General features: G+C 65.5%; 102 protein-coding genes, 1 other RNA gene and 1 pseudogene (1 of these 104 cut by a window edge). 49 read left to right on the top strand and 55 right to left on the bottom strand.

The window, feature by feature from the left end; all coding sequences use genetic code 11:
- Positions 1-113: 113 nt before the first annotated feature.
- The 3 genes from ACI766_RS18255 to ACI766_RS18245 all read right to left on the bottom strand — a co-directional run bounded on the left by ACI766_RS18255 (position 114) and on the right by ACI766_RS18245 (position 2,143).
- Positions 114-884: a Fic/DOC family protein gene (locus ACI766_RS18255; RefSeq protein WP_003449601.1), complete on the bottom strand. Its 771-nt coding sequence runs from the start codon at positions 882-884 to the stop codon at positions 114-116.
- Positions 881-1,141 (bottom strand): hypothetical protein, encoded by a 261-nt coding sequence (locus ACI766_RS18250; protein ID WP_003102002.1) that lies wholly within the window; start codon positions 1,139-1,141, stop codon positions 881-883. The genes ACI766_RS18255 and ACI766_RS18250 overlap by 4 nt, the downstream gene beginning before the upstream one ends.
- A gap of 165 nt (positions 1,142-1,306) precedes the next feature.
- On the bottom strand, positions 1,307-2,143 hold the full coding sequence (locus tag ACI766_RS18245) for a PhzF family phenazine biosynthesis protein (protein ID WP_003109588.1): 837 nt from the start codon (positions 2,141-2,143) through the stop codon (positions 1,307-1,309).
- Positions 2,144-2,754: 611 nt separating this feature from the next.
- Between ACI766_RS18245 and hxsA2 the strand changes: the two genes are divergently transcribed.
- Genes hxsA2 through hxsC form a run of 4 tightly spaced genes read left to right on the top strand, consistent with a single transcriptional unit; the run spans position 2,755 to position 5,972 of the window.
- Positions 2,755-3,060: a His-Xaa-Ser repeat protein HxsA2 gene (hxsA2, locus tag ACI766_RS18240; RefSeq protein ID WP_003449607.1), complete on the top strand. Its 306-nt coding sequence runs from the start codon at positions 2,755-2,757 to the stop codon at positions 3,058-3,060.
- Positions 3,060-3,365 carry a His-Xaa-Ser system protein HxsD gene (hxsD, locus tag ACI766_RS18235; RefSeq protein WP_003449610.1) on the top strand — a complete coding sequence of 102 codons (306 nt, stop codon included), beginning with the start codon at positions 3,060-3,062 and terminating at the stop codon, positions 3,363-3,365. The genes hxsA2 and hxsD overlap by 1 nt, the downstream gene beginning before the upstream one ends.
- A complete protein-coding gene (gene hxsB / locus ACI766_RS18230) occupies positions 3,358-4,815 on the top strand; it encodes a His-Xaa-Ser system radical SAM maturase HxsB (protein WP_031684774.1) in 1,458 nt (485 codons plus the stop codon). The genes hxsD and hxsB overlap by 8 nt, the downstream gene beginning before the upstream one ends.
- The gene (hxsC, locus tag ACI766_RS18225; RefSeq protein ID WP_003449616.1) at positions 4,809-5,972 is read left to right on the top strand and encodes a His-Xaa-Ser system radical SAM maturase HxsC; all 1,164 of its coding nucleotides are present in this window, start codon (positions 4,809-4,811) and stop codon (positions 5,970-5,972) included. Before hxsB ends, hxsC begins: the two co-directional genes overlap by 7 nt.
- A gap of 345 nt (positions 5,973-6,317) precedes the next feature.
- On the opposite strand, the gene fabF is transcribed toward hxsC, so the two are convergent.
- Positions 6,318-7,586 carry a beta-ketoacyl-ACP synthase II gene (gene fabF, locus ACI766_RS18220; protein ID WP_033873303.1) on the bottom strand — a complete coding sequence of 423 codons (1,269 nt, stop codon included), beginning with the start codon at positions 7,584-7,586 and terminating at the stop codon, positions 6,318-6,320.
- A gap of 108 nt (positions 7,587-7,694) precedes the next feature.
- On the opposite strand from fabF, the gene ACI766_RS18215 reads away from it, so the two are divergent.
- Positions 7,695-8,201, top strand: coding sequence for a winged helix-turn-helix transcriptional regulator (locus ACI766_RS18215; RefSeq protein WP_003086962.1), 507 nt, complete (start codon positions 7,695-7,697; stop codon positions 8,199-8,201).
- A gap of 214 nt (positions 8,202-8,415) precedes the next feature.
- On the top strand, positions 8,416-9,558 hold the full coding sequence (gene pdxB / locus ACI766_RS18210) for a 4-phosphoerythronate dehydrogenase PdxB (protein ID WP_003159900.1): 1,143 nt from the start codon (positions 8,416-8,418) through the stop codon (positions 9,556-9,558).
- A gap of 34 nt (positions 9,559-9,592) precedes the next feature.
- Here the strand turns inward: pdxB and aceK are convergent, their stop codons facing one another.
- Entirely contained in the window at positions 9,593-11,326 is a 1,734-nt protein-coding gene (aceK, locus tag ACI766_RS18205) for a bifunctional isocitrate dehydrogenase kinase/phosphatase (RefSeq protein WP_003082886.1), read from the bottom strand.
- Between the two features lie 135 nt (positions 11,327-11,461).
- Between aceK and ACI766_RS18200 the strand changes: the two genes are divergently transcribed.
- Positions 11,462-11,995, top strand: coding sequence for a GNAT family N-acetyltransferase (locus tag ACI766_RS18200; protein WP_003082887.1), 534 nt, complete (start codon positions 11,462-11,464; stop codon positions 11,993-11,995).
- A 158-nt stretch (positions 11,996-12,153) separates the two neighbouring features.
- Here ACI766_RS18200 and guaD read toward each other — a convergent pair whose 3' ends face one another.
- The 5 genes from guaD to alkB2 form a co-directional block, all read right to left on the bottom strand.
- Positions 12,154-13,458, bottom strand: coding sequence for a guanine deaminase (guaD, locus tag ACI766_RS18195; protein ID WP_003083342.1), 1,305 nt, complete (start codon positions 13,456-13,458; stop codon positions 12,154-12,156).
- Positions 13,459-13,527: 69 nt separating this feature from the next.
- Positions 13,528-14,367, bottom strand: a complete 840-nt coding sequence (gene xdhC / locus ACI766_RS18190) for a xanthine dehydrogenase accessory protein XdhC (protein ID WP_003083344.1) — start codon at positions 14,365-14,367, stop codon at positions 13,528-13,530.
- A 26-nt stretch (positions 14,368-14,393) separates the two neighbouring features.
- Complete coding sequence (gene xdhB / locus ACI766_RS18185) at positions 14,394-16,793, bottom strand: xanthine dehydrogenase molybdopterin binding subunit (RefSeq protein WP_023122204.1); 2,400 nt, start codon at positions 16,791-16,793, stop codon at positions 14,394-14,396.
- Positions 16,786-18,240, bottom strand: a complete 1,455-nt coding sequence (xdhA, locus tag ACI766_RS18180; RefSeq protein ID WP_003083347.1) for a xanthine dehydrogenase small subunit — start codon at positions 18,238-18,240, stop codon at positions 16,786-16,788. Before xdhA ends, xdhB begins: the two co-directional genes overlap by 8 nt.
- Positions 18,241-18,460: 220 nt before the next feature.
- Positions 18,461-19,594 (bottom strand): alkane 1-monooxygenase AlkB2, encoded by a 1,134-nt coding sequence (gene alkB2 / locus ACI766_RS18175; RefSeq protein ID WP_003083349.1) that lies wholly within the window; start codon positions 19,592-19,594, stop codon positions 18,461-18,463.
- 180 nt (positions 19,595-19,774) lie between these two features.
- Here alkB2 and ACI766_RS18170 point away from each other — a divergent pair, with 180 nt between their 5' ends.
- The 6 genes from ACI766_RS18170 (at position 19,775) to ffs (ending at position 28,087) form a co-directional block, all read left to right on the top strand.
- On the top strand, positions 19,775-20,434 hold the full coding sequence (locus tag ACI766_RS18170; RefSeq protein WP_003083350.1) for a GntR family transcriptional regulator: 660 nt from the start codon (positions 19,775-19,777) through the stop codon (positions 20,432-20,434).
- Positions 20,435-20,459: 25 nt separating this feature from the next.
- Positions 20,460-23,948, top strand: coding sequence for a chromosome segregation protein SMC (gene smc, locus ACI766_RS18165; protein WP_003083351.1), 3,489 nt, complete (start codon positions 20,460-20,462; stop codon positions 23,946-23,948).
- 164 nt (positions 23,949-24,112) lie between these two features.
- Positions 24,113-24,982 (top strand): cell division protein ZipA, encoded by an 870-nt coding sequence (gene zipA, locus ACI766_RS18160; RefSeq protein WP_003083352.1) that lies wholly within the window; start codon positions 24,113-24,115, stop codon positions 24,980-24,982.
- A gap of 90 nt (positions 24,983-25,072) precedes the next feature.
- Entirely contained in the window at positions 25,073-27,457 is a 2,385-nt protein-coding gene (ligA, locus tag ACI766_RS18155; RefSeq protein ID WP_003114675.1) for an NAD-dependent DNA ligase LigA, read from the top strand.
- Between the two features lie 45 nt (positions 27,458-27,502).
- Positions 27,503-27,880 carry a hypothetical protein gene (locus ACI766_RS18150; RefSeq protein WP_003083354.1) on the top strand — a complete coding sequence of 126 codons (378 nt, stop codon included), beginning with the start codon at positions 27,503-27,505 and terminating at the stop codon, positions 27,878-27,880.
- 110 nt (positions 27,881-27,990) lie between these two features.
- Positions 27,991-28,087, top strand: an RNA gene (gene ffs, locus ACI766_RS18145) — signal recognition particle sRNA small type.
- Positions 28,088-28,133: 46 nt separating this feature from the next.
- Here ffs and ACI766_RS18140 read toward each other — a convergent pair.
- Complete coding sequence (locus ACI766_RS18140) at positions 28,134-29,000, bottom strand: substrate-binding periplasmic protein (RefSeq protein WP_003120462.1); 867 nt, start codon at positions 28,998-29,000, stop codon at positions 28,134-28,136.
- A gap of 36 nt (positions 29,001-29,036) precedes the next feature.
- Here ACI766_RS18140 and dnaX point away from each other — a divergent pair, with 36 nt between their 5' ends.
- From dnaX to ACI766_RS18120, 4 genes are all read left to right on the top strand, one after another.
- The gene (dnaX, locus tag ACI766_RS18135) at positions 29,037-31,112 is read left to right on the top strand and encodes a DNA polymerase III subunit gamma/tau (RefSeq protein ID WP_031684762.1); all 2,076 of its coding nucleotides are present in this window, start codon (positions 29,037-29,039) and stop codon (positions 31,110-31,112) included.
- A gap of 45 nt (positions 31,113-31,157) precedes the next feature.
- Positions 31,158-31,484: a YbaB/EbfC family nucleoid-associated protein gene (locus tag ACI766_RS18130; RefSeq protein WP_003087236.1), complete on the top strand. Its 327-nt coding sequence runs from the start codon at positions 31,158-31,160 to the stop codon at positions 31,482-31,484.
- Between the two features lie 78 nt (positions 31,485-31,562).
- Entirely contained in the window at positions 31,563-32,159 is a 597-nt protein-coding gene (recR, locus tag ACI766_RS18125) for a recombination mediator RecR (protein WP_003087237.1), read from the top strand.
- 122 nt (positions 32,160-32,281) lie between these two features.
- A complete protein-coding gene (locus ACI766_RS18120; protein WP_003103930.1) occupies positions 32,282-33,430 on the top strand; it encodes an acyl-CoA dehydrogenase family protein in 1,149 nt (382 codons plus the stop codon).
- 12 nt (positions 33,431-33,442) lie between these two features.
- Here the strand turns inward: ACI766_RS18120 and ACI766_RS18115 are convergent, their stop codons facing one another.
- The 3 genes from ACI766_RS18115 to ACI766_RS18105 all read right to left on the bottom strand — a co-directional run bounded on the left by ACI766_RS18115 (position 33,443) and on the right by ACI766_RS18105 (position 36,523).
- On the bottom strand, positions 33,443-33,982 hold the full coding sequence (locus ACI766_RS18115) for a CbrC family protein (RefSeq protein WP_003103931.1): 540 nt from the start codon (positions 33,980-33,982) through the stop codon (positions 33,443-33,445).
- 73 nt (positions 33,983-34,055) lie between these two features.
- Positions 34,056-34,943: an SDR family NAD(P)-dependent oxidoreductase gene (locus tag ACI766_RS18110; protein ID WP_003103932.1), complete on the bottom strand. Its 888-nt coding sequence runs from the start codon at positions 34,941-34,943 to the stop codon at positions 34,056-34,058.
- A complete protein-coding gene (locus ACI766_RS18105) occupies positions 34,940-36,523 on the bottom strand; it encodes a flavin-containing monooxygenase (protein ID WP_003121915.1) in 1,584 nt (527 codons plus the stop codon). Before ACI766_RS18105 ends, ACI766_RS18110 begins: the two co-directional genes overlap by 4 nt.
- Before the next feature lie 92 nt (positions 36,524-36,615).
- On the opposite strand from ACI766_RS18105, the pseudogene ACI766_RS18100 reads away from it, so the two are divergent.
- A pseudogene (locus tag ACI766_RS18100) lies at positions 36,616-36,765 on the top strand (hypothetical protein); the annotation flags it as partial.
- A 573-nt stretch (positions 36,766-37,338) separates the two neighbouring features.
- Here the strand turns inward: ACI766_RS18100 and mdtI are convergent.
- From mdtI to anr, 5 genes are all read right to left on the bottom strand, one after another.
- Positions 37,339-37,668 (bottom strand): multidrug/spermidine efflux SMR transporter subunit MdtI, encoded by a 330-nt coding sequence (mdtI, locus tag ACI766_RS18095; protein ID WP_003103934.1) that lies wholly within the window; start codon positions 37,666-37,668, stop codon positions 37,339-37,341.
- Positions 37,662-38,030 carry a multidrug/spermidine efflux SMR transporter subunit MdtJ gene (locus ACI766_RS18090; RefSeq protein ID WP_003087256.1) on the bottom strand — a complete coding sequence of 123 codons (369 nt, stop codon included), beginning with the start codon at positions 38,028-38,030 and terminating at the stop codon, positions 37,662-37,664. Before ACI766_RS18090 ends, mdtI begins: the two co-directional genes overlap by 7 nt.
- Before the next feature lie 408 nt (positions 38,031-38,438).
- A complete protein-coding gene (locus ACI766_RS18085; RefSeq protein ID WP_003087258.1) occupies positions 38,439-39,275 on the bottom strand; it encodes a metal-dependent hydrolase in 837 nt (278 codons plus the stop codon).
- A gap of 239 nt (positions 39,276-39,514) precedes the next feature.
- Complete coding sequence (locus tag ACI766_RS18080) at positions 39,515-40,063, bottom strand: adenine phosphoribosyltransferase (protein WP_003087259.1); 549 nt, start codon at positions 40,061-40,063, stop codon at positions 39,515-39,517.
- An 85-nt stretch (positions 40,064-40,148) separates the two neighbouring features.
- The gene (anr, locus tag ACI766_RS18075) at positions 40,149-40,883 is read right to left on the bottom strand and encodes a transcriptional regulator Anr (protein ID WP_003087262.1); all 735 of its coding nucleotides are present in this window, start codon (positions 40,881-40,883) and stop codon (positions 40,149-40,151) included.
- A 245-nt stretch (positions 40,884-41,128) separates the two neighbouring features.
- Between anr and ACI766_RS18070 the strand changes: the two genes are divergently transcribed.
- Positions 41,129-41,596 carry a hypothetical protein gene (locus ACI766_RS18070; RefSeq protein WP_003114670.1) on the top strand — a complete coding sequence of 156 codons (468 nt, stop codon included), beginning with the start codon at positions 41,129-41,131 and terminating at the stop codon, positions 41,594-41,596.
- A 48-nt stretch (positions 41,597-41,644) separates the two neighbouring features.
- On the opposite strand, the gene hemN is transcribed toward ACI766_RS18070, so the two are convergent.
- The 14 genes from hemN to ccoN (ACI766_RS18000) all read right to left on the bottom strand — a co-directional run bounded on the left by hemN (position 41,645) and on the right by ccoN (ACI766_RS18000) (position 55,357).
- Positions 41,645-43,027, bottom strand: a complete 1,383-nt coding sequence (hemN, locus tag ACI766_RS18065; RefSeq protein WP_023116535.1) for an oxygen-independent coproporphyrinogen III oxidase — start codon at positions 43,025-43,027, stop codon at positions 41,645-41,647.
- 127 nt (positions 43,028-43,154) lie between these two features.
- Positions 43,155-43,838, bottom strand: a complete 684-nt coding sequence (locus tag ACI766_RS18060; RefSeq protein WP_003087270.1) for a sulfite exporter TauE/SafE family protein — start codon at positions 43,836-43,838, stop codon at positions 43,155-43,157.
- Positions 43,831-44,040: a cbb3-type cytochrome oxidase assembly protein CcoS gene (ccoS, locus tag ACI766_RS18055; RefSeq protein ID WP_003087273.1), complete on the bottom strand. Its 210-nt coding sequence runs from the start codon at positions 44,038-44,040 to the stop codon at positions 43,831-43,833. The genes ACI766_RS18060 and ccoS overlap by 8 nt, the downstream gene beginning before the upstream one ends.
- Entirely contained in the window at positions 44,019-46,454 is a 2,436-nt protein-coding gene (locus ACI766_RS18050) for a heavy metal translocating P-type ATPase (protein WP_003111083.1), read from the bottom strand. The genes ccoS and ACI766_RS18050 overlap by 22 nt, the downstream gene beginning before the upstream one ends.
- Positions 46,451-46,990 (bottom strand): FixH family protein, encoded by a 540-nt coding sequence (locus tag ACI766_RS18045; RefSeq protein WP_003159982.1) that lies wholly within the window; start codon positions 46,988-46,990, stop codon positions 46,451-46,453. Before ACI766_RS18045 ends, ACI766_RS18050 begins: the two co-directional genes overlap by 4 nt.
- An 11-nt stretch (positions 46,991-47,001) precedes the next feature.
- Entirely contained in the window at positions 47,002-48,417 is a 1,416-nt protein-coding gene (gene ccoG / locus ACI766_RS18040) for a cytochrome c oxidase accessory protein CcoG (protein WP_003087288.1), read from the bottom strand.
- A gap of 217 nt (positions 48,418-48,634) precedes the next feature.
- Entirely contained in the window at positions 48,635-49,591 is a 957-nt protein-coding gene (gene ccoP, locus ACI766_RS18035; RefSeq protein WP_003087292.1) for a cytochrome-c oxidase, cbb3-type subunit III, read from the bottom strand.
- Complete coding sequence (locus tag ACI766_RS18030) at positions 49,588-49,773, bottom strand: CcoQ/FixQ family Cbb3-type cytochrome c oxidase assembly chaperone (protein ID WP_003087298.1); 186 nt, start codon at positions 49,771-49,773, stop codon at positions 49,588-49,590. The genes ccoP (ACI766_RS18035) and ACI766_RS18030 overlap by 4 nt, the downstream gene beginning before the upstream one ends.
- 5 nt (positions 49,774-49,778) lie before the next feature.
- Positions 49,779-50,390 carry a cytochrome-c oxidase, cbb3-type subunit II gene (ccoO, locus tag ACI766_RS18025; RefSeq protein ID WP_003087303.1) on the bottom strand — a complete coding sequence of 204 codons (612 nt, stop codon included), beginning with the start codon at positions 50,388-50,390 and terminating at the stop codon, positions 49,779-49,781.
- A 14-nt stretch (positions 50,391-50,404) separates the two neighbouring features.
- Positions 50,405-51,832, bottom strand: a complete 1,428-nt coding sequence (gene ccoN, locus ACI766_RS18020; protein ID WP_003087306.1) for a cytochrome-c oxidase, cbb3-type subunit I — start codon at positions 51,830-51,832, stop codon at positions 50,405-50,407.
- Positions 51,833-52,196: 364 nt separating this feature from the next.
- The gene (gene ccoP, locus ACI766_RS18015; RefSeq protein WP_003087308.1) at positions 52,197-53,123 is read right to left on the bottom strand and encodes a cytochrome-c oxidase, cbb3-type subunit III; all 927 of its coding nucleotides are present in this window, start codon (positions 53,121-53,123) and stop codon (positions 52,197-52,199) included.
- Positions 53,120-53,305 (bottom strand): CcoQ/FixQ family Cbb3-type cytochrome c oxidase assembly chaperone, encoded by a 186-nt coding sequence (locus ACI766_RS18010; RefSeq protein WP_003087314.1) that lies wholly within the window; start codon positions 53,303-53,305, stop codon positions 53,120-53,122. The genes ccoP (ACI766_RS18015) and ACI766_RS18010 overlap by 4 nt, the downstream gene beginning before the upstream one ends.
- A 5-nt stretch (positions 53,306-53,310) precedes the next feature.
- Positions 53,311-53,919, bottom strand: a complete 609-nt coding sequence (gene ccoO / locus ACI766_RS18005; RefSeq protein WP_003087318.1) for a cytochrome-c oxidase, cbb3-type subunit II — start codon at positions 53,917-53,919, stop codon at positions 53,311-53,313.
- A 10-nt stretch (positions 53,920-53,929) separates the two neighbouring features.
- On the bottom strand, positions 53,930-55,357 hold the full coding sequence (gene ccoN / locus ACI766_RS18000) for a cytochrome-c oxidase, cbb3-type subunit I (RefSeq protein WP_003087322.1): 1,428 nt from the start codon (positions 55,355-55,357) through the stop codon (positions 53,930-53,932).
- Positions 55,358-55,544: 187 nt separating this feature from the next.
- On the opposite strand from ccoN (ACI766_RS18000), the gene ACI766_RS17995 reads away from it, so the two are divergent.
- Positions 55,545-56,177, top strand: coding sequence for an alpha/beta family hydrolase (locus ACI766_RS17995; RefSeq protein WP_003105994.1), 633 nt, complete (start codon positions 55,545-55,547; stop codon positions 56,175-56,177).
- An 88-nt stretch (positions 56,178-56,265) separates the two neighbouring features.
- Entirely contained in the window at positions 56,266-57,423 is a 1,158-nt protein-coding gene (cprA, locus tag ACI766_RS17990) for a cationic peptide resistance protein CprA (protein WP_003087328.1), read from the top strand.
- A gap of 37 nt (positions 57,424-57,460) precedes the next feature.
- On the opposite strand, the gene ACI766_RS17985 is transcribed toward cprA, so the two are convergent.
- Positions 57,461-59,026 carry a methyl-accepting chemotaxis protein gene (locus ACI766_RS17985; protein ID WP_003087330.1) on the bottom strand — a complete coding sequence of 522 codons (1,566 nt, stop codon included), beginning with the start codon at positions 59,024-59,026 and terminating at the stop codon, positions 57,461-57,463.
- 372 nt (positions 59,027-59,398) lie between these two features.
- Positions 59,399-62,131 (bottom strand): aconitate hydratase AcnA, encoded by a 2,733-nt coding sequence (acnA, locus tag ACI766_RS17980; protein ID WP_023122201.1) that lies wholly within the window; start codon positions 62,129-62,131, stop codon positions 59,399-59,401.
- A 326-nt stretch (positions 62,132-62,457) separates the two neighbouring features.
- On the opposite strand from acnA, the gene rlmM reads away from it, so the two are divergent.
- Together rlmM and tusA are read left to right on the top strand one after the other, a co-directional pair.
- The gene (gene rlmM, locus ACI766_RS17975) at positions 62,458-63,516 is read left to right on the top strand and encodes a 23S rRNA (cytidine(2498)-2'-O)-methyltransferase RlmM (RefSeq protein ID WP_003087345.1); all 1,059 of its coding nucleotides are present in this window, start codon (positions 62,458-62,460) and stop codon (positions 63,514-63,516) included.
- Between the two features lie 84 nt (positions 63,517-63,600).
- Complete coding sequence (gene tusA, locus ACI766_RS17970) at positions 63,601-63,840, top strand: sulfurtransferase TusA (protein WP_003105999.1); 240 nt, start codon at positions 63,601-63,603, stop codon at positions 63,838-63,840.
- A gap of 31 nt (positions 63,841-63,871) precedes the next feature.
- On the opposite strand, the gene ACI766_RS17965 is transcribed toward tusA, so the two are convergent.
- The 6 genes from ACI766_RS17965 to ACI766_RS17940 all read right to left on the bottom strand — a co-directional run bounded on the left by ACI766_RS17965 (position 63,872) and on the right by ACI766_RS17940 (position 70,261).
- On the bottom strand, positions 63,872-65,182 hold the full coding sequence (locus ACI766_RS17965; protein WP_003106000.1) for an NAD(P)/FAD-dependent oxidoreductase: 1,311 nt from the start codon (positions 65,180-65,182) through the stop codon (positions 63,872-63,874).
- A 68-nt stretch (positions 65,183-65,250) separates the two neighbouring features.
- Complete coding sequence (locus ACI766_RS17960) at positions 65,251-66,615, bottom strand: glutamine synthetase family protein (protein ID WP_023122199.1); 1,365 nt, start codon at positions 66,613-66,615, stop codon at positions 65,251-65,253.
- A 127-nt stretch (positions 66,616-66,742) separates the two neighbouring features.
- Positions 66,743-66,931, bottom strand: coding sequence for a hypothetical protein (locus ACI766_RS17955; protein ID WP_071567798.1), 189 nt, complete (start codon positions 66,929-66,931; stop codon positions 66,743-66,745).
- 151 nt (positions 66,932-67,082) lie between these two features.
- On the bottom strand, positions 67,083-68,480 hold the full coding sequence (locus ACI766_RS17950; protein ID WP_003114272.1) for an FAD-dependent oxidoreductase: 1,398 nt from the start codon (positions 68,478-68,480) through the stop codon (positions 67,083-67,085).
- A 10-nt stretch (positions 68,481-68,490) separates the two neighbouring features.
- Complete coding sequence (locus ACI766_RS17945) at positions 68,491-68,844, bottom strand: RidA family protein (protein WP_003104412.1); 354 nt, start codon at positions 68,842-68,844, stop codon at positions 68,491-68,493.
- Positions 68,845-68,899: 55 nt separating this feature from the next.
- Positions 68,900-70,261: an MFS transporter gene (locus ACI766_RS17940; protein ID WP_023103285.1), complete on the bottom strand. Its 1,362-nt coding sequence runs from the start codon at positions 70,259-70,261 to the stop codon at positions 68,900-68,902.
- Positions 70,262-70,638: 377 nt separating this feature from the next.
- Between ACI766_RS17940 and ACI766_RS17935 the strand changes: the two genes are divergently transcribed.
- The gene (locus tag ACI766_RS17935) at positions 70,639-71,520 is read left to right on the top strand and encodes a LysR substrate-binding domain-containing protein (protein WP_003104408.1); all 882 of its coding nucleotides are present in this window, start codon (positions 70,639-70,641) and stop codon (positions 71,518-71,520) included.
- A 68-nt stretch (positions 71,521-71,588) separates the two neighbouring features.
- On the opposite strand, the gene ACI766_RS17930 is transcribed toward ACI766_RS17935, so the two are convergent.
- Positions 71,589-71,768 (bottom strand): PA1571 family protein, encoded by a 180-nt coding sequence (locus tag ACI766_RS17930; protein ID WP_003104406.1) that lies wholly within the window; start codon positions 71,766-71,768, stop codon positions 71,589-71,591.
- Between the two features lie 209 nt (positions 71,769-71,977).
- Here ACI766_RS17930 and ACI766_RS17925 point away from each other — a divergent pair, with 209 nt between their 5' ends.
- Together ACI766_RS17925 and ACI766_RS17920 are read left to right on the top strand one after the other, a co-directional pair.
- A complete protein-coding gene (locus ACI766_RS17925; RefSeq protein ID WP_023119630.1) occupies positions 71,978-73,123 on the top strand; it encodes an ATP-NAD kinase family protein in 1,146 nt (381 codons plus the stop codon).
- 10 nt (positions 73,124-73,133) lie between these two features.
- On the top strand, positions 73,134-73,730 hold the full coding sequence (locus ACI766_RS17920) for a DUF1287 domain-containing protein (RefSeq protein WP_003104401.1): 597 nt from the start codon (positions 73,134-73,136) through the stop codon (positions 73,728-73,730).
- Positions 73,731-73,847: 117 nt separating this feature from the next.
- On the opposite strand, the gene ACI766_RS17915 is transcribed toward ACI766_RS17920, so the two are convergent.
- Positions 73,848-74,129, bottom strand: a complete 282-nt coding sequence (locus ACI766_RS17915) for a pyrimidine/purine nucleoside phosphorylase (protein WP_003087375.1) — start codon at positions 74,127-74,129, stop codon at positions 73,848-73,850.
- Between the two features lie 94 nt (positions 74,130-74,223).
- On the bottom strand, positions 74,224-74,775 hold the full coding sequence (locus ACI766_RS17910; RefSeq protein ID WP_003104398.1) for an exonuclease domain-containing protein: 552 nt from the start codon (positions 74,773-74,775) through the stop codon (positions 74,224-74,226).
- Between the two features lie 103 nt (positions 74,776-74,878).
- Between ACI766_RS17910 and ACI766_RS17905 the strand changes: the two genes are divergently transcribed.
- A complete protein-coding gene (locus tag ACI766_RS17905) occupies positions 74,879-75,745 on the top strand; it encodes an NAD(P)-dependent oxidoreductase (RefSeq protein WP_023119629.1) in 867 nt (288 codons plus the stop codon).
- Between the two features lie 6 nt (positions 75,746-75,751).
- Here the strand turns inward: ACI766_RS17905 and ACI766_RS17900 are convergent, their stop codons facing one another.
- On the bottom strand, positions 75,752-76,093 hold the full coding sequence (locus ACI766_RS17900) for a DMT family protein (RefSeq protein WP_003104394.1): 342 nt from the start codon (positions 76,091-76,093) through the stop codon (positions 75,752-75,754).
- Positions 76,094-76,208: 115 nt separating this feature from the next.
- On the opposite strand from ACI766_RS17900, the gene ACI766_RS17895 reads away from it, so the two are divergent.
- The 3 genes from ACI766_RS17895 to ACI766_RS17885 all read left to right on the top strand — a co-directional run bounded on the left by ACI766_RS17895 (position 76,209) and on the right by ACI766_RS17885 (position 78,064).
- Positions 76,209-76,964: a hypothetical protein gene (locus tag ACI766_RS17895; RefSeq protein WP_004349027.1), complete on the top strand. Its 756-nt coding sequence runs from the start codon at positions 76,209-76,211 to the stop codon at positions 76,962-76,964.
- A 103-nt stretch (positions 76,965-77,067) separates the two neighbouring features.
- A complete protein-coding gene (locus tag ACI766_RS17890; RefSeq protein WP_003087397.1) occupies positions 77,068-77,322 on the top strand; it encodes a YkgJ family cysteine cluster protein in 255 nt (84 codons plus the stop codon).
- 133 nt (positions 77,323-77,455) lie between these two features.
- A complete protein-coding gene (locus tag ACI766_RS17885; RefSeq protein ID WP_003104390.1) occupies positions 77,456-78,064 on the top strand; it encodes an START domain-containing protein in 609 nt (202 codons plus the stop codon).
- Positions 78,065-78,178: 114 nt separating this feature from the next.
- Here ACI766_RS17885 and gltA read toward each other — a convergent pair whose 3' ends face one another.
- Positions 78,179-79,465 carry a citrate synthase gene (gene gltA, locus ACI766_RS17880; protein WP_003087400.1) on the bottom strand — a complete coding sequence of 429 codons (1,287 nt, stop codon included), beginning with the start codon at positions 79,463-79,465 and terminating at the stop codon, positions 78,179-78,181.
- A 348-nt stretch (positions 79,466-79,813) separates the two neighbouring features.
- Here gltA and sdhC point away from each other — a divergent pair, with 348 nt between their 5' ends.
- The 11 genes from sdhC (at position 79,814) to ACI766_RS17825 (ending at position 93,838) form a co-directional block, all read left to right on the top strand.
- Positions 79,814-80,200 (top strand): succinate dehydrogenase, cytochrome b556 subunit, encoded by a 387-nt coding sequence (gene sdhC / locus ACI766_RS17875; RefSeq protein WP_003104388.1) that lies wholly within the window; start codon positions 79,814-79,816, stop codon positions 80,198-80,200.
- Positions 80,194-80,562 (top strand): succinate dehydrogenase, hydrophobic membrane anchor protein, encoded by a 369-nt coding sequence (gene sdhD, locus ACI766_RS17870; RefSeq protein ID WP_003104386.1) that lies wholly within the window; start codon positions 80,194-80,196, stop codon positions 80,560-80,562. Before sdhC ends, sdhD begins: the two co-directional genes overlap by 7 nt.
- 3 nt (positions 80,563-80,565) lie before the next feature.
- Positions 80,566-82,338 (top strand): succinate dehydrogenase flavoprotein subunit, encoded by a 1,773-nt coding sequence (gene sdhA, locus ACI766_RS17865; RefSeq protein WP_003087407.1) that lies wholly within the window; start codon positions 80,566-80,568, stop codon positions 82,336-82,338.
- A gap of 11 nt (positions 82,339-82,349) precedes the next feature.
- Positions 82,350-83,057 carry a succinate dehydrogenase iron-sulfur subunit gene (locus tag ACI766_RS17860; RefSeq protein WP_003087410.1) on the top strand — a complete coding sequence of 236 codons (708 nt, stop codon included), beginning with the start codon at positions 82,350-82,352 and terminating at the stop codon, positions 83,055-83,057.
- 256 nt (positions 83,058-83,313) lie between these two features.
- Positions 83,314-86,145, top strand: a complete 2,832-nt coding sequence (locus ACI766_RS17855; RefSeq protein WP_003087413.1) for a 2-oxoglutarate dehydrogenase E1 component — start codon at positions 83,314-83,316, stop codon at positions 86,143-86,145.
- A 42-nt stretch (positions 86,146-86,187) separates the two neighbouring features.
- Positions 86,188-87,417, top strand: a complete 1,230-nt coding sequence (gene odhB, locus ACI766_RS17850; protein ID WP_003114264.1) for a 2-oxoglutarate dehydrogenase complex dihydrolipoyllysine-residue succinyltransferase — start codon at positions 86,188-86,190, stop codon at positions 87,415-87,417.
- 68 nt (positions 87,418-87,485) lie between these two features.
- On the top strand, positions 87,486-88,922 hold the full coding sequence (gene lpdA, locus ACI766_RS17845) for a dihydrolipoyl dehydrogenase (RefSeq protein WP_003087422.1): 1,437 nt from the start codon (positions 87,486-87,488) through the stop codon (positions 88,920-88,922).
- Between the two features lie 328 nt (positions 88,923-89,250).
- Positions 89,251-90,417 (top strand): ADP-forming succinate--CoA ligase subunit beta, encoded by a 1,167-nt coding sequence (gene sucC, locus ACI766_RS17840; RefSeq protein WP_003087425.1) that lies wholly within the window; start codon positions 89,251-89,253, stop codon positions 90,415-90,417.
- Positions 90,417-91,304 (top strand): succinate--CoA ligase subunit alpha, encoded by an 888-nt coding sequence (sucD, locus tag ACI766_RS17835; protein ID WP_003087428.1) that lies wholly within the window; start codon positions 90,417-90,419, stop codon positions 91,302-91,304. Before sucC ends, sucD begins: the two co-directional genes overlap by 1 nt.
- Before the next feature lie 310 nt (positions 91,305-91,614).
- Positions 91,615-92,928: a branched-chain amino acid transport system II carrier protein gene (brnQ, locus tag ACI766_RS17830; protein WP_003120443.1), complete on the top strand. Its 1,314-nt coding sequence runs from the start codon at positions 91,615-91,617 to the stop codon at positions 92,926-92,928.
- Between the two features lie 145 nt (positions 92,929-93,073).
- The gene (locus ACI766_RS17825; protein WP_003106486.1) at positions 93,074-93,838 is read left to right on the top strand and encodes a DUF599 domain-containing protein; all 765 of its coding nucleotides are present in this window, start codon (positions 93,074-93,076) and stop codon (positions 93,836-93,838) included.
- 58 nt (positions 93,839-93,896) lie between these two features.
- On the opposite strand, the gene ACI766_RS17820 is transcribed toward ACI766_RS17825, so the two are convergent.
- Positions 93,897-94,133 carry a hypothetical protein gene (locus ACI766_RS17820; RefSeq protein ID WP_003087435.1) on the bottom strand — a complete coding sequence of 79 codons (237 nt, stop codon included), beginning with the start codon at positions 94,131-94,133 and terminating at the stop codon, positions 93,897-93,899.
- Between the two features lie 172 nt (positions 94,134-94,305).
- On the opposite strand from ACI766_RS17820, the gene ACI766_RS17815 reads away from it, so the two are divergent.
- The 5 genes from ACI766_RS17815 (at position 94,306) to ACI766_RS17795 (ending at position 99,306) form a co-directional block, all read left to right on the top strand.
- Complete coding sequence (locus ACI766_RS17815; protein WP_003106488.1) at positions 94,306-94,779, top strand: PaaI family thioesterase; 474 nt, start codon at positions 94,306-94,308, stop codon at positions 94,777-94,779.
- On the top strand, positions 94,776-95,222 hold the full coding sequence (locus ACI766_RS17810) for a PaaI family thioesterase (RefSeq protein WP_003087441.1): 447 nt from the start codon (positions 94,776-94,778) through the stop codon (positions 95,220-95,222). Before ACI766_RS17815 ends, ACI766_RS17810 begins: the two co-directional genes overlap by 4 nt.
- Before the next feature lie 36 nt (positions 95,223-95,258).
- Positions 95,259-96,491: an MFS transporter gene (locus ACI766_RS17805; protein WP_003120441.1), complete on the top strand. Its 1,233-nt coding sequence runs from the start codon at positions 95,259-95,261 to the stop codon at positions 96,489-96,491.
- Between the two features lie 117 nt (positions 96,492-96,608).
- The gene (htpG, locus tag ACI766_RS17800; protein ID WP_076938980.1) at positions 96,609-98,513 is read left to right on the top strand and encodes a molecular chaperone HtpG; all 1,905 of its coding nucleotides are present in this window, start codon (positions 96,609-96,611) and stop codon (positions 98,511-98,513) included.
- A 67-nt stretch (positions 98,514-98,580) separates the two neighbouring features.
- Positions 98,581-99,306, top strand: coding sequence for a dienelactone hydrolase family protein (locus ACI766_RS17795; RefSeq protein ID WP_003114260.1), 726 nt, complete (start codon positions 98,581-98,583; stop codon positions 99,304-99,306).
- A gap of 10 nt (positions 99,307-99,316) precedes the next feature.
- Here ACI766_RS17795 and panB read toward each other — a convergent pair whose 3' ends face one another.
- Positions 99,317-100,138: a 3-methyl-2-oxobutanoate hydroxymethyltransferase gene (panB, locus tag ACI766_RS17790; protein WP_003087450.1), complete on the bottom strand. Its 822-nt coding sequence runs from the start codon at positions 100,136-100,138 to the stop codon at positions 99,317-99,319.
- 80 nt (positions 100,139-100,218) lie between these two features.
- On the opposite strand from panB, the gene ACI766_RS17785 reads away from it, so the two are divergent.
- The gene (locus tag ACI766_RS17785) at positions 100,219-101,001 is read left to right on the top strand and encodes an AraC family transcriptional regulator (RefSeq protein ID WP_003097919.1); all 783 of its coding nucleotides are present in this window, start codon (positions 100,219-100,221) and stop codon (positions 100,999-101,001) included.
- A gap of 10 nt (positions 101,002-101,011) precedes the next feature.
- Here ACI766_RS17785 and ACI766_RS17780 read toward each other — a convergent pair whose 3' ends face one another.
- From ACI766_RS17780 to ACI766_RS17760, 5 genes are all read right to left on the bottom strand, one after another.
- Positions 101,012-102,313, bottom strand: coding sequence for a cytochrome c (locus ACI766_RS17780; RefSeq protein WP_034037270.1), 1,302 nt, complete (start codon positions 102,311-102,313; stop codon positions 101,012-101,014).
- A gap of 49 nt (positions 102,314-102,362) precedes the next feature.
- Positions 102,363-104,609, bottom strand: a complete 2,247-nt coding sequence (locus ACI766_RS17775; protein WP_003120440.1) for a xanthine dehydrogenase family protein molybdopterin-binding subunit — start codon at positions 104,607-104,609, stop codon at positions 102,363-102,365.
- Positions 104,606-105,097: a (2Fe-2S)-binding protein gene (locus tag ACI766_RS17770; RefSeq protein WP_003097907.1), complete on the bottom strand. Its 492-nt coding sequence runs from the start codon at positions 105,095-105,097 to the stop codon at positions 104,606-104,608. The genes ACI766_RS17775 and ACI766_RS17770 overlap by 4 nt, the downstream gene beginning before the upstream one ends.
- A gap of 206 nt (positions 105,098-105,303) precedes the next feature.
- A complete protein-coding gene (locus tag ACI766_RS17765; protein ID WP_003120438.1) occupies positions 105,304-105,726 on the bottom strand; it encodes a MarR family winged helix-turn-helix transcriptional regulator in 423 nt (140 codons plus the stop codon).
- A gap of 38 nt (positions 105,727-105,764) precedes the next feature.
- Positions 105,765-106,670: a substrate-binding periplasmic protein gene (locus tag ACI766_RS17760; RefSeq protein WP_003097899.1), complete on the bottom strand. Its 906-nt coding sequence runs from the start codon at positions 106,668-106,670 to the stop codon at positions 105,765-105,767.
- Between ACI766_RS17760 and ACI766_RS17755 the strand changes: the two genes are divergently transcribed.
- Complete coding sequence (locus ACI766_RS17755; protein WP_003097898.1) at positions 106,669-107,703, top strand: amidohydrolase family protein; 1,035 nt, start codon at positions 106,669-106,671, stop codon at positions 107,701-107,703. The two genes, ACI766_RS17760 and ACI766_RS17755, sit on opposite strands and share 2 nt — an antisense overlap.
- Before the next feature lie 68 nt (positions 107,704-107,771).
- Positions 107,772-108,248: a DUF3859 domain-containing protein gene (locus tag ACI766_RS17750; RefSeq protein WP_003087466.1), complete on the top strand. Its 477-nt coding sequence runs from the start codon at positions 107,772-107,774 to the stop codon at positions 108,246-108,248.
- 140 nt (positions 108,249-108,388) lie between these two features.
- Here ACI766_RS17750 and ACI766_RS17745 read toward each other — a convergent pair whose 3' ends face one another.
- Positions 108,389-108,829, bottom strand: coding sequence for a winged helix-turn-helix transcriptional regulator (locus tag ACI766_RS17745; RefSeq protein WP_003087468.1), 441 nt, complete (start codon positions 108,827-108,829; stop codon positions 108,389-108,391).
- 105 nt (positions 108,830-108,934) lie between these two features.
- Positions 108,935-110,520, bottom strand: partial view of a methyl-accepting chemotaxis protein gene (locus ACI766_RS17740; RefSeq protein WP_003097894.1) — the 3' portion only. Its footprint extends 40 nt past the window's final position; the window shows 1,586 of its 1,626 coding nt (coding positions 41-1,626); its start codon lies off the right edge, out of view; its stop codon occupies positions 108,935-108,937.

Here is a 110,520-nt window from a genome sequence, read left to right as displayed (position 1 = left end):
GGTTGGGGGCGGGTTCTTGCGGGGGCGGCAGCTACCGGCCAATTGCGCTCAGTGTGCTGGGCACTCAGGGCCTGGATTGCGCGAAATCCCATACATCCTCCGGCCTGGAGAGCTTAGGGTTCGGAGTCGGGTGTGCCATCTTTGGCTGGGTAGGGATGCTCGGCGTGATACGCCGCATAGACTTTCTGAACCTCGGGATCATCGAGGTTTTCGTAGGTAATGTTCTCACCATCCATACCATCGAGTCCGTTGATTTGCCCGATGATCTCAGGCCACTGATCACGGCTGTGGATAGGCACAACGAATGGGACAAGGTAGCGGTCCAGGTGACCCTTGCCAGGATTGTGAATCTCATCGTCCAGGGCCTGGAGATAGTCGTCCTTACATGTGCTGGCCCAGTCGATGGCAAAGCCGGCTCGATAACTGAGCTCCATGTAGAACAGCAGAATCGAGCGTCCGTTGCCGTCTAGAAAGGGATGCGCAAAGCAAAGAAGTCCCATGACCTCACCGGGCTTCTGCATGAATCCCTGCTTCTTGCTCGCCAGGCTCAGGGCATAGTCCACCGCGCGTTCGATCATCGCGGGACTTTCGAAGAAGGTACGTCTGGGGGCGCCCTTGGGACCTTTCCAGATAGAAAGATGAGGGACCAGCTCGAGACGGTCACGCCCGGCCCAGGGGTAGAATTTCTCGAACAACAACCTGTGTACCTGCAAAAGGGCCTGGTAGTTCAGGTTCTTTGTGCGTTCGAGATAGGAAAGGGCTTCATCGAGCCCCATTTCGAAGGAGAAGTGTTCGTTTTCCTTCACTTCCGCCGGATCTTTCAGACCCAAGCTGTTGCGCAGGTAGCCAGTCGTTTCGAAGTCACCAAAGGGATCGAAACTCATCCACCAGGTATCTCTTTCGCCTTGCGCTTCTCGATGACGTAGCGGCGCTGGAGATCGAACGCCTGGGACTTGCTTAGTGCGCCTTTGCGCTTGAGGTTGATCAGCATCTGCTCAACGCTATCGAGAGATACCGAGTCGCCGGCCAGGCACGTGATGGTGAGCGCCATCCGGCTCAGACCATCGCGCTCCGCGCTAACGCCATTGGCCTGGGCAAGTCTCTGAATTTCGGTTGCGACTAAGCCTTTGCTCTTTTTCATCGGTAAACCTCTTTCCATTCCGCAACTTTAGCATCAAAGCCATACATACGCGGGACCGCTCGACAGCACGAACTCGGCTGCCCCAGCACGTCAGTGTCGCGGCACGCATCCTCCAGCCCTGCATCGAGTGTCCGCTCACGACCGGTTTGCCTGCGACGAATGGGCTCAGAACACGACCTGCCCCGACATGCCCGGCTGCACCTCACCGCCGATCCAGATATCGCCGCCGATCTGCTCGACGCTTATCCGCCCCCGGCGACCCAAGGCCGTGCCCTGGCTCGCCGTGTAGCGCCCGGGCATGACTCCCGTGCCGATCAGCCATTGCGCCAGGCTCGCGTTGAGGCTACCGGTAACGGGGTCTTCATTGAGTTCCTCGCCCATGAAGGCGCGCACTTCCACATCCGCCTCCGCCTGGGGACCTTGCCAGGGCGCGACCACGCCCACGTTGAGCCCGTCGAGCTTCGCGTAGTCCGGGCGAATGGCCAGGACCTCGTCACGCGTGGCCAGCCGAACGGCGACCCAGCCGGGTCCGTTGTCCACCCATTGGCTGCCGAGTACCTGCCCCGGGGACAGGCCAAGCCCGCTCTCGATCCGTCGCAACACCTCGTCTTCGACCGCTCCGCCACGAAGCAGGGGAGGCGCCGCGAACGACAGCAAGGCGCCCTTGCGGCGGATGCGGATCAGGCCCGCCAGACACTCCTGGACGATCTCGTCAGCAGCATTGCCGCCCCCCTGGTTCAGCCAGACCTGGCAGCTTCCCAGCGTCGGATGCCCGGCAAAGGGCAACTCCCGCAACGGGGTGAAGATCCTCACGCGATAGTCGGCTTCGGCAACGGTCGGCCGCAGCAGGAAGGTCGTCTCGCTCAACTGGGTCCAGGCGGCGAACTCGAGCATCTGCTGGCTGCTCAGGCGGTCGGCGCCAATCACCACGGCAACGGCGTTGCCTTTGAAGGGCTGTTCGGAGAAGACATCGACTTGCTCGAAGGGTAACGAAACCGGCATGGAACCTCCTGTTGTTGTGGCGGGGGAGGATAGGGCAGGGGCGGATGTCTGAAACCGGGGCACAGACTTTCGAGGGGCTTGGGGCTTCTTGTCGGGGCAGCAATCGGCCAGAAGCGGATTCAGGTAGACAAGATCATCTGCCTCTGCCAACCAAGCGATGCAATGGAAAATTCGGCCACGACAGGTAGCAGTGACCCACGGCAATGTCATAGCTGCCCCGCATATACGAGCGTACCTTTTACCTAATTGATAGGGAGATCAGGGCGATGATTTCGCACAAATTTGCAGATCATTCAAATGTTCAAGTTGTGCCGGAGAGACCTCCATCGAAGCGCAGGTTCGCCGCGACACAATGTCCTTTGAGTTCATCCGTCAGAGGCTCCGCGTCAAACAAGAATGCCAAATGTGCTAGGTGTGATGTTGCTGAGCTCATTAGCGGAACAGAATTCAAATCACAGTCTCATGCGACGTCGTACAGGTGGCTCACTGTGGGGGCAACACATTTTGCGTTGCGGAACCGAAGGGAATCACACCGATCGATGGCACTTTGACGCTAGCCAGAGCTAGTCCTATAGTGTTGCTATAACCACATACCTCAAAGGGATGTTGAGATGAAAAAACGTGATTTCCTGCTGCCCCTTGCCACCCTGACCGCCGCCGTTACCGCCAACCAAGCTTCGGCCTCCACCGTGATACCCGAGACCGATCAGGCTGACGAAAGCATGTCCATCGAGAACCACGGCGTGACACTGCCAATTGTTAACTTTGGCGAGCAAATGGTCACCGGTCGCCACGGTGACAACCTCTTTGGCTTCGTCCTCAAGCGTGGTGAGGACGGCAAGATGGTCGCTGCGCATTACTCACATAGCTCGCACGCTTCCCATAGCTCTCACAGCTCACACTATTCGAGCCGCTAATGGCTGGTCTCGCTGAGCTGACCTTCGATAGTCAGTTGTATGGTACCGAAGCGATCCAGAAGGCGGCATATCGCTCTATGCATGCCTTCACGGTCGATATTAAAGTCGATGGCGGGATCATCCTTTGCAAGCTGATCGGCAACATCACAACTGAGCAAGACGCGTTCGAACGGGCTGTCGAAGAGTTTCGCAAGGACGTCCTCGACTATCAGCTGCGTGCGCAGCTTCAGATTGAAACCGCTCCCATCCGAAACCTCATCATGGGATTGGCTTTCTCCAACGCCAGGCTGAACTGGAGTGAGTAAATTCCAGGGACTGGATGTCTATACCCGGCGAGATCGGTATGAGTTGCTGCCGTTCAAATTCGATCGCCTCGTAGGTGATGACTATGTCATTACCAACATGACCGGCGAACATCTTGTCGTGCCGATGCCTGAGCTGCGCGCCCTCCTCTCTAAAGCTCTTACCTCTGAGCATCCGCTCTATGCGTCGCTGCGTGCGAAGCATTTCATCCGATACTCCGATGAGCAGGCGCCGCTGGATCTTCTTGCGCTGAAACTCCGCACACGATTATCGCGGCTGACAGGCTTCACCAGTCTGCACATCTTTGTCGTGACACTGCGCTGTGACCATAGCTGCCCGTACTGCCAAGTGTCCCGGCAAATGGACGGGGAAACCTCGTTCGACATGACGCCAGAGATGGCGGACAAGTCGCTGGATTTCGTTTTCCGATCTCCCAACCGAGCGATCAAGATCGAATTCCAGGGGGGCGAGCCGCTCTTGAATTTTGAGATGGTGCGCTATGTGGTCGAGGCCGCCAAACGACGTAACCTGGTTGAAAAGCGTGATCTGGAGTTTGTCATCGCCACGACCCTTTCACTGCTCACCGACGAAGTCCTTGAGTTCTGCCACAAGCACGACATCATTCTATCGACCTCGCTCGATGGCCCTGCAGATCTACATAATGCCAATCGCCCGCGTATCGGTCGCGATAGCTTCGAGCGCTTCGAAGCAGGATTGGCCAAGGCTCGAAACGTTCTTGGCGTGGACAGAGTCAGCGCCCTGATGACTACCACGGATAAGAGCCTGCCTCGCGTCCGTGAAATCATCGATGAATACCTCCGCCTGGGCTTCAACGGTATTTTTCTAAGGGCACTTTCTCCGTATGGTTTTGCGATCAGAACTCGCAAATTCATGACCTACGATACGGAGCGCTGGCTGGAATTTTACAAGGAAGGCCTCGCGTACATCCTTGAGTTGAACAAGGCGGGTATCCCCTTCGTTGAGCACTACGCATCGCTGATCCTGAAGAAGATGCTGACTAGCAATGACCCCGGCTACGTCGACCTGATGAGCCCCGCTGGCGCCGGCATCGCGGCGATCGTCTTCAACTACGATGGATCGGTTTATGCCTCGGACGAGAGTCGGATGCTCGCAGAAATGGGTGATCAGTCGTTCAGGCTGGGCAACATCCTAACTGACAGCTACGAAGACATCATCCTCTCCGATGCGCTACTCGATGCCTTGGAGCAGTCTTTTACCCTAAGTGCGCCGATGTGCTCTGACTGTGCCTTTGAGCCCTATTGCGGCGCCGAGCCGGTCTTCCACCACGCCATTTTCAAAGATGTCTTGGGCCGGAAACCTGAGTCTTCGTTCTGCAAGCGGAACATGACGATCTTCAAACACCTCATCGGCCTGATGCAGTCTGATGCATCCACGCGCCGCCTCTTCATGCAGTGGGCCAACGCATGCTGAAACTCGCGGGGAAAGTCGGTCGAATCCAACTGATCGAAGTCCGAGATCGCCCGTTACTGCTGCAGGTGAGCACCAATCTGGGGCTCCCGAAGGTGCTGCGAGAGAATCGGGCGTTCCTGATTTCTTCGCAGGACATTCCGGAAGGCTACCAGCACTACCTCATCCCGGAATCTCTCGAATGGCGTGCTCAAGAGCTGGAAGGCAAGAGGTCCTTCACCTTGCTGCCCAATGACTACGACTACTTGGGCCACAACGACATCATCCGGTTGGACGGCCAGGCGATTAGAGTACTTTTCAGGGCCAACTCTGGTCATAACTCGTTACTGGTGACCGAGCAATGCAACCACTATTGCCTGATGTGCTCTCAACCACCCAAGAATATCGACGACAGCTGGATCCTCGATGAACTTGAGGCGCTGATACCCCTAATCCCCAGGGAAACGCCCGAGGTAGGTTTTTCAGGTGGAGAGCCGACCCTGGCTGGTATTCGATTCATCAATCTCATAAAGATGATGAAATCGTATTTGCCACGAACTGTTGTTCACGTGCTCTCGAATGGCAGGACATTCGCTGACGAGAGCTTTGCTCGCCAGTATGCGGAGATAGACCACCCCGACATCATGATCGGAATCCCACTCTACTCCGATGATCCCGACCTGCATGACTACATCGTTCAAGCACCGGGAGCATTCCAGGAAACCGTGCAAGGGATCCTCAACCTCAAGCGTCTTGGTCAAAAGGTTGAGATTCGGATCGTGCTGCACAAACAGTCAATCAGTCGCCTGCCGCAGTTGTGCGAATACATCGCAAGAAACCTACTGTTCGTCGATCACGTGACGCTGATGGGGCTGGAGATGATCGGCTTTACACGCGCCAATTTGGACGCCCTGTGGATCGACCCCATTGACTACCGGGATATTCTCAGTGAGGCGGTTGGCATTCTGGCAGCCTATCGCATGAACGTGTCTGTCTATAACCACCAGCTGTGTCTGGTGAGCAGCGATGTACTTCCCTATTACCGCAAGTCCATCAGTGATTGGAAAAACGAGTACGTACCTGAGTGCGAGGGCTGTGCGCGCAAATCGCAGTGCGGTGGTTTTTTTGCTTCTGGCGTGCGCAATGGTTACAGCAGAGCGATAACCCCTTTCCGAACATGACAGGCGGTTAGGCTGTACAGTCGCAGGAAGCACGGGGGCCCATGGATCTAGCTGACTTTCGATGTTAGAAAGTTGCCGTTTATCCGCTATGGGTTGGTAGCAGACCTCGGCGAGCGGCAGCTTCCGACCCGTTGCAGCCATTGGAAAAACCGCGTCTGATGACGGGGCAGCAAATTGAACGCCCACTCCACAAGCAATTTCCCGCCCCCACGAATCCAGATCGTGCCTACACACCGTCACGACGCAGTTACAGCATCAGGAATGCCCACACTCCCTGCGGCAGCGACATGAGTGGCTTCCCCTCCGCCAGTGTGCTCAGGAGTGCCTGGCGGAGGGCCGGCCGCGCTACACCCAGCGCCGGAACAACAGGCTGGCATTCACCCCGCCGAAGCCGAAGCCATTGGACAGCGCGTGTTCCATCGGCCAGCGCCGGGCTTCGCCGCGAACCAGGTCGAGGCCCTCGGCGTCGGTGTCGGGCGTTTCCAGGTTGAGCGTGGCGGGGGCGAGCTGGTCGCGCAGTGCCAGGACCGTGAAGATCGCCTCGATGCCGCCGGCGGCGCCCAGGAGGTGGCCGGTGGCGGATTTGGTCGCGCTGATGGCGAGCCCGCTGCCGGTGCCGAACACGGCCTTGATGGCGGCCAGTTCGCCCTTGTCGCCTACCTGGGTGGAGGTGGCGTGGGCATTCAGGTGCTGCACCGCGGCCGCTTCCACGCCGGCCTGGCGCAGCGCCTGCTGCATGGCCCGGCGGGCGCCGCTGCCATCTTCCGGCCCGGCGGTCATGTGGTAGGCGTCGGCGCTGGTGCCGTAGCCCACCAGCTCGGCGATGGGCCTGGCGCCGCGCGCCAGGGCGTGCTCCAGTTCCTCGATGACCAGTAGGCCGGCGCCTTCGCCCATGACGAAGCCGTCGCGGGCCTGGTCGAAGGGGCGCGAGGCGCGTTCGGGGCTGTCGTTGAAATCGCTGGACAGGGCGCGCGCGGCGGCGAAGCCGGCCAGGCTGACCCGGTGGATGGTCGCTTCCGCGCCGCCGCAGAGCGCCACGTCGACCTCTCCCGCGCGGATCATCCGCGCCGCGTCGCCGATGGCTTGCACGCCCGCCGCGCAGGCGGTCACCGGGGCGCCCAGCGGTCCCTTGAAGCCATGGCGGATCGACACATGGGCGGCCGCCATGTTGCAGAGAAAGGACGGGATGGTGAAGGGCGACAGGCGTCGCGGTCCCTTGCCGTCGGTGGTCCGCACCGCTTCGGCGATGGCATGGAAGCCGCCCACCCCGGAGGCGATGACGGTCGCCGTGCGCTCCTGCGCCTCGGCGCTCTGCGGCGCCCAGCCGGCCTGGGCCAGGGCCTCTTGCGCGGCGGCCAGGGCGAAGAGGATGAAGCGGTCCATCTTGCGTTGTTCCTTGGCGGCCAGCAGCAGGTCGGGATCGAAGCCGGCCTGCGGGTCCTGGACACGGTCGGGGACCTGGCCGCCGATGCTGATGGGCAGGTCGCCGATCAGCTCCGCCGGGAGCCTGGCGATGCCCGATTGCCCGGCCAGCAGGCGTTGCCATATGGGTTCGACTCCGCAGCCCAGCGGGCTGACCGCGCCCATGCCGGTGACGACGATACGTTTGCTCATGAGGTTCCGAGTCCTTCTGTTCCGTTGGAATAGCAGTCAGTGGACGTAACTATCATCATGAAAGTAACATGCGGACCAGCACTTTGTGAGCCTCGCCAAGGAAGAACCATGCAACGCAAGACCTTCGCCGATGCCGAATGCCCCATCGCCCGCAGCCTGGAACGGGTCGGCGAATGGTGGAGCATCCTGATCATGCGCGATGCGCTACAGGGCCTGCGCCGCTTCGACGAATTTTCCCGCAGCCTGGATATCGCGCCGAACATGCTCACCCGGCGCCTGAACGCGCTGGTGGAGGCGGGCCTGCTCGAACGCCAGCCCTACAGCCAGCGCCCGCTGCGCTATCAGTACGTGCCCACGGCCAAGGGCGAGGATTTTCGCGTCGTGCTCATGGCTTTCGTCGCCTGGGGCAATCGCCACTACGCAGAGGAAGGGCAGAGCGTGCAGCTCGTCGAGCGAACAAGCGGGCGGCCGGTGCGCTCGTTCATGGCGGCTCTCGCCGATGGCCGAACGGTACCGCTGGAGCAATGCACCGTGCAGGCCGGGCCTGCCGCCAGCGAGGAAATGCGCCAGCGCCTGGCGGCCATGCCGGAGCGGAGCGAGCTACCGGCTCGATGAACGGGCTCCCTGGCGTCCGCCGCCTGGTCGAGGAGACGGACGAGGCGTTCGCGGTTCTGTTCCTTGTAGCTGGCCATCGTTCGCGGTCGTGGTTGGGAAAAACGCGATCGTCGAGGCTTGCGCATGGCGCTGGCAGGTCCGCCTCGCGAGCCGTTCGGCAACACCGCGAGCCCTCGGCCTGCTAGAGTGTGCAGCCTCGTTCGCGGAGGTCTGCATGCGTATTCTCGCCGATGAAAACATTCCCGTGGTCGACGCCTTCTTCGCCGACCAGGGCTCCATTCGCCGCTTGCCCGGGCGCGCCATCGACCGCGCGGCGCTGGCCGAGGTCGACGTGCTGCTGGTGCGCTCGGTCACCGAGGTCAGCCGCGCCGCGCTGGCCGGCTCGCCGGTGCGCTTCGTCGGCACCTGCACCATCGGCACCGACCACCTTGACCTCGACTACTTCGCCGAGGCCGGCATCGCCTGGTCCAGCGCACCCGGCTGCAACGCCCGCGGGGTGGTGGACTACGTGCTCGGCTGCCTGCTGGCGATGGCCGAGGTGCGCGGCGCCGACCTGGCCGAACGCACCTATGGGGTGGTCGGCGCCGGGCAGGTCGGCGGGCGGCTGGTGGAGGTGCTGCGCGGGCTGGGCTGGAAAGTGCTGGTCTGCGATCCGCCGCGCCAGGCACGCGAGCCGGACGGCGAGTTCGTCTCGCTGGAACGGCTGCTGGCCGAGGCCGACGTGATCAGCCTGCACACTCCGCTGAACCGCGACGGCGAACACCCGACCCGCCACCTGCTGGATGGACCCCGCCTGGCCGCCCTGCGTCCCGGTACCTGGCTGGTCAACGCCAGCCGTGGCGCGGTGGTCGACAACCAGGCCCTGCGCCGCCTGCTCGAAGGCGGCGCCGACCTGGAAGTGGCGCTGGACGTCTGGGAAGGCGAACCGCAGGCCGACCCCGAACTGGCCGCGCGCTGCCTGATCGCCACTCCGCACATCGCCGGCTACAGCCTGGAAGGCAAGCTGCGCGGCACCGCGCAGATCTACCAGGCCTACTGCGCCTGGCGCGGCATCGCCGAACGCGTGAGCCTGCAAGACGTGCTGCCGGAAACCTGGCTCGCCGGCCTGCAGCTCAACCCCGGCTGCGACCCGGCCTGGGCGCTGGCCACGCTGTGCCGCGCGGTGTACGACCCGCGCAGCGACGACGCCGCCTTCCGCCGCAGCCTGACCGGCGACAGCGCCACCCGCCGCGCCGCCTTCGACGCCCTGCGCAAACACTACCCGCCGCGCCGCGAGATCACCGGCCTGCGCGTCGCCACCGGTGGACAGGCGGAGTTGCAGCGGGTGGTGCGGGCGCTGGGGGCGCAGTTGGTCTAGGGGCGTGCGGCTGGGTCGATTCCTGTCTCCGCACCTACCCGAGCAACTGCTCGGGCGTCTCCTGCCGCCGATAGGGAAACACGTCGATCACCTTGCCCTCGCGGATCTGCTCCTGCAGGCCCTGCCAGTATTTGGCGTCGTAGAGGTTGCCGTGCAGCTTGGCGAATAGCCGGCGCTGGTTGAGGTCGACGAACAGGAAGCGCGGGAATTCTTCCGGGAACACATCGTTGGGCCCCACCGAATACCAGGGCTCGGACGACATCTCGTCCTCGGGGAAGCGCGGCTCGGGGATGTAGCGGAAGTTCACCTCGGTGAGGTAGCAGATCTCGTCGTAGTCGTAGAACACCACCCGGCCATGGCGGGTCACGCCGAAGTTCTTCAGCAGCATGTCGCCGGGGAAGATGTTCGCCGCCGCCAGTTGCTTGATCGCCAGCCCGTAGTCGTTCAGCGCCTCGCGGGTCTGTGCCTCGCTGGCGTTCTCCAGGTAGATGTTCAGCGGGGTCATGCGCCGCTCGGTCCAGCAGTGGCGGATCAGCACCACGTCGCCTTCCATCACTACCGTCGACGGCGCCACTTCCAGCAGCTCGGCCAGGCACTCCGGCTCGAACTTGCTCACCGGGAAGCGGAAGTCGGCGAACTGCTGGGTGTCGGCCAGGCGTCCGACCCGGTCGTGGTTCTTCACCAACTGATACTTCTGGATCACCGTGGCGTGGTCGACGCTCTTCGAGGGGTTGAAGCGGTCCTTGATGATCTTGAACACCGTGTTGAAGCCGGGCAGGGTGAACACGCTCATCACCATGCCGCGCACGCCGGGGGCCATGACGAAGCGGTCGTCGGTGGTCGCCAGGTGGTTGATCAGGGCGCGGTAGAACTCGCTCTTGCCCTGCTTGTAGAAGCCGATCGAGGTGTACAGCTCGGCCAGGTGCTTGCCCGGCAGCAGGCGCTTGAGGAAGGCCACCAGCTCGGCCGGCACCGGCACGTCGACCATGAAGTAGGAGCGGGTGAAGGAGAAGATGATCGAGACTTCCGCCTCGTCGGTGATCACCGTGTCGAACTGGATGCCGTGGCCCTCGCGGTGCAGCAGCGGGAACACCAGCGGCCACTGCTCGTCCGGGGTGAACAGGCGGCCCACCAGGTAGGCGCCCTTGTTGCGATAGAACACCGAGCCGATCAGCTCGATGGCCAGGTCCGGGTCCTTGCACACCCAGTCCGGCAGGTTGCTGTGCAGCAGTGCGTCGATCCGTTCGAGGTCGCGCTCGCGGTCGTCGTAGGGCACGTCGAAGCGGTAGTCGTCGAAGATCTTCTCCAGCGCCTGGCGCAGGTCGCCGCCTGGCCGGTAGGTGCGGGTGTAGGGCGCGCGGGCGTGGGCGCGCAGCGAGGGCCGGGTGGTGTGCACGAACATCGTGCCGTCGCTGATGTTGTCGTGGCTGAACAGCCCGCAGAAGATCGAGTTGAACCAGGTCTCGGCCAGCTCGTCGTCCAGCCGCAGGTCGATCTGCGCGATGTAGGCGCTCTTGATGATCGGCCAGCGCTCCACGTCCAGCAGCTCGCTGTCGGCCAGCCCCGCGCGCAGCCCGGCCACCGTCTCGGCGACCTTTTCCTCGTAGAGGTTGATCCGCTGCGCCGAGGCGCGCTGCGCTTCCTGCCACTGCGCCTGCTCGAAGCGGGCACGGGCGCCGTCGGTGATCTCGCGGAACTGCTCTCGGTAATCGTCGAAACCGCGCAGGATGAGGGCGGCGATTTCGCTGGCTGGGGCGCTCTGGACCATGCTGGCGTCCTTTCGTTGTTCGAAGGTCGAGCTTAGCCAGAGCCGCGCGGCAGGGAAAGCGCGATCTCCGACCGGCTGGTCGAGCCCGGCGCAGACGCTTATGCTGGGTGGCCAGACAGCCCAGGGATGACCGCAATGACCGCCGAATCGCCGACGATCCGCCTCGAACGCTACAGCGAACGCCATGTGGAAGGCCTCACCGCCCTGTACAACGACCCCGCCGTGGCCCGCCAGGTCCTGCAGATGCCCTACCAGTCGGTGGAGCAGCGCCGCAAGCGCCTGCACGACAGCGCGGACGACGACCGCCTGCTGATCCTCGTCGCCCTGCACCAGGGCGACGTCATCGGCAGCGCCAGCCTCGAACAGCACCCGCGCATCCGCCGCAGCCACAGCGGCAGCATCGGCATGGGCGTCGCCGTCGCCTGGCAGGGCAAGGGCGTCGGCAGCCGCCTGCTCGGCGAACTGCTGGACATCGCCGACAACTGGATGAACCTGCGCCGCGTCGAACTCACCGTCTACACCGACAACGCCCCGGCGCTGGCGCTGTATCGCAAGTTCGGCTTCGAGACCGAAGGAGAGATGCGCGACTACGCGGTGCGGGACGGGCGCTTCGTGGATGTGTACAGCATGGCGCGCTTGCGGAGGGTCGAGGGGCGGGTGGGGGAGTGAGGGTGGCCGGGAGACTGCCTCCGGCCAGCAGTGGCCTATTTAAGGACCGCTCCAGCCCACCGATACAGGTGACTCAGCCACGCGAAACTCAGCAGTGCAGAAGTGTGGTTCCCCCCAGCTAGAGTTCGGACACCTTCGGGGCTTTTTTCATGAGCGTGTCAGTCGCGGCGATGCACCGAGCGACCGGCGGCGAAGGTTTCCTTCACCGTGCGGTCGTCGCCGAGGATGGTCAGCGCGAACAGCCGTTCGGCCAGGCTGCCGGCCTGGCTCAGGCGGTAGGAGAGCAGCGGGGTGGCGTGGTAGTCGAGGACCACGAAGTCCGCCTCGTTGCCGGTGGCGAAGCTGCCGATCCGGTCGTCCAGCTCCAGCGCACGGGCGCCGCCGAGGGTGGCGAGGTAGAGCGACTTGAACGGATCGAGGCGGGCGCCCTGCAACTGCATGACCTTGTACGCCTCGTTCAGGGACTGCAACTGGGAGAAGCTGGTGCCGGCGCCGACATCGGTGCCGAGGCCGACCTTGACCTTGTAGCGCTCCAGCTTCGGCAGGTCGAACAGACCGCTGCCGAGGAACAGGTTGGAGGTCGGGCAGAACGCCACTGCCGAGCCAGTCTCCGCCAGGCGCTGGCATTCGCCGTCGCACAGGTGCACGCCATGGGCGAACACCGAGCGCGGCCCGAGCAGGCCGTGGTGGTCGTAGACGTCCAGGTAGCCGCTGCGCTCGGGGAACAGCTCCTTCACCCACTCGATTTCCTTGAGGTTCTCCGACAGGTGGGTGTGCAGGTATACGCCGGGATGCTCGCGCAGCAGCCGCGCCGCCATGTCCAGCTGTTCCGCGGTGCTGGTCGGGGCGAAGCGCGGGGTCACCGCGTAGAGCAGACGGCCCTGGCCGTGCCAGCGCTCGATCAGCGCCTTGCTGTCGCGGTAGCTGCTCTCGGCGGTGTCGGTCAGGTAGTCCGGCGCGTTGCGGTCCATCATCACCTTGCCGGCGATCAGGCGCAGGTCCAGGCGCCGGGCGGCCTCGAACAGCGATTCCACCGATTGCCGGTGCACGCTGCCGAAGACCAGCGCGGTGGTGGTGCCGTTGCGCAGCAGTTCCTGCAGGAAGATCTCGGCGACCTGGTCGGCATGGGCCTGGTCACCGAATTGGCGCTCGGTGGGGAAGGTATAGGTGTTCAGCCAGTCCAGCAGTTGTTCGCCGTAGGAGGCGATCATCCCGGTCTGCGGGAAATGGATGTGGGTATCGATGAAGCCGGGGGTGATCAGCGCGTCGCGGTACTCGAAGACCTCGACCTCGCCGATCTCGCCGAGCAGGGTTTCGGCGTCACCGAGGCGAGCGACCTTGCCGTCCTCCACCAGCAACAGGCCGTCCTCGAAGTATTCGTAGGAGCGTTCGACGCCGACCTCCGCGGGGTCGGCGATGCTGTGCAGGATGGCGGCGCGGTAGGCTTTGGCGTTGCGGGTCATGGCAGTCTCGAAAAAAGGTTCGTGGGAGGTCCGCCGCCTGGCGGCGGACGCGGGGGAGCGGGGGGCCGCTCAGGATTCGTGGGCGCGGCGCGACTCCGGGGTCAGCCGGGTGACGCTCGACGGCCCCTGCTTGCGTTCCAGGCCGAAGGCGGCGTTGTAGGTGGCGATCACCTCGCCGGCGATGGAGATGGCGATCTCCGCCGGCAGCTTGCCTTTCACCTGCTCCAGGCCCATCGGGCAGCGCATCCGTTGCAGGCGTTCGGCGTCGACGCCACGTTCGCGCAGGCGGTGCTCGAACTTGACGCGCTTGGTCTTCGAGCCGATCAGGCCGAAGTAGGCGAAGTCGTTGCGCGCCAGGATCGCCGCGGTAAGCTCCAGGTCCAGCGGGTGATTGTGGGTCATGACGATGAAGTGGCTGCCGGGCGGCATCCGCTCGACCTCGTCGAGCACTTCGTCGTTCACCACTTTCTCCACGCCGTCGGGCAGGAGCGCGGGAAATTCGTGTTCCCGCGAATCGATCCAGCGCACCCGGCAGGGCAGGCTGGCGAGCAAGGGTACCAGGGCGCGACCGACGTGGCCCGCGCCGAACACGGCGATGTGTGCCTGCGGCTGGCCCATCGGCTCGAACAGCAGCACCGTGGCGCCGCCGCAGCACTGGCCGAGACTGGCGCCCAGGCTGAAGCGCTCCAGGCGGGTGTCCTGGGTCCGCGCGGCGAGCATTTCCCGGGCAATGGCCTGGGCCCTGTATTCCAGGTGGCCGCCGCCGATGGTGTCGTAGAGCCGCTCGGCGCTGACCACCATCTTCGAGCCGGCGTTGCGCGGGGTCGAGCCGCGCTCCTCGATGATGGTCACCAGGACGCAAGGTTCGCCGCTACGCTGCAACTCGGCCAGGGCGCTGATCCAGTTCATCTCGTCATCCTCCCGATCGCGGCGGTTCAGGCCGGTTCGACCGCGGCGTCCGCCGCTTGCGCCTGGGCGGCCTTCAGCCGGCGCATCTGTTCCACGCCCCAGAGCACCCGCTCGGGCGTCGCCGGCGCGTCGATGGCGGGTTGCGCGCGGTAGTCGGCGAGGCTGGCCACGGCGTCCTTGATCGCGCACCAGACCGAGATGCCGAGCATGAACGGCGGCTCGCCCACGGCCTTGGAATGGAACACGGTCTGCTCCGGATTCTTGCGGTTCTCCAGCAGTTTCACCCGCAGGTCCAGCGGCATGTCGGCGACGGCGGGAATCTTGTAGCTGGCCGGGCCGCTGGTCATCAGCTTGCCCTTGGCGTTCCAGACCAGTTCCTCCATGGTCAGCCAGCCCATGCCCTGGACGAAGCCGCCTTCGACCTGGCCGATGTCGATGGCCGGGTTCAGCGAGTCGCCGACGTCATGCAGGATGTCGGTGCGCAGCATGCGGTATTCGCCGGTGAGGGTATCGACTATCACCTCCGAGCAGGCGGCGCCGTAGGCGAAATAATAGAAGGGCCGGCCACGGGCCTGCTCGCGGTCGTAGAAGATCTTCGGCGTGCGGTAGAAGCCGGTGCTGGACAACGAGACCTGGCCGAAGTAGGCCTGCTGGATCAGTTCCTCGAACGGCAGGATCAGCTCGCGGATACGCACCTGGTTGTTGCGGAACTCGACGTCTTCCTCGCTGACCTTCCAGTGCCGCGCGGCGAACTCCACCAGGCGCCGCTTGATGGTTTCGGCGGCATTCTGCGCGGCCTTGCCGTTCAGGTCGGTGCCCGAGGAGGCGGCGGTGGGGGAGGTATTGGGTACCTTGTCGGTATTGGTGGCGGTGATCTGGATGCGCTCCACGTCGACCTGGAAGACCTCGGCGACCACCTGGGCGACCTTGGTATTGAGGCCCTGGCCCATCTCGGTGCCGCCATGGTTCAGGTGGATGCTGCCGTCGGTATAGATGTGGATCAGCGCACCTGCCTGGTTGAGGAAGGTCGCGGTGAACGAAATGCCGAACTTCACCGGGGTCAGCGCCAGGCCTTTCTTCAGGGCCGGGCTGGCGGCATTGAAGGCACGGATTTCCTCGCGGCGGCGGGCGTACTCGCTGCTCGCTTCCAGCTCGGCGGTCATCTCCGCCAACAGGTTGTGCTCGACGGTCTGGTGGTAATGGGTGACGTTGCGCTCGTTCTTGCCGTAGTAGTTGAGCTTGCGCACCTCCAGCGGGTCCTTGCCCAGGCTGCGGGCCACGGCGTCCATGATCTCCTCGATGGCGACCATTCCCTGGGGCCCGCCGAAACCGCGGTAGGCGGTGTTCGAGGCGGTGTTGGTCTTGCAACGGTGGCCGTTGATGGTGGCGTTACCCAGGAAGTAGGCGTTGTCCGAGTGGAACATGGCGCGGTCGACGATCGAGCCGGAGAGGTCCGGCGAATAGCCGCAATTGCCGGCCAGGTCGATCTGGATGCCGTGCAGGCGGCCATCGTCGTCGAAGCCGACGTCGTATTCGACGTAGAACGGGTGACGCTTGCCGGTGATCTGCATGTCCTCCATGCGCGGCAGGCGCATCTTCGCCGGACGCCCGGTGTGGTAGGCGACCACCGCGCACAGGCAGGCCGGCGCCGCGGCCTGGGTTTCCTTGCCGCCGAAGCCGCCGCCCATGCGGCGCATGTCGATGACGATGCGGTTGAAGGAAACCCCGAGGACCTCGGCCACCAGCTTCTGCACTTCGGTGGGGTTCTGCGTCGAGCAATAGACGATCATGCCGCCGTCTTCGCTGGGCATTACCGAGGAAATCTGCGTTTCCAGGTAGAAATGCTCCTGGCCGCCGATGTGCAGCGTGCCTTGCAGGCGATGCGGCGCGCCGGCCAGCGCGGCGGCGGAGTCGCCGATGCGGTGCTGGTGGCTGTCGAGGACGAAATGGCGCTTGCGCAGGGCCTCGACCACGTCGAGCACCGGTTCCAGGTCTTCGTACTCGACGATCGCCGCCATGGCCGCCTTGCGCGCGGTTTCCAGGCTGTCGGCGGCGACCGCCAGGACCATCTGTCCGACATACTCCACCTTGCCATCGGCCAGCAGCGGGTCGCCGGCCACCACCGGGCCGATGTCGAGCTGGCCGGGAACGTCGGCGGCGGTGAGGGCGATGGCGACGCCGGGGAACTGGTAGCAGGGCGTCACGTCGAGGCGGGTGATGCGGGCGTGGGCGCGCTCGCTCAGGCGCGCATAGACGTGCAACTGGTTGGGAAACTCCAGGCGATCGTCGATGTAGATCGCCTCGCCGCTGACGTGCTTGGGGGCGCTTTCGTGCTTGACGCTGCGGCCGACTCCGGTGGTCAACTCGGCGCGGAACAGGTCGGCCAGCTCTTCCTGGCTCTTGTGCGGCTTGCGATGGTTAGACATAGGCGGTCACCCGGGTTTCGACGGCGGGAGCGTGCAGCTCCAGGAAGCATTTGCGCAGCAGGTTCTGCGCGGTCAGCAGGCGATATTCCTTGCTCGCGCGGAAGTCGCTGAGCGGGGTGAAGTCGTTCGCCAGGGCGGCCGCGGCGCGTTCGAAGCTGGCGGCTTCCAGGCGGGCGCCTTGCAGCGCCGCTTCGCAGGCGGCGGCGCGCTTGGGAATCGCCGCCATGCCGCCGAAGGCGACCCTGGCGCGGGCGATCCGGCCATCTTCCAGGTCGAGGCTGATGGCGGCGCAGACCGCGGAAATATCGTCGTCGATGCGCTTGGAGACCTTGTAGGCCTTGAACGCCTGGCTGGGCCGGGCACGCGGGACCAGGATCTTCTCGATGAACTCGCCTTCTTCGCGGGCGGTGACCTTGTAGTCGAGGAAGTACTCCTCCAGCGGCAGCTCGCGGCGCCGTTCGCCGCGGCGCAGGACGATCTTCGCGCCGAGGGCGATCAGCAGCGGCGGGGCGTCGCCGATCGGCGAGGCGTTGCCGATATTGCCGCCGAGAGTGCCCTGGTTGCGGATCTGCAGGGACGCGAAACGCTGCAGCAACTCGCCGAAGTCCGGGTAGTCCGCGGCCAGCGCCTGGTAGCAGTCGGTCAGCGGGGTGGCGGCGCCGATTTCCAGGCAGTTGGCGCCCACTTCGATGCGTTTCATTTCGCGGATGTGGCCGACATAGATCATCACCGGCAGTTCGCGATGGAACTGGGTGACCTCCAGCGCCAGGTCGGTGCCGCCGGCCAGCAGGCGTGCCTGCGGATTGGCGCCGTAGAGGTCGGCCAGGTCGGCGACGGTGAGCGGCAGCAGGCAGCGCCGGTCACCGCTGTTCAGCTCGGCGGTTTCGCGCGGAGCGATGGCGCGCAATTGCTCGATGGTGGCGGCTTCCCGGGCGTCGAACTGGTCTGCGCGCTTGTGGCAGCAGGCCTGCTCGGCGGCGTCGAGGATCGGCCGGTAGCCGGTGCAGCGGCAGAGGTTGCCGGCGAGCGCCTCGTGGGCCTTGGCCGGATCGGCGCCGGCGCTGTTCTTCTGCAGGGCGAACAGCGACATGACGAAACCCGGCGTGCAGAACCCGCACTGCGAGCCATGGCAGTCGACCATCGCCTGCTGCACGTCGTGCAGGCGGTCCTGGTGCTTGAGGTCCTCGACGGTGATCAATTGCTTGCCGTGAAGGGCGGAAACGAAGGTCAGGCAGGAGTTCAGGCTGCGATAGCGGATGCGTTCGGCACCATCCTCGCCGGTGACCAGTTCGCCGACCACCACGGTGCAGGCGCCGCAATCGCCGGAGGCGCAGCCTTCCTTGGTGCCGGTCTTGCCGAGGTGCCGGCGCAGGTAGTCGAGGACGGTGAGGTTGGGGTCCAGGCGTTCTTCGACGCGGATCTCCCGGTTGAGCAGGAACCTGATCAAGGCGTGCCTCCAGGCGGGTTCTTGTTATTGAATTCTAGGCCTTGCAGGAGAACCGGCCGGAGTGGGGCGGTTTCCGCACAGGGCCCCACGGTAGGAGCTATGGAGGCGAATCTAGAAAAAACTGACTTTTGAGTCAAATAATTTTTTGACCTGTAGGTCAGTCAGTTTGCCCATAAACGAAAACGGCACCCGAAGGTGCCGTTTCCCAGGGGCGGGACGCTCAGATGCGCTGGGTGTCGGTAAGCTGGTATTCCTCGCCGGCATAGTAGGCGCGCACCTTCGGGTCCATCACCGCGCGCCAGAGCGGTGGGAACAGGGCGAGGACGATCATCCCGGCGTAGCCGTTGGGCAGTTGCGGGCTGCTGTCGTAGTGGCGCAGCACCTGGTAGCGGCGCTTGGCGTAGGCATGGTGGTCGGAATGGCGCTGCAGGTGGAAAAGGAACAGGTTGGTCAGGAGGAAATTGCTGTTCCACGAGTGTTCCGGCGTGGTGCGTTCGTAGCGGCCGTTGTCCAGGCGCCGCCGATGCAGGCCGTAGTGCTCGACGTAGTTGACGATCTCCAGCAGGGTGAAGGCCATCACCGACTGGCCGAGGAAGAAGATCGCTCCCAGCCAGCCGAAGGCCAGGCTGAAGCCGAGCAGGAAGAGGGCGCTGATGGCGTACCACCAGATCAGCTCGTTGCGCCAGTGCAGGGCCGGCAGGCCCTTGCGCTTCAGGCGCTCGGCCTCCAGGCGCCAGGCGTTGAGGAAGTTGTGCTTGTAGGCGTGCGGGAGGAACGAGTAGAGGCTCTGGCCGTAGCGCGAGGACGAGGCATCTTCCGGGGTCGAGACGTGTACATGGTGGCCGCGCACGTGTTCGACCTTGAAGCCGGCATAGCACACCGCCGCCAGCAGCAGGCCGCCGGCGTTCTGTTCCAGTTGCGGGTCCTTGTGGATCAGTTCGTGGGAGACGGTGATGCCGATGGCGCCCATCACGGTGCCCACCGACAGGATCCAGCCCAGTTGGCCGACCCAGTCCCAGCGGGTCTCGTGGGCGAGGATCCAGCCGGACCAGACGAGCATGCCCAGCAACAGCGGGACGGTGGCCAGGGACAGTACGCGGTAGTAGCCCTGTGCTTCCATCTCCGGCACTTCGCTGGCTTCCTCGGGGTTGGCCGGATCGCGGCCGACGATGGCATCGAGGATCGGGATCAGCCCGAACACCACGCTGATCACCAGCCAGGGCCAGGCGTTGGGGTAGTCGCTACCGAGCGACCACCAGTAGCTGAGCGGGATGCCGAGCACCGCGATCAGCCAGATCCAGTAGCCGTACTTTTTCAGACGCAGCATCCAGGCAGAGGAAAGCGAGGCAAACATGGGAAGTCCTCGTATTTATCTTGTTAGATTGTCTGACAATTGTCCTCCCTTGACCGGCCTGCCCCATCCCAACCTTCGTTCTGTCCGCCGCTTCGCCGGGAAGCCGGCGGGGTAACGCCCTGTGTTACACTTCCCATCCATATACCCCCGGAAAACGCGCCCCTGGATAAAAGGATCACCATGACGTTCAAGGCCCCGGACAGCCTGGCAGAGCAGATCGCCCACCACCTCGCGGAACGCATCATCCGGGGAGAACTCAAGGAACGGGAACGTATCCAGGAGCAGAAGGTCACCCAGACCCTCAACGTCAGTCGCGGCTCGGTCCGCGAGGCGCTGCTGATTCTCGAACGCCGCCACCTGGTGAACATCCTGCCGCGCCGCGGCGCCCAGGTGTCCGAACTGTCCCCGCAACATGTGGAAAGCCTCTACGCGCTGATCGTGCAGCTCTACATCCTGCTGGCGGAAAGCGTCGCCCGGCGCTGGCGCAGCGAAGCCGAGCTGGCACCGTTCCTGGTCATCCAGCAGCGCCTGCTGAACAACCTGGCGCAAAGCGATATCGACGGCTTCGTCGAGGCCAGCTTCGACATCATGCGCGCGGCCTTTCCTTTCGCGAACAATCCCTACCTGCAGGAGACCGTCGAAAACCTGCTGCCGGCGGTGAGTCGCGCCTACCACCTGGCGCTGGAACGGCGCAAGGCGGAAATGAACCAGTTCCTCGGCAGTTTTGCTCAGCTCCTGCAAGCGGTGATCGCCCGTGACGAGGCGAGGATCCGCGAGGTCCTGCTGGAATACGGCCGCCACAACTGCCAGCTGGTGCTGGCCGCGCTCGCCGAACGCTGATGGCGACCCTGGCGGGAGCGCACGCATGCGCCTGAAGAGCATCAAGCTGGCGGGGTTCAAGTCCTTCGTCGATCCGACCACGGTGAACTTCCCCAGCAACATGGCGGCAGTGGTAGGGCCGAACGGCTGCGGCAAGTCGAACATCATCGACGCGGTGCGCTGGGTGATGGGCGAAAGCTCGGCGAAGAACCTGCGCGGCGAGTCGATGACCGATGTCATCTTCAACGGCTCGAATACCCGCAAGCCGGTGAGCCAGGCGAGCATCGAGCTGATCTTCGACAACGCCGAGACCACCCTGGTGGGCGAATACGCCCAGTACGCCGAGATATCCATTCGCCGGCGGGTCTCGCGGGATGGGCAGAACACCTATTTCCTCAACGGCACCAAGTGCCGGCGGCGCGACATCACCGACATCTTCCTCGGCACCGGCCTGGGGCCGCGCAGCTACTCGATCATCGAACAGGGCATGATCTCCAAGCTGATCGAGGCGCGTCCGGAAGACCTGCGCAACTTCATCGAGGAAGCCGCGGGCATTTCCAAGTACAAGGAGCGCCGCCGCGAAACCGAAAGCCGCATCCGTCGGACCCAGGAAAACCTGGCACGCCTCACCGACCTGCGCGAAGAGCTGGGGCGGCAACTGGAACGCCTGCACCGGCAGGCCCAGTCGGCGGAAAAATACCAGGAACACAAGGCCGAGGAGCGCCAGCTCAAGGCCCAGCTGGGCGCCGTGCGCTGGCGCGACCTGAACGAGCAGGTCGGTCAGCGCGAGCGGGTCATCGGCGACCAGGAGATCGCCTTCGAGGCCCTGGTGGCCGAGCAGCGTGGTGCCGATGCCGGCATCGAACGGCTGCGCGACGGCCATCACGAGTTGTCCGAACGCTTCAACCAGGTGCAGGCGCGCTTCTATTCGGTCGGCGGCGACATCGCCCGGGTCGAGCAGAGCATCCAGCATGGCCAGCAGCGCCAGCGCCAGTTGCAGGACGACTTGCGCGAAGCCGAACGGACCCGCCAGGAAACCGAATCGCACCTCGGGCACGACCGTACCTTGCTCGCGACCCTGGCCGAGGAAATGGCCATGCTCGCACCGGAACAGGAACTCAGCGCGGCCGCCGCGGAAGAAGCGGGCATCGCCCTGGAACAGGCCGAGCAGGGCATGCAGGCCTGGCAGCAGCAGTGGGATGCCTTCAACCAGCAGAGCGCCGAACCCCGCCGCCAGGCCGAGGTGCAGCAGTCGCGCATCCAGCACCTGGAGCAGAGCCTGGAGCGCCTGCAGGATCGCGAGCGGCGCCTGCAGGAGGAGCGTGGCCAGTTGGCGGCCGACCCCGAGGACGCGGCGATCCTCGAACTCAACGAACAGGTGGCGATCGCCGAACTGGCCCTGGAAGAACTGCAATTGCAGGAGCAGGGCCAAGCCGAGCGACTCGAACAATTGCGCCAGGAATTGCAGCAACTGGCCGCCGAACAGCACCAGGCGCAGGGCGAGTTGCAGCGCCTGAACGGGCGCATCGCTTCGCTGGAGGCCCTGCAGCAGGCCGCTCTCGATCCCGGACAGGGCGCCTTGGAGTGGTTGCGCGAGCAGGGCCTGGAACAACGTCCGCGCCTCGCCGAAGGCTTGCGTGTCGAGCCGGGCTGGGAGCTGGCGGTGGAGACCGTGCTCGGCGCGGATCTGCAGGCGGTCTTGCTGGACGGCTTCGACGGGCTCGCCCTGGCCGGCTTCGGCAAGGGCGAGCTGCGCCTGCTCAGCCCCGCTCGCGGAGCCGCGACGGCGGCCGGTTCGCTGCTGGACAAGGTCCGCGCCGACGCCGACCTGAGTCCCTGGTTGGCCCGGGTGAAACCGGTGGAGACCCTGGAACAGGCGCTCGCCCAGCGCGGCGCCCTGGACGACGGCGAGAGCCTGATCAGTCGCGATGGCTACTGGGTCGGCCGGCACTTCCTGCGGGTCCGGCGCAGCGACGAGGCCCAGGGCGGCATGCTCGCCCGCGCCCAGGAACTGGAGGCGTTGCAGGAGCGGCGGGAGGCCCTGGAAACCCGTGTCGCCGAAGGCGAGGAGCGTCTGGCTGCGGCCCGCGACGAGCAGCGCGAGCTGGAAGGCGCGCGCGAGCAGGTGCGGCGCCAGGTCCAGGAGGAGGGGCGCCGGCACGGCGAGCTGAAGGCGCAGTTGTCCGCGCAGCAGGCCAAGGTCGAGCAACTGGTACTGCGTCGCCGCCGTCTCGACGAAGAAGTGGCGGAACTGGCCGAGCAGCGCGCGCTGGAACAGGAGCAACTGAGCGAGGCGCGCCTGACCCTGCAGGAAGCGCTGGATAGCATGGCGCTGGACACCGAGCGCCGGGAAACCCTGCTGGCGGAGCGTGACGCCCTGCGCGAACGGCTCGACCGGATTCGCCAGGATGCCCGCACCCACAAGGACCATGCGCACCAGTTGGCGGTGCGGGTCGGCTCGCTGAAGGCGCAGCACAATTCCACCCAGCAGGCCCTGGAGCGCCTCGACCAGCAGTCGGCGCGCCTCAACGAGCGTTGCGAACAGCTCAACCTCAATCTGGAGGAGGGGGCGGCACCGCTGGAAGAGCTGCGCATGAAGCTCGAGGAGTTGCTGGAGCGGCGGATGGCCGTCGAGGACGAACTCAAGCAGGCGCGGCTGGCCCTGGAAGACGCCGATCGCGAACTGCGCGAGGTGGAGAAGCGCCGCGGCCAGGCCGAGCAGCAATCGCAACTGCTGCGTGGCCAGCTGGAGCAGCAGCGCCTGGAGTGGCAGGGGCTGGTGGTGCGGCGCAAAGCCTTGCAGGAGCAGCTCGCCGAAGACGGCTACGACCTGCATACGGTACTGGCCAACCTGCCCCTGGATGCCAGCGAACGCGATTGGGAGGAGCGTCTCGAGAGTCTCGCGGCGCGCATCCAGCGTCTGGGGCCGATCAACCTGGCGGCGATCGAGGAGTACCAGCAGCAGTCCGAGCGCAAGCGCTACCTGGACTCGCAGAACGACGACCTGGCCGAAGCGCTGGAGACGCTGGAAAACGTCATCCGCAAGATCGACCGGGAAACCCGCAATCGTTTCAAGGAAACCTTCGACCAGATCAATGCTGGCCTTCAGGCATTGTTCCCGAAGGTATTCGGCGGCGGTACGGCATATCTGGAACTTACCGGCGAAGATCTACTCGATACCGGTGTGGCGATCATGGCGCGCCCGCCGGGCAAGAAGAACAGCACCATCCACTTGTTGTCCGGCGGGGAAAAGGCGCTGACCGCGCTGGCGCTGGTATTCGCCATCTTCCAGTTGAACCCGGCGCCGTTCTGCATGCTCGACGAAGTCGATGCGCCATTGGACGATGCCAACGTCGGACGTTATGCGCGATTGGTGAAGGAGATGTCGGAAAAGGTGCAGTTCATCTATATCACCCACAACAAGATCGCCATGGAAATGGCCGATCAGTTGATGGGCGTGACCATGCATGAGCCGGGCTGTTCACGGCTTGTTGCAGTTGACGTGGAAGAGGCGGTCGCATTGGCTGAAGCCTGAGTGTCAGGCAGTGTAAACTTGTGCATGGGCATGTTAGTTTAATGGCCACTTTTTGTATCGCGTGGGAAAGTTCTGTCAGAACAAGGTTGGCTCCACGTTTCAAGGGACAGGACGTCCTTTTTTCATTTTTTATTCACCATTTTCACTAGGGGCTACGGAATTACATGGATATCGGTCTGCGCGAATGGCTTATCGTTATCGGGCTTATCGTGATCGCCGGCATTCTCTTCGACGGTTGGCGGCGGATGCGGGGCGGCAAGGGCAAGTTGAAGTTCAAGCTCGACCGCAGTTTCGCCAATCTGCCGGACGACGACGGCGACTCGGCTGAACTGCTGGGGCCGGCGCGCGTGGTCGAGCATCGCGAGCCATCCTTCGACGAACAGGACCTGCCCAGCGTCAGCGCCCGCGAAGCCAAGGAACGCAAGGGCGGCAAGCGCCAGGAAGAGCCGCGCCAGGGCGATCTGGACCTCGACGAGGGGCTGGCCCTGGAGGCGGACCCGAGCGATGCCGCCGAGACGGTGGAGCCGCGCAAGGGCAAGTCGAAGGGCCGCAAGGAGAAAGAGCGGGAGAAAGCCCCTGCGGTTGCTGCCGAACCTGCCCCGGTCGACGAGGTGCTGATCATCAACGTCATCGCCCGCGACGAGAGCGGCTTCAAGGGGCCGGCATTGTTGCAGAACATCCTCGAGAGCGGCCTGCGCTTCGGCGACATGGACATCTTCCATCGCCACGAAAGCATGGCCGGCAATGGCGAGATCCTGTTCTCCATGGCCAATGCGGTGAAACCGGGCACTTTCGACCTGGACGACATCGACAACTTCAGCACCCGCGCCGTGAGCTTCTTCCTCGGCCTGCCGGGGCCGCGCCATCCGAAGCAGGCCTTCGACGTGATGGTTGCCGCCGCGCGCAAGCTGGCCCACGAGCTGAACGGCGAGCTGAAGGACGAGCAGCGCAGCGTGTTGACCGCCCAGACCATCGAGCACTACCGCCAGCGCATCATCGACCATGAGCGTCGCAGCCTGATGCAGAAGCGCTGATCCGGCCACAGCCCCTTTCTTCGTACGGGAGGGGGCGAACTACTCTATAGAGCAGCCGAGGCTGCTCTTTTCGTTTCACGGACTCCCACCATGACCGACACCCAGGCTGCCGCCGAACGCATCGCGCAACTGCGAACCGAACTGGACACCCACAATTACCGTTACTACGTGCTCGACGAACCGAGCATTCCCGACGCCGAATACGATCGCCTGTTCCGCGAGTTGCAGGCGCTGGAGGCCGAGTACCCGCAACTGCTGACGCCCGACTCGCCGACCCAGCGGGTCAGCGGCACGCCGGCCTCGGCGTTCGGCGAAGTGCGCCATGAGATCCCCATGCTCAGCCTCGGCAACGCCTTCGAGGAGCAGGACCTGCTGGACTTCGACCGCCGCGTACGCGAAGGACTGGCCGACCTGTTGCCTGGCGGCGACCTGCTCGGCGGTGGCGCGGAGGTCGAGTACAGTTGCGAGCCGAAGCTGGACGGCCTGGCCGTCAGCCTGCTCTACGAACGCGGCCAACTGGTGCGCGGCGCCACCCGCGGCGATGGCAGCACCGGCGAGGACATCACCAGCAACGTACGCACCATTCGCAACGTACCGCTGAAGCTGCACGGCGAAGGCTGGCCGGAGATCCTCGAAGTGCGCGGCGAGGTGTTCATGTCCAAGGCCGGTTTCGAGGCGCTCAACGCCAAGGCCGTGGAAACCGGCGGCAAGACCTTCGCCAACCCGCGCAACGCGGCGGCCGGCAGCCTGCGCCAGCTGGATTCGAAGATCACCGCCAGTCGCCCGCTGGAATTCTGTGCCTACGGCTTCGGCCAGGTCAGCGGGACGCTGCCGGACACCCAGGTGGGCATCCTCGAGGCGTTCCGCGGCTGGGGTATCCCCATCAGTCGCGAGCTGCGCCTGGTCAAGGGCGCCCAGGCCTGCCGCGACTACTACGACGACATCGGTCGCCGACGCGATGCGCTGGCCTACGAGATCGACGGCGTGGTGTTCAAGGTCAACCGCATCGCCTTCCAGCGCGAACTGGGCTTCCGCGCGCGCGAGCCGCGTTGGGCGATCGCCCACAAGTTCCCCGCGCGCGAGGAGCTGACCGAGCTGCTGGGTGTCGAGTTCCAGGTCGGCCGCACCGGCGCCGTGACCCCGGTGGCACGCCTCAAGCCGGTGCAGGTGGCCGGCGTCACGGTGTCCAATGCGACCCTGCACAACATGGATGAAGTCGCCCGCCTGGGCCTGCGCATCGGCGATACGGTGGTGATCCGCCGTGCTGGCGATGTGATTCCGCAGGTCATGCAGGTGGTGCTCGAGCGCCGCCCGGCGGATGCGCAGGCTATCGAGGTGCCCGAGCATTGCCCGGTCTGCGGCTCGGCCGTGGAGCGGACCCAGTTGGTCAAGCGCAGCAAGGGCAAGGAGTCGATCAGCGAGGGCGCCATCTATCGCTGCGTCGGCCGCCTCTCCTGTCAGGCGCAGTTGAAGCAGGCGATCATCCATTTCGTATCGCGCCGGGCAATGGATATCGACGGTCTTGGCGACAAGATCGTCGAGCAACTGGTGGATCGCGGGCTGGTCGCCTCGCCGGCGGATCTCTATACCCTGACCTATGAACAGGTGTTCGAGCTGGAAGGGTTCGCCGAGCTGTCCACCAACAACCTGCTGACGGCCATCGCCGATAGCCGCAAGCCTTCGCTGGCGCGCTTCATCTTCGCCCTGGGGATTCCCGACGTCGGCGAGGAAACCGCCAAGCTGCTGGCGCGTTCGCTGGGTTCGCTCGAGCGGATCGGCAAGGCGCTCCCGGAAGTGTTGACCTACCTGCCGGACGTCGGCGCCGAGGTAGCCTACGAGATCCACAACTTCTTCGCCGACGAGCACAACCGCCAGGTGATCGCCCAGTTGCGCGATGCCGAACATGGCGTGCAGTTGCAGGAAGAGGGCGAGGTCGCCGCGGAGTTCGCCGCTTGTGCCTCGCTGGCCGGTTTCATCGACAAGCTGAACATTCCCTTCATCGCCGCCACCGGCGCGGAAAAGCTGGCCAGCCGCTTCGGTTCGCTCGACGGCATCATCCGCGCCGACTGGCTCGATCTACGCCAGGTGGAGCGTCTGCCCGAGCGAGCGGCGAAAAGCCTGCGCGATTTCTTCGACGAGCCGGCCAACGTGCAGCGTGCCCTGGCCATCGAGGCGCAGTTGCGTGAGTTCGGCATGCATTGGCAGAGCGAGCGCAAGGCGGTCGAAGGCCTGCCTCTGGCCGGGCAGACCTGGGTGCTGACCGGCACCCTGGAGGCGATGAGCCGGGACGTGGCCAAGGACAAGCTGGAAGGGCTCGGCGCCAAGGTGGCCGGCTCGGTGTCGGCCAAGACCCACTGCGTGGTCGCCGGGCCCGGCGCCGGCTCGAAGCTGGCCAAGGCCAACGAGCTGGGCGTGAAGGTGCTCGACGAAGACGGCCTGCTGAAACTGTTCGACGAGCACGGCGTCGCCCGCTGAAGCGGCGGCGCTGCTGCGAAAGATTTCCGAAGACTGGAGTTAACGATGGACAAGGCAAGAAAGCAGCGGTTGCTGGGCGTGCTCGCATTGGTGGTGCTGTTCGGCGCCTACGTGGGTTGGAGCGAGCGGCCGCGCATCCTGCTGCATTACAGTGGCCAGGCTTCGGCGCCGATCGCCTACAGCTACAAGGAGCAGGGCGTGGAAACCTTCTCCGGGGAGATCCGGCCCGGCCAGGTCCGCGAGTTTCCGGTGAAGCTGTTCGGCGGCAGCGATTACCGGATCGCCTTCTCCTTCCATCGCGGTGAGGAGAAGTATGCGTCGTTCAGCACCAAGCCGGGCTGGGGCACCCTGGACCTGTATGTCGATACCGAGCTGAGCGTATCGACCCAGCCGCCGCCGGAGGGTCTGATCCAGCAGCAATGAACCGCTTCCGCGAAATGGATTGCAAACGTAAGTGCTTGAAGTGGTTGTAACTTACGCGTAAGCCGGTAGAATGGCGCGGCCTACCCGAGGGTAGGCTGCAATGGTGGCCCTGTCGGTCCCCCCGCAACGATTACCCGTCAACCTGGTCAGGTCCGGAAGGAAGCAGCCACAGCGGGAACATCGTGTGCCGGGGTGTGGCTGGCGGGGCCGCCTCCATTTCAGGCCCGCCATTTTCCGCACGCCGCCGCCGCTCTTATCGGTAGCGCTGCAGTATCTCCTCGATCTCTCCGCTGCGCTTCATTTCCTCGAACGTCTTCAGTATCGCTTCCACCGGAACCTCTGCGGAGTCCCGCACCATGCAGCTCACCGCCGTCTCTTCGAGCTGCGCGGCTTCCTGGAGTGGCGGCTGCCCCGGCGCCTGGCGGTTGCTCCAGTGCAGCGACAGTTGATGGCTGACCGCGTAGCGGTAGCGGCCGGCGCGCAGCTTTTCCAGCACCAGATCCTGGGTGCGCGCATCGTCGCGGCGCAGTCGGCCGATGTCGAACAGCGCTTGCAAGCGGGGATAACTGTAGCCAAGGACGGTACCGATACGCTGGGCCGGCAGCGCCTCGGGAATCGGCGCGAAGCCTTCGCGGGCGACCAGGATGTCGCGTTGCACCAGCAGCGCGACGCTCCAGCGATAGCCGGGGAAGTCGTGGCTGAGCCAGGCGGGGCTGATGTAGCAGCGGACATCGATTTCGCCAGCGTTCATCGCCTGCTCGATGCGCCCGCGCGGGTAGGGGTGGTAGAGCGCCTTGCGGCCGACCTGCCGGGCAAGGGAGCGGGTGATGTCGTAGACGATGCCGTCGATCGGCTGGCCCCGTTGCAGGCGGACCAACGGCATGCTCCAGCTTTCCATCACCGAGAAGCGCAATGGCGTCGCGTCGGTCTCCGCGGCCGTCGCTGGCAGGGCCGCGAGCAACTGCAGCAGGAGCAGCGCAGGTGCGCCGAAATGAGGCATGAACGATGTCAGGGAAGGTAGAGTCATTGCCACCGACGAGGGCTGCTGAAGGGCCAGGGGAATTCTTAGCACGCAGTTTGCCAAGTCGGCGAGCGCAGAAGGGGTAAATTGCGCTAGCATTGGCCGACTTGTGCTTCCCTTCTGCGACGGTTTTCGATGAGTTATCAAGTTCTTGCGCGTAAATGGCGTCCCCGTTCCTTCCGTGAAATGGTCGGCCAGACCCATGTGCTCAAGGCTCTGATCAACGCCCTGGACAACCAGCGGCTGCACCATGCCTACCTGTTCACCGGTACCCGCGGGGTCGGCAAGACCACCATCGCGCGGATCCTGGCCAAGTGCCTGAACTGCGAGACCGGGGTCAGCTCCACGCCGTGCGGCGAATGCTCGGTCTGTCGCGAAATCGACGAAGGCCGCTTCGTCGACCTGATCGAAGTGGACGCCGCGAGCCGGACCAAGGTCGAGGATACCCGCGAGCTGCTCGACAACGTGCAGTACTCGCCGACCCGCGGACGCTACAAGGTCTACCTGATCGACGAAGTGCACATGCTTTCGTCGCACAGTTTCAATGCGCTGCTCAAGACCCTCGAGGAGCCGCCACCGCACGTCAAGTTCCTGCTGGCCACCACCGACCCGCAGAAGTTGCCGGTGACCATCCTCTCGCGCTGTCTGCAGTTCTCCCTGAAGAACATGCCGCCGGAGCGGGTGGTCGAGCACCTGACCCACGTGCTCGGAGCCGAGAACGTGCCCTTCGAGGATGACGCCCTGTGGTTGCTCGGGCGCGCCGCCGACGGCTCGATGCGTGACGCCATGAGCCTGACCGACCAGGCCATCGCCTTCGGCGAGGGCAAGGTGCTGGCCGCAGACGTGCGGGCGATGCTCGGTACCCTCGATCACGGCCAGGTCTATGGCGTGCTCCAGGCCTTGCTGGAGGGCGATGCGCGCGCCCTGCTCGAAGCGGTGCGCCACCTGGCCGAGCAGGGGCCGGACTGGGGCGGCGTGCTTGCCGAAATACTCAACGTGCTGCACCGCGTCGCGATCGCCCAGGCCCTGCCGGAAGCGATCGACAATGGCCAGGGCGACCGCGAGCGGGTGCTGGCCCTGGCCCAGGCGTTGCCGGCGGAAGACGTACAGTTCTATTACCAGATGGGCCTGATCGGCCGCCGCGACCTGCCGCTGGCGCCCGATCCGCGTAGCGGCTTCGAGATGGTGTTGCTGCGGATGCTCGCGTTCCGCCCGGCGGACGCCGACGGCGCGCCGAGGACGCCGCTAAAGGACCTGGGGATCAGCAAGGCCACGACTGATCCCGCCAACTCCCCCGTGGCCGGCGCGGCCTCGCCTGCGCCGGTCGCTACCGTTGCTCCCGCGCCTGTCGTGGCTGCGCCCGTCGAAGCCCCGGCTGCCCCGCCGGCAGCGCCATCCGCGCCGCCGGTGGCGGTCGAGGCGCGCGTCACGGAAGCGGTTGTCGAAGAGCCCGCCGCTGCGGCAGAGGTCGTCGACTTGCCCTGGGAAGAGCCGGCGCCGAGCCTCGCTGCCGAGCCCGAGCCCGAGCCCGAGCCCGAGCCCGAGCCCGAGCCCGAGCCCGAGCCCGAGCCGCTAGCCGTGGAGGCTCCCTCGATCCCTCCGGCAGTGGCGGTCGAGGCGGTGGTGGAAACCGTTCTGGAAGCCCTGCCGGCTGCGTTGCCGGTAGCACCTGACGAGCAGGACGAGCAGGACGACGAGCCACCGCCCGCAGACGACTACTACGAAGTCGACATGGATACCCTGGCCTACCTGGATGCCGCGCCCGAGCCTGACGTGGTCGTGGTGGAGGAGCCGCTGCCGGCGGCGAAGCCGGCCACCGGCCTGGCCGCGGAGTGGCTGGAGCTGTTCCCGCGGCTCGGCCTCGGCGGCCTGACCGCCAGCATCGGTGCCAACTGTACGCTGGTAGCTGCCGACGGCGACCACTGGCATCTGCATCTCGATCCGGGCCAGAGCGCGCTGTTCAACGCCACCCAGCAGCGGCGGCTGAACGATGCGCTGAACCAGCACCTGGGGCGCACCCTCAAACTGGAGGTGACCCTGCAGAAGCCTGAGCAGGAGACCCCGGCCCAGGCAGCGGCACGCCGGCGTGCCGAGCGCCAGCGGGCGGCCGAGGCATCGATCGATGCCGACCCGTTGGTCCGGCAGTTGCGCGAGCAGTTCGCCGCGGTGGTCCGTGACGGTACCATCGAACCTTTGGAAGCCAAGGCCTGACCGGCGCTTGGCGCACGCAACAAGACGACATTCGAGGTGAAGAACATGATGAAAGGTGGCATGGCCGGCCTGATGAAGCAGGCGCAGCAGATGCAGGAAAAGATGCAGAAGATGCAGGAAGAACTGGCCAACGCCGAAGTGACCGGGCAATCCGGCGCCGGTCTGGTCAGCGTGGTGATGACCGGGCGCCACGACGTCAAGCGCGTCAGCCTGGACGACAGCCTGATGCAGGAAGACAAGGAAATCCTCGAAGACCTGATCGCGGCCGCGGTCAACGATGCGGTGCGCAAGATCGAGCAGAACAACCAGGAAAAGATGTCCGGCTTCACCTCGGGCATGCAACTGCCGCCCGGCTTCAAGATGCCCTTCTGATCCCGCGTTCGTGCCGGGTCCGCCTTCTTCGGACGGCGCCCGGCAGCCATTCCCCTCCCTCTATCCGACGAGTCCTGCATGAGTTTCAGCCCGCTGATCCGCCAACTGATCGAGTCCCTGCGCATTCTTCCCGGTGTCGGGCAGAAGTCGGCCCAGCGCATGGCGCTGATGCTGCTGGAGCGCGATCGCAGCGGCGGCCTGAAGCTGGCCCAGGCGTTGACCGCCGCGATGGAAGGGGTCGGTCATTGCCGGCAGTGCCGTACCCTCAGCGAGGAGGAGTTGTGCCCGCAGTGCGCCGACCCGCGACGCGACGACTCGCTGCTCTGCGTGGTGGAAGGCCCGCTGGACGTATTCGCGGTGGAGCAGACCGGCTACCGCGGCCGCTATTTCGTGCTCAAGGGACACCTGTCGCCGCTCGACGGCCTGGGGCCGGAGGCGATCGGCATTCCCGAACTGGAAGCGCGGATCAGGGACGGAGCCTTCAGCGAGGTGATCCTCGCCACCAACCCCACCGTGGAAGGCGAGGCCACCGCCCACTATATCGCCCAGCTACTGGCCGGCCGCGGCCTGACCTTGTCGCGTATCGCCCATGGCGTGCCGCTGGGTGGCGAGCTGGAGCTGGTCGATGGCGGCACCTTGGCCCACGCCCTGGCCGGACGGCGGCCGATCTCCTGAGCTCTGTGCCTCCCGTATCCATAGGACGGGCGGCCTATACGCCCTCGCCGATGGCCAGTTTCCCGTATTGAAAACCAAGCAAGCGCTAGGTAAGTTCTGAGGCTCCCATCAGGAGCCCGGCCATGACTGACTTCCAGCAGTACTTCGACGAGTCCCATCAACTGATCCGGGATTCGGTGCGCCGTTTCGTCGAGCGCGAGGTGTTGCCGTACATCGATGAATGGGAGGAGGCCGAGGAATTTCCCCGCGAACTCTATCTCAAGGCCGGCGCGGCCGGGATCCTCGGCATCGGCTACCCGGAAGCCTACGGTGGCAGTTGCGAAGGCGATCTGTTCGCCAAGGTGGCGGCCAGCGAAGAGCTCATGCGCTGCGGTTCCGGCGGCTTGGTCGCCGGGTTGGGATCGCTGGATATCGGCTTGCCTCCGGTGGTCAAGTGGGCCCGTCCCGAGGTGCGCGAGCGGGTAGTGCCGGCGGTGCTGCGCGGCGAGAAGATCATGGCCCTGGCGGTCACCGAGCCCTCTGGCGGCTCCGACGTGGCCAACCTGAAGACCCGTGCGGTGCGCGATGGCGATCACTATCGCGTCAGCGGCAGCAAGACCTTCATCACCAGCGGCGTGCGCGCGGACTACTACACGGTGGCGGTGCGTACCGGCGGCGAGGGTTTCGCCGGCATCAGCCTGCTGCTGGTGGAGAAGGGCACTGCCGGGTTCAGTGTCGGCCGCAAGCTGAAGAAGATGGGCTGGTGGGCGTCGGATACCGCCGAACTGTTCTTCGACGACTGCCGGGTGCCTGCGGAAAACCTCATCGGCGTGGAGAATGCCGGCTTCGCCTGCATCATGGCCAATTTCCAGAGCGAGCGCCTGGCCCTGGCGGTGATGGCCAACATGACCGCGCAACTGGCTCTGGAGGAGTCGCTGCGCTGGGCGCGCGAGCGAGAAGCGTTCGGCAAGCCGATCGGCAAGTTCCAGGTGCTGCGCCATCGTCTCGCGGAAATGGCCACGCAACTGGAGGTTTCCCGGGAGTTCACCTATCGCCAGGCAGCGAAGATGGCCGCCGGCAAGAGCGTGATCAAGGAGATATCGATGGCCAAGAACTTCGCTACCGATGTCGCCGATCGCCTGACCTATGATGCCGTGCAGGTGCTCGGCGGCATGGGCTACATGCGCGAAAGCCTGGTGGAGCGGCTGTATCGCGACAACCGGATTCTCTCCATCGGCGGCGGTTCGCGGGAAATCATGAACGAGATCATCGGCAAGCAGATGGGGTTGTAGGGCCGCGTTCTATCAGGTGAAGTCCAGGTCGTAATGCGCCTGGCCACAGTGCAGGCAGTCGAAGCGGTAGATGGCCGGATTGCCGCCGGGCGTATAGGCGTCGACGAGGCGTTGCCAGGTGATAGCCGGCCAGGCGAAATCGGCGAAGCGCTGCGCCAGGCCCTCGGCTCCCAGTTGCCCGATTTCCTCACGCCCCGCGTCGCCGCGAAAGGCGCAGGCATCCTCGCAGCAAACCAGCCAGCGCTCCTGCTGCCAGGAGGTGTAGCCGGGCGTGCGCTCGCAGACTTCGGTGACGATATCCGCGGCGACGCCGGCGTCGAGCAGCGGATAGTCGTCGGAAAAGCTCGCTTCGTAGCGCGCGGCCGCGCTGCCGTCGGCTATGCACCAGGGGCAAAGGCTGCCGGGCGGCAACTCGTGGCGGGAATAGGGCGAACCGGTGTAGACGTAGCCACGAGCCTTGCCACAGCACTGGCAGGTGGTGGCGGAAGCCTCGATGCTGCCGCTGGCGAGCGGTTCGGGATGGTAGCGGAAGTGAGGAAGGGGAGGGTTCATGACGGCCGTACCCTGGAGACTGGCCGTCGAGTATGACGTGCCGGGCAGCCTAGCGGCTACCCGGCGGGCCTGTTCACTCGCTGGCTTCGCGGGCGCCCTGGGGGCTCTTCGGGCGCGGCGCGAAGCGCGCTGCCAGGCGCATGCTGGCGGTGACCAGGCGCTGGTAGAGCACTGGTGCCAGGCGCAGCATCACGTCGATCGCGTGGGCGTCGGTGCCGATCAGGATGCGCCGGCTGTCGCGCTGCACGCCGCGCAGGATGACCTGGGCGGCCTTCTCCGGGGTGGTCCGCAGCAACTGGTCGTTGAATTGCTCGCGAGCCTTGTCCGGAGCCTGGCCGGTGACCTTGGCCATGCTCTCGTTCATTCGCGCGGTCTTGGCGATGTTGGTCTTGATCCCGCCGGGATGCACGCAACTGGCGGAGACGCCGGAGTCCTCCATGTCCAGTTCCTGGCGCAACGACTCGGTGAAGCCGCGCACCGCGTACTTGGTGGCGTTGTAGGCGCTCATGCCGGGCTGGGCGAACAGCCCGAAGACGCTGGAGACATTGACCACGTGGCCGTTGCCGGAGGCCTTCAGGTGCGGAAGGAACGCCTTGGTACCGTTCACCACGCCCCAGAAGTTGATGTTCATGATCCACTCGTATTCCGAGTAGTCGCTGCCTTCCACGGTACCTGCGTGGGCGACGCCCGCGTTGTTGAAGATCAGGTTCACCCGGCCATGTTCGCTGGCCGCCTTGTCGGCCCAGGCCTGCACCTGCTCGCGGTCGGCCACGTCGACGACCGCGGTGGAGACGCGTACCCCGCTGCTGGCGAGCAATTGGCGGGTTTCCTCGAGAGCTGCGGCATTGACGTCGGCCAGGGCCAGGTGACAACCCTGCCTGCCCAGCTCCACGGCCAGGGCGCGACCGATGCCCGAGCCTGCGCCGGTGATGGCGGCGACTTTGTTTTCGAACGACTTCATGCGGGTACCCCTTCGGCCTGTTGGCGGGCTTCGTTGCTCAGGGCGGCGAGCGGTGTCGTGGTGAGGTGGTAGGCGGAGGCGTCGAACTGCCGGGTCAGGGCACGGAAGCGCCAGGTGAATCCCGGCCACAGGGTGCAGTTGCGGCCGCTGACCGGATGCAGGTACCAGCTCTTGCAACCGCCCACGCTCCAGACGCTGCGGTCCAGCTTGCGCTGGAGGTATTCGTTGTAGCGTTCCTGCACCGGGGCCTTGACCTCGAGACTGAGCAGTTCGCGGCGCTTCATCAGCTTCAGCGCATCGAGGACGTAGGCGATCTGCGACTCGATCATGTAGACCATCGAGTTGTGGCCGAGGCCGGTGTTCGGTCCCATCAGGAAGAACAGGTTGGGGAAGCCGGCGGTGGTAGTGCCCTTGTAGGCTTCCGGGCCCTTGGTCCAGCTGTCCAGCAGGTCGCGGCCGTCGCGACCGAAGACCACTCCGCGGGGGATAGGGTCGTTGGCGGTGAAGCCGGTACCGAAGATGATCGCGTCGACCTCGCGTTCCCGGCCGTTGCCGTCGACGATTCCATTGGCGGTGACGGCGCGGATGCCTTCGGTGATCACCGTGGAGTTGGCGGCAGCCAGGGCCGGGTAGTAGTTGTGCGACATGAGGATGCGCTTGCAGCCGATGGTGTAGTCCGGCGTGACCTTGCGGCGCAGTTCCGGATCCTTGATCTGCTTGTGGATGTGGCGGATCGCCAGGCGCTGCACCAGCTTCATTACCTGCGGGGCGAAGGTGAAGCCCAGCACCCGCCCTTCGAGCAGGCTGTAGAGGCCGCCGCGCCAGAGCTTCTGCACCAGCGGGAAGCGCCGGAAGCGCCGGCGCTCGGTTTCGCTGATTGCCCGGTCGGGTTTGGGCAGGATCCATGGCGGAGTGCGCTGGTAGAGATCGAGCGCGGCCACCAGCGGCTGGATCTCCGGGACGAACTGGATCGCCGAGGCGCCGGTGCCGATCACCGCCACGCGCTTGCCCTTGAGGTCGTAGTCATGGTCCCACTGCTGGGAATGGAAGACCTTGCCCTGGAAGTTCTCCAGGCCATCGAGGCGTGGATAGGCCGGGGTGGACAGGCCGCCCATGCCGGAAACCACGGCGTTCGCGGTGTAATGGTTGCCCTGGGCGTCATGCAGGTGCCAGAGGCTTTGCCGCTCGTCCCAGGCCAGTTTGCCGATCTCGGTGTTCAGCAGGGTCTTTTCCTGCAAGCGGTATTTTTCCCAGCACTTCTCCAGATAGGCGCGGATTTCCGGCTGGCGGGCGAACATCCGCGTCCACTCCGGGTTCGCTTCGAAGGAGAAGGAATAGACGTGGGATTGCACGTCGCAGGCGCAACCAGGGTAGTTGTTGACTCTCCAGGTGCCGCCGACGCCGGCGTCCTTTTCGAAGATCAGGAAGTCGTCCTCGCCTTCCTGGCGGAGACGGATCGCCATCCCCAGCCCGGAGAAACCGGTGCCGATGATGGCGACCTTGCAGTGCCGGGCGGCGGCAGGGGTGGGTTGGGTACTCATGGCCAAGCTCCTGTTATGATTGTTTGCTGGCGTATACACTCGTCTACCTGCGAATGTAGACATCTGTATACTTCAGGGTCAAGCCAACCTTAGGTAGGGTCGGCGCGGCGCAACGGCCGAACTTGTGGCGCATGGAAACAACCAGGTGGAACATGAGCGATATGAACGAAACGAAGGACAGGGTTGCCGACGCTCCCGGCAAACGCGCCTTGCTGGAGGCGGCCTTGCGCCTGGGCAGCAGCAGCCGCAGCCTGGGGGCCATCGGCTTGCGCGAGCTGGCGCGCGAGGCGGGCCTGAATCCGAACACCTTCTATCGGCATTTCCGCGATATCGACGATCTTGGCCTGACCATGATCCGCGACATCTCTACCCAGCTGCGCCAGCCGCTGCGCCAGCTTCGCCGCGAGGCCGCGACTCGTGCGGCGCCCAGCGCCCGAGCGCAGACGACGCCGTTCGGGCTGGACCTGGAAAGGGGGCGGCGGGTCTGCCGGGAGACGGTGCGGCTGTTCTTCGACTTCGTGGAGAGCAATCCCGCCGCGTTCATCGTCGGCGTGCGCGAACTGCATGGGGCTTCGCCGGTGCTGCGTGGTGCCCTGCGTCAGATCATGGATGAGTTCGCCGAGGACATGTCGGAGGACATCATCGAATTCAGGTTGTTGCCGGCGGTGAGCGAGGCGACCATCCGCCGCCTCTCCAGCCTGATCGGCCGCCAGCTGTTTCAGTTGTCGCTGGACTATATCGGCCAGCCGGAGCGGCGTCGGGAAATCTGCGCCTTGGGTGAGGAACAGATACTGCTGTTGTTCACCGGCGCCGCGGTCCTGCAGATGATGGGCGTTTCGTTGGACGCCGAGGCGTCAGGCCAGCTTGAGCAGGCTCATGCCGGCCAGCAGCAGCAACAGGCCGAGCCAGCCGCGCCAGGCCAGGCGCTGGCCGAACAGCGCCCAGCCCATGGCGACGGTGGCGAGGATGCCGAAGCCGCCCCAGATCGCATAGGCGAGTGACAGCTCGATGTCCTTCACCGCCTGCGCCAGCGCGGTGAAGGCGGCCATCACGCAGAGGATCGAGGCGATCCCGAGGCCGCGCCTGCGGAAACCGTCGGAGTATTTCAACAGCAGGTTGGCGACGACCTCGAGGGCGATCGCCAGGCCGAGCCAGGCGAAGGGAATCCAGTTCAGGGTCAGCATGTGACGGCCTCCCCACGGGGCTGCGCCGGCGTGCCGCTGGCGTTGCGGGTGCCGGACTTGATCAGCAGGATGCCGGCGATCATCACGCCGAGGCCGACGGCCTTGTACAGGCCGATGCTTTCGCCCAGCCAGGCGACGCTGACCGCCGTGATCAGGACGATGCCAATGCCTTCCCAAAGGGCGTAGGCGACTCCGACGGGGACACGCTTGACCGCCAGGGCGAGGAAGAAATAGGACAGGCCGATCATCCCGTACATCAGCAGCATGCCTGCGACAGGGGCGTGGGTGGCGGCCAGTTTCATCGAGGTGGTGCCGATCACTTCGGCGCCGATAGCCAGTAACAGATAGATCCAGGAACGCATGTTGCCCTCCCATGGGCACCGCGGAATGGAGGCCGCGGCCAAAGATGACGAAGAGCGGTGGCGAGGGGCGGGAAAGACCGCGAAGCGCAGGGGCGGTCGCCACCGACAGCAGGTGTCGAGGGAGGGAGCTAGAGGTCGCCGGTCCAGTGACGCTCGCGGGAGACCAGACGGGAAGTGGGGAGAGGTAATGCCTTAGTGTTCAACATAATGAACATGATATTACCTCAGGGCATCGTAAAAAGCCAATCGATAGGAATTGACTAATTATTTCCTCCGTAAAATGGCGGATTCAGGAACGGTAGTCGAAACGGAGGCTTTTCCTTGTGCAATATCCTGTTCTTCTCTCGAATAAGAAACGCCAGGCGGGGCCTGGCGTCGGGGGCGGAGCGGCACTGGTGGAGGCGGGCTTCAATCGGCGAAGGCCAGTTTGTCCTTCCAGTATTTCTCCAGTTTCGCGGTGTCGTGGTCGCTGGGGTGGAAGCCCGGCCGGTAGTAGTCCAGGTAGGGCAGCAGCAGGCGGGTGAAGAAGCCCTTGCGCAGGCCGAACAGGGTGCCCAGGCCATGCTTCCAGGAGCGCCAGTTGAACAATTGGCCGTCCTTGCGTAGCAGGTCGAGCTGGAACCAGCCGATGACGCCGAAGAACATCAGGGTGGTCAGCATCATCACCAGAACCCGGGTGAAGTAGCCGCCGTAGACTTTCTGGTACACATCGTAGGCGACGTTCTTGTGTTCGTTCTCCTCGATGGCATGCCACATCCACAGCTTGTACATCTTCGGCGACTGCATCTGGATGGTCAGGTCTTCGCGCTTGAGCAGCTGCGCGGCCATGGTCGCGGTGAAATGCTCGAGGGCGCAGGTGATCGCCAACTGGTGTTTCCTGGTGGTGACCTTGCTGACGTTTTCCAGCAGGACCTTGATCCGCAGTTCGAGGCACTCCAGGTCGACCCCGTGCTCCTCGGCATATTCGTTGTAGGCGGCATGCTCCTTCGAGTGCATCGCCTCCTGGCCGATGAAGGCGCTGACGTCCTTCTTCAGTTGCGGATCCTCCAGGCGGTCGCGCACCGCGCGCACGCTATCGACGAAGAATTTTTCGCCGTAGGGGAAGAGCGAGGACAGGTTGTTCATGAACTGGGTCATGAAGGGTTGGCCGTCCCACCAGTACTTCGGGGTTTCGCTGAAGCTGAAATCCATCCGCCGCACGGGGAAATTGGCGCGAACCGGGGAGGCGGTGCCAGTGGCAGTCATGGCTAACTCCTTTTGTTGTTCTGGGGAGGGGAAACGCGCAGGTTTCCTCGGGTTCCCTATGGCGAGCTCGCTATAACACCTCTGAATGTGTCATTAGCTGATGTAATTATTGCAGGATTGTCCAACAGCGGGAGGTCATTCCTGGCCATTTCGAAGTCATTAATGGCCAGGTCGGCTCGACCAGACGGAAGATGGGGCGCAAGGAGCGAACGCGGGGCGCCAGGGCGCGCCCCGGCGTATCAACGCTCGTCGAGAGCGAACGCGGTGAGACTGAAGGTGGAGATGCCGGCGTCCTGCAGGCGAGTGGAGCCGCCGAGTTCCGGCAGGTCGATGATCGCCGCGGCCTCGAAGACCCTGGCCCCGAGGCGTCGTACCAGGCTCGCGGCCGCCAGCAGGGTCCCGCCGGTGGCGATGAGGTCGTCGAAGATCAGTACGCTGTCGCCTTCGCAGAGGCTGTCGGCATGTACTTCGAGGAAGGCCTCGCCGTATTCGGTCTGGTAGCCCTCGGCGAGTACGTCGGCGGGTAGCTTGCCCTGCTTGCGGAACAGGACCAGCGGCTTGTTCAGCGCATAGGCCACCGCCGAGCCGATGAGGAAGCCGCGGGCATCCATGGCGCCGATGTGGCTGAAATCGGCCTCGATGTAGCGCTGGACGAAGCTGTCCACGGTCATGCGCAGCGCGCGTGGCGACTGGAACAGCGGGGTGATGTCGCGGAACACCACGCCGGGCTTGGGAAAGTCCGGCACGGCGCGGATCTGCGACTTGAGGGTGAACTCGTCGAAAATCATGGAAGATCCTGGGCTGGGCGTTTTTCGGGGCCCATCATACAACGGGCCCGCGCTGAGGCGGGCCCGTTGGCGGTTCGCAGGCGCTTCAGCCTTCCAGCTGGCCGCCGGCGAGGGCGCACAGCTCGATGGAGTCGAGGATGTGCACTTCCTTGCCTTCCGCGCTGATCAGGCCGTTCTGCTGGAAGCGGGTGAAGACCCGCGACACGGTTTCCACGGCCAGGCCGAGATAGTTGCCGATCTCGTTGCGCGACATGGCCAGGCGGAACTGCTGGGCGGAGAAGCCACGGGCACGGAAGCGCGCCGACAGGTTGACCAGGAAGGTGGCGATGCGCTCGTCGGCAGTCTTCTTCGACAGCAGCAGCATCATCTGCTGGTCATCGCGGATTTCCCGGCTCATCAGGCGCATCAGTTGGCGGCGCAGTTGCGGCAGCTGCTCGGACAGTTCGTCCAGGCGCTCGAAGGGAATCTCGCAGACCGAGGTGGTTTCCAGGGCCTGGGCGGATACCGGATAGGTCTCGGTATCCATCCCGGACAGGCCGACCAGCTCGCTGGGCAGGTGGAAGCCGGTGATCTGCTCTTCGCCGGCATCGGTGATGCTGAAGGTTTTCAGGGCGCCGGAGCGCACGGCAAAGACCGAGCCGAAAGGATCGCCCTGGCGGAACAGGAATTCGCCTTTCTTCAGGGGACGACCGCGCTTGACGATCTCGTCCAGCGAATCCATGTCTTCCACGGTCAGCGACAGGGGGAGGCACAGCGGGGCCAGACTGCAATCCTTGCAGTGTGCTTGGGGCAGTGCGCGCACCTTGATGGTTTCGGCCATTGAGGGGTCCTTGCTAGGTTAAAGGCACAACAGGAGTAAGGGTAACGCAGCCGCGATGCGGGTGCCAGCCATAGGTCTGGCAACGACCATTTCTGACAGGCCGATGGCGTTTCCAATCAGTGACTTGCGTCAAACAACTGCGACTACCTGTCGCACCCTGTCAAGGGGCGACGAAAAGGGGGCTCAAGTTCGCGACGCGTGGGCCGATCCAATGGAAGAATTCCATTTTTCCCGGAGTGACTGGAATGTTGACCCTCAGTGGCTGGATCACCACCCAGGTGCCGCCCTCATCGCGCGCCGCCGCGGACGCCAAGGCCGCGCGGACCGGCACCGCCGAGCAGGCGGAAGACCCGGCCGCCGGTACCGACGCCGCCGATCAGCATGTACAGCTTTCCCAGGCAGGGCGCGAGCTGGCCGCCACCATGGGGGTGCCGGTGGAGGAGGAGGACGAGGATATCCCGCAGGAGTTGCGGCCGATGGTGAAGATGATCCGCGAGTTGAAGAAGAAGATCGAAGAGAAGCTCAGGGAGCTGCAGGAGGCCATGAGGTCGTCCGATCCGGGGGCGAAGGAGGCTCGCGTGCCTGAGTTGCAGAAGGAGTTGCAACAACTCAACTCCGCCCTGCAGACGGCAACGGCAGCGATGGCATCGGCCATCAAGGAGATGGGTATCAGCGACCCGGCGCTGATCATGAAGGTCATGGGCAGCCGGTAGAAGGGGCGGGGATTCACCGCCCTGTCGTGCGGGCAGGGCGGTGCGCTTTCAGATCACCCGGGAGAAGCGCTGCCGGTTGAGGCTGGGCAGGTAGCGGTCGAACAGCATGCAGATCGAACGCACCAGCAGACGCCCGGAGGAGGTGATGTCGATGCCCTTGGCGTCCAGGCGGATCAGGCCGTCGGTGGCGAAGCGTTCGAGGTCGGGCCACAGCTCGGCGAAGTAGCTGCGGAAGTCGATGCCGAACTCCGTCTCGATATCCTCGAAGGCCAGTTCGAAGTGGCAGATCAGTTGCTGGATCACCGCGCGCCGCACCCGGTCGTCGCTGTTGCAGTGCAGGCCGCGACGGATCGCCAACTGGCCGTTGTCGAGGCTGGTCTGGTAGTCGTTGATGTCGCTGCTGTTCTGGCTGTAGAGGTCGCCGATCTGGCTGATCGCCGAGACCCCGAGACCTACCAGGTCACAGTGCCCGTGGGTGGTGTAGCCCTGGAAATTGCGTTGCAGGGTGCCGTCTTCCTGGGCGCTGGCCAGCTCGTCGTCGGGCAGGGCGAAGTGATCCATGCCGATATAGCGGTAGCCCGCCGCGGCGAGTTGCTCGGTGGTGCGCTGGAGCATTTCCAGCTTCTGGCCCGGGCTCGGCAGGTCGTCGGCGTTGATCCGCCGCTGCGGCATGAAACGCTCGGGCAGGTGGGCGTAGTTGAACACCGAGAGGCGATCCGGCTGTAGCGCGATCACTTCGTCGACCGTGCGGGCGAAGCTGTCCGGCGTCTGTTTCGGCAGTCCGTAGATCAGGTCGAGGTTGATCGAGCGGTACTGCAGGGTGCGCGCGGCCTCGACGATGGTACGGGTCTCCTCCGGGGTCTGCATGCGGTTGACCGCCTTCTGCACCTCCATGTCGAAGTCCTGTACGCCGAGGCTGACGCGGTTGAAACCGAGTTCGCGGAGCAGGCCCATGGTCGACCAGTCGGCTTCGCGCGGGTCGATCTCGATGCCGTAGTCGCCCGAATCGTCGTCCAGCAGGTTGAGGTGGGTGCGCAATTGCGACATGAGTTCGCGCAACTGGCCGGGACTGAGGAAGGTCGGGGTTCCGCCACCGAAGTGCAGTTGCTCGACCACCTGCTCGCGGGAGAGGTGGCGGCTGACGATCTCGATCTCGCGGACCAGGCGCGCAAGGTACGGCGCGCTGCGCCCGCGATCCTTGGTGATCACCTTGTTGCAGGCGCAGTAGTAGCAGATGTTGGCGCAGAACGGGATGTGCACGTAGAGCGACAGGGGGTGTCCGGCCTTCCGGCTGTCGCGCAGGGCGTGCAACTGGTCGAACGGGCCGATGCCTTCGTGGAACTGCACGGCGGTCGGATAGGAGGTGTAACGCGGGCCGGAAAGGTCGTAGCGCCGAATCAGGTCAGCGTCCCAGCGAATGGTGTCGAGCATGCCAGAGATCCCCAGTTGGCGAGCTTTAGTCGGGAAGTCTAGGGATTGCGCCGGGAAGGCCTGTTGATTTGTATCAAGCGGGTGAATGTATACAGGATGTGTCGCCCGATGTTGGGACGGGCGTCCGTCAATGCCCCATCAGCCAGGCCTGGTGCGGTCCTGGGAGGGTCCAGAGGCCGAAGAGGATGACCATCAGGCCGCCCACGATGCGTACGCCGCGACGGCGCAGCAGGGCGGTCACCCGTTCGGCGGCCATGCCGGTGGCCAGCAGAACCGGCCAGGTGCCGAGGCCGAACGCCAGCATCAGCAGCGCGCTGTCCAGTGCCGATCCCTGGCTGGTGGCCCAGAGCAGGGTGCTGTAGACCAGCCCGCAGGGCAGCCAGCCCCAGATCGCTCCGAGCAGCAGGGCCCGTGGCAGACTGGAGACCGGCAGCAGGCGCCGGGCGAAGGGTTCCAGGTGGCGCCAGAGGCCGCGACCGAGCGCCTCGACGCGGGTCAGGCCGCTCCACCAGCCGGCCAGGTAGAGTCCCATGGCGATCAGCAGCAGCCCGGCGACCACCCGCAGCGCGCCGGCCAACGGGGTGCGCGCCACCGCCCAGCCGGCCAGGCCGAGCAGCAGGCCGGCGCAGGCGTAGCTGAGGATGCGGCCGAGGTTGTAGGCCAGCAGCAGGCGCAGACGACGGCCGCGCTGTTCGGCGGGAATGGCCAGGGTCAGGGCGCCCATCAGGCCGCCGCACATGCCCAGGCAGTGGCCTCCCCCGAGCAGGCCGAGGATCAGCGCGGAAACCAGCAGCGGCGCCAGTTCAGCCACGCGGTCGGTCCTCGGGTTTCGACGGCTTCTCCGCTTCGTCGACGCCGGCCTGGTGCTTCGGGTCTTCGTCGTCGAAGAGAATGCTGTGGGCGGGGCCGTCGAGATCGTCGTACTGGCCGCTGTCCACCGCCCAGAAGAACACGTAGATGGCGATGGCGACGATGACGATCGCGACGGGGATCAGGATGTAGAGCGCGGCCATACGGACCTCGGCGAAGGGATTCGGGTCAGCCGCAGGGCGTTGACCACCACCAGCAGCGAACTGACCGACATGCCGATCGCCGCCCAGCCCGGGGTGATCCAGCCGAGCGCGGCGAAGGGCAGGACCAGGCCATTGTACAGGCTGGCCCAGGCCAGGTTCTCGATGATGATATGGCGGGTGCGGCGCGCCAGCCGGAAAGCCTGCACCAGGCTGTCCAGGCGGTTGGACAGGAGCACCGCGTCGGCGCTGGTCTTGGCCAGGTCGGTGGCGCTGCCCATGGCGACGCTGATGTCGGCACCGGCGAGCACCGGTACGTCGTTGACTCCGTCGCCGAGCATCAGCACCCGGCGGCCCTCGCCGTGCAGGCGTTCGAGCATGGCCAGCTTGTCGTCCGGGGTCAGGCCGCCGCGGGCTTCGTCGATGCCCAGTTCGGCAGCGACGCTGGCGACCATCGGCGAGGCGTCGCCGGATAGCAGGAGGGTGCGCCAGCCGCGCGCCTTGCAGGCGGCGAGCAGGGCGGGGGCGTCGCTGCGCAGGCGGTCGTCGAGACCGAACCAGGCCAGCGGTCCCTGCTCGTCGCCGAGCAGCAGCCACTGTCCGGAGTCGCCGGGCATCGCGGGCGTGGCGCTGCCGCCCAGGTTGCTGACGAAGGCGGCCTGGCCGATGCGCAGGCGGCGGCCTTCCACCAGGCCTTCGAGGCCCAGTCCCGGATGGCTTGCGACGCTGTCGGCGGCCTCCGGCGCACGGCCGAAGGCGCGGGCGATGGGGTGTTCGGAACGGTTCTCGAGGGCGGCGGCGAGGGCCAGGCAGCGATCCGCGTCGAGATCGCGCAGGGGTAGCACCTGCTTGAGCGTCAGGCGGCCTTCGGTGAGGGTGCCGGTCTTGTCGAAGATTACCGTGTCGATGTGGTTCAGCCCTTCCAGCACGTGCCCGCGCGTGATCAGCAGGCCGAGCTTGTGCAGGCTGCCGGTGGCCGCGGTGAGCGCGGTGGGCGTGGCCAGCGACAGGGCGCAGGGGCAGGTGGCGACCAGCAGCGACAGCACCACCCAGAAGGCGCGCTGGTGGTCGACCTGCCACCACAGTGCGCCGACCGCTGCGGCGACCAGCAGGACGATGAGCAGGAACCACTGCGCCACCTTGTCGGCCAGTTCCGCCAGGCGCGGCTTGTCCGCCTGGGCGCGTTCCAGCAGGCGGACGATGGCCGACAGGCGGCTGTCGTCGCCAAGGGCGCCGACCTCGACGGTCAGCGGCCCCTCGACGTTCAGGGTACCGCCGGTGACGGTGTCGCCGGCCTGGCGTGGATGGGGCAGGTACTCGCCGGTGAGCAGCGACTCGTCGACGCTGGACTGGCCGTCGAGGATCACTCCGTCGGCCGGCAGCACGGCGCCTGGCGGTACCAGCACGCGGTCGCCGACGCGCAGTTCGCTGAGCAGGATGCGCTCGCCCTGGTTGGCGGCGTCCAGGCGCAGGCAGGACGCCGGCAGCAGGTTGACCAGTTGCGCGGTGGAGGCGGCGGTGCGCTCCCGCGCGCGGCGTTCGAGGTAGCGGCCGGCGAGGAGGAACAGGGCGAACATGCCGACCGCGTCGAAATACAGCTCGCCCTGGCCGGTGATCGTCGACCAGATGCCGGCGACGTAGGCGCCGCCGATCGCCAGCGACACCGAGACGTCCATGGTCAGGTGGCGGGTGCGCAGGTCGCGCAGGGCGCCACGGAAGAACTGGCCGCAGCAGTAGAAGACGATCGGCGTGGTGAGGATCAGGCTGACCCAGCGCAGGATGCGGTCCATGCCGGCGGAAAGGTCGAGGTTGAATTCCGGCCAGGTCGCCATCACCGCCATCATCACCTGGATCCACAGCAGCCCGGCGACACCGAGCTGGCGCAGGGCGCGGCGGTTCTCCATGGCCAGGCGCTCGGTGGCGTGGTCGGGTTGGTAGGGATGGCCGGCATAGCCGATCTGGCGCAGTTCGCCGAGCAACTGGCTGAGCGGCAACTGGCTGTCCTGCCAGCGCACGTGCAGGCGATGGTTGGACAGGTTGAGCCGCGCCTCGGCCACGCCAGGCAACTGGCGCAGGTGCTTCTCGATCAGCCAGCCGCAGGCGGCGCAACTGATGCCTTCGATCATCAGGCTGGTTTCCGCCAGCTCGCCCTCATGGCGGACGAAGCCGCCCTGTACGTCCGGGCGGTCGTAGAGCTGCAACTCTTCGCTGAGCGCCTTGGGCAAGGCTTCGGGGTTGGCGGCGTTTTCGCTGCGGTGCCGGTAGTAGCTTTCCAGGCCGCCGGCGACGATGGCCTCGGCCACCGCCTGGCAGCCCGGACAGCACATGGCCCGCGTCTCGCCGAGCACGCGGGCCTCGAAGCGGCTGCCGGCGGGGACCGGCAAGCCGCAGTGGTAGCAGGGCAGGGGGGCGCTCATGGGCGCTTCGCTTCTGCTCCCTGGAGCGGTTCGTCACCCAGCTCCATGACCACGGTCGGCGATACCACCTCTTCCTCGAACAGGCGCCACTGGCCGCTGCCTTCCTGGCCGAGCAGTTCGACGAAGCGACGGCCCTCGACGGCGTCGGTCAGTTGCCCGACGTAGCGCTCGCGGTCGGAGTTGCTGCGCAGCAGCTCCACGCGGCGGTCCTTCTCCGGCTGGGTCGGCGAGATCAGGTTGAGGGTGAGCTGATCCGGACGGCTGTTGCCGGTCAGGCGCACTTCGACTTCGCCGGTCAGGTCGTCGACCTTGACCTTGGCGTGGACTTGCAGGCGTACGGCCAGGTTCTCGCGTTCCAGGGAGCGGTTGATGCCCTTGCCGGCCTCGTAGTAGTTGTCGGTGACCAGGGTGTCCTGGTTGCGCACCGCGATGGTGACCAGGCTCAGCCCGAGCACCACCGAGGTCGCCAGGAGGGCCACGATGAACCAGGCCCAGAAGTGTTTGTACCAGGGTTGAGGGTGGGTCTCGGACTGCATGCTCAAGTTACTCAACGGGTGCGTGGGCCAATGAAGCGACTCTTCGCTTCTTTATGGATGCTCGGGTCGTCGGCCGACTCGATGGTGAAGACGATCTCGTTGGTGGTCGAAGGCAGCTTCTCCGGCTCGATGGACAGTTCCATCGGCAGGTTGAGGATGTCGCCCGCCGCCACCTTCAGCTCGCGCCGGCCTTCCAGGGTCAGGCCTTCGAGACCCTTGGCGCCGAGGATGTAGGTGTGGTCCTGCTGATCCTTGTTCATGATCTTCAGGCTGTACACGTTCTCGATGCGGCCGAGTTCGTTCTCGCGGTAGAGCACGCGGTCCTTGCTGACGTCGAAGCCGACCAGCGGACGCAGGACCACCGCGGTGATCAGGGCGGAGATCATCAGCACCAGGGCGATGGCGTAGCCGATCAGGCGCGGCCGGGCCAGGTGGGTCTTCTGGCCGTTGAGGTTGTGCTCGGTGGTGTAGCTGATCAGCCCTTTCGGGTAGTTCATCTTCTCCATGATGCTGTCGCAGGCGTCGATGCACGCCGCGCAGCCGATGCACTCGATCTGCAGGCCGTCGCGGATGTCGATGCCGGTCGGGCAGACCTGCACGCACATCGTGCAGTCGATGCAGTCGCCCAGGCCCTGGGCCTTGTAGTCGAGGGACTTCTTGCGCGGGCCGCGCTTCTCGCCACGACGCGGATCGTAGGAGACGATCAGGGTGTCCTTGTCGAACATCACGCTCTGGAAGCGCGCGTAGGGGCACATGTAGATGCACACCTGCTCGCGCAGCCAGCCGGCGTTGCCGTAGGTGGCCAGGGTGAAGAAGCCGACCCAGAAGTAGGCCCAGCCGTCGGCCTGGCCGGTGAGCAGCTCGGGAATCAGCTCGCGGATCGGCGAGAAGTAGCCGACGAAGGTCAGGCCGGTGACCAGGCCGATCAGCAGCCACAGGCTGTGCTTGGCGGTCTTGCGCAGCAGCTTGTTGCCGCTCATCGGAGCCTTGTCCAGCTTGATGCGCTGGTTGCGGTCGCCTTCGGTGACCTTCTCGCACCACATGTAGATCCAGGTCCACACGCTCTGCGGGCAGGTATAGCCACACCAGACGCGACCGGCGAACACGGTGATGAAGAACAGGCCGAAGGCGCAGACGATCAGCAGCCAGGAAAGCAGCATGAAGTCCTGCGGCCAGAAGGTGGCGCCGAAGATGTAGAACTTGCGCTCGGGTAGGTCCCACCAGACGGCCTGGCGGCCGCTCCAGTTGAGCCAGACGGTACCGAAGTAGAGGAGGAAGAGCGCCGCACCGCCCACCATGCGCAGTCGGCGGAAGATACCGGTGAAGGCCCGGGTGTAGATCTTCTCGCGCTTGGCGTAGAGATCGTTGTTATTGGTGTCGCCCTTGGCAGGCGGGGTGACGTCTTGAACGGGAATCTGTTTGCTCATCAGTGCGTACCACGGCAGTGGGGGGCGCCCGGCCGGTACATGCCGACAGGGTCAGAAAATAGTTGCACGCCTACTGATTATACGCCTGATCTATCAGGCTTTTTGCGGTAACTGTGCGACTTTTGGTCGCGTATTGTCCCATTCGCGCTTTTCTTTTGCACAAAATAAAACGGCGCCGGGGTTGCCGGCGCCGTCTGGGTCGTGGGGGAGGGAGCGCTTATTCGGCGCTCTTCTCGCCGTGCGACAGGCTGTATACGTAGGCGGCCAGCAGGTGCACCTTGTCGTTGCCCAGGTGTTCCTGTTGCGCCGGCATCACACCCTGGCGACCGTAGCGGATGGTCTGCTGCAGTTGCGCGAAGCTGGAGCCGTAGATGAACGCGCCGGGGTGGGTCAGATCGGGAGCGCCCATCGCCGGGGTGCCCTTGCCTTCCGGACCGTGGCAGGCGACGCAGGTGGTAGCGAAGACCTGCTTGCCGGCCTCGATGTCTGCCTTGGCGCCTTCCGGCAGCTTACGGCCATCCATCTGGGTGAGGACGAAAGCGGCGACGTTCTTCACGCCTTCCTCGCCGATCACTTCACCCCAGGCCGGCATGGCGGCGTGGCGGCCAGCCATGATGGTGGTCTTGATGGTTTCCGGCTCGCCGCCCCAGCGCCAGTCGGCGTCGGTCAGGTTGGGGAAGCCGTAGGCGCCCTTGGCGTCGGAGCCGTGGCAGATCGAGCAGTTGGAGGCGAACAGGCGACCGCCCATTTTCACCGCCTGCGGATCCTTGGCGACTTCCTCGATGGGCATCGCGGCGAACTTGGCGAAGATCGGGCCGTATTTCTCGTCGGCCTTGGCCATTTCCTTTTCCCACTGGTGGACGCCGGTCCAGCCTTTTTCCTTGTCGGCGAATTCGTCGGCGGACTGGTAGCCCGGCATCAGGCCTTTCCAGGTGCCCAGGCCCGGGTACAGGGCCAGGTAGCCCACGGCGAACACCAGGGTGCCGACGAACAGCATGAACCACCACTTCGGCAGCGGGTTGTCGTACTCCTCGATGCCGTCGTAGGAGTGGCCCACGGTCTCGTCGGTGGTGCTGCTGCGCTGGCCCTTGCGGGTGGCGAAGATCAGCCAGGTCAGCGCCAGCAGGGTGCCGAGGGTGAGAGCTGTAATGTACAGACTCCAGAAGGTCGTCATTCTTTGTTACTCCTAGAAGCTTGCTCGACGTGCTTTTTGGCTTCGGGATCGTCTGCGAAGGGCAGCATCGTCGCTTCGTCGAAGCTCTTCTTGCGCTTGCCGCTGTAGGCCCAGATCACCAGGCCGATGAAGGCGACCATGATCACCACGGTGCCCAGTCCACGCAGAGTCCCGATATCCATCACACTCACCGTTTGCTCTTGATAGAGGTTCCCAGGCCTTGAAGGAACGCCACCAGGGCGTCCATCTCGGTCTTGCCCTTCACGGCTTCACGTGCACCGGCGATGTCCTCGTCGGTGTAAGGCACGCCCAGCTTGCGCAGGACTTCCATCTTGGTGGCGGTGTCCTTGCCATCAAGCTTGTTCTCTACCAGCCACGGGTAGGCAGGCATCTTCGACTCGGGCACCACGTTGCGCGGGTTGTACAGGTGCGCGCGGTGCCAGTCGTCGGAGTAACGGCCGCCGACGCGGGCCAGGTCCGGGCCGGTACGCTTGGAACCCCACAGGAACGGGTGGTCCCAGACGCTTTCACCGGCGACCGAGTAATGGCCGTAGCGTTCGGTCTCGGCACGGAACGGACGGACCATCTGCGAGTGGCAGCCGACGCAGCCTTCGCGGATGTAGATGTCGCGACCTTCCAGTTCCAGGGCGGTACGCGGCTTCATGCCTTCGACCGGGGTATTGGTCACGTCCTGGAAGAACAGCGGAACGATCTGGGTCAGGCCGCCGATGCTGACGGCGATCACCATGAAGATGGCCAGCAGGCCGACGTTCTTCTCGAGTATTTCGTGGTTCTTCATTTACGTCGGGCTCCTCAGGCGATCTGCGCGGCGGCTTCGTATTCGGCCGGCTTGGCAGCACGCACGGTGCGCCAGGTGTTGTAGGCCATCAGCAGCATGCCGGTGAGGAAGAAACCACCGCCGATCATGCGCACGATGAAGCCCGGGTGGCTTGCGACCAGTGCTTCAACGAAGGAGTAGGTCAGGGTGCCGTCCTCGTTGACCGCGCGCCACATCAGGCCCTGGGTGATGCCGTTGACCCACATCGAGGCGATGTACAGCACGGTACCGATGGTGGCCAGCCAGAAGTGCGCGTTGATCAGACCGATGCTGTGCATCTGCGGACGGCCGAAGACTTTCGGGATCAGGTGGTAGAGCGAGCCGATGGAGATCATCGCCACCCAGCCGAGGGCGCCGGCGTGCACGTGGCCGATGGTCCAGTCGGTGTAGTGGGAGAGGGCGTTGACGGTCTTGATCGCCATCATCGGGCCTTCGAAGGTGGACATGCCGTAGAAGGCCAGGGATACCACCAGGAAGCGCAGGATCGGGTCGGTGCGCAGCTTATGCCAGGCGCCGGAGAGGGTCATCATGCCGTTGATCATGCCGCCCCAGCTCGGTGCCAGGAGGATCAGCGACATCACCATGCCCAGCGACTGCGCCCAGTCCGGCAGCGCGGTGTAGTGCAGGTGGTGCGGGCCGGCCCAGATGTACAGGGAGATCAGCGCCCAGAAGTGGACGATGGACAGGCGATAGGAATAGACCGGACGCTCGGCCTGCTTGGGCACGAAGTAGTACATCATGCCGAGGAAGCCGGTGGTCAGGAAGAAGCCCACGGCGTTGTGCCCGTACCACCACTGGACCATCGCATCGGTGGCGCCGGAGTAGGCGGAGTAGGACTTGAACCAGCTCACCGGCAGCGACATGTGGTTGACGATATGCAGCATCGCCGTCACCAGGATGAAGGCACCGTAGAACCAGTTGCCCACATAGATGTGCTTGACCTTGCGCTTGACGATGGTGCCGAAGAACACGATCGCGTAGGTGATCCAGACGATCGCCAGGAGGATGGCCAGCGGCCATTCCAGTTCGGCGTATTCCTTGGAGGTGGTGAAACCCTGCGGCAGGGTCAGCACGGCGCCCACGATCACGGCCTGCCAACCCCAGAAGGTGAAGGCCGCCAGCGTGTCTGAAATCAGTCGGGCTTGCGAGGTACGTTGCACCACGTAGTACGAGGTGGCGAAGAGGGCGCACCCACCGAAGGCGAAGATCACCGCGTTGGTGTGCAGGGGGCGAAGGCGGCCGAAGCTCGTCCACGGCAGGTCGAAGTTCAATTCGGGCCATACCAGTTGGGCGGCGATCAGGACACCGAGACCCATTCCAATGACCCCCCAGACCACCGTCATAACGGCGAACTGGCGGACCACCTTATAGTTATAAGCAGTCTGACTGATTGCTGTGCTCATGCTAGGGGTTCCACGGTTAATGGACTTTTTTAGGGACAAAAAATCGGCGGCAAGTATGGAGAAAGCGGGTGGGCATTGCAACGCGCCAGGCCAGGGGCGACGCCAGTTTGATGCCTGCTTCAGAGCGCTTTCCAAGGCGGCCGTATGGCTTTTTGGCGCTATCCGGGCAAGTGGGTTCGGCCGGTGAAGTTAGGTGTCCCGTCGCTCTGCCGGAGAGGGACGAATGCAGAGCAGCTTAGACGCGATTGAAAAGGAAGGGTAGGAAAGGCGTCCGCTGGTGCGACACTTCGTCGCGCCGCCTGGGACTAAGGTCTGAGACCGGGGGAAGGACCCGCGCCCGGGAGGGCGCGGGTGGGGGGAGGGGTCAGTTGCTGCCCTGGTTGTGCGACAGGTTGTAGATGTAGGCGGCCAGGATGTGCACCTTTTCCTTGCCCAGGTAGGGCTCCTGGGCCGGCATCTGGCCCTGGCGGCCATGGCGGATGGTTTGTTGGAGCTGGGCGTAGCTGGAGCCGTAGATGAACGCGCCGGGGTTGGTCAGGTTCGGCGCGCCGACCAGGGCGGTACCCTTGCCTTCCGGGCCGTGGCAGGCGACGCAGTTGACCGAGAAGATCTGCTTGCCGGCCTCGACGTCGGCCTTGGTGCCTTCCGGCAGCTTCAGCCCGGCGAGTTCGGTGCGGACGTAGGCGGCGACGTTCTTCACCCCGTCTTCGCCGAGGATGTCGCCCCAGGCCGCCATGATCGCGTGGCGACCGCCGAGGATGGTGGTCTCGATGCTCTGCGGGTCACCGCCCCAGCGCCACTCGTTGTCGGCCAGGTTGGGGAAGCCGAGGGCGCCCTTGGCGTCGGAACCGTGGCAGATCGAGCAGTAGGTGGCGAACATGCGGCTGCCCATCTTCATGGCGTGCTCGTCCTTGGCCACTTCCTCGATGGGCATGGCGGCGTACTTGGCGAAGATCGGCCCGTACTTCTCCTGGGCGATGTTCATCTCGCGTTCCCACTGCTTGTCCTGGGTCCAGCCGCCCTCGTAGCCCGGCAGCACGCCTTTCCAGTTACCCAGGCCCGGGTACAGGACCAGGTAGCCGACGGAGAAGACGATGGTGCCGATGTACAGCATGAACCACCACTTCGGCAGCGGGTTGTCGTACTCCTCGATGCCGTCGTAGGAGTGGCCCATGGTCTTTTCGGTAGTACCCTTGGCCTCGCCCTTGCGGGTGGCGAAGACCAGCCAGAGCAGGGCGATCAAGGTACCGACGGTAAGAGCTGTGATGTACAGACTCCAGAAGGTGGTCATTCTTTGTTACTCCTAGAAGCTTGCTCGACGTGCTTTTTGGCTTCGGGATCGTCTGCGAAGGGCAGCATCGTCGCTTCGTCGAAGCTCTTCTTGCGTTTGCCGCTGTAGGCCCAGATCACCAGACCGATGAAGGCGACCATGATCAGCAGCGTGCCGAGTCCTCGCAGCGTCCCGATATCCATTGCCGTCACCGTTTGTTCTTGATCGAGGTGCCGAGCACCTGCAGGTAGGCGACCACGGCGTCCATCTCGGTCTTGCCTTTCAGCGAGTCCTTGGCGCCCTTGATGTCTTCGTCGGTATAGGGCACGCCGAGGGTGCGCATCACTTCGAGCTTCTTCTCGATGTCCTTGCCGTCGAGCTTGTTCTCCACCAGCCACGGGTAGGCCGGCATCTTCGACTCGGGCACCACGTTGCGCGGGTTGAACAGGTGCGCGCGGTGCCAGTCGTCGGAGTAGCGGCTACCGACGCGGGCGAGGTCCGGACCGGTACGCTTGGAACCCCACAGGAAGGGGTGGTCCCAGACGCTCTCGCCGGCCACCGAGTAGTGGCCGTAGCGTTCGGTTTCGGCGCGGAACGGACGGATCATCTGCGAGTGGCAGCCGACGCAGCCTTCGCGGATATAGATGTCGCGGCCTTCCAGTTGCAGCGCGGTATAGGGCTTCATGCCTTCGACCGGGGTGTTGGTCACGTCCTGGAAGAACAGCGGCACGATCTGGGTCAGGCCGCCGATGCTCACGGCCACGGCCATGCATAGCGCCAGCAGGCCGACGTTCTTCTCGAGTATTTCGTGTTTCATGCTCGGCTCCTCAGGCGATCTGTGCGGCGGCTTCGTATTCGGCCGGCTTGGCAGCACTGACGGTGCGCCAGGTGTTGTAGGCCATCAGGAACATGCCGAGCAGGAAGATGAAACCGCCGAGCATGCGCACGATGAAGCCGGGGTGGCCGGCGGCCAGCGCTTCGACGAAGGAGTAGGTCAGGGTGCCGTCCTCGTTGACCGCGCGCCACATCAGGCCCTGGGTGATGCCGTTGACCCACATCGAGGCGATGTAAAGCACGGTACCGATGGTGGCCAGCCAGAAGTGCGCGTTGATCAGGCCCAGGCTGTACATCTTCTCGCGGCCGAAGACCTTCGGGATCAGGTGGTAGAGCGAGCCGATGGAAACCATCGCGACCCAGCCGAGGGCGCCGGCGTGTACGTGGCCGATGGTCCAGTCGGTGTAGTGGGAGAGGGCGTTGACGGTCTTGATCGCCATCATCGGGCCTTCGAAGGTGGACATGCCGTAGAACGCCAGGGACACCACCAGGAAGCGCAGGATCGGGTCGCTGCGCAGCTTATGCCAGGCGCCCGAGAGGGTCATCATGCCGTTGATCATGCCGCCCCAGCTCGGCGCCAGGAGGATCAGCGACATCACCATGCCCAGCGACTGCGCCCAGTCCGGCAGCGCGGTGTAGTGCAGGTGGTGCGGGCCGGCCCAGATGTACACCGCGATCAGCGCCCAGAAGTGGACGATGGACAGGCGGTAGGAGTAGACCGGACGCTCGGCCTGCTTGGGCACGAAGTAGTACATCATGCCGAGGAAGCCGGCGGTGAGGAAGAAGCCCACGGCGTTATGCCCGTACCACCACTGGACCATGGCGTCGGTGGCGCCGGCGTACAGCGAGTAGGACTTGGTGAAGGTCACCGGCAGCTCGAGGTTGTTCACCACGTGGAGCATGGCGACGGTGAGGATGAACCCGCCGAAGAACCAGTTGCCCACATAGATGTGCTTGACCTTGCGCTTGACCAGGGTGCCGAAGAACACCACCGCGTAGGCGACCCAGACCACCGTGATCAGGATGTCGATCGGCCATTCCAGCTCGGCGTACTCCTTGGACGAGGTGTAGCCCAGCGGCAGGCTGATGGCGGCCAGCAGGATCACCAGTTGCCAGCCCCAGAAGGTGAAGGAGGCGAGGGTGTCGGAGAACAGTCGCACCTGGCAGGTGCGCTGCACCGCGTAGTAGCTGGTGGCGAACAGTGCGCAACCGCCGAAGGCGAAGATCACCGCGTTGGTGTGCAGCGGGCGCAGGCGGCCGAAGCTCGTCCACGGCAAGCCGAAGTTCAGGTCGGGCCATACCAGCTGGGCGGCGATCAGGACACCGACGGTCATGCCGACGATGCCCCAGACCACGGTCATGATGGCGAATTGGCGGACCACCTTGTAGTTATAGGCGGACTCTGGGTTAGTGGTGCTCATGCTATGGGCTTCCATCCACGGTTATACGCTATGGCTTTTTCCGGCAGTTGGGATGCCGGGCGTCCCCCCATTGGGGCTGGTCTAATTGGCGTAATTAGCGAGAGGAAGCATGGATAATGGGGCGTTATGAAATATTGATCGGGATCAATTGGCTTCCCGACCCCCACTGCATACGAGGTGTGGCAAGTTGTCGCTGAAATGGAACCGCCCGGCCGGCTCGCTGTCGGCCACCCTGATTCTCGCCCATGGCGCCGGGGCGCCGATGGACAGCCCGTTCATGGAGCGCATCGCCGAACTGCTCGCCGCCCAGGGCATCGCCGTCGCGCGCTTCGAGTTTCCCTACATGGCCCAGCGCCGCGAGGACGGCCGCAAGCGTCCGCCGAATCCGCAGGCGCAGTTGCTCGACTGCTGGCGGCGAGTCCATGCGCAGGTCCGCGAGACCCTGGACGGGCCCTTGGCCCTGGGCGGCAAGTCGATGGGCGGGCGCATGGCCAGCCTGCTGGCCGACGAGCTGGGCGCGGATGCCCTGGTCTGCCTCGGCTACCCGTTCTACGCCGCCGGCAAGCCGGAGAAGCCGCGGGTCGCGCACCTCGCCGGGCTGCGCACGCCGACCCTGATCGTCCAGGGCGAGCGCGACGCCCTGGGCAACCGCGAGGCGGTGGCGGGCTATGCGCTGGCGCCGACGATCCGCCTGCACTGGCTGGCCGCGGCGGACCACGACCTCAAGCCGCTGAAGGCCTCCGGCCTGACCCACGAGCAGCACCTGGCGGCAACGGCGCGGGAGGTGGCCGGCTTCCTTCGCGGGCTCCAGGGCCATTAACGGTTCCTTAAGGCATCCCCTCATAAGCTGCGGCGCAACCACCCTCGCATCGAGGCGTGGGCGACTGACTTCTCTGAGGGGGGAAGACATGAACATGCATGCCGACGGTGAGCAGATCACCGCTATCGATACCCGCGAACGCATCCTGCTGACGGGGGCCACCGGCTTTCTCGGCGGTTCGGTCGCCGCCCAGCTGATCGCCGCCGGGCACGGCGCCAACCTGTCCTTCCTGGTCCGCGCCGAATCCCGCCAGCAGGGGCTCGAACGCCTGCGCGGCAACCTGCTGATGCATGGCGTCGACGAAGCCGACTGCCTGGCACTGCGGGCGGAGCAGATCCTCTGCGGCGATTTCCTCGACACCTCCTGGCTGGCCCGCGAGACGCCGCGCCTGATGCAGGTGGAGCGGGTGATCAATTGCGCCGCCGTGGCGTCGTTCTCGAAGAACCCGACCATCTGGCCGGTCAACGTCGACGGCACTTTCGCCTTCGCCGACGTGCTGAGCCGTTCGAAGCGACTGAAGCGTTTCCTCCACGTCGGTACCGCGATGTGCTGCGGACCGCAGCGAGAGTCGCCGATCAGCGAGTCCTGGGAATTCCCGGCGGCGGAGCAGCAACTGGTGGACTACACCGCGTCTAAGGCGGAAATCGAGCGGCGCATGCGCGAGGAACTGCCGGGCCTGCCCCTGGTGGTGGCGCGGCCATCCATCGTGGTGGGCCACCGTACCCTTGGCTGCCAGGCCTCCGGCAGCATCTTCTGGGTCTTCCGCATGGGCTTCGCCCTGGAAAGCTTCACCTGCGGCCTGGACGAGCAGATCGACGTGATTCCGGTCGACTACTGCGCCGAGGCGCTGATCGGCCTGGCGCTGAAGCCGTGCCTGGGGCACAGCCTCTATCATATCTCCGCCGGCCATCGCGCGGCCTGCACCTTCGGCGAGATCGACGAGGCCTTCGCCCGCGCCAACGGGGCGGCGCCGGTAGGCGAGCGCTACCGCAAGGTGGAGGTGGACGACCTCAAGGAACTGGCGAAGAGCTTCGAGTCGCGCATCGGCCCGGCCAATCCGCGTCTGGTCCTGCGCGCGTTGCGCTTGTACAGCGGCTTTGCCGACCTCAACTACCTGTTCGACAACAGCCGTCTGCTTGAGGAGGGGATCTCCGCGCCGCCGCGCTTCACTGACTACCTCGACGTCTGCGTGCAGTCGTCAAGCGCGGTGAGCATCCCGGCGCAGATGCAATGGGACTTCAAGTGACGGCAGGCGCGGGGAGCTTCCTCCCCGCGGCCTGATCTCAGCGGTTGAAGCGCTCGACCAGGGAATACTGGCTCTGCGCGGTGGTGGTCAGTTCCTCGCTCAGTTTCGCCGTGCGCAGCGCCTCGTCGGAGGTCTGCTCGGCCAGGGCGGCGATGGTGCTGATGTTGCGGTTGATTTCCTCGGCCACCGCGCTCTGTTCCTCCGCGGCGGCGGCGATCTGGGTGGTCATCTCGGTGATGTTGCTGACCGCCTCGCTGATGCCGACCAGCGCGCTGTCGGCTTCCAGCACCCGCTGGACCCCGGCTTCGGCCTGCTGCAGGCCGCTCTCCATGGTATGTACCGCATCGTTGGCGGTGTTCTGCAACTTGGCGATCAGATGGTGGATCTGCTCGGTGGAGGCCGCGGTGCGTTGCGCCAGCGAGCGCACTTCGTCGGCCACCACGGCGAAGCCGCGTCCCTGGTCGCCGGCCCGCGCCGCCTCGATGGCGGCGTTGAGAGCGAGCAGGTTGGTCTGGTCGGCGATGCCCTTGATCACATCGACCACGCCGCCGATCTCGTTGCTGTCCTGGGCCAGGCGACTCACCGCGGCCCCGGTCTCGCCCACCGACTCCGACAGGCGCTGGATGGCGTTGCGCGTCTCCGCGGCGATGTCGCGGCCGCGCGAGGTCAGTTCGTTGGCCTTCTGTGTGGCGTCGGCGGTCAACTGGACATTGTTCGCCACTTCCTGGGTGGTGGCGGCCATCTCGTTGACCGCGGTGGCCACCTGTTCGGTCTCTGCGCGCTGCTGTTCCAGACCGGCGGAGCTGTGGTGGGCCAGGGTGTCGGCCTGGCGCGCCTGTTCGGTGAGGTATTCGGCGGTGTCCTGCAGGCGCGTCAGGCAGGTCTTCAGGCGCGCGTCCTGGCTGAGGATGGCCATTTCCAGGCGCGCCTGGTCGCCGCGGCTGTCGGTGTACATCTGCGCGATCAGCGGGTCGGAGGTGGTCTGTTCGGCGAGCCGCATCAGGCGCTTCAGCCCGCGCTTCTGCCAGCGCAGTCCGGCCAGGCCGAGCGGAACGGCGAGCAGGCCGGCGAGGATGAAGCCCCACCAGGAGTTCAGCCAGATACCGATGAGGAAGCCGATCTGGCTGATCAGGATGAACGGCAGCCAGTCGAGCAGTACCGGCAGCCAGCGGTCGCGCCGGGGGATCGCCGGCTTGCCGGCGCCGAGGCGACGGTAGAGGGCCTCGGCGCGCTGGATCTGTTCGGCGGTCGGCTTGACCCGCACCGACTCGTAGCCGACCACCGCGCCCTGGTCGTAGATCGGCGTGACATAGGCGCTGACCCAGTAGTGGTCGCCGTTCTTGCAGCGGTTCTTGACGATCCCCATCCACGGGCGGCCGGCTTTGAGGGTGGTCCACATGTGGGCGAACACCGCCGGCGGGACGTCGGGGTGACGGATCAGGTTGTGCGGCGCGGACATCAGCTCCTCGCGACTGAAGCCGCTGATGTCGATGAAGGCTTCGTTGCAGTAGGTGATGATGCCTTTGAGATTGGTGGTGGTGATCAGGCGTTGTTCCGCCGGATAGACGCGCTCGTGCTGGGTGATGGGCTGATTGTTGCGCATGGGCCTTCCAAAACAAGTGAAGCATTTACCTCTGCATCGGCGAAAACGCCTTTCACATGAGGGATTTGTGAATGCTTTCACGAGGAAAAACAGATAGCTATTGACCCAAAGCATGAGAACCGACCACGTGGTCGGATAGATGGCGGATTCGCTGATGGAGGTCAATGCGTTACGGTTTCGTGTCGTTCCCGGCGGCGCGCATGGGCTGGGGAGGGGCCTGGCGGATAAGCGCGAGGCGGCCATCCGCCGGTCCTGCGGGGTATCGGCGGATGACGCCGGGGCGTCGTTCGCCCTGCGAAGCGCTCGCGGCCCCGGGCGCCGGAATGAAAAAGGGGTGGCCGAAGCCACCCCTCCGCGCGTACCGCCGCTGCCTCAGAGCATGCTGCGCAGCACGTAGTGGAGGATGCCGCCGGCCTTGAAGTACTCGACCTCGTTGAGGGTGTCGATGCGGCAGAGGACCTTGAAGCTGTCCTGGCTGCCGTCCTCGCGGGTCACTTCCACGCTGAGCGGCATGTGCGGTTTGAGTTCGCCGCCGAGGCCGCGGATGTTCAGCACCTCCTTGCCGGTCAGCTTCAGGCTCTTGCGGTCCTGGCCGTTCTCGAACTGCAACGGCAGCACGCCCATGCCGACCAGGTTGGAGCGGTGGATGCGCTCGAAGCTCTCCGCGATCACCGCCTTCACGCCCAGCAGGTTGGTACCCTTGGCCGCCCAGTCGCGCGACGAGCCGGTGCCGTATTCCTTGCCGGCGACGATCACCAGCGGGGTGCAGTCCTCCTGGTAACGCATGGCCGCGTCGTAGATCGCCAGTTTCTCGCCGCTGGGCACGTACAGGGTATTGCCGCCTTCCTCGCCGCCGAGCATCTCGTTCTTGATGCGGATGTTGGCGAAGGTGCCGCGCATCATCACCTCATGGTTGCCGCGACGGGAGCCGTAGGAGTTGAAGTCCTTCGGTTCCACGCCGTGCTCGCGCAGGTAGCGGCCGGCCGGGCTGTCGGCCTTGATGTTGCCGGCAGGGGAGATGTGGTCGGTGGTCACCGAGTCGCCCAGCACCGCCAGCACCCGCGCCTGCTCGACGTCGGCGATGGCCGGCGGCGCCTCGGCGATGTGTTCGAAGAAGGGTGGATGCTGGATGTAGGTGGAGTCGGCCTGCCACTCGTAGGTGTCCGACTGCGGCACCTGGATCGCCTGCCATTTCTCGTCGCCGGCGAAGACCTCGGCGTACTCCTTGTGGAACATCTCGGTGTCGACCTTCTGGATCGCCTCGGCGATTTCCTTCTGGCTCGGCCAGATGTCCTTCAGGTAGACCGGCTGGCCGTCCTTGCCGGTGCCCAGCGGTTCCTCGCTGAGGTTGATCCGCACGCTGCCGGCCAGGGCGTAGGCCACCACCAGCGGCGGCGAGGCCAGCCAGTTGGTCTTCACCAACGGGTGCACGCGGCCTTCGAAGTTGCGGTTGCCGGAGAGTACCGAGGCGACGGTCAGGTCGGCCTGCTGGATGGCTTTCTCGATCGGCTCCAGCAGCGGGCCGGAGTTGCCGATGCAGGTGGTGCAGCCGTAGCCGACCAGATCGAAGCCGAGTTCGTCGAGGTAGCGGGTCAGGCCGGCGGCCTTGAAGTAGTCGGTGACCACCTTGGAGCCCGGCGCCAGCGAACTCTTCACCCAGGGCTTGCGTTGCAGGCCTTTCTCCACTGCCTTCTTCGCCAGCAGGCCGGCGGCCATCATCACGCTGGGGTTGGAGGTGTTGGTGCAGGAGGTGATGGCGGCGATCACCACCGCGCCGTTCTTCAGGCGGTGGGTCTGGCCGTCGTGCTGGTAGTCGATCTCGCCGAAGGCGGCGTTGGCGCCGACCGCGGTGCCGCCGCCGCCCTCGCTGAGCAGGCGGCCTTCTTCGGTGCTGGAGGGATGCAGTTGCAGGCCGAGGAACTCGTTGAAGGCGCTGGCGACGTTCTGCAGGGCCACGCGGTCCTGCGGGCGCTTCGGTCCGGCCAGGCTGGCCTCGACTTCGCCCATGTCCAGGTGCAGGGTGTCGGTGAACACCGGCTCGTGGCCCTTCTCGCGCCACAGGCCCTGTTCCTTGCTGTAGGCCTCGACCAGCTTGACCGTGCTTTCCGGACGTCCGGACAGGCGCAGGTAGCCGAGGGTGATCTCGTCCACCGGGAAGAAGCCGCAGGTGGCGCCGTATTCCGGGGCCATGTTGGCGATGGTGGCGCGGTCCGCCAGGGGCAGGTCGGCCAGGCCGTCGCCGTAGAACTCGACGAATTTCCCCACCACGCCCTTCTTGCGCAGCATCTGCGTGACGGTCAGCACCAGGTCGGTGGCGGTGATGCCCTCGCGCAGCTTGCCGGTGAGCTTGAAGCCGATGACCTCGGGGATCAGCATCGATACCGGCTGGCCGAGCATGGCGGCTTCCGCCTCGATGCCGCCGACGCCCCAGCCGAGCACGCCGAGGCCGTTGATCATGGTGGTGTGGGAGTCGGTGCCGACCAGGGTGTCGGGGAAGGCGTAGGTCCTGCCATCCTCGTCCTTGGTCCAGACCGTGCGGCCCAGGTACTCCAGGTTGACCTGGTGGCAGATGCCGGTGCCCGGCGGTACCACGCTGAAGTTGTCGAAGGCGTTCTGGCCCCAGCGCAGGAAGGCGTAGCGTTCGCCGTTGCGCTGCATCTCGATCTCGACGTTCTGTTCGAAGGCCGATTCGCTGGCGAACTTGTCGACCATCACCGAGTGGTCGATGACCAGGTCCACCGGCGACAGCGGGTTGATCTTCTGCGGGTCGCCGCCGGCCTTGGCCATGGCCGCGCGCATGGCGGCCAGGTCGACCACCGCGGGCACCCCGGTGAAGTCCTGCATCAGGACCCGCGCCGGGCGGTACTGGATCTCGCGGTCGGAACGGCGCTCCCTGAGCCAGCCGGCGAGGGCCTTGAGGTCGTCGCCGGTGACGGTGCTGCCGTCCTCCCAGCGCAGGAGGTTTTCCAGCAGGACCTTCAGCGACATCGGCAGCTTGCCGAGATCGCCCAGGGTCCGGGCGGCTTCCGGGAGGCTGTAGTAGTGGTAGGTCTTGCCGTCCACAGCGAGACTGCGAAGGGTTTTCAGGCTGTCCAAAGCAGGCATTTCTGATTTCCTCACGGCGGGCCCGGGGGCGGCGGGCCTGGCCTCGTCCTGACGCCAGGCCCGTCGTCGAGCCGATAGTGCCTGGCTTCGCCCGGGACCCGCGGCGTCCGCGGACGCCAGGATGCCGTTACCTCGGTAATGCGCGGTGGCCCGATCCCATCGGTACCGGCCGCTGGCGAGAGTCAGACTTTGGGATAGCGTTGTTCGAAACCTTCAAGCTAGACCGGCTCGAGGGCTCCTGCCATATACACTGGACCGACGAACGGTCGCTGCAGTTCCCTTGAGGCATGCCCGGCACTATAGTGCGCGGCCAAGGAGACAACCCCATGAATACCCTGTTGATGCACTGCCGGCCAGGCTTCGAAGGTGAAGTCTGCGCCGAAATCGCCGAGCATGCAGCCACTCTCGAGATTCCCGGCTACGCCAAGAGCAAGCCGGCCAGCGCCCACGTCGAGTTCGTCTGCCAGGACGCCGACGGCGCCGAGCGCCTGATGCGCCGCCTGCGTTTCGCCGACTTGATCTTCCCGCGCCAGTGGGCGCGCGGACCCGGCTTCATCGAATTGCCGGAAAGCCAGCGCATCGAGGTGCTGCTGGCGGAACTGGCGAGTTATCCGGTTTGCGGCAGCCTCTGGCTGGAGGTGCTGGACACCAATGCCGGCAAGGAGGTGTCGACCTTCTGCCGCAAGTTCGAGAAACCGCTGCGCGCGGCGCTGGTGAAGGCCGGGCGGTTGCAGGAGGACCCGGCGCTGCCGCGCCTGCTGCTGACCTTCCGCTCCGGCCGGGAAGTCTTCGTCGGCCTCGCCGAGCCGCGCAACAGCGCGCTCTGGCCGATGGGCATCCCGCGCCTGAAGTTTCCCCGCGAGGCGCCGAGCCGTTCGACGCTGAAGCTGGAGGAAGCCTGGCACCAGTTCATCCCGCGCAGCGAATGGGACAAGCGTCTGGCGCCGGACATGCTCGCCGTGGACCTCGGCGCGGCGCCGGGCGGCTGGACCTGGCAACTGGTGAACCGGGAGATGCGGGTGACCGCCGTGGACAACGGGCCGATGGCGGAGAACCTGATGTATTCCGGACTGGTCGACCACCAGAAGGTCGACGGCTACCAGTACCGCCCGCGCCAGCGGGTCGACTGGATGGTCTGCGACATCGTCGAGAAGCCGGCACGCACCGGTGCGTTGATCGAGACCTGGATCGGCGAAGGGCTTTGCCGCGAGGCGGTGGTCAACCTCAAGCTGCCGATGAAGCAGCGCTACGCCGAGGTGCGCAAGATCCTCCAGCGCCTGCGCGAGAGCTTCGACGCGCGCGGCCTGAAGGTAGCGATCGGCTGCAAGCAGCTGTATCACGACCGCGAGGAAGTGACCTGCCATCTACGCCGCCTCGAACGCTGAGGGGCGGCGGCATTCCGGCCGGGGACAGGTGACCGGCCGCGCCGCATGCGCGACAATGCGCGGATTCTGTTGCGGAGTTTCCCGATGACCCATTCTGTCGACGCCATTCTCGACGCCACCGGCCTGAACTGTCCCGAGCCGGTGATGATGCTGCACAACAAGGTCCGCGACCTGGCGCCCGGCGGCCTGCTCAAGGTGATCGCCACCGATCCCTCGACCCGCCGCGACATCCCCAAGTTCTGCGTGTTCCTCGGCCACGAGCTGGTCGAGCAGCAGGAAGAGGCGGGCACCTATCTCTACTGGATTCGCAAGAAGGCCGACTAGGCCTTCCGCGGACCCCGCCATCCCTCGCGCTTCAGCGCAGCTTCTCCATGAGCTGGTAGTACCACATCCCGGCGGCCAGCATCGGATTGCCGAAGAGGTCGCCCAGCGGCACCCTGAGGTGCTTGCAACGGGCGAAGGTGTCGAACTGCTCCAGGCTCCCGCTCATCGCCTTGGCCATGATCTCGCCCATGATGTGGCTGGTGGCCACGCCATGCCCCGAGTAGCCCTGGCAGTACCAGACGTTGTCGGAGAGCTTGCCGAGCTGGGGGATCCGGTTCATCACGATGCCCATGGCGCAACTCCACTGGAACTCGATCTCCACGCCCTTCAGGCGCGGGAAGGTGCGCTCGATGCATGGCCGCAGCTCGGCGGCGATGTCCCGCGAGTCGCGGCCCGAGTAGTTGGCGCCGCCACCGAACAGCAGGCGGCCGTCGGCGGTGGGGCGGTAGTAATCGAGGACGAAGCGGCAATCGTAGACCGCCAGCCCCTGCGGGTTGATCTCCCGTGCCAGCTCGCCCAGCGGCCGGGTGGTAACGATTCCGCCCATGGCCGGGAAGATCATCCCCTTGAGCTGCCTGCGTTCGAGCTTGTGGTAGACATCGCCGGCAAGCAGGATCTGCTGCGCCTCGATCCTTCCCTCGCGGGTAATCACCGCCGGCCGCGGGCCGTGGACGATATCCAGCACCTCGGAATGTTCGAAGATCAGCGCGCCGAGGCCGGCCGCCGCCCTGGCCTCGCCGATGCACAGGTTGAGCGGGTGCAGGTGCATGTTGCGGGTGTTCTTCAGCGCGCCGCAGTACAGCTCGGTCTCCAGGTGGGCCTGGACGCCGGCCTTGTCCAGCAGGACCACCTGGTCGCCCATGCCGCGGCGCACCGCCTCCTCGTAGGAGGCCTGCAGCTCGCCCATGTGGCTGGCCTTCATCGCCGCGTGCAGGTGGCCATGGCGAAGGTCGCAGGCGATGCCGTACTTCTCCACCCGCTGGCGGATGATCTCGTGGCCGCGCCAGCGCAGGTGCCAGATGAAGTCCTCGACCTCGGCGCCCAGCCATTGGCGCATCTGCTTGTGCATCGCCGCGTCGCCGGACAGGCTGCCGGTGACCTGGCCGCCGTTGCGCCCGCTGGCGCCCCAGCCGATGCGATGGGTCTCGACCAGGGCTACCTTGTAGCCACGCTCGGCCAGTTCGACCGCCGTGGCGACGCCGGTGAAGCCGCCGCCGATGATGGCGATGTCGACCGTCACCGCGCCCAGCAGGGTCGGATAGTCGGTTTCTTCGTTGAGCGTGGCGGCGTAGTAGGACGGCGCGCGTTCCGCGGCCGGACGGGGATGGATTGCTGCGTTCATCGGGTATTCCTTGTTCCAGTGCGGCGCGTCCTGCCGGCGCGCCGCCGTATGCGGGCGGGTCCGGGATCTCAGGCCTGGGTCAGGTACCAGCGCCAGTCCTGCTCGCCGACCTCGCCCATGAATTGCCGGTATTCCGCGCGCTTCACCGCCAGGTAGACGCCGAGGAACGGCTCGCCGAAGGCTTCCCGCGCCCACTCGGAGCCTTGCAGGGTATCGAGGGCGGTCAGCCAGTCGGTGGGCAGGCGCTTGCCGGCCTGGGCGTAGCCGTTGCCCTCCACCGGCGCACCCGGATCGATGCCTTCGCGGATGCCGCGGTGGACCCCGGCGAGGAGCGCCGCGGCGGCCAGGTAGGGGTTGGCGTCGGCGCCGCAGATGCGGTGCTCGATATGCCGACTGGAGGCCGGGCCGCCCGGCACGCGCAGGCTCACGGTGCGGTTGTCGACGCCCCAGGTCTGCGCCAGCGGCGCGTAGCTGTTGGCCTGGAAGCGCCGGTAGGAGTTGGCGTTGGGACAGAACAGCAGGAGCGAGTCGAGCAGGCTGGCGAGCATGCCGCCGACCGCCTGGCGCAGCAACGGCGTGCCGGCGGGGTCGTCGCTGGCGAACAGGTTGTGGCCTTGTTCGTCGGCCAGGCTGACGTGCAGGTGCATGCCAGTGCCGGCCAGGTCGTCGAACGGCTTGGCCATGAAGCAGGCGAGCATCCCGTGCTTGTGCGCGATGCCCTTGACCAGGCGCTTGTAGCGGATCGCCTGGTCCATGGCGGCGAGGGCGTCGCTGTGGTCGAGGGTGATTTCCACCTGGCCCGGGGCATATTCCGAGATCGCCGTGCGTGCCGGCAGGCCCTGCGCCTTGCAGGCGGCATAGAGGTCGGCGAGGAACGGCTCGATCTGCTCCAGTTCGCGCAGGCCGTAGACCTGGGTCGCCCGTGGGCGGCCGCCATCGGCGTCGCGGGCCGGTTGCGGGCGGCCGTTGGCGTCGCGCTCACGGTCGAGCAGGTAGAACTCCAGCTCGGCGGCCATCACCGGGTGATAGCCCTCGCTCTTCAGCGCGTCGATGGTGCGCACCAGGAGGTGGCGCGGATCGGCGACGCTGGCGGGCAGGCCCTCGCTCGGGTGCATGCTGACCTGCACCGCCGCCGTCGGGATCTGTCGCCAGGGCAGGCGCACCAGGCTGCCGGACAGGGGGTAGGCGCGGCAGTCGATGTCGCCGACGTCCCAGACCAGGCCAGAGTCCTCGACGTCCTCGCCGTTCATCGTCAGCCCGAGGATGGTGCTCGGCAGCGGCCGGCCGCTGCGGTAGACGGCCAGCAGCTCGTCGCGGTGCAGCAGCTTGCCGCGCGGCACGCCGTTGGCGTCGAGAATGAACAGTTCGAAGAGTTCGATGTCGGGGTTGGCGGCCAGGAAATCCTGGGCTTCTTGTTCGCAGGCGAAGTTCATGGGGCTCTCTTGTCGGTCTTGTCCGGTAGCGTCGCGACGCTCGCAGCGGCGCTCCGGCGACGGCAGCGTCGCGGAACGGCATGCAAGCGGCAGGCCGGCCCCGCCGTTGCGCGGGGCCGGAGGGATATCAGGCGTGACGAGCGTCCGGCGGACGCGCGTGGCGGCAATGCCAGAGCGCCCAGAAGGCCAGTTCGAGAGGGAGGGAGAGCGGCTCCAGTTCCAGCCAGCGGCTGTGCTTGCGGGGTAGACGCGCGGGCGTTCCGGCCGGGTTGGCGGAAGGGTGGTAGGGGAGGGTGCGCGTCGTCGGTAGGTGCATGAAGGAAAACTGGGCCAGGGGTTGGAACAGCCTCGCACAGGCTGACGGGTGAATTAAATGCGCTTTTTACGACCTTTGCTTGAGCGAAATCGAAACCGAAGGAAAAAGAAGGGCGCCCCCGAATGGGCTGAAGAGACGCCCGGAAAGCGGCTCAACCCTTGTCGGCCTTGCCCGCGGCGGCGGCGAACCTGGCCAGGCGTACGTCGAGATGACGCGGGCGCCGGCCGGCGTCTTCGGCGTGCTCCTTGCGACGGATCGCGTTGCGCACCATCAGCGAACCGACATAGCGGATCGGCTCCGGCGGGAAGCGGCCGAGCGGCCCCTGGGTCAGCGGCGAACGGGTCCAGGGATTGTCCAGGCCGAGCGCCAGCGAAGAAAGGATCTGCCCGCCCATGTGGCATGGACCGACGCCGCTGCCGGAGTAGCCGAAGCCGTAGAACACATTGTCGCGGCCGTCGAGCCGGCCGAAGAACGGCAGGCCGGTCACCGAGCGATCCGACGGACCGTTCCAGCTGGCCTCGATGGCGACCTCGGCGAACTCGGGGAAGAACTCCCGCAAGCTGCCACGCAGTTGTCCGAGATACGGCGAGGGGCGGTCGAACACCGGCAGCATGCGTCCGCCGTAGGCGAAGGTGTTGCCGCCCTTGCCGAGCATCAGCCGGCCGTCCGGGGTGTTGTGGTAGTAATGCACGAAGATCCGTGAGTCGAGCACGCTGACCCCGCTGGTCAGGCCGATCTCCTGCAGCAGGTCCGGTCGTGGCTCGGTGATGAGCATGTCGCTGGAGACGATCGCCACGCTGCGTTCGAACTGCGGGAAGGCCCTCGCCATCCAGGCGTTCAGCGCCAGCACCACGCGGCCGGCGACGACCCGCCCGTGGGGGGTGACCACTTCCGCCGGGCGGCCGTGCTCCAGTCCTCGCATCGGCGTGCCTTCGTACAGGCGTACCCCCAGTTGCAGGGCGACCCGGCGCAGGCCGCGAACCAGCTTGCCTGGTTGCACCGTCGCGGCAGCCGGTGAGAACCAGCCCTCCAGGTGCCTGCGCGAGCCGGCCAGGCGCTGCACGTCGGCCAGCGGGCGCTTGGCGAAGGAGTTGATGCCGTGGCGCTCCAGAGCGGCGATCACGCTGTCGGTGCTGCCGACCTGGGCCGGGTTGGTGGCGGTATAGAGGGTGCCGTCCAGCCGGTAGTCGGCCTCGACGTCGTAGCGCTGGCAGAAGGCGCCGATGGCCCGGATGCTGTCTTCGGAGGCCTTGACCAGGCGGATCGCCTCGGTTAGTCCGAACAGCCGTTCCAGGGTGAAGAACTTGGCCGACCAGGACAGCGCGCAGCCGCCGTTGCGGCCGCTGGCGCCGGCGCCGCAGAGGTCGGCCTCGACCAGCACCACATCGAGCCCGGGATCGTGCTCCTTGAGCATGATGGCGGTCCACAGGCCGGTGTAGCCGCCGCCGACGATGCACACGTCGGCGCGGGTATCCCCGGCCAGCGGCGGGCAGGGTGCCGCATGTTCGGAGCGTAGGGCCTGGTCCAGCCAGAAGGGTCGGAAGGTCATGGCTGTGCTCTCACTGCGGGCGGGCGGCGACGACGATCATTTCCACCCGCCAGCGCGGGTCGATCAACTCGGCCAGGCTGCAGGCGCGGGTCGGCGCCCGGCCTTCGGGAAACCACTGGTCCCAGACCTGGTTGAGACCGGCGTAGTCCTCCCGGTGGGCTAGCAGTATGCGTACCGAGAGCACCTGGCCGCGGTCGCTGCCGACGCTCTGGAGCAGCCGGTCGATGTTCTCCAGAATCTGGCGGGTCTGGTCCTGGATGTCACCGCTGGGGTCGTCTGCGACCTGGCCGCCGATGTAGACCGTGTTGCCGTGCAGGGCCATCTCGGCCCGACGCTTGACGACTTCGAAACGTTCGATATGCATGAGGGGGTTCCCGGTTCGTGGAGAAGGACGCGGCGGAGGTTCCCGCCGCGGACGGTCAGGAGCGGATGGGACGGAAGTCCGCCAGGCTGGGGATATTCCGCAGGCTTTCCCGTGCGCCGCCGGGCCGGCTGTTCCAGTGCGGGAGGAGCACCGCGGTGGCGATCAGGGCTGCGATGGTGAAGCCGATGAACACCGTGTAGGTGTCGAAATAGCCGGGCAACAGACCGCCGAGGATCGCGCCCACCGAACCGCAGCCATTGACGAAGCCGGAGGCGGTGCCGGCGGCCTCGCTGGTGCCGAAGTCGATGGCGGCGGAGCCGCAGATCATCGAGTCCGGGCCGTACAGGGTCAGTCCCATCATGAACAGCAGGCCGACCACTATCGGAATGCTGCCGGTGGTCATCGCCGGGACGAACAGCGCCAGGCAGACGGTCAGCGCCAGCAGGCTGATCACGCAGGCCGGCATGCGCCGTGCGCCGAACAGCTTGTCCGAGGCGAAGCCGATCAGGATCGGGCCGAGCAGGCCGGCTACCTCGAAGGCGGTGGGAACGATCGCCGCGCCGACCTTGCCGAGCGCCGGCATGCGTTCGTAGACGATCACCGGTCCCCACAGGAGGATCGCGTAGCGCGCCGGCTTGAGCAGGAAGTAGGCCAGGCCGAGGCAGAGCACCGTGCGGTTGCGCACCACCTTGGCGAGCACCTGCAGGCTGCCGCCGTTGCCGCCTTCCGGCCTGAAGCCGGCATAGCGCACGGCTTCGCTCGCGGCCTGCGGTTCGACGGGAGGATGGCCGACGTCTTCCGGGCGGTTGCGCTGCAACAGCAGGAACAGCAGGGCCACGCCGCCGACCACCGCGGCGCTGGAGTAGAACGCCGCGTGCCAGGTACCGAACACGCTGTACGCCCACCAGCCGGCGAACGGCGAGGCGACCAGGCCGCCGAAGGCGTAGCAGGTGCTCCACAGGCCGAGCACCCGACCGCGTTCGTGGGTGGCGAAGAAACTGCCGATGTTCTTGCACAGCCCCGACCAGCCGGTGGACTGCGCCAGTCCCTGGACCACCATGCAGGTGGCGAAGATCGGCAGGGTGGCGAAGGTGCCCATGACCAGCGCGGCCAGTGCGGAGATCAGCAGGCCGCCGAACACCACGATGCGCGGGCCGAAGCGGTCGGCCAGAACGCCCCAGGTGAACTGGCCGACGGCATAGGCGGCGAGATAGATGGCGTCGAGATCGGCCATCGCCATCTTGTCCAACTGGAAGTCCGGATCTTCGGCGATGCCGAGCTTGGCGACGGAAAAGGCCTTGCGGGTGAAATAGAAGGCGGCGTAGGCCAGCCAGGTGATCGCGAATATCTGCAGGCGCCAGCGCTGGAAGCTGGACACGGGAGAGGACGGCAGCGCCGTCCCGGGATGTTGATTCATGGATCTGACCTCGATCTTGTTATCGGTGCCGGCAGGTGTGAGGGGAACACGCCTTGTTGTTGTTCTGATGAGCACTTCCGCACCGCCATGTCGCGGTGCCTGGTCAGAGGTATCTGGAGTCGGCTTCACCTCCTGGGTAAGGGTTGCGGCTGCCCTGGCAGGGGCTGGCTGCCGAGGCGCTGGCGCGCTGTGGTGAAGCGATGGAAACAATTCCGGATAAATAAATGAAATCGATTTATCAAATTTTAAATATAAATTTTACTTGTTTGTCCGTAAGCCTGGCGCGGCGTGGGTCGAGGAAGTTGACCGAACGGTCATTCCCGTGTGCGCCGCCCATGGCGCGGAACCCCTTGTCCTGCCTGGAATGGTGAAGGTCCATGTCGGTATCCCATGCACAGTTGAAGGCTTTCCATGCGGTCGCCGTGTACGGCAGCTTCACGCGCGCCGCCGAGCGCCTGTTTCTCACCCAGCCGGCGGTTTCCGACCAGGTGCGCAAGCTGGAGGAGCGTTACGGCGTGCTGCTGTTCCACCGTAACAAGCGCTCGGTGCGCCTGAGCGAACTGGGCGAGCGCCTGCTCGCGGTGACCCAGCGGCTGTTCGCGATCGAGGCCGAGGCGGAGGAGCTGTTGTCCGCCTCCAGCGCCCTGCAGACCGGCACCCTGACCCTGGCGGTGGATGCGCCGGTGCACGTATTGCCGCAGATCGCGCGTTTCTGCGAGCGCTATCCGGGCATCGCGGTGCGGGTGGAGACCGGCAATACCGACGAGTCTCTGCAGCGACTGTTCAGCTACCAGGCCGACCTGGCCCTGTTGGGCCGGGACGTCAGCGACGAGCGGTTGCTTTCGCTGACCCTGCGCAACGACCCGATCGTCGCCTTCGTTTCGCTCAGCCATCCGTGGGCCGGGCGCGAGTCGATCCGGCTCGCCGATCTCGACGACATGCCGCTGGTGCTGCGCGAGCAGGGCTCGGTGACCCGCCAGACCCTGGAGGAGGAGATGAGCCGCGCCGGCCTGCGGATCCGTCCGGCGATCCAGGTCGAGGGCCGCGAGGCCTCGCGCGAGGCGGTGGTGGCGGGGATCGGCGTGGGGGTGGTGTCGGCCGCGGAGTTCGGCGCCGACACGCGGGTCCATGCGCTACCCATCGTCGATTGCCAGCGACGCCTGACCGAGACCCTGGTGTGCCTGCGCGAACAGCGTTCGCGGCGGATCGTCGAGACCTTCCTCGACCTGGTCGGCGAGGACCTGCCGGCGCCGAGCTAGGGCGCGGCTTCGCGCAAGCGAAAAAAAGCCCGGCGGATGCCGGGCTTCGAAGTCGTGCTGGCGGGCGCTCAGGCCTGCTTCTGTTCCTGCTCCAGGGACCTGTCCAGTTCGCGGCAGGCGCGCTGGATCATCACCTCGGTGATCGGGATCTCCCGGCCCTGGGCGTCGATGATGGCGCCACCGGTGTGCTGCTGCGTATTGAAGGGGATCACGCGGCGCTTGGCGGTATCGGTGTGTTGCGAATTCATTGCCCGTCTCCTCATCAGGTTTATCGGCAGTCTAGGGAGCGCAGATGAAACCGCCGTGACAAACGGCGGATGTCGTGCCGCTCCAACGCGAAAGCCATGGACCATAGCAATCTTGCAGTCGGCGTGCCAGCTTGCCGGCTACCGCTGGGTTTTTCTGGTTATAGTGGTCCGACCGGTGTGGGCGTCCTGGAGTTCGCCCGAGGATGAGTATGGACATGTTTCGCCTGGGGTTGGTGGTCAATCCCCTGGCCGGGCTTGGTGGCCCGGTCGCCTTGAAGGGTAGCGACGGGGTGGCCGCCGAGGCCCTGGCCAGAGGCGCCGAACCACGTGCGCTGGAGCGCACCCGGGTAGCCCTGGAGTGCCTGTTGCCGCTGGTCGAGAAGATCGAGTTCCTGACCTTTCCCGGGGCCATGGGTGGCGAGTTGCTCGAGCGCATGGGCTTCCGCCATCGCCTGCTCGGCGAGTGGCAGGGAGCGGTCAGCAGCGCGGCGGATACCCGGTTGGCGATCGAGCGCCTGCAGGAGGCCGGTGTCGCCCTGATCCTGTTCGCCGGTGGTGATGGCACAGCACGGGATGTTGCCGGGGTGGTGCGCGAGCAACAGCCGGTGCTCGGCATTCCGGCCGGGGTGAAGATCCACTCCGGGGTCTATGCCATCAGTCCGCGCGCGGCCGGCGAATTGGCCAGGCGCCTGGTCGAGGGCGGCCTGGTGCGCCTGGCCAGCGGCGAGGTGCGCGACCTCGACGAAGAGGCGCTGCGCGCCGGCCGCGTCGCCGCGCGTTGGTACGGCGAGATGACAGTGCCGGAGGAGGGCCACTTCATGCAGCACGTGAAGCAGGCAGGGATGGAGTCCGAGGAGCTGGTGCTGGTGGACCTCGCCGACTGGCTGGCGGAAAACTGGGAAGACGGCGTGCGCTATGTGCTCGGACCGGGCTCGACCTTGCATGGCCTGGCGCGCAACCTCGGCCTGGAAACCACCCTGCTGGGCGTCGACGTGCTGGAGAATGGCGCGGTGATTGCCCGCGACGTCGACGAGGCGCGGCTGTTCGAACTGGTGGCCGGTCATCCGGCGTACCTGCTGGTCACCGCCATCGGCGGCCAGGGCCACGTGATCGGTCGCGGCAACCAGCAGATCAGTCCCCGGGTGTTGCGCGCCATCGGCCTGGAGCGCATGCGGGTGGTCGCCACCAAGCGCAAGCTGGGGACCCTCGGGGGCCGCCCGTTGCTGGTCGACAGCGGCGACCCGGTGCTGGACGACAGCTTCCCGGACGCCATCCGGGTCTGGGCCGGCTACAAGGAAGAACTGCTGTATCCGCTGGGATACGCGAAGGACCAGGACGCGCCCGCGGGCGCTTAGGAGGAAAAGGATGGACAAGGACGTATCCGGCGCGCTGCGCCGCCTGTTGCTGCTCGCCATGCTCGGACTGCCGCTGGTGGCGGCCGCTGCGGTCGAACCGCAGCGACTGGTGGATGCGGCGCGTGCCCAGGTGGGCGTGACCCTGGGCTACGACCCGGCCTACCGGCAACTGGACTATCCGGGCGGCGACGTGCCGCTGCAGACCGGGGTCTGCACCGACGTGGTGGTCCGTGCGCTGCGCGGACAGGGGCTGGATCTACAGAAGGCGGTGCACGAGGACATGCGTCGCCACTTCGCGGCCTACCCGCAGCAATGGGGAATGAAAGGCACCGACCGCAACATCGATCACCGCCGCGTACCGAACCTGATGACCTGGTTCAGCCGCCAGGGCCTGGCCCTGGCGCCTAGCCGCGACGCTTCCGCCTACCGGGCCGGAGACATAGTCGCCTGGCGCCTGGACAACGGCCTGCTGCATATCGGCGTGCTTTCCGATCGCAGGCTGGAGGGCAGGCCGCTGGTGTTGCACAACATCGGTGCCGGCGTGCGGGAAGAGGACCTGCTGTTCCGCTACCAGGTCATCGGCCACTACCGCTTCCCGCAGGGCTGAATGGGCTGGGCAAGCCGTTCCAGCGGCGGATGAGCGCAGCTCGATTCCTCCGCCGCAGCCGCTGGACGACGGGCAAGAAAAAACCGGCCTGCGGCCGGTTTTCCTGTCTGCCCGGGCTCAGCGGTATTCGCAGAGGTAGGCGGTGTCCTGGGCGACCTTGAGCTGGAACTTGCTGTTCGCCGGGACGGTGAACTGGCTGCCGCTGGCGTATTCCTGCCACTCGTCACTGCCCGGCAGCTTGACCGTCAGCGCGCCGGCGACCACATGCATGATCTCCAGCTGGCTGGTGCCGAACTCGTATTCGCCTGCCGCCATCACGCCGATGGTGGCCGGGCCGGCGGTCATGTCGAAGGCGATGGATTTGACGGTGCCGTCGAAGTATTCGTTGACCTTGAACATGGGCTTCTCCTGAAGAGGTGAACAGGCGGGTTTGAAAAGGCCCGCCAGTATGCCCAAGCCTCGGAAAGGCGTCACTAGGCGGCGCGGGCCTCGTTCAATGCTCCACCGGCAATACCAGCGGCAGCAGCCGTGCGGTATTGCGGGCATCCTCCAGGGCGCGGTGCTGCTGGCCCTGGAAACTCATCCCGGCCAGTTGCAGGGCCGCGTTCAGGCCGACTGGGCGGGGCAACTGGCGGACTTCGCCGAAGCGTTGCTTGAGATTGACGTGCGGCACTTCGCTGAGCTGGCTGGTCAGCCCGTGCTGGCGCCATTCCTGCTCCAACTGGCGGCGGTCGTAGTCGCCCCAACTGGCCCAGCCGGCCAGTCGCGGACGATGCTGGGCGAGCCAGCGCTCGAAGGCTTCCCAGACCGTATTGAGATGGGCTGCGCCATCGACGTTGGCCTGGCTGATATGCGTGAGGTCGCGGCAGAAGTGGGTCAGCAGCGGCCGCCTGACCGGCCGTACGAAACGCTGGAAGTGGTCCAGTTCGCGGGCGTCCGCGGCGGCGACCAGGGTGGCGCCGATCTCGATGATTTCCATTTCCTCCAGGGGCCAGCCGCCTTCCGCGGTAGTGGCCTCCAGATCGATTACCAGCCAGTGAGGCATCGGAGCTATCCATACCAGGGTCCGCGCTGAGTATGGCGGGGCTTCCGGACCTCGGCAAACCGCTGTGCTAGGCTGCGGGATCGGATTTCGAGGAGATGACGGAATGACTGCGGTCGCATTTCTCGGCCTGGGCACGATGGGCTACCCGATGGCCGGGCACCTGCAACGAGAGGGCTACGACGTCTGTGTCTACAATCGCTCGTCGGACAAGGCGCTGCGCTGGGTCGAGGAGTACGCCGGACGGCGCGCCGATACGCCGCGCGAGGCCTGTGCTGGCGCCGAGCTGGTGTTCTGTTGCGTCGGTAACGACGACGACCTGCGTGCCGTGGCGCTGGGCGAGCAGGGCGCCTTCGCCGGAATGGCGCCGGGCAGCCTGTTCGTCGACCACACCACCGCTTCGGCGGAAGTCGCCCGCGAGCTGTCGCTGCTGGCTGCCGAGCGTGAGCTGGGCTTTCTCGACGCGCCGGTCTCCGGCGGCCAGGCAGGCGCGGTCAACGGCGCCCTGACGGTGATGGTCGGTGGCGAGGAGGTCTTCTATCGACGCGCCGAACCGCTGTTGCGCAGCTATGCGCGGATGGTCCGGCGAATGGGCGACGTGGGTAGCGGGCAATTGACCAAGATGGTCAACCAGATCTGCGTCGCGGGGCTGCTCCAGGGCCTGGCCGAGGCGCTGCACTTCGCCCGGTGCGCCGGTCTCGATGGCGAGGCGGCGATGCAGGTGATCGGCAAGGGCGCGGCCCAGTCCTGGCAACTGGAAAACCGCCACCAGAGCATGCTGGCCGGAGAGTTCGACTTCGGCTTCGCCGTGGACTGGATGCGCAAGGACCTGTCGATCCTGCTCGCCGAGGCGCGGCGCAACGGCGCGCAGTTGCCGGTCACGGCGCTGGTCGACCAGTTCTACGCCGAAGTGCAGGCGATGGACGGCGGTCGTTGGGATACCTCCAGCCTGATCGCCCGGCTGCGTTCGTGACGCGGCTCAGGCGCGGAAGATGAAGTACACCGCGCCGAGCAGGCACAGACCGGCCCAGAGGTAGTCCAGTTTCAGCGGCTGCTGCATGAAGTAGACGCTGAACGGGACGAAGATCGCCAAGGTGATGACTTCCTGCATGATCTTCAGTTGGCCGACCGAGAGTTCGGTGTAGCCGATGCGGTTGGCCGGTACCTGCAGCAGGTATTCGAACAGCGCGATACCCCAACTGATCAGGGCGGCGATGATCCAGGGCTTGCTGTTGAGAGTCTTCAGATGACCATACCAGGCGAAGGTCATGAACAGGTTGGAACAGGCTAGCAACAAGGCGGTTTGCAGCCAGACGGGCATGATGGGTGGGCTCCGGGGGATTGGGACGGCGCCGCAGCCTAATTGGCTGCGGCGATAAATCCAAGTGGGCAGGCATCGACCGGTAGGGGCTGGTGCTCGGAAAAGGATGAAAGGTATGCGGTTTCACAAACGCTCGCTGGTCTGGGGGCTCGCCTTGAGCGGGCTGGCCGTCGTGCTGGCGGCCGCCTGGTGGGCGAGCCAGGCGTCGCGGGAGCCGGCTCTGTGGAGCGAGCTGCGGGTGCCGCCGGCGTTTGCCATCCCGCGCGATTTCGACCTGGGCGAATACCGCTTGAGCTGGGGCGGCAAGAGCCTCGCCCTGTCAGTGGCGGGTAGCGCTCGGCCGCCGTTGTGGGAGAGCGAGGGCGGTTTTCTCGGGGCCGGGCGGGAAAGCGCCGGTCGCCTGCAGTTGCGCTGCCAGGAGCAGAGCCTGGAGAGCTTCGAACTGGTCGGTCGACGCTTGTCCCTGAAGGGGCACCTGCGCTGCGCCGATGGCCGGCTCAGCGCCTACGAGCTGTCGTTCGAGCCGCGCCAGGGCGGCGTGGAGGTGCGCGTCGCGCTGGCGGACAGCGAGCTGAACCGGGTCGCCCTGTCCTGGCGGCGTGGAGCGGGGGAGCGCTTGTCCGGTATCGTCGATGACGAGGCGGAAGGTCGCTCCTGGGGCTTGCCGGCCGGGGTCGCCGGCTACTGGAGTTCCGCTGGCAACGCCTTCCTCGGCCACTCGACGGCGGCGCAATCCCTCGACCTGCGCGAGCCGGGCCGCGTGCAATGGCGGGCAGCGACGGAGTCGGCCAGGGCCTGGCTGTTCGCTGCCGGCAACCGCGAGCAGTGGCAGCTTCGCAGCGCGCGTCTCGAGGCGGAAACGCGCCGCTGATCCGCCGGGCTTGGCGGCGGCCTGGCCGGTCCGTATTCTTTGCGCCCGTTTCGGACGGCTGTCCTGGCCGCTCCTCTGCCAACTTTCGGGCGAGATCCTTCCCATGCAATGTAGAGCCGGCTGCGGCGCCTGCTGCATAGCACCGTCGATTTCCTCTCCGCTGCCGGGCATGCCGGCCGGCAAGCCCGCGGGCGTACGCTGCCTGCACCTGGACGAAAACCATCTCTGCGGGCTGTTCGGCCGACCGGAGCGACCGGCCGTATGCGGCCAGTTCGGCGCCGATCCGGAAATCTGCGGCGACAGCCGTGAGCAGGCGCTGGCCCTGATCGCGGAGTGGGAAGTCATCACTGCCGCTTGAACGGGTTGGAAGTCTGGCTGTCTCACGCCATACTGCTGCGCATCCTGCGCCGAAGGCTCAGGATCGCGGCTTGCAGGGCGTCGACCGCCCGGCCGGCGAACCGAAAATAACCATAAAGAGAGGAACAGGAACGATGCGTGGCATTTTGCGTATGACCGTGCTGGCTGCCGCAGTGTTCGGGGTGGCCGGCAATGCGCTGGCCGAAGACTGGAAGCTGGCCAAGGACGAGGATGGCGTGAAGGTCTACCTCAGCAGTGTCCAGGGCTCCAAGTACAAGGCTTATCGCGGCGTTACCGACATCAAGGCCGACGTGGCGACCATCGAGGCGCTGCAGGAGGACGTCAAGGGTTCCTGCAAGTGGATCCATGCCTGCGCCGAGATGAAACTCCTGAAGCAGGAAGGCGCCGACGCCTGGACCTACTCGAAGATCGACATGCCCTGGCCAGTTACCGGTCGCGACGTGGTCATCCATGTCACCACCGAGAAGACTGCGGATGGCACCGTGATCCGTCACCTTAAGGCCGATCCGACCTATATCCCCGAGGAAAAGGGCCAGATCCGCGTGCCCAAGCTGGTCGGCGAGTGGAAGTTGCAGCCGAAGGGGCAGGGCGTGACGGAAGTGACCTACCAGGTGGAAACCGAGCCGGGTGGCAGCATTCCTTCCTGGTTGGCCAACAGCTTCGTGGTCGACGCGCCGCTGAACACCCTCAAGGGCCTGCGTAGCGCTGCCGAGAAGCGCTGAGCGCGCCTTCCTTGCAAAAAGACCGCCTCCGGGGCGGTTTTTTTGTGTCCGGCGGAAAGGGGCGGGCACAAAAAAGGCTGCCGAAGCAGCCTTTCTCGCCGGGCGTGACGGGTTTCAGCCGCGATCCTTGAGGGCGGTGAAGTCGCGCTGGGTGTGGCCGGTATAGAGCTGGCGCGGGCGGCCGATCTTGTAGGGGCCGGAGAGCATCTCCTGCCAGTGCGAGATCCAGCCGACGGTACGCGCCAGGGCGAAGATCACGGTGAACATGCTGGTCGGAATGCCGATCGCCTTGAGGATGATCCCCGAGTAGAAGTCGACGTTCGGGTACAGGTTGCGTTCCACGAAGTAGGGGTCGTGGCGGGCGATTTCTTCCAGCTTCATCGCCAGTTCCAGTTGCGGGTCGTTGATGCCCAGCTCCTGGAGGACCTCGTCGCAGGTCTGCTTCATGACCTTGGCGCGCGGGTCGAAGTTCTTGTAGACACGATGGCCGAAGCCCATCAGCTTGAACGGATCGTTCTTGTCCTTGGCCTTCTCGACGAACTTGTCGATGTTGGACACGTCGCCGATCTCGTCGAGCATGCGTAGCACCGCTTCGTTCGCGCCGCCATGGGCCGGTCCCCACAGGGCGGCGATGCCGGAGGCGATGCAGGCGAACGGATTGGCGCCGGAGGAGCCGGCCAGACGCACCGTGGAGGTGGAGGCGTTCTGCTCGTGGTCGGCGTGGAGAATGAAGATGCGGTCCATGGCCTTGGCCAGCACGGGGCTGATCGGCTTGGTCTCGCAGGGGGTGTTGAACATCATGTGGAGGAAGTTTTCCGCGTAGTTCAGGTCGTTACGCGGATACATCATCGGCTCGCCCTTGGAGTACTTGTACACCATGGCGGCGATGGTCGGCATCTTGGCGATCAGGCGATGCGCGGAGACTTCGCGATGCTTCGGGTTATTGATGTCCAGGGAGTCGTGGTAGAAGGCCGAGAGGGCGCCGATCACGCCGCACATCACGGCCATCGGATGGGCGTCGCGGCGGAAGCCGTTGAAGAAGGTCTTCAACTGCTCGTGAACCATGGTGTGGTTCTTGATGGTGCCGACGAACTGTTCCTTCTGCGCGGCGGTGGGCAGCTCGCCGTTCAGCAGCAGGTAGCAGGTTTCCAGGTAGTCGGATTTCTCTGCCAGTTGCTCGATGGGGTAGCCGCGATGAAGGAGGACGCCTTTGTCGCCGTCGATATAGGTGATCTTCGACTCGCAGGAGGCGGTCGACATGAAGCCAGGATCGAAGGTGAAGTGGCCCGTGGCGGTGAGGCCCCGTACATCCACTACATCGGGACCCATGGTACCGGATAGGACGGGCAGTTCGACGGGGGCTGAGCCCTCGATGATCAACTGCGCTTTTTTGTCAGCCATGATGGCCTCCTATTTATGCTTGAAATCATCAGTACCCCCCACGCAGGGCCCGCACCACTATAGAGGGATAAATTCGAAAGTCAATTTGCGCGAATCCATGCCGTAGAGCCTTCCGTGGCGGGGTTTTCGCAGAAAAAGGGGGCTATTTACGCCTTTTATAAAAGGCCCGCAATCAACCATTTGGCGATGGGTGTTTTCGTTGTCATTAGTAGCCTAACTGTCTATACTCGGCGTCCGACCGCAAGGGGTATTCCTGGCCCGCTTTCATAGACGGTCGCCACTCCCTGGTGATGGGTACCTGACAAGTGCACTTCCCGACAACTAGCCCTGTTCGTTAGGGCTCTCAGTGTGAAAAAAGCCGTGAATAGCAAACGACCTGTAAACCTAGACCTAAGGACCATCAAACTCCCTGTCACCGCTTACACGTCCATTCTCCACCGTATCTCTGGCGTCATCCTGTTCCTCGGTATTGCCGTGCTGCTGTTCGCGCTCGACAAGTCGCTGAGTTCGGAAGAAGGCTTCGAGCAGGTGAAGGCGTGCCTGACCAGTCCCCTGGCCAAGCTGGTGATCTGGGGCCTGCTGTCTGCGCTGCTGTACCACCTGGTGGCCGGTGTTCGCCACCTGGTCATGGACGCTGGCGTCGGCGAGACGCTGGAAGGCGGTAAGCGTGGCTCCAAAATCGTCATCGCCATCGCGGTGGTGCTGATCGTTCTGGCGGGGGTATGGGTATGGTAACTAACGTCACAAACTTCTCGCGCTCCGGCCTCTACGACTGGATGGCCCAGCGCGTTTCCGCGGTCGTTCTCGCGGCTTATGTCATTTTCCTGCTGGGCTACCTCATTGCTCACCCCAACATTTCCTACGCGGACTGGCACGGCCTGTTCTCGCAGGGTTGGATGCGCATCTTCAGCCTGTTGACCCTGGTTGCCCTGAGCGTCCATGCGTGGGTCGGTATGTGGACCATCTCCACCGACTACCTGACTTCGATGGCTCTCGGCAAGGCGGCGACAGTCGTGCGTTTCCTCTTCCAGGCGGTTTGCGGCATGGCGATGTTCGCATTCTTCGTCTGGGGTGTGCAGATTCTTTGGGGTATGTGATCCATGGCTAGCATTCGTACACTTTCCTTTGACGCCATCATCGTCGGTGGCGGTGGCGCCGGCATGCGTGCCGCGCTGCAACTGGCCCAGGGCGGCCACAAGACCGCCGTGGTGACCAAGGTCTTCCCGACCCGTTCCCACACCGTATCCGCACAGGGTGGCATCACCTGCGCGATCGCTTCGGCCGACCCGAACGACGATTGGCGTTGGCACATGTACGACACCGTCAAGGGCTCCGACTACATCGGTGACCAGGACGCGATCGAATACATGTGTTCCGTCGGCCCCGAGGCCGTGTTCGAGCTCGAGCACATGGGCCTGCCGTTCTCCCGTACCGAAACCGGCCGCATCTACCAGCGTCCGTTCGGCGGCCAGTCCAAGGACTTCGGCAAGGGTGGCCAGGCCGCCCGTACCTGCGCCGCCGCCGACCGTACCGGCCACGCGCTGTTGCACACCCTGTACCAGGCCAACCTGAAGAATGGCACCTCGTTCCTCAACGAGTGGTATGCGGTCGACCTGGTGAAGAACCAGGACGGCGCGGTGGTCGGCATCATCGCCATCTGCATCGAGACCGGCGAGACCGTCTACATCCGTTCCAAGGCCGTGGTCCTGGCCACTGGCGGTGCCGGCCGTATCTACGCCTCCACCACCAACGCGCTGATCAACACCGGTGACGGCGTGGGCATGGCCCTGCGTGCCGGCGTGCCGGTGCAGGACATCGAGATGTGGCAGTTCCACCCGACCGGCATCGCCGGCGCCGGTGTACTGGTCACCGAAGGTTGCCGCGGCGAAGGCGGTTACCTGATCAACGCCCACGGCGAGCGCTTCATGGAGCGTTATGCGCCGAACGCGAAGGACCTGGCCGGCCGCGACGTAGTCGCCCGTTCCATGGTCAAGGAAGTCCTGGCCGGCAACGGCGTGGGCCCGAACAAGGACCACGTGCTGCTGAAGCTCGACCACCTCGGCGAGGAAGTCCTGCACAGCCGCCTGCCCGGCATCTGCGAACTGTCCAAGACCTTCGCCCACGTCGACCCGGTCGTCGCGCCGATCCCGGTGATCCCGACCTGCCACTACATGATGGGTGGCGTTGCCACCAACATCCATGGCCAGGCCATCACCCAGGACGCCAACGGCAACGACCAGATCGTCGAAGGCCTGTTCGCCGTGGGCGAAGTGGCCTGCGTATCGGTACACGGCGCCAACCGCCTGGGCGGCAACTCGCTGCTCGACCTGGTGGTATTCGGCCGTGCCGCCGGTCTGCACCTGGAAAAAGCGCTGAAAGAGGGCATCGACGCCCGCGGCGCTTCCGAGAGCGACCTGGAAGCCTCCTTCAAGCGCCTGAACGGCGTGAACGAGCGCACCAGCGGCGAAGAAGTCGCTCCGCTCAAGCGCGAGCTGCAAAGCTGCATGCAGAACTACTTCGGTGTGTTCCGCACCGGCGAGTACATGCAGAAGGGCATCGCCCAGCTGGCCGACCTGCGCGAGCGTATCGCCAACGTCAAGATCAACGACAAGAGCCAGGCATTCAACACCGCGCGCATCGAAGCGCTGGAACTGCAAAACCTCCTCGAGGTGGCCGAGGCCACCGCGATCGCGGCCGAGCACCGCAAGGAGTCCCGTGGCGCCCACGCCCGTGAAGACTTCGAGGAGCGCGACGACGAGAACTGGCTGTGCCACACCCTGTACTTCCCGGGTGAGAAGCGCGTATCCAAGCGTTCCGTCAACTTCGCGCCGAAGACCGTTCCGGCATTCGAACCCAAGGTTCGGACTTACTAAGGGTGCCCGCCATGTTGCAAGTGAGTGTTTATCGTTACAACCCCGACAAAGATGCTGCGCCGTACATGCAGGATTTCCAGGTCGACACCAACGGCAAGGACGTGATGGTCCTCGACGTGCTGGCGCTGATCAAGGAACAGGACGAGGGCTTCTCCTACCGTCGTTCCTGCCGTGAAGGCGTCTGCGGCTCCGATGGCATGAACATCAACGGCAAGAACGGCCTGGCCTGCATCACCCCGCTGTCGGCCGCCGGCCTGAAGGGCGGCAAGCTGGTGATCCGTCCGCTGCCGGGCCTGCCGGTCATTCGTGACCTGGTCGTGGACATGAGCATCTTCTACAAGCAATACGAGAAGGTGAAGCCGTTCCTGCAGAACGATACGCCGGCCCCGGCCATCGAGCGTCTGCAGACCCCGGAAGAGCGCGAGAAGCTGGACGGTCTGTACGAGTGCATCCTGTGCGCCTGCTGCTCGACCTCCTGCCCGTCCTTCTGGTGGAACCCCGACAAGTTCCTCGGTCCGGCCGCACTGCTGCAAGCCTATCGTTTCCTGGCCGACAGCCGTGACACCAAGACCGAAGAGCGCCTGGCTTCGCTGGACGACCCGTTCAGTGTGTTCCGCTGCCGCGGAATCATGAACTGCGTGAACGTTTGCCCGAAGGGTCTGAACCCGACCAAGGCGATCGGCCACGTGCGTAATATGCTGCTGCAGAGCGGAACCTGATCCTCTCGCAGTTGTTATATGAGTTGTACCTAGCAACACCTGTGGCGCCGGAGTTCTTCCGGCGTCGCAGCAACTAAGCGGGCCAAGCTCACAAAGCCATGGCCCAGATTTGAAAAATATGACCAGCAGGGGCATCCGGGCTGGTACCCGGACTATCTGCGGGATCTGTAGTGGCCATACCGATGTCGCTGCCTGAGGACTTCGGAGCCTTCAAGGTTTCGCCAGGTGGTTGTCCCCTTACCGAGGGTGACCTAGCATGCACGAAAGCGTAATGCAGCGGATGTGGAACAGTGCCCATCTATCCGGTGGTAACGCTGCCTACGTCGAAGAGCTCTACGAGCTCTACCTGCACGACCCTAACGCTGTGCCAGAAGAGTGGCGCACGTATTTCCAGAAGCTTCCCGCCGATGGCAATCCCGCCCCCGACGTCTCGCACTCCACAGTGCGCGATCATTTCGTCCTGCTGGCCAAGAACCAGCGCCGTGCCCAGCCGGTTTCCGCCGGTAGCGTGAGCAGCGAGCACGAGAAGAAGCAGGTCGAAGTCCTTCGTCTCATTCACGCTTACCGTCTCCGCGGCCACCAGGCTTCCACCCTCGACCCGCTCGGCCTGTGGCAGCGTCCCGCGCCTGCCGACCTGTCGATCGACCACTACGGTCTGACGGGTGCCGACCTGGACACCACTTTCCGCACCGGTGAGCTTTACATCGGCAAGGAAGAGGCGACCCTGCGTGAAATCGTCGACAGCCTGAAGAGCACCTACTGCGGTACCTTCGGCGCCGAGTTCATGCACATCGTCGATTCCGAGCAGCGCAAGTGGTTCCTCCAGCGTCTGGAAAGCGTGCGTGGCCGTCCCGGCTTCTCCGCCGAGGCGCGTGCGCACCTGCTCGAGCGCCTGACCGCGGCCGAAGGCCTGGAGAAGTACCTGGGCACCAAGTACCCGGGCACCAAGCGTTTCGGCCTGGAAGGCGGCGAAAGCCTGATCCCGATGGTCGACGAGATCATCCAGCGCTGCGGTTCCTACGGCGCCAAGGAAATCGTCATCGGCATGGCTCACCGCGGTCGCCTGAACGTCCTGGTCAACACCCTGGGCAAGAACCCGCGCGACCTGTTCGACGAGTTCGAAGGCAAGAAGATCGTCGAGCTGGGCTCCGGTGACGTGAAGTACCACCAGGGCTTCTCCTCGAACGTGATGACCAGCGGTGGCGAAGTCCACCTGGCGCTGGCGTTCAACCCGTCGCACCTGGAAATCGTTTCCCCGGTGGTCGAGGGTTCCGTTCGTGCTCGCCAGGACCGCCGCAAGGACAGCTCCGGCGACAAGGTGGTACCGATTTCCATCCACGGCGATGCCGCCTTCGCGGGGCAGGGCGTGGTCATGGAAACCTTCCAGATGTCGCAGACCCGCGCCTACAAGACCGGTGGCACCATCCACCTGGTGATCAACAACCAGGTCGGTTTCACCACCAGCCGCCAGGACGATGCGCGTTCCACCGAGTACGCCACCGACGTGGCGAAGATGATTCAGGCGCCGATCTTCCACGTCAACGGCGACGATCCCGAAGCCGTGCTGTTCGTCACCCAACTGGCCGTCGACTACCGCATGCAGTTCAAGCGTGACGTGGTCATCGACCTGGTCTGCTACCGTCGCCGCGGCCACAACGAGGCGGACGAGCCGAGCGGCACCCAGCCGCTGATGTACCAGCAGATCGCCAAGCAGCGTACTACCCGCGAGCTGTACGCCGATGCCCTGGTGAATGCCGGCGTGCTCAGCGCCGAGCAGGTTCAGTCGAAGATCGACGACTACCGCGACGCCCTTGACAACGGCCTGCACGTGGTGAAGAGCCTGGTCAAGGAACCCAACAAGGAACTGTTCGTCGACTGGCGTCCGTACCTGGGTCATGCCTGGACCGCGCGTCACGACACCCGCTTCGACCTGAAGACCCTGCAGGAACTGTCCAGCAAGATGCTGGAAGTGCCGGAAGGCTTCGTGGTTCAGCGCCAGGTTTCGAAGATCTACGAAGATCGCCAGAAGATGGCGGCCGGTGGCCTGCCGATCAACTGGGGCTTCGCCGAGACCCTGGCCTACGCGACCCTGCTGTTCGAAGGCCATCCGGTACGGATGACCGGCCAGGACGTCGGCCGTGGCACCTTCTCGCACCGTCACGCGGTGCTGCACAACCAGAAGGATGACTCGGTCTACGTACCGCTGGCCAATCTGTTCGACGGCCAGCCGCGCCTGGATATCTACGATTCCTTCCTTTCGGAAGAGGCCGTGCTGGCGTTCGAATACGGTTTCGCCACCACCACGCCGAACTCGCTGGTGATCTGGGAAGCCCAGTTCGGCGACTTCGCCAACGGCGCCCAGGTGGTCATCGACCAGTTCATCACCAGTGGCGAAAGCAAATGGGGCCGACTCTGCGGCCTGACCATGCTGCTGCCGCACGGCTATGAGGGGCAGGGCCCGGAGCACTCCTCCGCGCGCCTGGAGCGCTACCTGCAGCTCTGTGCCGAGCAGAACATCCAGGTCTGCGTGCCGACCACCCCGGCTCAGGTCTACCACATGCTCCGCCGTCAGGTGATCCGCCCGCTGCGCAAGCCGCTGGTGGTGATGACGCCGAAGTCCCTGCTGCGTCACAAGCTCGCCATCTCGACCCTGGAAGATCTGGCCAACGGTTCCTTCCAGACTGTGATCCCGGAAATCGACAGCCTGGATCCGAAGAAGGTCGACCGCGTCGTGCTGTGCAGCGGCAAGGTGTACTACGACCTGCTGGAGAAGCGTCGCGCGGAAGGCCGCGAAGATACCGCGATCGTCCGTATCGAGCAGCTGTATCCGTTCCCGGAAGACGACCTGGCGGAAGTTCTGGCTCCGTACAAGAACCTCAAGCACATCGTCTGGTGCCAGGAAGAGCCGATGAACCAGGGCGCCTGGTTCTGCAGCCAGCATCACATGCGTCGTGTCATCGCCGCGCACAAGAAGGGCCTCAACCTCGAGTACGCCGGCCGCGAAGGCTCCGCTGCTCCGGCTTGCGGCTACGCCTCGATGCACGCCGAGCAGCAGGAAAAACTGCTGCAAGACGCCTTTACTGTTTAACGCCTACGCGCTGAAGAAACCGAATTTAAGGAAACGCACACAATGGCTATCGAAATCAAAGCCCCAACCTTCCCGGAATCGGTCGCCGACGGCACCGTCGCCACCTGGCACAAGAAGCCGGGCGAAGCAGTCAAGCGCGACGAACTGATCGTCGACATCGAGACCGACAAGGTGGTCATCGAGGTTCTCGCCGAGGCTGACGGCGTGCTGGCCGAGATCATCAAGAACGAAGGCGACACCGTTCTGAGCAACGAGCTGCTCGGCAAGCTGAACGAAGGCGGCGCCGCCGCTCCGGCCGCTCCGGCTGCCGCTGCGCCCGCCGCCGCTCCGGCTGCACAGGCCGCCGCTCCGGCCGCCGCTGGCGGCGACGACGCCATCCTGTCCCCGGCCGCGCGCAAGCTGGCCGAGGAAGCCGGCATCGATCCGAACAGCATCGCCGGCACCGGCAAGGGCGGTCGCGTGACCAAGGAAGACGTGGTCGCTGCGGTCGAAGCGAAGAAGAACGCCCCGGCCGCCCCGGCCAAGCCTGCCGCCCCGGCTGCCGAGGCGCCGATCTTCGCCGCCGGCGACCGTGTCGAGAAGCGCGTGCCGATGACCCGCCTGCGGGCCAAGGTCGCCGAGCGCCTGGTCGAGGCGCAGTCCGCCATGGCCATGCTGACCACCTTCAACGAGGTCAACATGAAGCCGATCATGGACCTGCGTTCGAAGTACAAGGACCTGTTCGAGAAGAAGCACAACGGCGTGCGCCTGGGCTTCATGTCCTTCTTCGTCAAGGCCGCCACCGAGGCGCTGAAGCGCTTCCCGGGGGTCAACGCTTCCATCGACGGCAACGACATCGTCTACCACGGCTACCAGGACATCGGTGTTGCCGTTTCCAGCGACCGCGGCCTGGTGGTTCCGGTACTGCGTAACGCCGAGTTCATGAGCCTGGCCGAGATCGAGGGCGGCATCGCCAACTTCGGCAAGAAGGCGAAGGAAGGCAAGCTGACCATCGAAGACATGACCGGCGGCACCTTCACCATCTCCAACGGTGGCGTGTTCGGTTCCCTGCTGTCGACCCCGATCGTCAACCCGCCGCAGACCGCTATCCTCGGCATGCACAAGATCCAGGAGCGCCCGATGGCCGTGAACGGCCAGGTGGTGATCCTGCCGATGATGTATCTGGCGCTGTCCTACGACCACCGTCTGATCGACGGCAAGGAAGCGGTGAGCTTCCTGGTGGCGATCAAGGACCTGCTGGAAGATCCGGCTCGCCTGCTGCTGGACGTCTGATTTAGCGTTTCTCTTCACGGCGGCCCCCTCGTGGGGCCGTCCGGTTTCACCCGAATAAGGATTGAGATATGAGCCAGAAATTCGACGTGGTAGTGATTGGTGCCGGCCCCGGCGGTTACGTTGCCGCCATCCGCGCTGCCCAGCTGGGCCTGAAGACCGCCTGCATCGAGAAGTACATCGGCAAGGAAGGCAAGGTGGCGCTCGGCGGTACCTGCCTGAACGTTGGCTGCATCCCGTCCAAGGCGCTGCTGGACAGCTCCTACAAGTACCATGAGGCCAAAGAGGCCTTCAAAGTCCATGGTATCGAAGCCAAGGGCGTCACCATCGACGTTCCGGCGATGGTTGCGCGCAAGGCCAACATCGTCAAGAACCTGACCGGCGGCATCGCTACCCTGTTCAAGGCCAACGGCGTGACCTCCTTCGAAGGCCACGGCAAGCTGCTGGCCAACAAGCAGGTGGAAGTGACCGGTCTGGACGGCAAGACCCAGGTCCTGGAAGCCGAGAACGTGATCATCGCTTCCGGCTCCCGCCCGGTGGAGATCCCGCCGGCCCCGCTGACCGACGACATCATCGTCGACTCCACCGGCGCCCTGGAATTCCAGGCCGTACCGAAGAAGCTGGGTGTGATCGGCGCCGGCGTCATCGGCCTGGAGCTGGGTTCGGTATGGGCCCGCCTGGGTGCCGAGGTGACCGTGCTGGAAGCCCTGGACAAGTTCCTCCCGGCTGCCGACGAGCAGATTGCCAAGGAAGCCCTGAAGGTCCTGACCAAGCAAGGCCTGAACATTCGCCTGGGTGCCCGCGTGACCGCTTCGGAAGTGAAGAAGAAGCAGGTCACCGTGACCTTCACCGACGCCAACGGCGAGCAGAAGGAAACCTTCGACAAGCTGATCGTCGCGGTCGGCCGTCGCCCGGTGACCACCGACCTGCTGGCCGCCGACAGCGGCGTGACCCTGGACGAGCGTGGCTTCATCTACGTCGACGACCACTGCAAGACCAGCGTTCCGGGCGTCTTCGCCATCGGTGACGTGGTTCGCGGCGCGATGCTCGCGCACAAGGCCTCGGAAGAGGGCGTGATGGTCGCCGAGCGCATCGCCGGCCACAAGGCGCAGATGAACTACGACCTGATTCCGTCGGTCATCTACACCCACCCGGAAATCGCCTGGGTCGGCAAGACCGAGCAGACCCTCAAGGCCGAGGGCGTCGAAGTCAACGTCGGCACCTTCCCGTTCGCCGCCAGCGGTCGTGCGATGGCGGCCAACGACACCACCGGCCTGGTCAAGGTCATCGCCGATGCGAAGACCGACCGCGTCCTGGGCGTCCACGTGATCGGCCCGAGCGCCGCCGAGCTGGTACAGCAAGGCGCGATCGGCATGGAATTCGGCACCAGCGCCGAAGACCTGGGCATGATGGTCTTCTCTCACCCGACGCTGTCCGAAGCCCTGCACGAAGCTGCCCTGGCAGTGAATGGCCATGCCATCCACATCGCCAACCGCAAGAAGCGCTGAGTGATCCGACGCCCCGGTTCACGCCAGGGGCGTCACAGCGACGCGGGACGCGTCGTCCGTCAGGCCAGGACAGGTTCCTGGCCTTGTCGGGTCCGGGTTCTGTAGAATCCACGGTTTGCCGCCTGCGTCGGGATGCCGCAGGCGGCAGACTTTCAGAAGAACCACGGCGGGTGAGCGCCGGCGACCGTTGCGAGGTGGCCGCGGGCGTATGCCGCCGGACTGTTTTTTCGCGAGCCGGGTGGTTCGCGAAACGACGGTCACAGGTGGTGGGGCGCCACGAGCGCTCCGCCGAAATGCGCAATACCTAGACGAATAACGGTAGACAAGCATGAATCTCCACGAATATCAGGGTAAGCAGCTGTTCGCTGAATACGGCCTGCCTGTATCCAAGGGCTTTGCCGTAGACACCCCCGAAGAGGCCGCAGAAGCCTGCGACAAGATCGGCGGCAGCGAGTGGGTCGTCAAAGCTCAGGTGCACGCCGGCGGCCGCGGTAAAGCGGGCGGTGTGAAGCTGGTGAAGAGCAAAGAGGACGCCAAGGCGTTCGCCCAGCAGTGGCTGGGCAAGAACCTGGTGACCTACCAGACCGACGCCAACGGCCAGCCGGTCAGCAAGATCCTGGTGGAGTCCTGCACCGACATCGACAAGGAGCTGTACCTCGGCGCCGTCGTCGATCGTTCCAGCCGCCGCATCGTGTTCATGGCTTCCACCGAAGGTGGCGTGGACATCGAGAAGGTCGCCCACGACACTCCCGAGAAGATCCTCAAGGCTACCATCGACCCGCTGGTCGGCGCGCAGCCGTACCAGGGCCGCGAGCTGGCCTTCCAGCTGGGCCTGAAGGGCGACCAGATCAAGCAGTTCACCCATATCTTCGTCGGCCTGGCGAAGCTGTTCCAGGACTACGACCTGGCCCTGCTGGAAGTGAACCCGCTGGTGATCAAGAAAGACGGCAACCTGCACTGCCTGGATGCCAAGATCAACATCGACAGCAACGCCCTGTACCGTCAGCCGAAGCTGCGCGCCATGCACGACCCGTCCCAGGACGACGCCCGTGAAGCCCATGCGCAGAAGTGGGAGCTGAACTACGTCGCGCTGGAAGGCAACATCGGCTGCATGGTCAACGGCGCCGGCCTGGCCATGGGTACCATGGACATCGTCAACCTGCACGGCGGCAAGCCGGCCAACTTCCTCGACGTTGGCGGCGGTGCGACCAAGGAGCGCGTGACCGAAGCGTTCAAGATCATCCTGTCCGACAGCAACGTGAAGGCTGTCCTGGTGAACATCTTCGGCGGCATCGTGCGTTGCGACATGATCGCCGAAGGCATCATCGGCGCCGTCAAAGAAGTCGGCGTGAAGGTTCCGGTTGTCGTCCGCCTGGAAGGCAACAACGCTGAACTGGGTGCCAAGGTCCTGGCCGAAAGCGGCCTGAACATCATCGCGGCAACCAGCCTGACCGACGCTGCCCAGCAAGTCGTCAAGGCCGCGGAGGGTAAGTAATGAGCGTCCTGATCAACAAAGACACCAAAGTCATCTGCCAAGGCTTCACCGGTAGCCAGGGCACCTTCCACTCCGAACAGGCCATCGCCTATGGCACCAAGATGGTCGGCGGCGTGACCCCCGGCAAGGGCGGCACCACCCACCTCGGCCTGCCGGTGTTCAACACCGTCAAGGAAGCCGTGGAAGCCACCGGCGCCGAAGCCTCGGTCATCTACGTTCCGGCTCCGTTCTGCAAGGACTCGATCCTGGAAGCGGCATTCGGCGGCATCAAGCTGATCGTCTGCATCACCGAAGGCATCCCGACCCTCGACATGCTGGACGCCAAGGTCAAGTGCGACGAGCTGGGCGTACGCCTGATCGGCCCGAACTGCCCGGGCGTGATCACTCCCGGCGAGTGCAAGATCGGCATCATGCCGGGTCACATCCACCTGCCGGGCAAGGTAGGCATCGTGTCGCGTTCCGGCACCCTGACCTACGAAGCCGTGAAGCAGACCACCGACGCCGGCTTCGGCCAGTCCACCTGCGTGGGCATCGGCGGCGACCCGATCCCGGGCTCCAACTTCATCGACATCCTGAAGCTGTTCCAGGAAGATCCGCAGACCGAAGCCATCGTCATGATCGGCGAGATCGGCGGTTCCGCCGAAGAAGAAGCCGCGGCCTTCATCAAGGCCAACGTGACCAAGCCGGTGGTGTCCTACATCGCTGGTGTGACTGCCCCTCCGGGCAAGCGCATGGGCCACGCCGGCGCCATCATCTCCGGCGGCAAGGGCACCGCGGACGAGAAGTTCGCCGCCCTGCAGGACGCCGGTGTGAAGACCGTGCGTTCCCTGGCCGACATCGGCAAGGCCCTGGCCGAGCTGACCGGTTGGGAAGTGAAGAAGGCCTGATTTCCCGGGTTTTCTGAGTTCCAGGACGAAGGCCACCGCCTCACAGCGGTGGCCTTCGTCGTTCTATCGCATCCGTCAAACGAATGTTGCCGCGATGCGCTATCATTGCCAACGGTTCGTGTCCGACAAAACCCCGGGCGCGCCACGCATCATCCCGCAGGCCAGTGCGCCTGCAGCTATAACGCCACATGGCCCTCAAAAGGGGTCGGGCGGCTTGACCGGTCCTCCTCATCCGGAAGGACGTTGTTTCCTAACACCCCCAAAGGGAAACCCCGAACAACCGAGACTTCTGCCAGTGGTACATCCTCCTATGACTCATTTGAAAGGGTTCGACCTGCTCGCCCTTGGCTTCATGACGTTCGCGCTTTTTCTCGGCGCGGGTAACATCATCTTTCCTCCCAGTGCCGGCATGGCGGCGGGCGAACACGTATGGAGCGCGGCTTTCGGCTTCCTCCTTACCGGTGTCGGCCTGCCGTTGCTGACGGTGGTCGCCCTGGCCCGGGTCGGAGGCGGTATTGGCCGCCTGACCCAGCCGATCGGGCGGCGCGCGGGAGTGGCGTTCGCCATCGCCGTCTATCTTGCCATCGGCCCGCTGTTCGCCACCCCGCGTACAGCCGTGGTGTCCTTCGAGATGGGCGTCGCACCCTTCACCGGGGACGGCGGCGTGCCGTTGCTCGTCTATACCGTCGCTTACTTCTCCGTGGTTCTGTTCCTGGTGCTGAACCCGGGTCGCCTTGTCGACCGGGTCGGAAAGGTCATCACGCCGGTGCTGCTGTCGGCCCTGCTGGTCCTTGGCGGCGCGGCGATCTTCGCGCCGGCGGGAGAGATCGGCAGCAGTTCCGGCGAGTACCAGAGCGCGCCCCTGGTGCAGGGCTTCCTGCAGGGCTACCTGACCATGGATACCCTCGGTGCGCTGGTCTTCGGTATCGTCATCGCCACCGCCATTCGCGACCGCGGCATCAGCGACAGCCGGCTGGTCACGCGCTATTCCATGATCGCCGGGGTCATCGCCGCCACCGGCCTGTCCCTGGTCTACCTGGCGCTGTTCTATCTGGGCGCCACCAGCCAGGGCATCGCCGGCGACGCCCAGAATGGCGTACAGATCCTCACCGCCTATGTGCAGCAGACCTTTGGCGTTTCCGGCAGCCTGTTGCTGGCGGTGGTCATCACCCTGGCCTGCCTGACCACGGCGGTAGGGCTGATCACGGCGTGCGGCGAGTTCTTCAGCGACCTGCTGCCGGTTTCGTACAAGACGGTGGTGATCGTGTTCTCGCTGTTCAGCCTGCTGGTCGCCAACCAGGGACTGACCCAGTTGATCAGCCTTTCGGTACCGGTTCTGGTGGGACTCTATCCGCTCGCCATCGTGCTGATCGCCCTGAGCCTGTTCGACCGGCTCTGGGTGTCGGCCCCGCGGGTGTTCGTGCCGGTGATGATCGTCGCGCTGCTCTTCGGCATCGTCGACGGGCTGGGGGCGGCCAAGCTGAACGGGTGGGTGCCGGACGTCTTCGCCAAGCTTCCGCTCGCCGATCAGAGCCTTGGCTGGCTGCTGCCGGTATCCATTGCGCTGGTCCTGGCAGTCGTTTGCGATCGGCTGCTGGGCAAGCCGCGCGAAGCGGTCGCCTGAGACGTCAGGCGAACCCCAGGAAGGCCGCCTCCGGGCGGCCTTTTTCATGAGCCGACGAAAGTCGTGTCCTGGCCGCGGCGAGCGGCGTCCCAACGGCGCGAAACAACGGCGGGGCGATTCCCGGCCGGCTCAAGAGGGAGTTTTCATGACCGCCGAACTCGGCATTTTCAACGGGCACCTGCTGCAACACCTGCTGGCGGCGCTCTGGTTCCTGTTCTGCTGGGTGGGCTACACCCGCTACGCCACCTGGAAGGGTCGCGACACCGCCTGCCTGGCCAGCGTCCTGCACCTCTACCGGGAGGACTGGATGCGCCGGTTGCTGCTGCGCGACAACCGTATCGCCGACGCCAGCGTGATCGGTAACCTGGAGCGTAACGCGTCGTTCTTCGCCTCCAGCACGCTGATCATCCTCGCCGGCATCCTCACCCTGCTGGGCTCCACCGATCGCGCCGTCTCGGTACTGGCCGACCTGCCGTTCGTGGAGGAGGCCAGCCGGGGACTATCGGAACTGAAGCTGCTGTGCCTGGCAGTGGTCTTCGTCTATGCCTTCTTCACCTTCAGCTGGTGCATGCGCCAATACAATTTCGCGGCGATCCTGGTCGGCTCGGCACCGATGATCGGCGAGCGCAACGTCGGCGAGCTGGAGCGCAAATCCTTTGCCGAGCGTGCCGCCCGGGTCATCTCGCTGGCGGCCAACCAGTTCAACTTCGGCTTGCGCTCGTACTATTTCGGCCTGGCCATGCTCGCCTGGTTCATCAATTCCTGGTTCTTCATGCTGGTGACGGCCGGCGTGGTGCTGGTCCTGTATCGCCGCGAATTCCATTCGGACGTGCTGGAGGTGATGGTCTACACCGAGACCGCAATCGCCGAAAGCCCGCGGGAAGGCGAGGGCGAGGTGCCCAGGGGCTGAATCCCGGGCATGAAAAAGCCCGCTTGCGCGGGCTCTTTCAGGGTACGTCAACGAGAACTTATTGCTGGTTCTGTTGCGGTTGCTCCGGAGTCGGTGCCGGAGTCTGCGGGGTTGCCGGAGTGTCGCTCGACGGCGCCGGGGCGCTGGGCTCGGCAGGGGGAGTAGCCGGAGCGCTCGGCTGGGTCTCGGTAGCCGGAGCTGCCGGGGCCGCTGCCTTGTCTTCCTCTTTCTTGTCGCAAGCGGCCAGGCCAAGGCTGGCAGCGAGCAGCAGGGCAAGAGTTACGGTCTTTTTCATCGTTTAGCCTCCATGTGCGGCTTTCCTCGTTGTAGCCCTTTGAACATTTGCGCTGGCGTGAAGTTCCACACACTTCGACTATTTCGATCGTTATGTCCAAAACCCCGGCTGCCGGGGCTTTGGCGGCAGGGTATGATTCGCCCTCCAGAAAACTCCCAGCAAGGTCGCCGTCATGTCGGAAAATCCTCTCCTCGAGCGCGCCCGGCGCTTTCTCTCGGCCTTGCGTCATTGCCAGGTGCTGGGGTTGACGGTCGAGGCCGCCGACGAGAAAGGACTGACCCTGCGCCTGCCCTACAGCCAGGCGATCATCGGCAACCCGGAAAGCGGGGTCGTCCACGGCGGCGCGATCACCACCCTGATGGACACCACCTGTGGTATTTCCACGGTCTGCGTGCTGCCGGACTTCGAGATCTGCCCGACGCTCGACCTGCGCATCGACTACATGCATCCCGCCGAACCGCACAAGGATGTCTATGGCTTCGCCGAGTGCTACCGGGTCACGCCGAACGTGATCTTCACCCGCGGCTTCGCCTACCAGGACGATCCGGGCCAGCCCATCGCCCATGTCGTCGGCGCTTTCATGCGCATGGGCGGTTCGGCCCGCGCCGGGGCGGCCAGGCCGGCCGCGCAGGGAGGTGCGGCATGAGCCCGACCAGCCTCGAGCAACTGGTCCGCGACGCGCGTCGGAACAACGACTACAGCCCGCTGGTGGAGCTGATCCCGTACGCCAAGCTGCTCGGCATCGAATGCCTGCGCCTGGGCGACGACATGGTCTTCCGCCTGCCGGCGAACAAGGACAACATCGGCAACCCGACCCTGCCGGCCATCCATGGCGGCGTGATCGCCGGCTTCATGGAGCATGCGGCGATGTTGCACCTGCTGACCTTCATGAGCATTCCGCACCTGCCGAAGATCATCGATTTCTCCATCGATTACCTGCGTGCCGGGCACTTCCGCGATACCTACGCGCAATGCCAGGTCTGGCGCCAGGGGCGGCGGGTGGCGAACGTCGCGATCAACGCCTGGCAGACCACCCAGGGCGAGCCCATCGCCACCGCGCGGGCGCATTTCAAGGTGGACGAGCCGTGAGCCGTACGCTGCGGAAAGTGGGCTGAGGATATCGCGATGGATGCCTTGCTGATTCTGGGCGGCCTGCTGCTGATGGTCGCCGGCTATATCTGGGTCATCGTCCTGGCCTTCGGTACCGGTCTGCTGTGGGGTTACGGCAGCCTTTTCCCGCCGGTGGCGCTGGCCTATATCGGCGTGCACTGGCGTACGGCGCGCAAGGGCGTCGGGCTGGCCGCGCTGGGTTGCATCCCGCTGGTGGTCGGCCTGGCGCTGCTGGCCAGTCACGACGCTGCGCGGCTGGAGGCGATCCTCAGCCTGCGCTGGCTGAAACCGGAGGCCAGGCCGCCGGCGGAACTGTCCATCGCGCTCAGCGGGGAGTTCAACGGCAAGCCTTTCGCGCCGCAGAGCGGCGAGTTGATTGGCGGCGTGCTGAGCCTGCGCCAGGGGCACGATTTCTACGCCCAGCGCGAGCTGCAGATCCGCCTTCCGGCACAGCCGCTCGGGGCGCTGCGCCTGGACGTGCTGCCCGAGGACGGCGGCGCGTTGCCAGAAGTCGAGCTGAGCTGGCTGCAACCGGATCAGGACCTGCCCGAGGCGCGTCGTCTCCTGCGTGGCTATACCTTGCACCTGGACCTGCGGCCCAAGGCGCCGAACCGCCTGGAGGGCGAGTTCCACCTGAGCCTGCCGAGCGACTACCGGACCACCCTCAGCGGCCACGTCGAGCTGTATACCGACCGGCTGCGCTATCGGCACGGCAAGGTCGACCTGGGCTACGACTCCGACGATACCCTGGCCCTGGTCTTGCGCGACTATCTGCAGCGACGTTTCGCCAGCCGCGACGTCAGCCTCGTGCGGGCGCCGTCCTGGCGCGCGGCCAGCCATGCGCGGCCGCTGCGTATCGAGGCCCTGGTGGCCGGCCAGGCTCAGGTGCTGGAGCTGACGCTGGAGAAGAACGCCCGGCGGGAGTGGACGGTGCGCGGCGACGCGTTCCCCGCCTTGCCGGCGGAGCCTGCGACCGTGGCCGCGGCGGCGGCGCCGCCCGAGCCGCAGGCGCTGCCGGCGCCGGGTAACGCCACCCTCGACCTGGAGCTGGTCCAGGTCGAACCGCAGCGCTACAGCCAGCGCCTGGTCAAGGCCACTACGGTACGCGGGCGTATCGCCGAGGGCCGTTTCACCGGCCTCGACAGCGAGGGGCGCCTGGTGATCCGCCGGGAAATGCCCGGTGCGGGGGAGGCGAGCTACCTGTTGCGCCCGGCGGAGATCGCCCGTCTCGAACTGCTCGAACGCTAGTCGTCGCACGATGGTGCGCGGTTTTTTCGCATAAGCGCTTGAAAAGCCGGAAGAAGGCCCCACCTAGGGGACATCCGCCGTGGTACGCGGCTTATGTCATTGATGGAGCTTGGAGCGATGAGCGTGGAAACCCAAAAAGAGACACTGGGCTTTCAGACTGAAGTGAAGCAACTGCTTCACCTGATGATTCATTCTCTCTATTCGAACAAGGAAATCTTCCTCCGCGAACTGATTTCCAACGCCTCGGACGCCGCCGACAAGCTGCGTTTCGAAGCCCTGGCCAATCCCGAGCTGCTCGAGGGCGGCGCCGAGCTGAAGATCCGCGTCAGCTTCGACAAGGAAGCCAACACCGTCACCCTGGAAGACAACGGCATCGGCATGAGCCGCGAGGATGTGGTGACTCACCTGGGCACCATCGCCAAGTCCGGGACCGCCGACTTCCTGAAGAACTTGTCTGGCGACCAGAAGAAGGATTCGCACCTGATCGGCCAGTTCGGCGTCGGTTTCTACAGCGCCTTCATCGTCGCCGACAAGGTCGATGTCTACTCCCGTCGCGCCGGCCAGCCGGCCAGCGAAGGGGTGCACTGGTCGTCGAAGGGCGAGGGCGAGTTCGACGTCGCTACCATCGACAAGCCCGAGCGCGGTACCCGCATCGTCCTCCACCTGAAAAAGGGCGAGGAGGAGTTCGCCGATGGCTGGCGCCTGCGCAACGTGATCAAGAAATACTCCGATCACATCGCTTTGCCGATCGAGCTGCCCAAGGAATTCCACGGCGAAGAGGCCGACAAGCCGGCCGAGCCGGAATGGGAAGCGGTCAACCGCGCCAGCGCGCTGTGGACCCGTCCGCGCGCCGAGGTGAAGGACGAGGAATACCAGGAGTTCTACAAGCACGTCGCCCATGACTTCGAGAACCCGCTGAGCTGGAGCCACAACAAGGTCGAAGGCAAGCTGGAATACACCTCGCTGCTCTACGTGCCGGGCCGCGCGCCGTTCGACCTGTACCATCGCGAAGCGCCGCGGGGCCTGAAGCTGTACGTACAGCGCGTGTTCATCATGGACCAGGCCGACGAGTTCCTGCCGCTGTACCTGCGCTTCATCAAGGGTGTGGTCGACTCCAACGACCTGTCGCTGAACGTCTCCCGGGAAATCCTGCAGAAGGATCCGGTGATCGACTCGATGAAGTCGGCGTTGACCAAGCGCGTGCTGGACATGCTGGAGAAGCTGGCGAAGAACGAGCCGGAGCAGTACAAGACCTTCTGGAAGAACTTCGGCCAGGTCCTCAAGGAAGGCCCGGCGGAAGACTTCGGCAACAAGGAGAAGATCGCCGGCCTGCTGCGCTTCGCCTCCACCGGCGACGATTCGGGCGAGCAGAGCGTAGCGCTGGCCGACTACATCGGTCGGATGAAGGAAGGCCAGGACAAGATCTACTACCTCACCGGCGAGAGCTACTCGCAGGTGAAGAACAGCCCGCACCTGGAAGTCTTCCGCAAGAAGGGCATCGAGGTGCTGCTGCTCACCGATCGCATCGACGAGTGGCTGATGAGCTACCTGCCGGAGTTCGACGGCAAGCAGTTCGTCGATGTCGCCCGCGGCGACCTGGACCTGGGCAGCCTGGACTCGGAAGAGGACAAGAAGGCCCAGGAAGAAGTCGCCAAGAGCAAGGAAGGCCTGATCGAGCGCCTGAAGAAGGTGCTCGACGAGCAGGTCAGCGAAGTCCGCGTTTCCCACCGCCTGACCGATTCGCCGGCGATCCTCGCCATCGGCGAACAGGACCTTGGCCTGCAGATGCGCCAGATCCTCGAGGCCAGCGGGCAGAAAGTGCCGGACTCGAAGCCGATCTTCGAGATCAACCCGCAGCATCCGCTGATCGAGAAGCTGGATGCGGAGCCGGACGAGGACCGCTTCGGCGAGCTGTCGCATATTCTCTTCGACCAGGCCGCCCTGGCCGCGGGGGACAGCCTCAAGGATCCGGGCGCCTACGTACGCCGACTGAACAAGCTGCTGGTGGAGCTGTCCGCTTAAGCAGTAGCCCCGACAAAGCCCGCTTCGGCGGGCTTTGTCTTTTCCAACTCTCGCAGGAGCAGTACCCATGAGTGAGATTCGTGTAGAGCCGGTCGCCTACGACATCGATGGGCAGCCGTACGAAGGTCAACTGGTGTACGACGCCAGCCACGCGGGGCCGCGCCCGGGCCTGCTGATGGCGCCGAACTGGATGGGCGTGAGCGCCGCCGCGCTGGACATCGCCCGGCAGGTCGCCGGCCGTGGGCACGTGGTGCTGGTGGCGGACCTCTACGGCAGGGACGTGCGTCCGCAGAACGGCGACGAGGCGGGCGCGGCGATGATGCCGCTGAAGAACGACCGGGCCCTGCTGCGCAAGCGCATGCAGGCAGCGCTGGCGGCCTTGCGCGGACAGGCGCTCGCGGCTGTCGATACGACCCGCCAGGCTGCCTTCGGTTTCTGCTTCGGCGGTTGCTGCGCGCTGGAGCTGGCTCGCGACGGCGCCGAGCTGAAGGCCTTCGTGTCCTTCCATGGCACCCTGGATACGCCGGACCCGGCGCATGCCAGGAACATCAAGGGCGCGGTACTGGTCCTCGACGGTGCCTCCGATCCGCTGGTGCCGCGCGAGCAGTTGCCGGCCTTCGCCAGGGAGATGACCGATGCCGGCGTCGACTGGCAGCTCACCAGCTACGGCGGCGCGGTGCATTCCTTCACCGATCCGAACGCCAAGCTGCCGGGCAAGATGCACTATGACGCCAGGACCTCCCGGCGTGCCTTCCAGGCGATGGACGACCTGCTGGCGGAAGTCTTCGCCTGAGACCGCCGGCTCACTCGCGCATGGCGAAGCAATGCCTGGCCTCGGGGAAGCGCCGTTCGCGCACGTCCTCGGCGAAGCGCCGGGCCGCCTCGTCGATTTCCCGGTCGAGGCGCGCGTAGCGTTCGACGAAGCGCGGTACCTGTTCGCCGCTTAGCCCGAGCAGGTCCTCGCTGACCAGTACCTGGCCGTCGCAGGCCGGCGAGGCGCCGATACCGATGCAGGGGATCGCCAGTTCTTCGCTAAGGCGACGGGCCAGCGGCTCGCCTACGCCTTCGATGACCACCGCGAAGGCGCCGCCGCGCTGCATGGCGAGGCCGTCGCGGCGTACCCGTTCTGCGCTTTCCGGGTCACGCCCCTGGGCCTTGAAGCCGCCCATGGCGTTGACCTGCTGCGGCATCAGGCCGATATGGGCGAGCACCGGTATGCCACGGCGTACCAGGAAGTCCACGGTTTCTTCCATTTCCTCACCGCCTTCCAGCTTCACCGCCTGGGCGCCGCTGTCGGCCAGCAGGCGTGCGGCGTTGCGGAACGCCTGTCGGGGCGATTCCTGGTAGCTGGCGAACGGCAAGTCGGCCACCACGCAGGCGCGCCGACTGCCGCGCATCACCGCCAGGGTGTGGGCGACCATCATCTCCAGGCTCACTCCCAGGGTGCTGGGCATGCCATAGAGCACCATGCCCAGCGAATCGCCGACCAGCAGCAGGTCGGCATGCGGATCGAGGAGGCGGGCCATGGGCGTGCTGTAGGCGGTCAGCGCCACCAGGCTGCCGGCACCCTTGCGGCGCTGGATATCGGGAACGGACAGGCGATGTTGCGGGCGATGACTGCTCATGGCGTGGCTCCGGTTTGTCTATGGGGAGCCACACGCTAACATCGGCCACGCACCGCTCACTCGACGGATGGGGACAACCGATGCCGCAAACGGGACAAGAACGCGACCTGCCGCGATTCCGCAGCCTGCCCTGCGCGGTGTACCTGCGCGCCTTCGAGATGCCCGCCGGGCACCGGGTGGAGATGCACGACCACCCCTGGGGCCAACTGATGTACGCCGCCAGCGGCACCTTGCGCGCCAGCACCGAGCGGCACAGCTATCTGGTGCCGGCGCAGCGGGCGCTGTGGATTCCGCCGGGCGTCCGGCACGCCGCGGAGGCTTGCAACCCTGTGCTGTTCCGCAGTCTCTACCTGGATCGTTCGCTGCCCGGCGGTTGCCGGGTACTGGAGGTGTCCGGCCTGCTGCGCGAACTGTTGCTGCGGGCGGCGGAGTTTCCCCGTGAATATCCGCCGGGTGGCGAGGCCGAGCGTCTCATGCAGGTGGTCGCCGATGAGGTCGGGCGCCTTCGCGAGGCGCCGCTGAACCTGCCGTTGCCTGGCGACCCGCGCTTGCGCCGGATCACCGACGCGCTACAGGCGGATCCCGCCGATCCGCGCGGCATCTCGGATTGGGCGGGACTGGTGGGGGCGTCCCGACGGACCCTGGCGCGGTTGTTCCGCGAGCAGACCCAGTTGTCGTTTCGCGAGTGGCGCCAGCGCCTGCGTCTGCTCAACGCGGTCGCCGCGCTGGAGGAGGGCGCCAGCGTGACGCGGGTGGCCAGCGACCTTGGCTACGACTCCACCTCGGCGTTCATCAGCCTGTTCCAGCGTCATTTCGGCCAGACCCCCGGTTGCTTCGCCCGCTCCCTGCGCTTGCCCAACTGAGCCGCATGCTTCAGGGCGCCGCCTGTCGGCGCAGGCTTGCCGCCTTGGCCGCGAGGTCCGGCCAGGCGGGCTTGCCGGCGAAACGCTCGCGCAGGTAGTTGGCCAGGGCGGCGACTTGCCGGTCGTCGAGGCTGTTGCGGAAGCCGGGCATATAGCCGAGGTCGCCGGTGGCCGGGCTGTGGATGCCGTCGAGGATGATCCGCAGCAGGTTGTCCGGGCTGTCCGCATGCACATTGCTGTTCAGCGCCAGGGATGGACGCACGCCGAAGAAGCGCGGTCCGTCGCCGTCATGGTGGCAGGCCAGGCAGGCCCCGGCGAACAGGCGCGCGCCGCTGCCGCTGGGCGGTTGCACGCGGCCGTAGCCCTGCCGGTCGAGGCGTTGCGCCTGTTGCTGATCGGTTTCCCCGGCCGGGGCAGCGGCGTAGGACGCAAGGTAATGGGCCAGGGCCCGCAGGTCCTCGTCCGACTGCTTGGCCAGGCCTTCGCCGACCACTGGCGCCATCGGCCCGCTGGCGACCCCGTGGTAGGCCGAATAGCCGTGGCGGAGGTAGGCGTAGAGGGCCTCCTCGCTCCAGGCGATGGGCGCCGGCGAACTGGCGTTCAAGGCTGGCGCGGTCCAGCCCTCCGCCTCGCCGCCGGCGAAGTGCGCGCTGCCGGACTTTTCCGCGCCGAGCGCATTGCGCGGCGAGTGGCAGGCGCTGCAATGGCCGAGGCCTTCGGCGAGATAGGCGCCGCGGTTCCATTGCTGGTTGCGCGTCGGCTCGTCGCGGTAGGCGCCGGGCTCCAGGAACAGCAGGTTCCAGCCGGCCATCAGCTGGCGTTGGTCGAAGGGGAACGGCAGCTGGTTGGCAGGCGTTTCGCTGTGCACCGCCGGCTGGCTCATCAGGTAGGCGTACAGGGCCTTCAGGTCTTCGTCGCGAGTCCTGGTGAAGGCGGTGTAAGGGAACGCCGGATACAGGTAGCTGCCGTCGCGGGCCACGCCATGCCGCATGGCCCGCTCGAAGGCGGGGTAGGACCAGCCACCGATGCCGCTCGCGCGATCCGGCGTGAGGTTGCTGCTGTAGATCGTCCCGAACGGCGTCGGCAAGGCCCGTCCGCCGGCGTTGCGCGGGCCGCCTTCGCGAGTGTGGCAGACCGCGCAGTCGCCGAGGGCGGCGAGGCGTTCGCCGCGGGCGATCTGCTCGGCGCTGAAGGGACCGGGTCTGCCTTCCAGTGGCCCGATGGCCGGTTGCCAGGCGTAGCCGAGGGCGATGGCGGCGAGCGCGACGAGGCTGCCGGAGGCCCAGAGGCCGATGCGTGTTGCCTTCTTCATCTGTCAGTCATCCACTGCGCGGGGCGCCGCGGCGCCCCGGGGAAAAGGATCAGGCCTGCGCGCTGCGCAGCGCCGCGAGTACGCGTTCCGGAGTGAACGGCACCTGTCGCAGGCGCGCCCCGGTAGCGTCGAAGATCGCATTGGCGATGGCCGCGGCGCTGGGCACCGAGGCTGACTCGCCAGCGCCCATCGGTGGCTGCTCGGGGCGGTCGAGCAGCAGTACGTCGATCTCCGGCAGTTCGGGGAAGCCGAGGATCGGGTAGCCGCCCCATTCCAGGCTGGTGACGCCACGGCGGTCGAAGGTGGCGAACTCCTTGAGTACCCGGCTGGTGGACTGGATGACGTTGCCGTGGACCTGGTGCCTGACCCCATCGGGATTGACCATCTGCCCGCAGTCATGGGCGACCCAGACCTTGGCGACGCGCACCGCGCCGTTCTCCGGGTTCACCTCGACGTCGACGATCCAGGCGGCCCAGGCGGCGCCGAAACCGGGAAACTTGCTGTGGAAGTAGCGCGCATAGGCGAAGCCGCGTCCCTTCAGCAAGCCGTCCCGGCGCGCCTCTGGGTTGGGGGAGGTGCGTGGCTGCCAGCCGGCGCGGGCGACCAGGGCGTCGATCAGCGCCAGGGCGCGCTGGTCGTCCAGGTAGCGGCGGCGGAAGGCGATGGGGTCGATGCCGGCCAGGTGCGCCAGTTCGTCGACGTAGGACTCATGGGCGAACACGTTCGGCAGCGCCGAGACGCCGCGCATCCAGGACGCGCGGACGATGGGGGCGGCGTCGTTGGCCACCACCCGCATCCGCGGGTAGCGGTATTGCGGGATCGCGGTGCGGTCGCCCATGTCGGCCACCTGCGGGGTGGCCGGGATCCGCCCGGTGAGGAGCAGGGCCAGGGTCGGCGCGCCGTTGGAGGGGTAGCAGGTGGCGAAGTCGTAGGCCGCCACCCGGCCTTGCTCGTCGAGACCGCCGCGGACCTCGATCAGTTGCGCGGTGCCTTTCGGTTCCCAGCCATGTTCCTGTTCGCGCATCAGTTGTACCCGCACCGGCCGGCCCACTGCCTGCGCCAGGAGCACGGCGTCGGCGCTGACGTCGTCGGCGCCGTTGCGTCCGTAGCAGCCGGCGGCTTCCATGCGAATCACCTCGATGTCCCCGGTCTCGCGCTGCAGCAGCCTGGCCAGGTCGTTGCGCAGGTCGTGCGGGTTCTGCGTGCCGGACCAGACGCGAGCGCGCTGCGCATCGACCTCGGCGAGGGCGCAGGAAGGGCCGATGGAGGCGTGCAACTGGTAGGGCCAGACATAGGTGGCCGACAGCGGCCGGGCGATGCCCGCGAGGTGCTGCTCGAGACCGGGTGAGTCGTGCAGCGTGCGTGGCTTCTTCGGATGCCGGCGAAGCGTGTCCTCGAGCCGGTCGGGTTCCAGCGGCGGCAGGCCCTGCCAGTCCTTCCAGCGCACCTTGAGCTGGCGCGCGGCGCGGATCGCCTGCTCCTCGCGTTCGCAGACCACGCCGACGAAGTCGCCGATCACGACCACCTTGACCAGCCCCGGCAGCCCGGCGACCGAGCTTTCGTCCACCGCCAGCAGGCCGCTGCCGAGCGGGGCGCTGACATCCGCGCCGGTATAGGGCGGGCGTACCACTCGTCCATGCAGCATGCCGGGCAAGCGCATGTCGTGGACATAGGTCAGTTGACCGGTCAGCTTCGCCGGGATGTCCACCCGACGCACCGGCTTGCCGACCAGACGGTACTCGCTGCGCGGCTTGAGCGGCGCCTTGCCGTCGATGTTCAGGTTGAAGCGCTGGCCTCGCAGCAACTCGCCGTAGCCGATCCGTCGCTGCGGATTGGCGGCGGCGAAGACCTGGCCGTTTTCGCTGCGCAGGCTGTCCGGATGCACCGGGAAATGGCTTCCGGCCTGGCGCAGGAGGAAGCGCCGGGCTTCGGCGGCGGCCTGGCGCAGCGGCACGGCGCTGACCTGGATGCTGGCGCTGGCGATGGTCGGCCCCTGGTCCGGTGTACGACGGGTGTCGCCGAGGATCATCTCGACCTGCTCGAACGCGACGTCCAACTCTTCGGCGACGATCTGCGCCAGTGCCGTGCGGATGCCGGTACCAAGGTCGACGTGGCCGCAGAAGGCGGTGACCTTGCCGTCCGCGGCAATGGCGATGAACGAGTCGACCTGGTCCAGCGGCAGGTCGGTGGCGCCCTGCTCGGCAAGGGCGAGCAGCGGGGCGGGCAGGTTGACGGTGACCAGCAGCAGGCCGCCGGCCTTGAGGAAGCCGCGTCGCGAGGGATTGGCCAGGCTCATGCCGGGTGCTCCTCCTGATGCTCCTTCAGGCTCTCGGCGGCACGCCGCACGGCCTTGAGAATCTCCACATGGGTGCCGCAGCGACACAGGTTGTAGGCCAATTCCTGGCGGATCTCGCCGTCGCTGGGGTTCGGGTTGCGATCCAGCAACGCCTTGGCGGTCATCACCATGCCGTTGATGCAGTAGCCGCATTGGGCGGCCTGTTCGTCGATGAAGGCCTGTTGCAGCGGATGGGGATGGGCGGCATCGCCGAGTCCTTCGAGGGTAACCACCCGGCGGCCTACGGCGGCCTCCACCGGGGTGATGCAGGAGCGGGTGGCGACGCCATCCATCAGCACGGTGCAGGCGCCGCACTCGCCGAGGCCGCAGCCGAACTTGGGACCGTTCAGTTGCAGGTCGTTGCGCAGGACATAGAGCAGGGGGGTATCGGGGGCGACATCGAGGCGCAGGGACTGACCGTTGACGGTCAGGGCAAGGGCATCGCTCATGGCGGTTTCTCCCCATGCCGGCGGCATGGCTGTTCATCAGGCGGATATCCCGTCAGCCGTGCCTGGTAGCATGCGGCTATGCGGGAATTTGTTTGTATACAAACATGTTATGAACGCCTGCGGCGAACTGTCAATGGCAGGCCGCTACGACGAAAGGCGCAGCTCCGGGCGACGCAACGCGGACAAAAGGATAGACCGCAATGGCCTCAGGTCAGGCGAGCGAGCAACCCGCGCAGGGTTTCCTGTTCTTGCGGGGAGAGGGGGGCCAAGGCCTGCCGGTTGATCTCGCGGGCGGCCGCCAGGCCGGCCTCGAGTTCGGCGCGTCCGGCAGGACTGAGGCTGACCAGCAGGCGCCGGCCGTCGTCCGGATCGGCGCTGCGCTGGATCAGTCCCCGTTTGTCCAGGCGCTCGACGACGCCCTTGATGGTCGCGGCGTCCATGGCGGTGAGTCGGCCGAGCTGGTTCTGCGGGCAGGGTCCGGTCTCGCCGAGGCGGACCAGGGCGGCCCACTGGGTGGGGGTCAGGCCGTTGCCGATGCCATTGGCGAACAACGCCGCATAGCGCTGGTTGGCTTGGCGCAGGATGAAGCCGATCTGGTCGTCGAGGCGGTACGGGGCGTTACGGGACATGCTGGACATCGGTGGTGGCGTGAGGGCTTCATTCTAGCTCACGGCCGGTACCAGAGCGCCTCGCGCTGAAAAGGAGTTTTTCCTGGAAGATAGGGGTTTTTCAGCTCGATTATTCTCCGCTGCCGAAGGGCAAGCTTGCCCAGCCGCGTCTTGAAATGTCGCTCGAACAGCCGTTCGAAGCTACCGTCGGCAATCGCCTTCTCCAGGCCCTGGCGAATGGCCTCGGCCAGTTCCGGGCGTTGACGCGAAACGAAGAAATAGAAGGCCGCGGGGTAGTGCAGGGCCACGTGCTGGTCGATCGCCAGGTGCAGCCCGGCGCGGGAGGCGTCCTCCAGTTCTCCGTCGATCACTACGACCTCGCGGGGGAAGACCTCGAAGCGGCCGGCATCGAGCATGCGGAACAGGCTCTCGTAGTTCTGGCTGGTCTTCACCTCCAGGCCGTTGGCGCGCAGGATCGGTGTGTCGGCCCAGTCCTGGCGCTGGCCGAAGCGCAGGCGGCGGAGATCGTCGAGGGTCCGCGCCGAGGCCAGGATATCCTTGTTGGCGGCGCTGACCAGGGGAATGCGCCAGCCGATCAGGCCGCGATAGATCGGAATGCGGATCGGCAGCAGGGTCTCTTCCAGGTCGTCGCGGGACTGCGCCCACATCACCTGCAGGCCCGGATCGTCCTGCTCCAGGCGCAGTTGCGCACGGGACTGCGGCATGGGCTGCGCGCTGGGCTCCAGGCGGTAGTCGCCGCCGCTCCTGGCCAGCGCCAGTTGCAGCAGCTCGACGACGTAGGGTTCGGGGTTGCGCCCTTCGGAATGGCGCGGATAGATCACCCGTTCGCCAGCCCCGGCATGCCAGGCCAGCAGGCCGAACAGCAGGGCCAGCCAGCGGAGCGGCGAACCCTGGCCGAGCGGCAGCGGTCTATGTTCACTCAGGCCTATCAGGAGGAATGCCATGGCTGGCCCCCGTACGCGTGCCCTGTTTTCGACATTGTTCGCCCTGTCCCTGGTGACATCCTTGACCCATGCCAGGGATTATCGCTACAGCGACGCTCACGTGCACTATGTGGATTTCTTCCAGGAAAGCGAAGGCATGCCGCGGCTGCTGGAGGCGATGGACAAAGGCCGGGTCGACCATGTGATGCTCAGCGGCGTCGCGGTCGCCAAGAAATGGCACGAGGACGAGCCGAAGCGGCCGCGCTACTACGCTGGTGACGATGCCGGAGCCTATTGGTACAGCGCCACCGACGTGATCGTGGCGGCGGCGGTGAAATCCCTGCCAGCCGAGCAGCGGCGGCGCGTGCATCCGTTCCTGACCGGTTTCAACCCGACCGACAAGAACGCCGACGCGCACATCCGTCGCATGCTGGAGCTGGACCCGGGACTCTGGCAGGGCATCGGCGAGATCTTTACCCGTCACGACGACCTCACCGCGCTGACCTACGGCGACGTGCCGAGGGCCAACAACGAGGCGCTGGCGCGGGTCTATCACCTGGCCGCCGAATTCGACCTGCCGGTGTTGCTGCACGCCAACGTCACTTCCAAGCGCGAACGCAACCCGCTGTACCTGGCGGAAATCGAGGAGCCCCTGCGCAATCACCCGCATGTGCGGTTCATCTGGGCCCATGCCGGGACCAGCATGGAGATCCATCGCCACCAGAAGAAACTGGACTTCCTCCTGCCGACCCTTCGGCGTCTGCTACAGCGCTACCCGAACCTCTACATCGACCTGTCCTGGTCGGTGTTGCGCCCGTACCTGCTGGACGAGCAGGGCAAGCCCGATCCGCAGTGGCTGGCACTGGTCGAGCGGTTTCCGCAACGCTTCATGCTCGGTTCCGATGTGGTCGGCCAGTTCGACAGCCTGCCCGAGTTGATGGCGAGCTTCGATCCGTTCCTCGACGCCTTGCCCGAGCAGGTCGCTCGCCAGGTGGCGCGGGACAACTTTCTGGCGGTGCTGCCGCGCCAGCCCGCCGATCCGCGAGGCGAATAACCCGGATTCGTCATCAGTCTGTCATGCCGGCGTCATAGGCTCGCGCCAGTCCCATCCAGGAGTGAGTCATGTCCTTCATCCGTTCTTGCATCAGTCGTTCCGTCTTCCTGCTCGGCGCCGGCGTCGCCGTGGCGGCGCAGGCCGAGGTGCGTATCGACGGCCCCATCGAATATGGCGTGTTCGAAAGCCGCTACCAGGATTTCCAGCCCGGCGAACGGGTATTGACCCGTAGCGAGCAGAACATCCAGCAGACCACCGAAGTCCCGGCCAAGCTCGGCACCAAGTTCGGCATGCGTTATCAACTCAGCGGCAAGCAGGAAGGCGATACGCCTTTGACGCTGCTCTACCTCACCCCGGGCGTGGTCACTCCGGATGGTCAGCGGCATGACAAGTTCGAAGTGGTGCAGAAGCTGGTGCCGGGCGCGCCGACCGATGTCATGGCCTACGAATTCACCGAGCCGCACGAAGTGGTGAAGGGCGAATGGCGGTTGATGGTGTTCCAGGGCGATCGCCTGCTGGCGGAGAAATCCTTCGACGTGCGCTGAGCGCGAGCCATGCAAAGCGCTGGTTTTCTTGTGTGGCGTGGATAACGCGGGGGCGCCATTCGCTCTACCGGGCAAGGGTTGCCTGCGTGCGGTAGGGCGGCGTACGAACGGATGCCGACGGTAGCCTGTTCGTCCTTCGATCAGTCCCTGCTGACCCGGGTATCTTCCGCGGCGAGCGGACTGCCGTCGCCGGCGCGTACCTGCAGGCGCGGCACCGGCTGGCCGCTGTCGCGCTCGACCAGGCGGACATGGGATTCGTCCGGGGCGAAGAAATAGTCCTCGCCCCACTGCCGAATCGCCACCAGCAGGGGGAAGAGCGCGCGTCCCTTGTCAGTCAGGCGGTATTCCTGGTGACTGCCGCTTTCGGCCGGGACCGCCACCATCACGCCGTGCTCCACCAGGTTGCGCAGGCGCGCCGCCAGGATGTTCTTGGCCAGGCCGAGGCTCTTCTGGAATTCGCCGAAGCGCGTCAGTCCTTCGAAGGCATCGCGCACGATGAGCATCGACCAGCCGTCGCCGATCACGTCCAGCGGGCGGGCGACTGGACAACTGGCTTGCTTGTGGCTGGTGCGCTTGACCATCTGGGCGGCTCCGGAGGGGGAGAGGATCGGGTTTCATGGTAAAACCCGGGCTTCACGCTGGGCAACCGGAGGAAGTGCGCCGCCGTGAGACGGCGCACGGCATGGTCAGACGACGAAGCGGGTGACCATGTTGTTCAGGTCGATGGCCAGTTGCGACAGTTCCTGGCTGGCGGCGGCGGTCTGGTTGGAGCCGGCGGACGTCTGCAGCGAGATGTCGCGGATGTTCACCAGGTTGCGGTCGACCTCGCGGGCCACCTGGGCCTGCTGCTCGGAGGCGCTGGCGATCACCAGGGTACGCTCGTTGATCTGGCCGACCCGCTCCGCGATCTCGTTCAGCGCCAGGCCGGCGGCTTCGGCGATCTCCAGCATGTTGCGGGCGCGTACGCTGCTGCTGTCCATGGCGCCGACCGCGGCGCCGGTGCCTTCCTGGATGTTGGCGATCATCTGCTCGATCTCGCGGGTGGATTCCTGGGTGCGATGGGCGAGGGCGCGAACCTCGTCGGCGACCACGGCGAAACCGCGGCCCTGCTCGCCGGCGCGAGCCGCCTCGATGGCCGCGTTGAGCGCCAGGAGATTGGTCTGTTCGGCGATACCGCGGATCACGTCGAGGACCTTGGAAATGTCCTGGGCCTTTTCCGCCAGGCCGCCGACCAGCGCCGAGGTATTGTCCACTTCTTCGCTCATCAGGCGGATCGCCTGGACCGTCTCCAGTACCCGCTGGCGTCCGTTCTGCGCCGATTGCTCGGAGGCGGACGAGGCGTCCGAGGTGGAGCTGGCGTTGCGCGCCACTTCCTCGACGGCGGCGGTCATCTCGTTGACCGCGGTGGCGGCCATCTGGATTTCGTCGTTCTGCTGGGTCAGCGAGCGGTTGCCCTGCTCGGTGACGGCGCTGAGTTCCTCCGCGGCGGAGGCCAGTTGGGTCGCCGAGCTGCCGATCTGCTGGATGGTCTGGCGCAGTTGTGCCTGCATGCCCTGGAGGGCGACCAGCAGCTTGGCCGGTTCGTCGCGGCCAGAGGTGTCGATGCGGCTGGTGAGGTCGCCGGAAGCGATCACCTCGGCCACTCGCAGCGCCTCGCCGATCGGTTGGGTGATGCTGCGGGTGAACAGCCAGGCCAGTACCACGGTAGCGAGGCCGGCGACCAGCAGTACGCCGATCACTGCGGCGAAGGCGCTGTCATAGACCTCATCGGCCGTGTGGCTGGCCTGGCTGGCGCCCTTGACGTTGAAGTCGATCAGCGCCTGCAGTTGCTGCTGGGTGGCGCGGTACTGGTCGAGCAAGGTGCTTTCGGTGTACTGGCGGGTCTCTTCCAGCGGCTTGCTGCGCGACATCTGCACCAGGGTCTGCTGGCTTTGCAGGAGCGTCTGCCGGGTAGCCAGGTAGCGCTCGTAGATCGAGCGCTCGTCGGCACCACTGATCAGCCGTTGGTAGGCGCCCTCGCGATCGGTCAGTTCCTTGCCGATTTCCGTCATGCGGCTTTCCAGGAAGCGCTTGCTGCTATCGTCCGCCGCCAGCACATGGGCCAGTTGCACCTGCCGCAGTTCGGCGAGCAGAACGTTCAACTCGGCGCTTTCGCGGACGCTAGGCAGCCAGTTGTCGCTGATGTCCGAAGAGGCTTCGTTGAGCGAACCCATCCGGTTCAGGGAAAAGATGCCGGTGATGACCAGCAGGGCGGTGATCAGGGCGAAACTCA

The organism is Pseudomonas sp. DL (assembly GCF_047199225.1).
GTDB classification, from domain to species: domain Bacteria; phylum Pseudomonadota; class Gammaproteobacteria; order Pseudomonadales; family Pseudomonadaceae; genus Pseudomonas; species Pseudomonas aeruginosa.
This window is presented reverse-complemented; position numbering and strand designations above follow the sequence as displayed.

What these genes read in the sequence shown, in the direction of transcription:
- ACI766_RS18255 (WP_003449601.1), bottom strand. Translation starts at nt 884, where the DNA reads ATGAGTTTCGATCCCTTTGGTGACTTCGAAACGACTGGCTACCTGCGC.
- ACI766_RS18250 (WP_003102002.1), bottom strand. Translation starts at nt 1,141, where the DNA reads ATGAAAAAGAGCAAAGGCTTAGTCGCAACCGAAATTCAGAGACTTGCC.
- ACI766_RS18245 (WP_003109588.1), bottom strand. Translation starts at nt 2,143, where the DNA reads ATGCCGGTTTCGTTACCCTTCGAGCAAGTCGATGTCTTCTCCGAACAG.
- hxsA2 (WP_003449607.1), top strand. Translation starts at nt 2,755, where the DNA reads ATGAAAAAACGTGATTTCCTGCTGCCCCTTGCCACCCTGACCGCCGCC.
- hxsD (WP_003449610.1), top strand. Translation starts at nt 3,060, where the DNA reads ATGGCTGGTCTCGCTGAGCTGACCTTCGATAGTCAGTTGTATGGTACC.
- hxsC (WP_003449616.1), top strand. Translation starts at nt 4,809, where the DNA reads ATGCTGAAACTCGCGGGGAAAGTCGGTCGAATCCAACTGATCGAAGTC.
- fabF (WP_033873303.1), bottom strand. Translation starts at nt 7,586, where the DNA reads ATGAGCAAACGTATCGTCGTCACCGGCATGGGCGCGGTCAGCCCGCTG.
- ACI766_RS18215 (WP_003086962.1), top strand. Translation starts at nt 7,695, where the DNA reads ATGCAACGCAAGACCTTCGCCGATGCCGAATGCCCCATCGCCCGCAGC.
- pdxB (WP_003159900.1), top strand. Translation starts at nt 8,416, where the DNA reads ATGCGTATTCTCGCCGATGAAAACATTCCCGTGGTCGACGCCTTCTTC.
- aceK (WP_003082886.1), bottom strand. Translation starts at nt 11,326, where the DNA reads ATGGTCCAGAGCGCCCCAGCCAGCGAAATCGCCGCCCTCATCCTGCGC.
- ACI766_RS18200 (WP_003082887.1), top strand. Translation starts at nt 11,462, where the DNA reads ATGACCGCCGAATCGCCGACGATCCGCCTCGAACGCTACAGCGAACGC.
- guaD (WP_003083342.1), bottom strand. Translation starts at nt 13,458, where the DNA reads ATGACCCGCAACGCCAAAGCCTACCGCGCCGCCATCCTGCACAGCATC.
- xdhC (WP_003083344.1), bottom strand. Translation starts at nt 14,367, where the DNA reads ATGAACTGGATCAGCGCCCTGGCCGAGTTGCAGCGTAGCGGCGAACCT.
- xdhB (WP_023122204.1), bottom strand. Translation starts at nt 16,793, where the DNA reads ATGTCTAACCATCGCAAGCCGCACAAGAGCCAGGAAGAGCTGGCCGAC.
- alkB2 (WP_003083349.1), bottom strand. Translation starts at nt 19,594, where the DNA reads ATGTTTGCCTCGCTTTCCTCTGCCTGGATGCTGCGTCTGAAAAAGTAC.
- ACI766_RS18170 (WP_003083350.1), top strand. Translation starts at nt 19,775, where the DNA reads ATGACGTTCAAGGCCCCGGACAGCCTGGCAGAGCAGATCGCCCACCAC.
- smc (WP_003083351.1), top strand. Translation starts at nt 20,460, where the DNA reads ATGCGCCTGAAGAGCATCAAGCTGGCGGGGTTCAAGTCCTTCGTCGAT.
- zipA (WP_003083352.1), top strand. Translation starts at nt 24,113, where the DNA reads ATGGATATCGGTCTGCGCGAATGGCTTATCGTTATCGGGCTTATCGTG.
- ligA (WP_003114675.1), top strand. Translation starts at nt 25,073, where the DNA reads ATGACCGACACCCAGGCTGCCGCCGAACGCATCGCGCAACTGCGAACC.
- ACI766_RS18150 (WP_003083354.1), top strand. Translation starts at nt 27,503, where the DNA reads ATGGACAAGGCAAGAAAGCAGCGGTTGCTGGGCGTGCTCGCATTGGTG.
- ACI766_RS18140 (WP_003120462.1), bottom strand. Translation starts at nt 29,000, where the DNA reads ATGCTAGCGCAATTTACCCCTTCTGCGCTCGCCGACTTGGCAAACTGC.
- dnaX (WP_031684762.1), top strand. Translation starts at nt 29,037, where the DNA reads ATGAGTTATCAAGTTCTTGCGCGTAAATGGCGTCCCCGTTCCTTCCGT.
- ACI766_RS18130 (WP_003087236.1), top strand. Translation starts at nt 31,158, where the DNA reads ATGATGAAAGGTGGCATGGCCGGCCTGATGAAGCAGGCGCAGCAGATG.
- recR (WP_003087237.1), top strand. Translation starts at nt 31,563, where the DNA reads ATGAGTTTCAGCCCGCTGATCCGCCAACTGATCGAGTCCCTGCGCATT.
- ACI766_RS18120 (WP_003103930.1), top strand. Translation starts at nt 32,282, where the DNA reads ATGACTGACTTCCAGCAGTACTTCGACGAGTCCCATCAACTGATCCGG.
- ACI766_RS18115 (WP_003103931.1), bottom strand. Translation starts at nt 33,982, where the DNA reads ATGAACCCTCCCCTTCCTCACTTCCGCTACCATCCCGAACCGCTCGCC.
- ACI766_RS18110 (WP_003103932.1), bottom strand. Translation starts at nt 34,943, where the DNA reads ATGAAGTCGTTCGAAAACAAAGTCGCCGCCATCACCGGCGCAGGCTCG.
- mdtI (WP_003103934.1), bottom strand. Translation starts at nt 37,668, where the DNA reads ATGCTGACCCTGAACTGGATTCCCTTCGCCTGGCTCGGCCTGGCGATC.
- ACI766_RS18090 (WP_003087256.1), bottom strand. Translation starts at nt 38,030, where the DNA reads ATGCGTTCCTGGATCTATCTGTTACTGGCTATCGGCGCCGAAGTGATC.
- ACI766_RS18085 (WP_003087258.1), bottom strand. Translation starts at nt 39,275, where the DNA reads ATGACTGCCACTGGCACCGCCTCCCCGGTTCGCGCCAATTTCCCCGTG.
- ACI766_RS18080 (WP_003087259.1), bottom strand. Translation starts at nt 40,063, where the DNA reads ATGATTTTCGACGAGTTCACCCTCAAGTCGCAGATCCGCGCCGTGCCG.
- anr (WP_003087262.1), bottom strand. Translation starts at nt 40,883, where the DNA reads ATGGCCGAAACCATCAAGGTGCGCGCACTGCCCCAAGCACACTGCAAG.
- ACI766_RS18070 (WP_003114670.1), top strand. Translation starts at nt 41,129, where the DNA reads ATGTTGACCCTCAGTGGCTGGATCACCACCCAGGTGCCGCCCTCATCG.
- hemN (WP_023116535.1), bottom strand. Translation starts at nt 43,027, where the DNA reads ATGCTCGACACCATTCGCTGGGACGCTGACCTGATTCGGCGCTACGAC.
- ccoS (WP_003087273.1), bottom strand. Translation starts at nt 44,040, where the DNA reads ATGGCCGCGCTCTACATCCTGATCCCCGTCGCGATCGTCATCGTCGCC.
- ACI766_RS18050 (WP_003111083.1), bottom strand. Translation starts at nt 46,454, where the DNA reads ATGAGCGCCCCCCTGCCCTGCTACCACTGCGGCTTGCCGGTCCCCGCC.
- ACI766_RS18045 (WP_003159982.1), bottom strand. Translation starts at nt 46,990, where the DNA reads ATGCAGTCCGAGACCCACCCTCAACCCTGGTACAAACACTTCTGGGCC.
- ccoG (WP_003087288.1), bottom strand. Translation starts at nt 48,417, where the DNA reads ATGAGCAAACAGATTCCCGTTCAAGACGTCACCCCGCCTGCCAAGGGC.
- ccoP (WP_003087292.1), bottom strand. Translation starts at nt 49,591, where the DNA reads ATGACGACCTTCTGGAGTCTGTACATTACAGCTCTCACCCTCGGCACC.
- ACI766_RS18030 (WP_003087298.1), bottom strand. Translation starts at nt 49,773, where the DNA reads ATGGATATCGGGACTCTGCGTGGACTGGGCACCGTGGTGATCATGGTC.
- ccoO (WP_003087303.1), bottom strand. Translation starts at nt 50,390, where the DNA reads ATGAAGAACCACGAAATACTCGAGAAGAACGTCGGCCTGCTGGCCATC.
- ccoN (WP_003087306.1), bottom strand. Translation starts at nt 51,832, where the DNA reads ATGAGCACAGCAATCAGTCAGACTGCTTATAACTATAAGGTGGTCCGC.
- ccoP (WP_003087308.1), bottom strand. Translation starts at nt 53,123, where the DNA reads ATGACCACCTTCTGGAGTCTGTACATCACAGCTCTTACCGTCGGTACC.
- ACI766_RS18010 (WP_003087314.1), bottom strand. Translation starts at nt 53,305, where the DNA reads ATGGATATCGGGACGCTGCGAGGACTCGGCACGCTGCTGATCATGGTC.
- ccoO (WP_003087318.1), bottom strand. Translation starts at nt 53,919, where the DNA reads ATGAAACACGAAATACTCGAGAAGAACGTCGGCCTGCTGGCGCTATGC.
- ccoN (WP_003087322.1), bottom strand. Translation starts at nt 55,357, where the DNA reads ATGAGCACCACTAACCCAGAGTCCGCCTATAACTACAAGGTGGTCCGC.
- cprA (WP_003087328.1), top strand. Translation starts at nt 56,266, where the DNA reads ATGAACATGCATGCCGACGGTGAGCAGATCACCGCTATCGATACCCGC.
- ACI766_RS17985 (WP_003087330.1), bottom strand. Translation starts at nt 59,026, where the DNA reads ATGCGCAACAATCAGCCCATCACCCAGCACGAGCGCGTCTATCCGGCG.
- acnA (WP_023122201.1), bottom strand. Translation starts at nt 62,131, where the DNA reads ATGCCTGCTTTGGACAGCCTGAAAACCCTTCGCAGTCTCGCTGTGGAC.
- rlmM (WP_003087345.1), top strand. Translation starts at nt 62,458, where the DNA reads ATGAATACCCTGTTGATGCACTGCCGGCCAGGCTTCGAAGGTGAAGTC.
- tusA (WP_003105999.1), top strand. Translation starts at nt 63,601, where the DNA reads ATGACCCATTCTGTCGACGCCATTCTCGACGCCACCGGCCTGAACTGT.
- ACI766_RS17965 (WP_003106000.1), bottom strand. Translation starts at nt 65,182, where the DNA reads ATGAACGCAGCAATCCATCCCCGTCCGGCCGCGGAACGCGCGCCGTCC.
- ACI766_RS17960 (WP_023122199.1), bottom strand. Translation starts at nt 66,615, where the DNA reads ATGAACTTCGCCTGCGAACAAGAAGCCCAGGATTTCCTGGCCGCCAAC.
- ACI766_RS17955 (WP_071567798.1), bottom strand. Translation starts at nt 66,931, where the DNA reads ATGCACCTACCGACGACGCGCACCCTCCCCTACCACCCTTCCGCCAAC.
- ACI766_RS17950 (WP_003114272.1), bottom strand. Translation starts at nt 68,480, where the DNA reads ATGACCTTCCGACCCTTCTGGCTGGACCAGGCCCTACGCTCCGAACAT.
- ACI766_RS17945 (WP_003104412.1), bottom strand. Translation starts at nt 68,844, where the DNA reads ATGCATATCGAACGTTTCGAAGTCGTCAAGCGTCGGGCCGAGATGGCC.
- ACI766_RS17940 (WP_023103285.1), bottom strand. Translation starts at nt 70,261, where the DNA reads ATGAATCAACATCCCGGGACGGCGCTGCCGTCCTCTCCCGTGTCCAGC.
- ACI766_RS17935 (WP_003104408.1), top strand. Translation starts at nt 70,639, where the DNA reads ATGTCGGTATCCCATGCACAGTTGAAGGCTTTCCATGCGGTCGCCGTG.
- ACI766_RS17930 (WP_003104406.1), bottom strand. Translation starts at nt 71,768, where the DNA reads ATGAATTCGCAACACACCGATACCGCCAAGCGCCGCGTGATCCCCTTC.
- ACI766_RS17925 (WP_023119630.1), top strand. Translation starts at nt 71,978, where the DNA reads ATGGACATGTTTCGCCTGGGGTTGGTGGTCAATCCCCTGGCCGGGCTT.
- ACI766_RS17920 (WP_003104401.1), top strand. Translation starts at nt 73,134, where the DNA reads ATGGACAAGGACGTATCCGGCGCGCTGCGCCGCCTGTTGCTGCTCGCC.
- ACI766_RS17915 (WP_003087375.1), bottom strand. Translation starts at nt 74,129, where the DNA reads ATGTTCAAGGTCAACGAATACTTCGACGGCACCGTCAAATCCATCGCC.
- ACI766_RS17910 (WP_003104398.1), bottom strand. Translation starts at nt 74,775, where the DNA reads ATGCCTCACTGGCTGGTAATCGATCTGGAGGCCACTACCGCGGAAGGC.
- ACI766_RS17905 (WP_023119629.1), top strand. Translation starts at nt 74,879, where the DNA reads ATGACTGCGGTCGCATTTCTCGGCCTGGGCACGATGGGCTACCCGATG.
- ACI766_RS17900 (WP_003104394.1), bottom strand. Translation starts at nt 76,093, where the DNA reads ATGCCCGTCTGGCTGCAAACCGCCTTGTTGCTAGCCTGTTCCAACCTG.
- ACI766_RS17895 (WP_004349027.1), top strand. Translation starts at nt 76,209, where the DNA reads ATGCGGTTTCACAAACGCTCGCTGGTCTGGGGGCTCGCCTTGAGCGGG.
- ACI766_RS17890 (WP_003087397.1), top strand. Translation starts at nt 77,068, where the DNA reads ATGCAATGTAGAGCCGGCTGCGGCGCCTGCTGCATAGCACCGTCGATT.
- ACI766_RS17885 (WP_003104390.1), top strand. Translation starts at nt 77,456, where the DNA reads ATGCGTGGCATTTTGCGTATGACCGTGCTGGCTGCCGCAGTGTTCGGG.
- gltA (WP_003087400.1), bottom strand. Translation starts at nt 79,465, where the DNA reads ATGGCTGACAAAAAAGCGCAGTTGATCATCGAGGGCTCAGCCCCCGTC.
- sdhD (WP_003104386.1), top strand. Translation starts at nt 80,194, where the DNA reads ATGGTAACTAACGTCACAAACTTCTCGCGCTCCGGCCTCTACGACTGG.
- sdhA (WP_003087407.1), top strand. Translation starts at nt 80,566, where the DNA reads ATGGCTAGCATTCGTACACTTTCCTTTGACGCCATCATCGTCGGTGGC.
- ACI766_RS17860 (WP_003087410.1), top strand. Translation starts at nt 82,350, where the DNA reads ATGTTGCAAGTGAGTGTTTATCGTTACAACCCCGACAAAGATGCTGCG.
- ACI766_RS17855 (WP_003087413.1), top strand. Translation starts at nt 83,314, where the DNA reads ATGCACGAAAGCGTAATGCAGCGGATGTGGAACAGTGCCCATCTATCC.
- odhB (WP_003114264.1), top strand. Translation starts at nt 86,188, where the DNA reads ATGGCTATCGAAATCAAAGCCCCAACCTTCCCGGAATCGGTCGCCGAC.
- lpdA (WP_003087422.1), top strand. Translation starts at nt 87,486, where the DNA reads ATGAGCCAGAAATTCGACGTGGTAGTGATTGGTGCCGGCCCCGGCGGT.
- sucC (WP_003087425.1), top strand. Translation starts at nt 89,251, where the DNA reads ATGAATCTCCACGAATATCAGGGTAAGCAGCTGTTCGCTGAATACGGC.
- sucD (WP_003087428.1), top strand. Translation starts at nt 90,417, where the DNA reads ATGAGCGTCCTGATCAACAAAGACACCAAAGTCATCTGCCAAGGCTTC.
- brnQ (WP_003120443.1), top strand. Translation starts at nt 91,615, where the DNA reads ATGACTCATTTGAAAGGGTTCGACCTGCTCGCCCTTGGCTTCATGACG.
- ACI766_RS17825 (WP_003106486.1), top strand. Translation starts at nt 93,074, where the DNA reads ATGACCGCCGAACTCGGCATTTTCAACGGGCACCTGCTGCAACACCTG.
- ACI766_RS17820 (WP_003087435.1), bottom strand. Translation starts at nt 94,133, where the DNA reads ATGAAAAAGACCGTAACTCTTGCCCTGCTGCTCGCTGCCAGCCTTGGC.
- ACI766_RS17815 (WP_003106488.1), top strand. Translation starts at nt 94,306, where the DNA reads ATGTCGGAAAATCCTCTCCTCGAGCGCGCCCGGCGCTTTCTCTCGGCC.
- ACI766_RS17810 (WP_003087441.1), top strand. Translation starts at nt 94,776, where the DNA reads ATGAGCCCGACCAGCCTCGAGCAACTGGTCCGCGACGCGCGTCGGAAC.
- ACI766_RS17805 (WP_003120441.1), top strand. Translation starts at nt 95,259, where the DNA reads ATGGATGCCTTGCTGATTCTGGGCGGCCTGCTGCTGATGGTCGCCGGC.
- htpG (WP_076938980.1), top strand. Translation starts at nt 96,609, where the DNA reads ATGAGCGTGGAAACCCAAAAAGAGACACTGGGCTTTCAGACTGAAGTG.
- ACI766_RS17795 (WP_003114260.1), top strand. Translation starts at nt 98,581, where the DNA reads ATGAGTGAGATTCGTGTAGAGCCGGTCGCCTACGACATCGATGGGCAG.
- panB (WP_003087450.1), bottom strand. Translation starts at nt 100,138, where the DNA reads ATGAGCAGTCATCGCCCGCAACATCGCCTGTCCGTTCCCGATATCCAG.
- ACI766_RS17785 (WP_003097919.1), top strand. Translation starts at nt 100,219, where the DNA reads ATGCCGCAAACGGGACAAGAACGCGACCTGCCGCGATTCCGCAGCCTG.
- ACI766_RS17780 (WP_034037270.1), bottom strand. Translation starts at nt 102,313, where the DNA reads ATGAAGAAGGCAACACGCATCGGCCTCTGGGCCTCCGGCAGCCTCGTC.
- ACI766_RS17775 (WP_003120440.1), bottom strand. Translation starts at nt 104,609, where the DNA reads ATGAGCCTGGCCAATCCCTCGCGACGCGGCTTCCTCAAGGCCGGCGGC.
- ACI766_RS17770 (WP_003097907.1), bottom strand. Translation starts at nt 105,097, where the DNA reads ATGAGCGATGCCCTTGCCCTGACCGTCAACGGTCAGTCCCTGCGCCTC.
- ACI766_RS17765 (WP_003120438.1), bottom strand. Translation starts at nt 105,726, where the DNA reads ATGTCCCGTAACGCCCCGTACCGCCTCGACGACCAGATCGGCTTCATC.
- ACI766_RS17755 (WP_003097898.1), top strand. Translation starts at nt 106,669, where the DNA reads ATGGCTGGCCCCCGTACGCGTGCCCTGTTTTCGACATTGTTCGCCCTG.
- ACI766_RS17760 (WP_003097899.1), bottom strand. Translation starts at nt 106,670, where the DNA reads ATGGCATTCCTCCTGATAGGCCTGAGTGAACATAGACCGCTGCCGCTC.
- ACI766_RS17750 (WP_003087466.1), top strand. Translation starts at nt 107,772, where the DNA reads ATGTCCTTCATCCGTTCTTGCATCAGTCGTTCCGTCTTCCTGCTCGGC.
- ACI766_RS17745 (WP_003087468.1), bottom strand. Translation starts at nt 108,829, where the DNA reads ATGGTCAAGCGCACCAGCCACAAGCAAGCCAGTTGTCCAGTCGCCCGC.